This window comes from Luteimonas granuli, assembly GCF_007795095.1.
Lineage (GTDB): Bacteria > Pseudomonadota > Gammaproteobacteria > Xanthomonadales > Xanthomonadaceae > Luteimonas > Luteimonas granuli.
The window spans coordinates 170,380-283,664 of sequence record NZ_CP042218.1; the positions used below are offsets into that span (position 1 = coordinate 170,380).

The following is a 113,285-nucleotide window of genomic DNA, read 5'->3' on the forward strand; positions in this document are numbered from 1 at the left end:
GCCGCCCCTATACCCCTGCCCCGATGGAAGCCGACTGCAGTGAGATACACGCCACCGTGCGCACGCTGCTGGCCACGTTGGGCTTCCCGGTGTTCGAGCCGCTGGCGCGCGCGGAGGTTGTACAGCGAGGTGACGAGGTTTTCGTCTGTCGTGCCTCGGATGCGGATGCGAAGGGTCTCTATACAGAAGAAGGGTTCGTGGTGTTGGCTGGGTCAAGTGGCCGTCTGGCAACCGTGCCCTCGTTCCAGAACCACGGCTACCACCGGGTGCGTCAACAGCTGCTCGAGCAGGGCGTGCTGGTCGTCGAGGGCGACCGCATGCGCTTTACCCGTGACCATCTATTCGGGTCCCCAAGCGGCGCGGCCGCATGCGTGACGGGACGCACCGCGAATGGCTGGGTCGAGTGGAAGGACGGGAGCGGTCGCACACTCGGTGAGAGGAAAGCCGGTGTGTCAGAGGCATGAAGCAGACAGGCCCCATGCCGTTGGCGCAACTGGTTGCGGAAGAGTTCGGCGTCCCGCTGGACAACGTCATGCTGCTCCGACACTCCGCTGAGAGCGTCAAGAAGCTATTGGCGGCGGGTGGCACCGTGGAGGACTACACGTACACACAGCCGACGGAATCCGCCTACGACTACCTCCATCCGCTCAAGACGCCCGTCGAGCTTGTGGCGGTGATCGTTCGGGATCATCTCTACGGGGTCTTCAAGGTTCTGGGCGTGGAACGCGAAGGCACGACGTATTCCCTAACGTCTGAGGCGCATCAGCGGTTTGACATGGCGCGAGGCAAGCCCCCGCGACCAGCAAAGCGCTTCTCGATGCAGCCGATGCAAACCGCATACGCTGGCCTGCCAGTGCATGGCTGGGAGGGTCGGAGCAGGACTGCCGTCCAACGATCTGATGGTTCCTTCTTCCTGGAGATTGCGGTTGCTCCGCGGGTTGATCCGGAGGATTCCAGCACCCTCCAGCAGCAGCTCAACCAGCGACTGCAGGCGGCCTTGTCTGATACACCTGCGCGGCGGAGAGAGCGCCTTGCGCTTGCACCGAAACTCCCTCGCATCGTGACCGTCACAACTTCGGCTTTCGTCAGGAACGCAGATGTGATTGCGGAAGTGCTGTTGCGTGCCGGTGGCAAATGCGAGAGCTGCCTTTCGCCTGCGCCGTTCTTCCGCAGAAAGGACCAGAGTCCATATCTTGAGGTCCACCACAAGGTGCGACTCGCGGATGAGGGCGAAGACACAGTCGCCAATGCAATCGCGCTGTGCCCTAACTGTCACCGGCGCGAGCATTACGCCTAGCACTCACTATAGTGCCGTGGAAGCGGCAGTCGGGGGACGCATGAACCTGCACCAGGAACACCACTTCGAGCGTGAGATCTGCGCGCACCTTGCGGCCAATGGTTGGATCCACGCCGAGAGGGACGCGGCCCAGTACGACCGCCAGCACGGGTTGTTCCTGCCCGACTTGCTGGCATGGATCGAGTCGACCCAGACCGACAGTTGGCAGAGACTGCTGAAAACCCACGGCCAGCATCTGGGCGAGCGGCTGGCCGACCGCGTCCGCAAGAATCTCGACGAGCGCGGCACACTGGACGTGCTGCGCCGCGGGGTGGAGATGCTAGGGCTCAAGCAGCCGCTGTCGCTGGCGCAGTTCAAGCCTTCGCTGGCGATGAACCCGGTGACCCAACAACACTACGCCGCCAACCGGCTGCGGGTCGTACAGCAGGTCAAGCACTCGCCCAATCGGCCCAACGACTGCCTGGACCTGGTGCTGTTCGTCAACGGCATCGCGGTGGCGACGGCGGAATTAAAGTCGGACTTCACCCAGAGCGTCGGCGACGCGGTGGACCAGTACCGTCTGGACCGGCACCCGCACCCCAAGGGCGGGCTGCGCGAGCCGTTGCTGGCGTTCCCGGGCGGTGCGCTGGTGCACTTCGCGGTCAGCCAGACCGAGGTGATGATGGCCACGCGGCTGGCCGGGGAGGCCACGCGCTTCCTGCCGTTCAACCGCGGCAATGCGGGGGGCGCCGGCAATGCGCCGGACCCGGCGGGCTTCGCCACCCGCTACCTGTGGGAGGACGTCTGGGCGCGCGACAGCTGGCTGGAGATCCTCGGCCGCTACCTGATCGGCAAGCGCGATGAGAAAAAGCAACTGCAGGCGGTGATCTTCCCGCGTTACCACCAGTTGGATGCCACCCGGAAGCTGGTGGCCGACGTGCACGAGCAGGGCGCCGGCCAGCGTTACCTGATCCAGCATTCGGCCGGGTCGGGCAAGACCAACTCCATCGCGTGGACGGCGCACTTCCTCGCCGACCTGCACCGCGACAACAAGAAGGTGTTCGACAGCGTGCTGGTGGTGTCCGACCGCAACGTGCTGGACAGCCAGTTGCAGGAGGCGATCTTCGACTTCGAGCGCACCACCGGGGTGGTGGCCACCATCACCAGCGACAGCGGCAGCAAGAGCGCGCAACTGGGGCAGGCGCTGAAGGACGGCAAGAAGATCATCGTCTGCACCATCCAGACGTTCCCCCTTCGCGCTGCAGGCGGTGCAGGAGCTGGCCGCGACCGAGGGCAAGCGCTTCGCGGTGATTGCGGACGAGGCGCACAGCTCGCAGACCGGGCAGGCGGCGGCCAAGCTCAAGCAGTTGCTGAGCCCGCAGGAATGGGCGGAGCTGCAGGACGGCGGCGAGATCGACACCGAGGCGTTGCTGGCCGCGCAGATGGGCGCGCGCAGCGCCGAGTCCGGCCTGACCTACATCGCCTTCACCGCTACGCCCAAGGGCAAGACGCTGGAACTGTTCGGCCGTCCCGACCCGGATGGGCTGCCGCAGCCGTTCCACGTGTATTCGATGCGGCAGGCTATCGAGGAGGGCTTCATCCTCGACGTGCTGCGTAACTACACCCCCTACGACCTGGCGTTCCGCCTTGCGCACGATGGCAAAGAGATCGACCACACCCAGGTTGAGCGCAGCACCGCGATGAAGGGGATCATGCAGTGGGTCCGCCTGCACCCGTACAACATCGCCGCCAAGGTGCAGATCGTGGTTGAGCACTACCGCGAAAACGTGCAGCCGCTGCTGGATGGCAGGGCGAAGGCGATGGTGGTGGTGTCGTCCCGGCAGGAAGCGGTGCGCTGGCAGAAGGCCATCCGCGCCTACATCGAAAGCCGCGACTACCCGTTGGGCGTGCTCGTGGCGTTCTCGGGCGAGGTGAATGACCCGGCGAGCTACCCGGAGCCGGTCACCGAGACCAGCAAGCTGCTCAACCCCGGCCTGAAGAACCGTGACATCCGCGAGGCCTTTGCGCAGCCGGAGTTCCATCTGTTGCTGGTGGCCAACAAATTCCAGACCGGCTTCGACCAGCCGCTGCTGTGCGGCATGTACGTGGACAAGAAGCTGGGCGGCATCCAGGCGGTGCAGACACTGTCGCGCCTCAACCGCGCATACCCGGGCAAGGACACCACCTACGTGCTGGACTTCGTCAACGAGGCCGGCGAGGTGCTCAAGGCCTTCAAGACGTACTACGAGACCGCCGAGCTGGAAGCGACCACCGACCCGAACCTGATCTTCGACCTGCGCGCCAAACTCGATGCTTCCGGGCACTACGACGACTTCGAGGTGGAGCGTCTGGCCAAGGTCGAGATGGACCCGCGTGCGACGCAGGCGCAACTGGTCGCCGCGATCCATCCTGTCGCCGACCGGCTGCTGAAGCGCTACAAGGCGTTGCAGCAGGCTCGCGCGGCGGCAATCGAAGCGGATGATGGCAAGGCGGAAAAGACAGCCAAGGACGAGCTGGACACGCTGCTCCTGTTCAAGGGCGACATGGCGTCGTTCAACCGCCTGTACTCCTTCCTGTCGCAGATGTTCGACTACGGCAACACTGCCATCGAGAAGCGCTTCATGTTCTATCTGCGCCTGCTGCCGTTGCTGGAGTTCGGACGCGAGCGCGACACAGTGGACCTGTCAAAGGTCGTGCTGACCCATCACACCCTGCGCAGTGGGGGAAGCAGCCACTCAACCTCCATGCCGACGGCACCTACAAGCTGCCGCCGCTGGATGCGGTGGGGAGTGGCCGGGTTCAGGACAAGCAGCAGGCCTACCTCGCCGAAATCATCGAGAAGGTCAACGGTCTATTCGAGGGGCAACTGACGGATGACGACCAGCTGGTCTACGTCAACGGCGTGCTCAAGGGAAAGCTGCTGGAGAACGAAACCCTCATCCAGCAGGCGGCGGGCAACAGCAAGGAGCAATTCGCAAACTCGCCGGACCTCAAACAGGCGCTGATGAACGCAATCATGGATGCGCTGGAGGCGCACAACACCATGAGCAGCCAGGCACTGGCCTCGGAGCGGGTGCGCGATGGATTGAAGGACATCTTGATGGGGCCCGCACAACTGTACGAGGCCCTTCGTGCGCAGGGGGAGGGTCTGCGCGCCAATGGCTGAGGTTGCTGGAGCTCTTAGACCTAAAGTTACGTCGATTCGGGATGTTTATCGGGGGTAGGCAAAGGCTCTCTCGTCGCCTCCAACAGCATGAGACACAAGCAGCTCTAAGCGTTGGCAACCTTCCAGCCACCGGTGGTTCCTACCTCGGCGTGAAAGAGGTCAGTTCCGCAAGCAGCTCAACAGACACGACAGATTCCACCTTTAATCGCCAAGGGTGGAGGACAGGGTAGGCGAGGGCCGGCCGAAAGGTCCCGCCTTTCGCTTGGCTGTCCGGATAGGGCTATGATCAGTGAGATAAGTCAGCACAGGGGAGGGGCGCAGTGATCACGGGGCTATCCATTTACCGATACAAGAGCTTCCATCCAACGGTAGCTCCCCCCATCCACTTTGAGGCGAACACGCCGCCCAAGCCCGTCTTTCTTTACGGCATCAATGGCGCCGGCAAATCAGCGATCGGAGAGGTGATCCAAGGACTGGCTGGGAAGGAAGCAGAGTTTGCCCATTGCGCCTTGCAAACTAGCAATAACGCTGACTATCGAATCCTCGTATACAACCAGCGATTCTTAGATAAGGTAATCCGCACGGCCGAGGGTGTGCCTGGAATCTTCACCATTGGCGTCCAGGACGCCGCCACCCAGGCGGAGATCGAAGAGAAACAAGCTGAAACCGAAAAGCTTGAAGGGCAATCTGCGGCGTTGGACGCGAAGATCCAGCAAACGATTGACGCGGGCAAGGCAGTTCGGGACATTGCCATTACTGGTGCTTGGAAGGCGCATTCTGACCACGATCAAGGGCCGTTCCGGGACTTGATGAAGGGCTTTCACTCTGATCGTCAGAAGTTCTTCGAGGAGCTGGACACTTGCACCGTTGCCGACGACGTAGAGCTGGACGACCTTGATCGCTTAAAGCAAAGACTGGCAGACACCAACAGCACGGAGAGTTCCCAGCCCAAGATTTCTTTGGATCTAACTGGACTCGCTATCATTGAGGGTGACGCCATCTGGGGCGAGGTGATTGCCGTCTCTGCGACCAGTCGTCTGGCCCCACTCATCGAAAAGTGGGGCAATAGCGATTGGGTGGGCCAAGGGCGAAAGTTTGCGCATGATCCAGAGTGTCCGTTCTGTCAGCAGCACCTGCCGGCTGGCTTCGCCGAAGATCTAGCGTTGCTACTTTGACGGGGACAGGCAGTCGAAGCTCGATCGGGTCCAGTCGCTTTCCGACACCTATGCCCAACGTGTCGCCGAGATCGAGGTGGCAGCTAAGACCATGCTCGAACAGACGTTCTCCAAGGAAGAGCCGGGGTTGGAGCAGGCTTGGGATCTATTTCATGCACAGATCAAGGCTAACGCCGCCTCAATGTTGTCGAAGATCGAGAAGCCGGGCGAGAGTGTTGTGCTGGAAGCCAGTGATGCTGAGGGTTTGACGAAGGCGATCGCTACCGTGAACGAGCGGATCACCCAGTTCAACACCCGAGTTGCGAATCGAGCCGCTGAGCGTGAGCGCATCAAGACCATGTTCTGGCAGGTCATGCGAAGGGAGCGGGCGCCCGTCTATGACACATACAAAGCGGGCAAAGACCCGCTAGTGGAGATACTGAAGAAGGACAGGGAAGACAAGGCGGAAGTAAGTAAGGCGCTGACGGCTGTCGCCGCGCGGTTAAAGGAACTGCGTCGTGTGCAAAGCGGTGTTGCTGCGTCGGTGGATAAGATCAATTCGCGCCTGGCACGGATGGGGATTGCGTCCTATTCGATTGCCAGGAAAGCCGGCGAAGGGAATTTGTATTGTTTGGCGCGCCCCGGGCAAGCCGAAGGAGATATGAAGTCCCTGAGCGAAGGCGAGAAGACTCTCATTTCCTTTCTCTACTACCTGGAGTGCCTTGGCGGCTCAGACACTGCCGAAGCCGGCGCTGTCGATCTCGGGAGGACCATTGCGGTCATAGATGATCCTATATCCAGCTTGTCTCACAATTTTGTGTTTGACATTGCCTCCATCATCTACGGAGAGCTGATCAAGCCGGAAGACGGAACGCCCAGGCCGCGCCAGGTGATCGTCCTGACGCACAATCTGTTTTTCCTGCACGAAGTGCTTCGGCAGACGATCGGCGGATCCGATCTTGCCAAGGCATCAAATAAGTGCCAGCTCCTGCGTGTGGTGAAGTCCGAGCACACCAAAGTCGTGCCCATGAAGGCTGCCGAGCTCATGAACGACTACCAGGCGCTGTGGCAAGTGCTACGAGACGCGCGCGACTCCAACATGCCTGCGATCATGGTGCCCAACGCGATGCGTTGCATCCTTGAACACTTCTTCTGGTTCACGCATCAAGAGGACAAGTTCAAAAGGCGTTGAAGAAGGTCGGCGACGAAGACGCAACCTTCGCTCCCTTGGCTCGCTACCTGGATCGAGGATCACACAAGGATGGGATTAACATCACGGTGATGGACTTCAATCAATACGATCTAAACTACTACTTCACCAAGTTCCAGGCTGTGTTCGTGGCCGCAGGGTTTGGCGATCACTACTCGGCAAATATGGGCGCGGCAAAAGAGCCGTCCGCAGCGTAATGCAGACCACTTCTAGTGAAGCGTCCTGGTGCTGGACTCCGCCCTTCGTGCGCACCGGCGAAGCTGCCCGGTCCAATCGAGCCGACACGCTCGCATTGAGCAGTATCCTCAACAACACTCACTTCATCGACTAGCCGTAATGGAAATGTCCCTTCAGTCTTCAAGCAGTCGAGCAGCGGGGTTAGCCTGTGGCTCCGCCGGCCTGAAAATACCCCACCACACTCGACACCGCCCGGTGCTCGGTCAGCTGCATGATCGCCGGCAGTGACACCCCCTGCCGGCTGGCCTCGGTCACGAAGCCCGACCGCAGGCTGTGCCCCCCAAAGTCCCCCTCCAGCCCCGCCAGGCGCGCCCGCCGCTGCACGATCTCCCCGACTGCGGCGGGGGACAGGGCAGGGCCGACCCGCGTCTTCCACAGTCGCCGGAAAATCGCGCCTTCAGTGATCCCCGAAGCGTCCAGCCACTCTTCCAGCGCGAGCGCGGCGCGATCGAGCACCGGCTTGTCCGGTGTGGAGGAGGCCGTGACGCCGGCCTGCTGGGTCTTGCTGTATTCCAGCCGGTAGATATAGCCCTTTTCACCGATTCGGCTCAGGTCGCGCAGGTCCGCAGCGGCGATCTCGCTGCGCCGGCGCCCGCCGCTGGAGAAGCCGAAGCAGAGCAGGGCACAGTCACGCAGGCCCTCGAGGCTGTCGTCACAGGTCGCCAGCATCGCTTCCAGCTCGGCCAGAGTGATCGCGGTCTTCTTGCGCGGCCGCTCGCCGCGTTTGACCGCGGCGCGGGCGGCGCGACTGAGCACGAGGGTCGGCAGGGATTCGTGTAAAAACGGGCCGAAAGTGAGCTAACTGCCTGTCGCAGCTGGCTTTCTTGGCCGCTCCAGAAAATCGAGGGTTGGGCAGCACTCTCCCGCCGGCACTTGGGCGCACCGCGCTATTTTCTGTTCGAGATCCCTCTCCAGCTGTCGCAGCTCGCGGATTCGTAGACGGACATCGACGAGCTTTCGCTCGGTCAGCTGACGGGTCTGCTCGCAAGAACGTTCGCCTGTGATCTCTAGCAGGCCAGCGATCTCGTCGAGGCTGAATCCCATCATCTGAGCGCGCCGGATGAACTGAAGCCGATTGACATCGTTTTCGTCGTAACGACGCACGCCTCCTATGGGTCGCTCGGGTTGACGCAGCAGCCTACGTCGCTGGTAGTAGCGCACGGTTTCGACGTGCACATCGGCCGCCGCCGCCAGCCGGCTGATCGTAAACGTGTTCGGACGCACGGCTTGACTCCGTACCTAGGTACAGAGGCTAGTATGCTCTGATGCAAACAACCCCGGCCAAATCGTCTGTTCCAGCCATCGTTGGCGCGAGCATCGCCGCCATTGGCGCATCGGTCTGCTGCGTCGTGCCGCTGGTGCTGGTCCTGCTGGGCATCAGTGGCGCCTGGATCGGCACCCTGACAGCTCTCGATTCCTTGAGGCCCTGGTTCAGCGCCGCCGCCGTACTGTCCTTGGCCGTGGCGTTTCGGATGCTGTATCGACCGGCGGCACGGTGCGGTGTGGATGGCAGTTGCATCGCCCCGGACGCTCTGCGACGCAGGCGACGTTGGCTCTGGTTGGCGACAGCCCTCATCGTCCTGTTGCTGCTGTTTCCCTATTACATCGTCTGGATTCTGTAGGAGGCGCGATGCACAAGTGGATACTGGCCCTGGTGGCTGCTCTGTCGGTCGGTGCCGCTCTTGCGACGCCCGCAACCGTAGTAATGCTCGATGCTGAGAACATGACCTGTCCTGCCTGCGGCATCACCATCAGGAAGGCGCTGGAGAAGGTGCCGGGCGTGGCCGATGTGAAGGTGGACACCCGGGCTGAAACAGTCACGGTGACGTTCGAATCGAGCCAGACGGATGCAGCTGGAATCGCGCGTGCAGTCACGGAAGCAGGCTTCCCGGCCAAGGTGCGGGCTGGCGGTGAGTGACATCAAGCTGGAAAGCATCTTGACCTGCCCGGAGTGCGGCCATCGGGCGACCGAGACAATGCCCATCACAGCGTGTCAATTCTTCTATGAGTGCACGCGCTGTGGAGCGGTTTTGCGTCCGCATCAAGGCGACTGCTGTGTGTTCTGCTCGTTCGGAACAGTGCCATGTCCACCGATCCAACAGAACAATCCCTGTTGTGGTTGAACCGCGGACTCCGGTAATAGTTGGACAGACAGGCTGCGAGATCGACTGTGCCACCCTGGAAAGCGCGCCGCTCAACCAGCGGTGTGCATGCGAAGTGGTCGACATCCTCCGTCTGCACGAGTCGATCCGGGGTGCCTTTCCGGAGTTCACGACTGATCCCGCCGTACACGCGCACTTATTTTCACCCTATGCCTTGTTCGTTGATCGGCCCGCGTTGGAGGCCATGGGACGAGTCGCGGCGGCGGTCTTCGACGTCGCAGGAAACCCGGGATATGGCCAGCGCGTCCTGCAATGGGCCCCCGACATCGCAACCCATGATCCGGCTTCGGCGGGTGGCGTCCTGGGGCTGGACTTTCACTTGACCGTCGACGGCCCGCGGTTGATCGAGGTCAACACCAATCCCGGCGGCCTGCTCCTCAATGCAGTGCTGCTCGATGGCGTGCGGTCTTGCGCGCCGGCTGCGTGGACCACCTGGACAACGACGGCGAAGGCCCGCAACGCGGCTGTCGCCGCCTGGCTGGACGATGCCCGGCAGCAGTTCGGCCGCGCGCCTGCGCGTCTGGCGATCGTGGACAGCGCCCCGCGGGAGCAGTTCCTTTACCCGGAGTTCGAGCTGTACGCGGACGCATTCCAGGAGCATGGGGTGGACTGCGTGATACGCGCACCCGAGGAACTGAGCCTTGGCCCGGACGGGCTTGCAGATGCCCATGGCCGGATCGACATGGTCTACAACCGGTTGACCGATTTCGCGCTCGAGGAAGCTTCGCATGCAGACCTTCGTCAGGCTTACCTGGCGGGGGACGTCGCATTCACCCCGCATCCACGTGCGCACGCGTTGTTCGCCGACAAGCGCAACCTTGCGGTGCTTGGAGACCCGACCTTGATCGGCGGGTTCGGGGTGGATGCGGGCTCGGCGGCCCTGCTGGCCCAGGTGATCCCGCCCACGGTTGAAGTCGTGCCCGGAAACCGGGATGCGCTGTGGGCAGCGCGCAACGGCTATTTCTTCAAGCCTGCAGCAGGGTTCGGCAGCCGCGGGAGTTATCGGGGCGACAAGCTCACCCGGCGGACGTGGGAGTCGATGGTGTCGGCGACCTACATCGCACAGGCCTTCGCGGCACCGAGCTTGCGGATCGTGCATGGGGGGCAGTCCCTCAAGGCCGATGTGCGCTGCTTCGCATCCGAGGCGGGTGTCCTGTTGTTCGCGGCCAGGCTGTACCAGGGCCAGACCACGAACATGCGCACCCCCGGTGGTGGATTCGCAGCGGTGCTCACGTCGTCACGGATCGACGAGTGATTCCCCACCGGAGCCGACCCTTGGGGCGTGTCGTGGCTACAGCCAGGCGAGTGCCGATTCAGCCAGTTCGCGCTCCTCATCGATCGCGACGTTCCATATGCTCGGCCCGCCCCCGCGGTCGATCCGCGTGGCTCCAGCATCGTTGACGTCAGGTGCCAGCGCCAGGCCGAGCCAGGCCAGTCGCGCGACGATGCGAGCCCGCAAAACCGGCGCGCGATGGCCGATGCCGCCGGAAAAGACGACATGGTCGAGACCGCCAATTGCCGTGGCCATGGCCGCGATGGACTGCGCAATCCGGACTGCAAAGAGCTCCACGGCAAGCTGGGCCTGCGGGCCGGGATCCGTCAGCAACACGCGCATGTCGCCATGGCCGGCGATTCCGGCAAGGCCTGCACTGCGGTACAGGCCGTTTTCAAGCGCCTGCGCATCCAGGCGTTCATGCCTCAGCAGATACAGCAACGCGCCGGGATCGAGATCTCCGGAGCGGGTAGGGCTCGGGATTCCACCCAGCGGAGTGAGCGCCATGGTGGTGTCGCGGCTGCGGCCGCCCTCGACGGCGCAGACGCTGCAGCCACCCCCCAGATGCGCGAAGACAGCGCGGCCCTTCAGGATTCCAGCGTCGTGGCTGGCCACTATGCGGAGCGCGGAGGCAAAGGCGAGTCCATGGAAACCGTAGCGGCGGATGCCCAGCGCATCCCATGCTTCAGGGACAGGCAAGCGCCGGCTCCAGGGCGCGAGCGACGCGTGGAAGTCGGTGTCGAAGGCCACGCCTTGGCGCGCGTGCGGCCAACGCATGCGCGCGGCACGCGCGAAAGCGAGGGCTACCGGCTGGTGCAAGGGTGCGAACGGCACCAATGCATCCAGTTTCGCGAGCACGGTTTCGTCGAGCTCGCGGGCGTCGTGCAGGTCACCGCCATGTACGATTCGGTGCACCACCACGTCGGGGCTGGGCGACGGCTCCGACAATGCCTCGAGCAGGGTGGCAAGGCGCTCCTGCGCATCCACGCCGACTGGAATTTCGGCCCGGGAGCGCTCGAGCAGACGAGACTGCGCGCCGTGTCCCTCAGTGTTGAACAGATAGGACGCGCCCTTGAGGGTGGACGAGCCAACGTTGAGTGCAAGAAGCCGGCGCGTGGTCACAGGTGTCCCCGAATCATGTTCATGGGGACCGCACCGCCCGGCGCAACAACTGCGCATTGATTGCCACAACGACGGTGCTCAGCGACATGAGCACTGCCCCAAGCGCAGGTTGCAACAGGATCCCCCATGCGGCGAGAACGCCAGCGGCGAGAGGGATGGCGACGATGTTGTAGCCGGCGGCCCACCACAGGTTCTGGATCATCTTGCGATAGGTGGCCTTGCTCAATTCGATGATCGCTGGCACGTCGCGCGGGTCGCTGCGCACGAGTACGACGTCGCCGGCCTCGACCGCGACGTCCGTCCCTGTGCCGATGGCGATGCCGACGTCGGACGTGAGCAGCGCCGGAGCGTCATTGACACCGTCACCCACCATCGCGACGCGCTTGCCCTGGGCCTGCAGCTCCTCGATCTTTGCCACCTTGTCCTCGGGCAATACCTCGGCGAAGACGGTGTCGATGTTGAGTTCCTTCGCGACCGCGTTTGCGACCGCCGTGGAATCACCCGTCAGCAGGACAACCTCCAGTCCTTCGTCGTGCAGCCGCTTGACCGCGTCGAACGATTCGGGACGGATGGCATCCGCGATCGCAAATACGGCGAGCACCCGGTCGCCTTCCACCAGGTAGGTTGCAGATTGACCATCGGCTGCCGCTGATTCGGCAGCCCGCCGAAGCGTCTCCGGCGGTTCGACCGCGAGCATTCTCAACAGACCCGGCCCGCCAACGTGAAGCGAGCGCTCCTCGACGACTGCGCGCACGCCGCGTCCCGGCATGGACTCGAAGTCCTGCGACATCGGAACGTCGATGCCATGTTCCTTGGCGCTGGTCATCAGCGCCTGCGCGATCGGATGTTCAGCGTCGCGCTGGACCGACGCGGCCACGCGAAGCACCTCGTCGTCGGTGAGTCCATCGGCGGCAGTGGTCTTCACGACGCGGTGCGAACCGAGGGTGAGCGTGCCTGTCTTGTCGAACACGACCGTGTTCAGCAAACGGGCCTCTTCCAGGCCGCGTCGATCGCGCACGAGCAGGCCGTTCCGTGCGCCAATCGTGGTCGAGATGGCGGTCACCAGCGGAATGGCCAGGCCCAGCGCATGGGGACAGGCGATCACGAGCACGGTCACTACGCGCTCGATCGTGAAGCTCCACGGTCGACCGAGGAGTGGCCAGACAATGGCGGTAACCGCGGCGGAGACGATGGCGATGATCGTGAGGTAGAACGCCGCCCGGTCCGCCAGGGCCTGGGCGCGCGAGCGCGACGTCTGGGCCTGCTCGACGAGCCGCATGATACCCGCGAGCGCGGTCTCGTCGCCGGTTCCCGTCACCTCGACACGCAACGAGCCCTGTCCGTTGACGGTGCCGGCGATCACCCGGTCGCCCGTCGACTTGTCCATCGGCTTGGACTCGCCGGTGATCATCGCTTCGTTGACGGCGCTGGTCCCTTCCTTCACGACGCCGTCGGCGGGAATGCTCGCGCCGGGCCTGATGAGCAGCAGGTCGCCGCGCTTCAGTTCCGCGACAGGGACTTCCTTCGCGGTACCGGCCTCATCCAACCGCACCGCCATATCAGGCAGCAGCTTCGCGAGTTCCTTGAGAGCGCCCTGTGCCTGGTTGATCGAACGCATCTCGATCCAGTGGCCGAGCAACATGATCGCCACCAGCGTCGCCAGCTCCCACCACAGGTCCAAGCCCTCGACAACGCCGAGCGTGACCAACGCGCTGTAAAGGAAGGCGACGGTGATCGCAAGCGAGATCAGCGTCATCATGCCCGGCAGGCGATTTCTCAGCTCGTGGTATCCGCCGCGGAGGAACGGCCAGCCGCCGTAGAAGTACACGATCGTGCCGAACACCGCCGGGATGTACGCCGACCCCGGGAACTGTGGTGCGGTGTAGTCGAACCAATGCTGGATCATCCCGCTCCAGATCAGAGTGGGGATGGTCAGCAGCAGCGTGAACCAGAACTTGTCGCGGAAGCTCGCCACGCTGTGGCCGGCGTGCTTGTCGTGCCCGGCATGGACGTCACCTTCAGCACCCGTGCGGGGATGCGGCGGTTGCTCGCCGTGCGCCTGATGATCTTGATGATGATGATTGCGTTGCGTCATGGGTCTGCCTTCCTGAATGCACTGATGCACCGGGCACCAGCGGGGAGATAGATCAGTGTTCTGTTACAAGTGTCCCGATCTGGCGATGGCCATCACCAGCCGCAGTGAGAGCAATCCCGCAGCAGCGAAGGCCACGATCGCCAGGAAAGGCATGTGACCGAACACTTGCGGGCCGTCGGAATGCAGGCTCAACAGCGCACCGCTTACGTACAGGCCCAAGGTGACCAGGGCCAACGCCAGCCGGTTGCCCGTGCGCGCGATTGCCTCCTGCGTGGAACTCAGGCCATGGTGGTGTACGGAGAAGGCGGGTCGTCCGTCGCTGAGTTGCGCCTGCCGCAACAGGTCGGTGGCGATCTGTGGCAGTTGGCGCGCAGTGCGGGCCAGCCGCATGGCAAGCGGCCTGTTGCCGCTGGGGCGGCTGGCTTCGGCAATGTCGGCGATCGCGGCCGCCTGCGCGGACAGCGTCCCCAGCAGGTCCAGATCCGGATCCAGCGCCCGCAGCGTGTTCTCGACCAGGAACAGCGTCCGGATCAGGGACAGCAGGTGGGCCGGAAGCCGGAAGCCAGCGCCCTGCCCAATGCGTGCCACGCGCCAGATTGCCTCGGCAATGGACCACTGCGCCAGCGGACGGCTGGCCATCTCGGCCAGGATCAGGTGGATCTCGCGCACATGCGAGCGGCGGTCGACCTGCGGCGGGAAGAAGCCCATGGCGATCGCTGCATCCAGCACGCCCTCGGCGTCGTCGGCCGCAATGGCCTCGACCATGCCGCCGAGCGCGAGCCGGGATGCAGGGTCGAGCACGCCGATCGAGCCAAAGTCATGCAGGCACAGGCGACCGTCGTCAAAGAAGAACAGATTCCCCGGGTGCGGGTCGGCATGGAAGACGCCGGCGCCGAAGAGCTGATGCACGTAGGCACCGAGCAGCGCCCTTGCCAGTGCGGGAGCCGCCGCCGTTCCATAAGCGGCTTCCATGCGGGTGCCGTGGCTACGATCCTGGACCAGCACGTCGCGGGTGGCGTAGGGCTCAACGACATGTGGCTGTGTGATGCCGGGCAGGGCATCGAGCACCTTCGCCATGCGGCGCATGTTCTGCGCCTCGTGACGCATGTCGATTTCATCGCGCAGGAATGCGCCCAGCTCGTCCACCAGTTCGAGGGGGCGGTGTCGCTTCAGAGGCGGCCAGATCCACTGGGCTACGCGCAGCGTGCGTCGAAGCAGCCGCAGGTCAGCCTGCACTTGAGCGTGGATGCCGGGCCGGGTGACCTTGACGACCACGTCGCGACCGTCATGCATGCGAGCCGGATGGATCTGAGCCACCGACGCGGCGGCCAGCGGATGGTCATCGAAGCTGGCGAAAAGCTCTTCGACGGAGGCGCCGAACGCCTGCTCGACCATGTGTCTGGCCTGGTCCGCAGGAAATGCCGGCACGTCGCTGTGCAACCGCGACAATGCCTCGCGATAGGGCGCCGGCAGCAGGTCCCAGCGCAGGCTCAAACCCTGGCCCAGCTTGACGAAGGTGGTACCCAGCCCCACCAGGGTGGCGCTGACGTACGCGGGAAGCCGTTCGGGTCTGCGTCGGCGCAGGCGCAACACCGCGACCCCGAGAGTCAGTCCGGCCCAGGCGATCTGGCCTCCGCGGCGCACCGTGCCCGCCATCAGCGCGAGGTCCTGGCCGGCCGGCTCACGATGCCGGCCCCGCTTCCGCGCGCAGGATGGCGGTCGGATCGCCGCGACCATCCACGGCCGCCAGCTCCGCTTCGGACAGCAGGTTGTCGCGGGACTCGCCGAGGACGCCCGCAGCCGCGTCAACCACGTGCGCCCAGGTGCTGCGGTTGGCGAACAGCAGGCCCGGCACGTCCAGTGTGCCGCCCCGGTTGACGAAGCCCAGCGCCGCGGTGGTGGTGGGGCCGGTGTCGAGTCGGCGCAGCGCACCGAGGAAGGGCTCCGGACGGGTGTGGGTAACGAATACGCGCGGCCGGCCCACCGGAAACAGCGCTTGGACCGCACTGTCGGAGTGCACGTACCTTGCCTCCTCCGGATCGCGCGGGGCGCGAAATCGGCCGGGTTCGGCGAGATAGACGATCGCGGCCGACATTCCGCGTGCGGCCAGACGCGCCTGTGCGCGGCGCACTTCCTGCAGCTGGTACGCGCCGGTGGCCACCAGCAGGATCGCCGCCGTCTCCGGATCGCCGGCGAGGCATGTTGCGCCGGTCTCGGCCAGTGCCTGGGCCTGCTGCGGGGTCAGCTCATGAGGCACCGGACGCTTGGGAACGACCAGTGTGGTGACCGTGCCCCGTTGCGCGTAGGCGCGGGCGAGGGCGGCGGCAGCGCCATTGGCGTCCGGCGGGAACACCACGCGCGAAATGTCGGCCATTTCGCCCATGAGCGCCTCGGCCATGGTCGGATCCTGGTGGGACTGTTCGTTCTTCGCGTTCTCCCACGTGTGCGAGGTCAGCACCAGGGGCACGCCCAGCCAGCCGGGTGGGCGCCCGGCCTGGGCCTGGTGGCGGGCGAAGATCAGTTCCTGACGTACGGCGCCGAGCATCTTCGGTGCAAACGCCTCGTAGGTGACCACCAGGTTTAGCCCGCCCTTGTTGCCGAGCGCCGCGCAGACCACGGCTTCTTCGTTGAGCGCAGTGATGACCGCGCCGGTTGGCGATTCGGCGACGCCGGGCTCGGGCTCGTGCACCCGGTGCTTCATCGCGTCCAGGGTCCGGTCGAGCTTGTTGCTGCGCAGCTCATCGGGATTGCCCACGCGCACCCGCAGTCCCGGATTCGCCTCGGCGATGGCGACGAACTGCTCGTCGAGTGCGGTCATTGGCGAGCTCTCACCGCCGGCGCCGCGGTCGGCGATCGCCGGGACGCGGGGCGGTTCCACCTGGCGATCGGCCAGCGCATGGTCGCGCTCGCGCACCCGCTGCTGGAGATCGTGGCTGTTGAGTGCGGCAACGGCCTGCTCGAGCTCCGACGCGGCCACGAACAGCGCCGCTGCGCCTTCATTGAAGAGCGTGCGCGCCGCGGCATCCTTCGCCGGATTCCCCGGCAGCGGCAAGTTGTGCGAGGCGTTGGTCCCGGCGCCGGGGAAGCCGAAGCCCTTGACGGTTTCGGCGATGCCATAGGGCAGCCGCACGTCGGCGGGAACAGCGGCGCCCGCTTGCAGGCGCGACTCCATCACGTGGATGCCCCACGCGATGCTGGCCGGATCGCGCCCGTCCAGCGCGATCGGATCAAAGCCGTTCAATCGCAGGTGCCGGTCCAGCCACCGCTCGCCGCCCTGCTGGGTGATCTGGCTGCGCTGTTCGATGCGGCGCCCGTTGAGGATGATGATCGGGCTGACCAGTCCGCTGTCCTCGGCGCGCCACCAGCGTGGCGCCCAGTCGCTGCCACGCTGTTCCTCGAACGCACCGTCGCTGAGGAAGGCGACCAGGCGTTCATCCTTGAGCGGCGCATGCACGTACTGCAGCTCGGCAAAGCCGAGATAGCCGCCTTCCATCACGCCCCCGGCGGTGTGCGCATTGACGTGGGAGCCGAGGGGCGACGCCGGCGTTCCGTCCGGATTGAGGGTGTAGGCATAGAAGTCGCTTACGAACCGGCTCAGCCCTTCGCCGGTGCGGTCGTAACGTTCGGCGTGCCGGTCGGTCATGTTGCCAACCAGCACGTTCAGCGCGTCGATGGCGGCCACGCAGTGCCCCTGGCCCATCATCCACGCGCGGGTGACGCCATCCAGGGAATCCATCAGCAGGTAGCCGGCGTAGGCGGGCACCATGTTGAGGGACCCGCCGGTGTGGCCTTCAGGCGTGGTCTTGAAATCATCGACCTCCAGGGCCGCGCCGTCGGTACGAACGCGCTGGCTGTAGGTCATGTGCGCCACCAGCCACATGCCGGCGCTGGTGACGCGGTCGGCCGCGGCGAGCCGCTGCCATGCGGTGCCGGCATCCGGCGTGCGGCCCAGGGCGACCAGCTCGTGCACCATCTGGCGGACCCGGAGCTGGGTAAGCGGGTCATGTCGGATCACCCCGTAGCCGGCCGCCCAGTGGGCGAACGCGGGATCGGCCTGCCGGTGGGCGTCGGCGAGTTCAAGGATCCGCTGGCGCTCGGCGGCCGACAGCTGGTCGGCGGTGCAGCAGTTGAGATGCAGGTTCATGGGTCCTCCGGGGAATCGGTCGAAGCGGTCATCAGGGTCGATGCCGCGGCGGCGAGGTCCGCACCCAGCGCGATGGCGTTGGAGGGGTGGGAAATGGTGTCAGTGCTGACGATGCGGGCCAGGCCCGCCTCCTGCAGGCGGGCATAGGCGTCGCCTGCGAACACCGGATGGATGGCGACCAGCAACGGCGACGGCAACGACAACCGGCGCAGGTGTGCGAGGGTCTCCAGGATCGTGTGGCCGGACGACACGATGTCGTCGATCAGCACCGGAGTCCGACCAGCCACGGCTGCCGGGTCGGGCAGGCTGACGCGCACGTCGTAGTCGCCGTGCCGCTCCTTGGCCAGCACCTGGTAGGGCATGCCGGACAGGGCGGCGATGTCCGCTACCCACTGCTCGCTCTCGCTGTCAGGGCCGATCAGCACAGCGTCGGGGACGGTCTCAGCGATCCAGCGGGCCACGGCCGGCGTCGCCGATACGTGGACCGTCGGAATGCGGTAGAGCGACTGCAGGCGCTCGACGCGGTGCAGGTGCGGGTCCACGGTCACCAGCCAGTCGAAAGCCTCTTCGAGGAATTGCGCAAACAGCGGTGTACTGACCGCCTCGCCGCGATGGAAGCGGGTGTCCTGGCGCATATACCCCAGGTAGGGTGCGATGAGGCCGACCGAACGAGCCCCGAACTCGCGCGCGGTCCGGGCGGCGAAGCGCAACGGGAGGGCCGTGGCATCGGCGTTGCGCAGGCTGGCCAGGAGCGCCACATCGGCTCCGGCCAGTGCGTCGTCCAGGGTGACCAGCGACTCGCCATCTGGGAAGTGCCGCCAAGCCACGGGTGCAATGCGCGCCTGCAGGGGCTGGTTGATGTTGCCGGCCAACACTGCATCGGCCGGGAATGGCATCAGCACACGGGTCATGGAACCTCTCCAAGCACAAAAGGTTGCAGCGTCACGGCGTGCTCCAGGGCGTAGGCCAGTTCTCCCGGCGACTCCGCATGCAGGGTGAGCAGAGGTTGTCCCCGCTCGACCGTATCGCCGATCCGCAGACCGGTTTCGAGGCCGGCGGTGGGGGATGTCGGGGCGCCGGCCAGCTTGGCCAGTTTGGCCAGCCTGCGGTTGTCGATCACCGCGATCCGACCCGATGCGGTTGCCGGGACGTCGGCGGTGAATGCGGCCCGCGGCGGTTCACGGAATCCTCCCTGTGCTTCGCAGATCGCCAGGAACTTGGCCAGCGCCGCCCCGGAATCCAGCACGCCGCGCGCGCGCTCCAGTCCGGTGCCGGCGTTGCTGCCCGCTGCCATGTCCAGCAGCGCCGCGGACAGCGCAAGTGCGCGTTCGCGAAGGTCGGCGGGTGCATCGGCCGCGTTGCGCAGCACCTTGAGCACGTCGTGCGCCTCGAGCGCCGGGCCGATTCCCCGACCCACCGGCTGGGTGCCGTCAGTGCGATGGATCCCCAAGTGCAGTCCAAGCGCAGCGCCGGTGTGTCCAAGCCGCGTGCCCAAGCTGTGGGCCGCGGCCTCGCCACGCACCTTGGCGGTCGGACCCACTGGCATGTCGATCAGGACGTGGGTTGAACCCGCGGCGATCTTTTTTGACAGCACGCTGGCAACCAGTTGGCCGTCGCTGTCGAAGTCGAGTGGCCGTTGGACCCGGATCAGGATGTCGTCGGCCGGGCTCAGGCGCACGTTGCCACCCCAGACGATGCAGCCGCCCTCGCGCTCCACCACCCGGCGCATCGCCGCCAGATCGAGCGCCACGGGCGCCATGACCTCCATGGTGTCGGCGGTGCCCGCGGGCGACGTGATCGCGCGCGAGGACGTCTTCGGGATGCGGTAGCCCAGCGCAGCCACGATGGCCACCACGATCGGCGTGGTGCGATTGCCGGGCAGGCCGCCGACGCAATGCTTGTCCAGCACCGGCCCATCGCCCCAATCCAGGCGCTGGCCAACGGCGATCATGGCCCGTGTCAGCGAGGTCGTCTCGGCGTTGTCGAGGCGGTCGCCCGCGCTGGCCGTGACGAAAGCGGCAAGCTCCAGGTCCGACAGCCTGCTTTCCATCACGTCCTGCACCAGGGCGAGGTACTGCGCGTCGTCCAGCCGTGCCCCGAACACCTTGGCGCGGAGCGCGCCTGCCGACGACGCGGGTTCCGCATGCCGCACCCGGGCGAGGGCATCGCGCATGGGATCGAGGAGCGTCCACGCGGCCTCCGACAGCGCCACCTCGTCGAGGCCGAGCCGATTGTCGACGACCACGTTCAGCGTCGCCACCAGCGTGCGCGCGCCGACGTCCAGCCTCACGCGCGTCATCGCGGCAAAGCCTTCCGAGCGGCAGACTTCGCAGTCACGGTGCATATAGACCACCGGCTGCTGGTAGGTGTCGATGCCGGCACGGGTGACGCGCAGGCGGGTGTGGCCCGGGGCCTGCGTGGTCATCTCGCATCCTCCAATCCGACTAGCTCCAGGTGCTCCGGCACGCGCGCACGCCAGCCCAGTTCACGCTGCACGCGCCCGCGCAGCGTGTCGGCTGCATCGGGCTCGCCATGGGTGAGGTACACCACGCGCGGCGCGGACGGCGCGGTGCGCATCCAGTCCAGCAACTCCCCGGCGTCGGCGTGGCCGGAGAAGCCTTCCAGCTGCACCACTTCAGCGCGGATGGGGACCTCGCGGCCGAACATGCGCAACGTGCGCTTGCCTGCCGCCAGCGCGGCACCGCGTGTTCCTCCGGCCTGGTAGCCCGCGAGCAGGATCGCGTTGCGGTCATCGGGGCCGAACGCCTCGATGTGGTGCAACACGCGCCCGCCGGTGATCATGCCGCTGGCCGAGATGATGATCATCGGCCCGCGCTGGCGGTTGAGCGCCTTCGACTCTTCTACAGTGTTGACGAAGGTGGCCACGTCGAACATCCGCTGGCAGTCCTCTTCGGACACGTGGTGCTCGGAATGGTGGGCGTGGTAGTGCCGGGTCGCGTTGATTGCCATCGGGCTGTTGAGGTAGACCGGCACGCGAGGGATGTCCTTGCGCTCGCGCAACCGGGCGATATGCAGCATGAGCGCCTGGGCGCGACCGATGGCAAAGGCCGGAATGACGATCACGCCCCCACGGGCAGCGACGCGGCGGATGATGGGGGCCAGCTCCGCCTCCTGGTCGATCGGAACGTGTTCCCGATTGCCATATGTGGATTCGCAGACCAGTACGTCACAGGCGGGCAGGGGCGTTGGCGGGTTCATCAGAGACTCCTGCTGCCGGCCCAGGTCACCACTGAAGTGCAGGCGCTGGCCCTGGACGTCCAGGCTGACGTGGGCAGCGCCCAGGATGTGGCCGGCAGGATGGAAGCGGATCGTGACGCCTGATGCGACCTCGATGTCGCGACCATAGTCATGCCCCTCGAGCTGCTTCAGGCTGCGGCGGGCGTCATCCTCGGTATAAAGCGGTCGTGGTTCCTTGTGCTTGGAGTACCCTTTGCGCGCTGCATACTTAGCATCCTCTTCCTGCAGGTATCCACTGTCGGGAAGCAGCAGGCCGCACAGGGCCACGCTGCCATGGGTGCAGTGGATCCGGCCGCGGAACCCTTGTTTGACCAGTGCGGGCAAGTAGCCCGAATGGTCCAGGTGGGCGTGGGTCAGGACTACCGCGTCGATCGATGACGGCTCGACGGGAAACGGAGCCCAGTTGCGGTCGCGCAATTGCTTGTAGCCCTGGAACAGGCCGCAGTCCACGAGCACGCGCTGACCGTTGGCCTCAACCAGGTAGCGCGAGCCAGTCACAGTGCCCGCGGCACCGAGGAATTGCAGGGTGGGGCTGGAAGACGATGTCATGTTGTGGCTCCTGTCCTGGAAGGGAAGTGATTGCTGATGGCATGGCGAGGGCCGAGGCGCATCTGCATCGCCTGCGCGCTTGTCAGGGGCGGATCAGCTCCACTGTGTCGTTGACCTTGGGGCTGCCGGAGATCACTTCAGCCTCCGCGTAGTGGCTGTCGAACAGTTCGGCGATCCGTACTTGACCGATGTTCTCGCGGCGATAGCGTGGACCGCCGGCCCGCGAATGCCGGATACGGCGCTTGTGCCGGATCACATCCAGCACCTGCCCGACCTGGGCGCCGTCGGCCTGCCCGACGCAGACCACGAGCGTCTCGTCCCCCTTCTCCAACACCTGGCCGCGCATCAAGACGTTGTGGCGGAACCCGCCCTCGCTCGCGGATGCGACGCCCGGCAGTGCGAAGGAGAATGCGAGTGCGCCCACCAGCGCCAGTGCGGCGAACCAGCGGTAGGAATTGGTACGTGGGGCTGCGGAACAGGCAACGGGTGTGACCGTATTCATTGAGTGGACTCCTTGGATGGGCCTGAACGGAGACGGAGATCTGCGGCGACAACACGAACGGAGAGACCATGGAGGTGGGCAACTTGAACGGCGGAGCGTTGCCCAGGCAGCTCCTCAACCTGCGTCATCATGCTTCTCCCGGCGATGGCGCGGGGCCGCGCCGGCGTCGCGGGAGGAAGGCCGGGACCTCCTGCATGTAGCGGGCGTAGTCGTCGCCAAAGCGGCTCAGGCAATCTTTCTCCTCACGACGCGCGAGGCGGGCATAGGCCCACACCAGCACCGGATAGCTGACGAGCGTGAGCAGCGTGGGCCACTGCAGCAGGAAGCCGGTCAGCACCAGCACGAAGGCAACGTACTGCGGGTGGCGCATGCGCGCATACACGCCCTCACGGGCAAGCCGACCCTCTCGCTGTGCCCGATACAGCACGGGCCAGGCGGTCGACAACAACCAGAACCCTCCGCCGATAAACACGAAACTCGCGATGTGGAATGGACCGAAATGCGGATTGGCGCGCCAGCCGAACCACATCTCCAGCAAATGGCCCGCGTCATGGCTGAGCCAGTTCACCTGCGGATAGTTGGCGCTGAGCCAGCCGCCCAGGACGTACAGTGTCAGCGGGAAGCCATACATTTCCGCGAACAGCGCCACGACGAAGGCGGAGAACATCCCGAACCCCCGCCAGTCCCACCGCGTCAACGGCTTGTAGAAGCTCCAGGCGAAGAAGATGAAGAAGGCGGCGTTGATGGCGGCGAGGAGCCAAAGACCGTAGCCAGCGTCAGATGCGTGCATGTCATTGCCCTCCGTTCGAGGTGTCGGACGTTTCGTCGGTCAGCGCCCGCTCGCTGCCGCCATGGCCCCCATTGGATGAGTCGTCGGCATTGCCGCCTTGTCCATGTCCGCCATGTCCGCCATGTCCTTTGTGCATGAACACATGCATGAGGGGGGCACAGCAGCAGGATGGCCAATGGCAACCAGCGGAGTGCTCCAGCAAGGTGGGCGCGATGCTCGACGCCAAGATAGAAGACGGCCAGCGCAAGGAAAATCCAGAAGACCCAACGTCCGGACCCCGACGTGGTTGGAGAGCGGGGGGCAGTCATGGCAAATCCTGAGTGAGGCGTCCGAGAAGGCGTCGCGGGGTGGACCTGACGAACTTGCCGCCTTCTGTCGCGGCAACGGCTTCGATCAATGCGCAGACGTCATTGCCAGTCGGAATGGAGTCCGGAAGCTTCGCCCAGGCGTGGATGGCACGCTCCATCCGCTCGTGCATGGCGAGCAGCCTGTCCAGTTGTTGGCGGGTGTCGTCAAGCCTGCGCCGGATGATGTCCCGCACAAGCGGGCAGGGACTATGCCGCTGCAGGCTGTGGCGGATGATTTCCTCGATTTCGGCCAGCGTGAAACCAAGCTGCTGTGCCGTGCGAATGAAGTGCAGGCGCTGGAGCTCCGAAGCCGAGAAGAGCTGATACCCGCCCTCGGTGTGCGTGGCCGCCTGTAGGAGGCCGCGCCGCAGATAGTTGCGCACCACATGCACCGTGACGTCGCCCTGCTGTGCCAGCTGGCGTACCGTCATCAGCGGCGGCGCTGCTTCGTCTTTGCCCATCATTGGCGCGCTCCAGGAAAGATGGTGATCACGCTAGACCTGTGTCCCGCACACAGGTCAAGCTCGGCTGACATGCCTCCATCCACACCAAGGCATCGAGTGCTCCCGCAGCGATAATCTTGGGTCAACGCACACGCGGACCGCCTTTGCCCTGGCGCGTTGAAGGTCGGCCACATCACGACACGTCCGCCGGCAGCGCAGCAGGTGTTGGCCGCTTCCTGGCCAGCTGCCGCTGCTTGATCAACGAGTACAGCGCCGGGATGACCACCAGCGTCAGCACCGTGGACGAGACCATGCCGCCCACCATCGGCGCGGCGATGCGGCGCATGACCTCGGAGCCGGTGCCGCTGCTCCACATGATCGGCAGCAGGCCAGCCATGATCGCCACCACGGTCATCATCTTCGGACGTACACGGTCGACCGCGCCTTCGATGATCGCTTCGCGCAGGTCGCCAGCATCCAGCGAGCGGCCTTCGGCCTGCCTCTGCGCGGCGCGCGCCTCCAGCGCGTGGTCGAGGTAGATCAGCATGACCACGCCGGTTTCAGCTGCGACGCCGGCCAGCGCGATGAAGCCGACGATTACCGCGACGCTGGTGTTGTAGTCGAGCAGCCACATCAACCACACGCCGCCGACCAGTGCGAAGGGCACCGACAGCATCACGATCAACGACTCGGTGACCCGGCGGAAGTTGAGGTACAGCAGCAGGAAGATCAGCGCCAGCGTCACGGGGATGACAACGCGCATCTTGTCGGCGGCGCGCTGCATGTATTCGTACTGACCGCTCCAGGTCACGTAATAGCCCGGTGGGAACTGCACCTGTTCGCTGACCGCCTCCTGCGCAGCCTTCACGTAGCGGCCGAGATCGCTCTCGCGGGTATCGACGTAGATGTAAGCCGCCAGCATCGCGTTCTCGGTGCGGATGCTCGGCGCCCCCTTCCTGACCTCGATCTGCGCCAGTTCGCCGAGCGGCACCTGGGCGCCGCCGGGGACCGGCACCAGGACCTGGCTGCCGATCCGATGCGGATCGTCGCGCAGCTCGCGTGGATAGCGCACGATCGCGCTGAAGCGCTCACGGCCCTGGAGGATGGTGGTGACGATCTCGCCGCCGAGCGCGGCCGCCACCACGTCCTGCACCTCGCCCAGGGTTACGCCGTACTGCGCCAGGCGGCCCAGGTCGGGGGTGATGTCGAGGTAGTAGGCGCCGGTCAGGCGCTCGGCGAACGCGCTGGTCGTCCCCGGCACCTCGCGCACCACCGCTTCGATCTCGGTGGCCAGCGCGTCCAGCTGCTCCAGGTTGCTGCCGAAGAGCTTGATGCCCACGGGCGTGCGGATGCCGGTGGCCAGCATGTCGGTGCGGGCCTTGATCGGCATCGTCCATGAGTTGGCGACGCCCGGGAACTTCAGCGCCTCGTCCATTTCGGCGATGAGCTTGTCCGTGGTCATGCCGTCCCGCCACTGGTCCTCGGGCTTGAGGTTGATGACGGTCTCGAACATCTCCAACGGTGCCGGGTCGGTGGCGGTCAGGGCGCGACCCGCCTTGCCGAACACCGACTCCACTTCCGGGAAGCCCTTGATGATCCGGTCTTGCTGCTGCAGCAGCTCGGAGGCCTTGGTCACCGACATGCCCGGCAGCGACGCGGGCATGTACAGCAGCGTGCCCTCGTTGAGCGTGGGCATGAACTCACTGCCCAAGCGCGATGCCGGCCACAGGCTGGCGAACAGTGCGACCAGCGCGAACGCGATCGTGGCCATGCGGTGCCGCAGCACGACGTCGATCACGGGCCGATAGGCCGCGACCAGGATCCGGTTCACCGGGTTCTTGTGCTCGGGCACGATCTTGCCGCGCACGAACAGCAGCATGAGCACCGGCACCAGCGTCACCGACAGCAGCGCACCACCGGCCATGGCGAAGGTCTTGGTGAACGCCAGCGGCTTGAACAGCCGGCCTTCCTGCGCTTCCAGGGCGAACACCGGAAGGAAGGAGACGGTGATGATCATCAGGCTGAAGAACAGCGCCGGTCCCACCTCGCGACAGGCATCGATGATCAGCTGGGTGCGGCTGCGGGAGCCGTCGGAGCGCTCGATGTGCTTGTGCGCGTTCTCGATCATCACGATCGCCGCGTCGACCATCACGCCGATCGAAATCGCGATGCCGCCCAGGCTCATGATGTTCGAGTTCATGCCCAGCATGCGCATCGCGATCACCGCGATCAGCACGCCGACGGGCAGCATGACGATCGCGACCAGCGCGCTGCGGGCGTGGAACAGGAATACCAGGCACACCAGCGCGACGATCAGGCTCTCCTCGAGCAGCGTCGTGCGCAGCGTCTTGATCGCGCGCACGATGAGATCGGAGCGGTCGTAGACCGCCTGGACGCTGACGCCCTCGGGGAGTCCACTCGCAAGCTGGGCGATCTTGTCCTTCACCCCCCGATCACGGCCAGGGCGTTCTCGCCGAACCGCGCAATGACGATCCCGCCCACGACGTCGCCTTCGCCGTCCAGGTCGGCGATGCCGCGACGCTCGTCGGGCACCAGTTCTACGCGGGCGACGTCGCCGATCAGCACCGGTGCGCCGCCCTCGGCGCGCAGCACCAGGCTTTCGATGTCCTCGATGCCGCGCAGGTAGCCGCGGCCCCGGATCATGTACTCGGTCTCGGCCATCTCGATCACGCGGCCGCCGACGTCGCGGTTGCTCTCGGCGATCACCTCGGACACCCGTGAAATCGGGATGTCGAACTCGCGCAGCCGGAGCGGATCAACGGTGATCGAGTACTGGCGCACGAAACCGCCGACGCTGGCGACCTCGGCCACGCCGGGGGCGGTGGTGAGCTGGTAGCGCAGGTACCAGTCCTGCATGGCGCGCAGCTCGTCCAGCGAGTGGCGGTCGCTTTGCAGCACATACTGGTAGACCCAGCCCACGCCGGAGGCGTCGGGTCCTAGCGCTGGTGCCACGCCGGCCGGCAGGTTCTTCGATGCGACGTTGAGGTTCTCGAGCACGCGCGAGCGCGCCCAGTACAGGTCCGTGCCTTCCTCGAAGATGACGTAGATGAAGGAGGCGCCGAAGAACGAGAACCCGCGGACGTCCTTCGACTTCGGCGTCGCGAGCAGGGCGCTGGTGAGCGGATAGGTGACCTGGTCCTCGACCACCTGGGGCGCCTGCCCCGGGTACTCGGTGAACACGATCACCTGCACATCCGAGAGGTCCGGTTGGGCGTCCAGCGGCGTGTTCATCAGTGCGTAGATGCCACCGGCCACGATCGCCAGCGTCATCACCAGCACCAGGAAGACGTTGCGTACCGACCATTCAATGAGGCGGCCAAGCATGTCAGTGCCCCTCGTGGCTGGTGGCGGGAGCAGGTGTGCCGTGGTCGTTCATCGCTCCATGATCGCCATGGCTGTCATGGCCGTCGGACGCGCCAGGGTCGCTGGCGGCAGCCGGTGCATCTCCCGATGTCGCCGGCATGGCATGGCCTGCGTGGGGATCAGCGACCTCGTCAACATGACCTACGTGCGGATCGACGGCGTCCTCACCGTGCCCGGCGTGTGGATCCTCTGTGGTGCCCGAAGGCGCGCCGTGTCCTGCATGACCCTCAAGCCCCTGGAGTGCCGACTGCAGGTTGCTTTCGGCGTCGATCAGGAAGTTGGCGGAGACCACGACCTGGTCGCCTTCGGCGATCCCGTCCAGCACCTCGACACGATCGCCGCCACGCCGACCCAGGGTGACGTCGCGCGGTGCGAAGCGGCCGGGGCCGGTCTCGACCAGCAGCACCTGGCGCGTGCCGCTGTCGAGCACGGCCGAGCGCGGAACGCTCAGGACCGGTCCGGTCCCTGGCTCCTCAAGCAGCACCGTCCCGTACAGCCCCGGCCGGAGGTCGCCAGCGGGATTGGGCAGGGCGATGCGTACGTCCACGGTGCGCGTCATCGCATCGATGACGGGCTGCACGAAGGTGACTTCGCCCTCGACCACCTGGCCGGGCAGGGCCACGGTTTCAAAGCGGGCCGGCTGGCCGGGCTGGATGCCCGCGGCCTGCGCCGCCGGCACCTTGGCGATCACCCACACCGTCGACAGGTCCGCCAGGCGCAGGATGGTTTCACCGGGCTCGAAGCGCGCGCCCTGGACCACCGGCTTCTCGATCACCACTGCGTCCGCGGGCGCGGTGAGGACCAGGCCCGTCTTGCCCATCTGCGCGTCGCTGATTTCCCAGTTGCGCAGGCGGGTGCGGGCGGCATCGCGCAGGCGGATCATCGAAGCCGCGCTCGCGGGGTCGGACCCGGCCAGCCTGCGGGCGGTCTCGTCGGCCAGCCGGTATTCCTGCTGCGCCGCCGCCAACTGTGGGCTGTAGACGGAGAGCAGCGGCTGCCCGGCGCGCACGCGCATGCCGGTCTGGTTCGCGTACAGCCGCTCCACCCAGCCTTCGAAGCGGGGCGCGATCGCGTACTGCCGGGTCTCGTCGACCTCGACCGTGCCGCTGGTGCGCACGGTGGCGGACATGGCTCCTCGCTTGACCGCCTCGGTGCGCACGCCCAGCGCCTGGACCTTGTCCGGCGGCAGCACCACGGTGCCCGGCGCCGCCGGCGGTGCGTCGTCGGCATAGACCGGGACGTAGTCCATGCCCATCGAATCCTTCTTCGGCACCGGCGACGTGTCCGCCAAGCCCATGGGATTGCGGTAATAGAGCACCTTGCGTTCCGCGGCCGCTGCCTCGGCGGACGTGGCTGCGGTGGGCGAATCGTTCGTGGCGCGGCCCGCCATCCAGCCGACGGCGAGTGCGGCGAGTGCGACGCCGATGGCGAGCGACAGGGTCTGGACACGGGTCATCGGATCTCTCCTTCGATGGCGCGCACGGCGGCGGCGCCCAACAGTTCGTCACGCAGTGCATCGACCCGTGCGAGGTCGGCGCCCTGCCATTCATTGAGTGCTTCCAGCAGCGTCCCGAAGTCGACTTCGCCGACCTGGTAGCTGGCCAGTGCGGACTGCCAGGTGGCGTCGGCCTGTGGCATCAGCGTGTTCTCGATCAGCGCGCGGCGCTCGCGTGCGCTGGTCCATTGCGACCAGGCGGCGGCGCCGCGTTCCTCCACGGCCCGCAGCGTGGCGTCCCGGCGGGCCAGCGCCGCGTCTTCGAGCAGGCGCGACTCGCGCTCGCGTTCGCGACGGGCGCGCTGCTGGAACGGGATCTCGACCTCGAGCATCAGCTCGGTACTTTCGATGCCGTTGCCGTACTGCATCGCACCCACGCCCACGGTGATGTCGGGAAAGCGGTTGCGACGCTGCAGTACCACGTTCGTGCGCGCGGCCTCGGCGCGGGCCTGCTGCGAGCGCACCGCGGGGTGCGCATTGGCGTCATCCAGTGCCTCGGTGAGCGAGGCGCTGTGGACGACGAGGCGCGGCGCCTCATCGGGCGTCGCCAGCGGTGCATCGGAACGGCGCCCCAGCACGGCGTTCAAGGTGGCGGCCGCCTCCTGCTTGGCCGCGAGGCGTTCGATCCGCTCGCGCTGGAGGCTGGTCTGCTCGACCTGGGCGCGGATGGCATCCTGTTGCGCCGCGCGGCCCAGGGCGTAGCGCACGCCGGCCATCTCTTCGACCTGGCGCAGAAGGGCGATGCGGCGATCGAGCACGGCCACGGCCTGGTCGGCGTGCCAGTAGCGTGCGTAGGCCGCCTCGGCGTCGGACAGCAGATCGCGTGCCGTGGTGACGCGGTCGAGCCCGACCGCGGCGGCGTCCTGGCTGGCTGCGGTCCGCGCCAGGCCGCGCTTGCCCCAGAGCGGGAAGCGCTGGCGCAGCGCGTAGTTCACCTCGCGCTCGGCACCGGCGGTGCGCCAGGGCTTGTCCGGATCGAGGCCGCGGAATCCAAGGGAGGCCGTCGGGTCGGGGAGGGCGCCTGCCGGCTGGATCCGTGCTTCGGCGGCCTGGGCCTCGAAGTCCAGTGCCCGCAGCTCGGGGTTGTGCTCGAGCACCCAGGCGCGGATCGACTCGAGGTTGTGCCCCGGGATGGGTTCGGTTGCCGTCACCGGCAGGACCAGCGTCCACAAGCCGCCGATGAACACGCAGGCAAGCAGGTGCCGGAGCAGTGGCCGACGGCGGAATAGCGGGTTAGGGTGCAGGCGCCTGGCCTGCATTCGGTCGAACAGGGATGCCATATCAGTGTCCTTGGGCCGACGCGACGCAGGTCGCTCGGACGAGGGCAGGAACACATGCCGTGACGCAGCCACGGCGCGAACGCGCAGGACCGCGCCGCACAGTTGTGCGGAGCGGGTCAGCGTTCGGGCATCAGATCAGCAGGAGAGCCGCGGGATGGGCGGTGGGCCGGTGCCAGGCGGCCCTGGGGGGCGATTCCACCCAGCTGGGCGTGACCCCTGGGCCGCCATCGGCGACCTCGGCCACGACGAACCAGGAGACCAACGCTCCGACAAACAGCGGCGGGACCGGTGGGATGCGCCCACTGTCGGCCGAAATACCCCCCTCGCTGCAGTGCGCGGCACACACCGCCCTGTCCGCCGAGGGAAGCTCCGCGTCGCAGCCGTGGCCGTGGTCGTGGGGGGTATCCGCGCCGGCCGCGACTGCGGCGGGTGTGCCCGGAAGATCCAGGCAGCCGCCATGGCTGGCCAGCGCGAGCTGAGACCAGAGCAATGCCGCCATCGCGAGGAGGGCGGTGCGCTGGAACCAGCTACGGTGACGACGGCGGATCATGGCTTGAGGTTACCTTTTGCTCGGTCAGATGCAACTGATCCAGATCAATCCGGGGCCAGACCGGAGGTATGGTCCGGCGCGGTCGCCCTTGGTGGTGTCGGAACTGCCGCCGTCTTGGCCAGGCGAAGCGCGTTGGCGACCACCGACACCGAGCTCAAGCTCATCGCAAGCGCCGCGACCATCGGACTCAGCAGGATCCCGAACGCGGGGTACAGCACCCCGGCCGCGACCGGAACCCCCAGCGCGTTGTAGAGAAACGCGAAAGTGAGGTTCTGCTTCATGTTGGCCACCGTGGCCTGCGAGATCTTGCGGGCGCGCAGGATGCCGCGCAGGTCGCCCTTGACCAGGGTGATCTGGGCGCTGGACATTGCGACATCGGTGCCCGTGCCCATGGCGATGCCGACGTCGGACGCGGCGAGGGCTGGCGCGTCGTTGATGCCGTCGCCCGCCATCGCCACCCGCCGTCCTTCGCGCTTGAGGCGCTGCACCAGCTCGGCCTTGTCCTCGGGACGGACCTCGCCATGCACTTCGTCCAGGCCGAGTTCGGCGGCCACGGCGCGTGCGGTGGTGAGCCCGTCGCCAGTGGCCATGATGATGCGCAGCCCGGCGGCCTGCAGCTCGTTGATGGCGACCGCAGCCGACGCCTTGATCGGGTCGGCGACCGCGACAAGGCCCGCGAGGCGCCCGTCCACGGCGAGGAACATGGCGCTTGAACCCTCGCGACGCATCCGCTCGGCCACGTCGACATGCGCGCCGGGATTGGCGCCTAGATCCTCCATCAATGCGGTATTGCCCAAGGCAAGCGCATGACCGGCTACGGTTCCGCGCACCCCCATGCCGGTGACCGAATCGAAGTCCTCCACGCGGTCGAACTCGAAGTTCCGGCGCCGGGCCTCGGCGACGATGGCGTCGGCCAGCGGATGCTCGCTGCCTTGGTCCAGGCTGGCCGCGAGATGCAGCACCCGGTCGGCGTCGAAGCCGTCGAAGGACACGACTTCCTTGAACGCCGGGCGTCCTTCGGTGAGCGTGCCGGTCTTGTCGACGATCAGGGTGTCGATGCGGCGCATGTGTTCGATCGCCTCGGCATCGCGGAACAGCACTCCGACCTGCGCCGCTTTGCCCGTGGCGACCATGATCGACATCGGCGTCGCCAGGCCCAGCGCGCAGGGGCAGGCGATGATCAGCACCGAGACCGCGTTTAGCACCGCGTAGGTCCAGGACGGGTCCGGGCCGAAGAAGCCCCAGATGAAGAAGGTCGCCACCGAGATCGCCAGCACCGCGAGCACGAACCAGTAGGCGACGGTGTCGGCCATCCGCTGCATCGGTGCGCGCGAGCGCTGCGCCTGCGCGACCAGCTGCACGATCTGCGAGAGCACGGTATCGGAACCCACCTTGGCGGCGCGGATCACCAGCGCACCTGTGCCGTTCTGCGTCGCGCCGATGACCTGGTCGCCCGCGGTCTTCTCGACCGGGATCGGCTCGCCGGTGAGCATCGACTCGTCGACGCTGGAGCGCCCTTCCACCACTTCACCATCCACCGGCACCTTCTCACCGGGCCGCACGCGAAGCTGGTCGCCGACGTGCACGTGGGTCAGCGGGATGTCTTCCTCGGTGCCATCGGCATTGAGCCGTCGGGCTTCCTTCGGCGCCAGCCCAAGCAGGCCCTTGATCGCCGCGGATGTCTTCGAACGCGCCCGCAGCTCCAGCATCTGGCCGAGCAGGGTCAGCGACACGATCACCGCCGCCGCTTCGTAGTACACGCCGACGCGCCCGTGCTCGTTGAACGAGGCCGGGAACAACCCAGGTGCCAGGGTGGCGGCCAGGCTGTAGCCAAAGGCCGCTGCTACGCCGATCCCGATGAGCGTGAACATGTTGGGATGGAGGTTGCGGATCGACTGCACGCAGCGTTCGAAGAACGGCCAGCCGGCCCACAGTACGACTGGGGTGGTCAGCAACAGTTCGACCCAGGTCTGCACGTGGATGGACAGCGGCAGGATCTGCACGCCGCCTAGTTCGAGGCTCGGGAGATGCCGGCCGAACATGGCCAGCACGAGCGTCGCCACCGTCAGCGGAAGCGTCCACCAGAACCGGCGGCTGAAGTCGACGAGCTCCGGGTTCGCCTCGTCGTCAAGCCCGGGCATCTCCGGTTCCAGAGCCATGCCGCAGAGCGGGCAGGTACCGGGATGGTCCTGGCGGACTTCGGGGTGCATCGGGCAGATGTACATGGCGCCCGGAACTGCGGCCGCTGGCTCGATCGGCCCGGGGGCGAGGTACTTTCCGGCGTCGGCGACGAACTTCGTGCGGCAGCCAGCCGAGCAGAAATGGTACGTCGTGCCAGCGTTTACGGCGTGGTGGGGCGACGTCTTCGGGTCGACGTTCATTCCGCAGACCGGATCCTTCACCGTTCCGGGAGGCGCGGTTGGCGGACCCCCTTCAGGCGCGCGCCCGCCAGTGCTGCTGCCATGTCCGTGTGCCTGCTGGTGGTGGTCGTGCGTGTTCATGCGTCTTCCTTCGACAAGGCGCCCAGGATCGGGCAGTCCTGGATGCCACCCTGACCGGGGCAGGCAGCGACAAGTTGGCGTAGCCCATCGCGAATGCGTGCGAGTTCATCCAGCTTGCGCTCGACGTCGACGAGGCGTGCCGCCGCCGACGCACGTACCGCCGCCATGTCCTCACCCGACCGCCCGGAGAGCTGAAGCAATTCGCTGATCTCGCGCAACGTGAAGCCCAGCGCCTTGGCGCGACGCACGAAATGCAGGCGCGCCACGTCGGCATCGTCGTAGGAGCGATATCCAGAATCGCGGCGGATAGGGACGGGCAGAATGCCGTGGCTCTCGTAGTAGCGGATTGTGTCGATGGGCACGTGTGTCCGCCTGGCGAGTTGACCTATCTGCATGGGAGCGCTCCGTTGGACCAGATGCCGAGTGTCTGCCCTTGACCATGGTCCAGAGTCAAGTGGTAGTGCCCCCGCGCTGATCCCCGTTGACTTCGGTACCAGCCTCGAGCTGCCGTAGGGACTGCAACCGCTACACAGGACTGAGCGTCCCGAGCATTGAAACAACAATCAGGATCAGGATCGCCAGCGCAGCCTCGGCCGCAACGCTCTGCCGCAAGGCTCGCACCTCCTGCGAGGGATCTCCGCCGGCCAGCGCCCGTTCAAGGCGCGGCACCAGCGTCCATCGGTGCAGCGCTCCCAGGCCCAGCATTCCGCCGAACAGGGCAAGCTTGAACAGCAACAGGTTTCCGTAGGTGCTCTGGACCAGCGCCGACAATGACCACGCGGTGAGATCACCGTAATGCGCGATGCCAGACACGATGAGCGCAGCAACGAAAATCGTTCCCAGCGTCGAGAATCCATGCAGGAAGTCATGCGTTGATCGCAGACGCCCGTTGCCCGCAGCGTCCTTGCCGCGCAGGAGCATTCCCAGGAACATCAGGACCGCTGCGATCCAGCCGCCTGCAGCGAGAAGATGGACGAGGCCCGCAGAGAGCCGGACCGCGCCTGCCACGCCCTCGCCAGCGGCGGCGTGGCCGTTCCATGCCAGCGAGGCGAGGGCGCCGCCCGCCAGCGTCGCCGACAGCGGGTAGGCGGACTCCACCTTCCCGCGGCGACGATGCCACCCGAGCACAAATACCATGGCGATCAGCAGCGCGCCTCTCGCAATGGCTGCGCGGCCTGCGGACGTATCAAGCAGATACCAGCCAAGCGATTCGCGATCAACGTCGGCAATCGGCATTCCCATGATGCCCGCGGTCTTGAAGACGACATCGGCCCCGGTGAGCACGAGACCGACGGCGGCACTCACCAACAGAACGCCCATGAATGGCCACCCGGCCAGGGTGTGGGCGAGTGCCGGTCGACGCAAACCGTACCAACCGAACAGTGGGACGCCGAAAAGAAGCATTAGAACCAGGTATTCCAGGAATCTCAGTGCGTAAGCCGACAGGTCGAACATTCGCGACTCCTCAGCGCACCGTGAAGCTGAAGCTGCCCGGCATGGGGTGGTTGTCACCACCGACGGCGCGGTATTCCACCGTATAGACGCCCGGAGCCAACGGCTGGGGCAACTTGGCACGCAGGGTCTTGCCGTTGTTGACGATCTCGGTCGTGAAATTCTCGATCGGCATGGTGGAGCTGCCGTGCTTCATGACCAGCTTGAGCCGCGACGCTCGCGGAATCAGCGTTTCGTTGAAGACGAGATCGATCTGGCTTGGCGAAGCCACCACCGCATCTGCGGCCGGTGTGGACTGCTGCAGCGCGGCGTGGGCGTGCGCGTCCTGCAGCGAAAACTGTCCTGCTGCCAGTGCGACGACGAGCGCGAACGAGCGGATGACGTTTGACGATTTCATAGGGGTGATCCTCATTGTGAATGTGATGGAAAGCCCCACTCATGGGGCTGTACCGTGTTGGATCCGACGGCAGTCGGATGTCGGGATGTCAGTGAGGCCAGGAGTGATCGCCTTCGGTGTTCGTGCCTTCGCGGGATGAGGATCCCGCCTGTCCAGGCGGGATCCTCGACGTATCAAGCCGCCATGGCGCTGCAGCTTTCCGCGCATCGGCGACAAACTTCGGCGCAACGCGCCATCTCGGGGTCGTTCATGGCATCGCATGCATCGGCGCACTGGCGGCAGATCTCCGCGCAGGCACCGCACACCACGTCGTGAACGCTTGCGCCTCGCAGCATTGCATCGGCACTGGTTGCACAGATATCGGCACACGTCGCCAGCAGTGCGATGTGTTCCGGCGCCGCGTGGGCACCTCCTTTGGTCAGGCAATGGTTGATAGTTTCCAGGCAGATCGCATGGCACTGCGTGCAGTTGTCAATGCACTCGTTCATGGCCTGGGACCGGTGGGCTGCGGAATGGTGAGTCACTTGGTTCTCCTTCTTCCTCGCGGGCGAGAATCGGCGCGCCCGCAACACCGCCCCCTGTTGCTGCGACGGATCAGTGCTGTGCGAACGGTTCAGTGGTTCCGTCGCGATGGACCAGCTCGACCGTGTACGGCTGCTGTCGCCCCTCCGGAACCTCCATGCCGGGAGAACCAAGCGGCATCCCTGGGAGGACCAGGCCGCGTGCGTCCGGCTTTTCTTCGAGGAGACGCTTGATGTCCGCGGCCGGGACGTGGCCTTCGATGACGTATCCGCCGATCTCGGCCGTGTGGCAGGAGCCCTTTGCATAGGGGACACCCAGCCGCTCCTTGAGCGGCCCCAGGTCATCCATGTCGTGCACATCCACGGTGAAGCCCGCCTTCTGCACGTGGTCGATCCAGGCACCGCAGCACCCGCAGGTCGGGGTCTTGTGGACGGTCATGCGTGGCAGGGCTGCTGGAGTCGCGTCGGCTGATTGGACGACAACCTGTGCGGAGGGCGAGGTTGTGGGTTGCGCGGATGAAGCATCCTGGGTGCAAGCACCCAGACCAGCCACGGCAAGGACCACAAAAGTCAGGCGGTGCAATCTGAGCGTAGTCATTTCAAACTCTCGACTCAGCGCTTGGTCCGCGAGGACCAGTGGATGTGGACGATCCGCCAGCCGTCGGCGGTCTGCTTCAGCACCATCGTTTCGGTGCTCTGGACGGTCAGTGGCTTGCCGTCCTTCTGGGCGTGCAGCTCGCTTTCGGTTCCGACCCACGCGAACTCGCCAGCGGTTCGTGCACGCTGACGGAGCAGCTGGCGATGGGCGCCCTTGAGGAACGCCGCATCGCTGACTGCGTGATGGCCCATGTATTCCTCGCGGCTGTGTTCGGCGCCCCCGGACTCGAGGATGAGAACGTCGGCAGCGAGCAGGGCTTCGACCGTGGCCAGATCGCCGCTAGACAGGGCGCTGTTGAAACGCTCCGCTACGGCGACCGCGGCCTCTGCAGTGACTGGGACGTCGACGTCCGCAGATGCCGCGGCAGCGGGGTGATGTGCGTGCGGCTGTGTCGCCTGCGCCATTGCGGGGGACACGACGGTCAGTGCCAGTGCGAGGGTGAACGAGATTGCTGTTGCGTTCATTGCGTGGGCTCCAAGGAGATCAATGGGTGTGCGCATGGCCGTCACCGGCCACGGGCGCGTGTGGTGCAGGGTGCGACTCCACCTTGCCGTTGGGATGGCGGTGGTCCACCAACCCGACTTCCGTGTCGCTGAGTGTCGGGCCGTGGTGATCGTCGTCCACGCCCGGCGGGTGCGCATGCGGCATGGAGTTGTTGCCCGGCTCGGATGGGGCAGGGTGATCCTCGGCCTTTTCGTCGTCATGGTGGCCTTGCGTCTCGCCGCCGCCATGCGAATGGCCCTCGCTGCTGTCGACAAGTTCCTTGTACGCAGTCGCGTCGAGCGTGGGCAGCACCTGCAGGAACGCGGCCATGTTCCAGATGTACTCGTCCCCCATGTTCTTGCCCCAGGCGGGCATGCCGCTAGCCTTGATCCCGTGCTTGATCACCCAGAACGCTTTGGCCACGTCGACCTTGTGTTTGCTGAGGTCTGGAGGCGTGGGATACAGGCCTTGGCTCAACTCGGTTTCGGCCATCGACGGAGCCAAGTGGCACCCTGCGCACATGGCCGCATAATTGCCCGCGCCCTGGACGATCCGTGTGCGATCGTCCAAATCCGACGGCACGTCCAGCTGTCCCAGACGTGCCACGATGGAGCGCTCGCGTGCGGTTTCGAGCAGGAAATGCACGGGCTTCGTGTGCATGTCATCGGCGGCGACGTTGTACACGCCGCCCCAGATGAAGCCCGCCGTACCGGCCACGACAACCAGCGGAACCCCGATCAACCAAACACGCTTGCGTGTCTTCGGTTGCATGTATGTTCTCCCATCAGAACCAGATTCGAACGCCGGCGACGATCCGGGTGTCGTCGATGTCACCGGACTGCGCGCGACGTTGGTCCGCCGTGCCCCCGTAGGCACGCTCCCACACCACCCCGACGTAGGGAGCGAACTGCCGATGGAACTCGTAGCGCAGGCGGAAACCGGCTTCGACCTTGCTCAGCCCGCTGCCGATTCCAACCGCCGGATCGTCCTTGCTCCAGGCTTCGCCCTCGACCAGCCACTGGCCGATCAGCCGGTTGGTGAACAGCATTTCGTATTCGGCTTCCGCCCCGAGTCCGACCTGGCCGGACTCGCCCAGGTAGGCCGTGGCTTCGACTTCGAACTTGTACGGGGCAAGACCAATGACGCCAAGCGCGGCATAGGTGCGCGACGGGCCACCGCCAAAACCGAAATCGTGGCGGACACCGGCCACTGCGTCCCACCATGGTGCGATCGCACGGCCGTACAGGACTTCCACATCCGCCGACTCGGTGGATCCGCCCGCACGCTCGCCTTCGCTGCGGAGCCAGAGCCGGTTCAAATCGGAGCCGACCCAGCCTTTCGCTTCCCAGGCTATGCCGGTGCCGTCCTCATCCGCGTCCCACGCCTCGAGCCGATCAAGCGCCCAGTAGGAGTGGATCGACGTGCCGTGCATCACGTGCTCGTCGAGGTCCTGGAAGGCCGCGGCTCGATCGGCCGGGGTGATGACAGGAATGGGCTCGTGCGGCTCCACCGTCGCCGGGAGATCCTGGCTGGCACCAGGCTGATGGCCCATGGACCCGTGGTCCATGGGCGAATCATCCATCCCGGAGTGGTTCATGCCCGAGTGATCCATCGTGGAGTGATCGTTGCCGTCAGGATCCGCAGTCCCATGTTCCATGCTTCCGTGTTCCATGGTGCCGTGGTCCATGCTTCCGTGGTCCATGGTCCCGTGATCATTAGAACTCCTGTCTGGCGGAGTCGGCTCATGGCCCGCGTGTGGGTCGACAGGCTTGGCCGATGACTGAGTCGCAGCTGGCTTCGCTTCCGGGTGGTGCGAGGCGTGATCGGTCTCCTGTCCCCACGCCGGCGCGAGACCCGTGGCAAGAGACAGTGCGGTGACCAAGCCGATGGTCAAGGGGTGGCGACTGGAAAGGATCATGGCGTTCATTCCTCCACCCGCACTTCGCGGAACATGCCGGCTTCCATGTGATAGAGCAGGTGGCAGTGGTAGGCCCAGCGGCCGAGCGCATCGGCGCGCACCCGGTAGCTGCGTCTGGTGCCCGGCGGCATGTCGATGGTGTGCTTGCGCACCATGAAGTTGCCGGATTCGTCCTCCAGGTCGCTCCACATGCCGTGGAGGTGGATCGGATGCGACATCATCGTGTCGTTGACCAGCACGATCCGCAGGCGCTCGCCGTAGTTCAGCCGCAGCGGCTCCGCGTCAGCAAACTTCACTCCGTTGAACGACCACGCGAAGCGCTCCATGTGGCCGGTCAGGTGCAACTCGACTGTGCGTCCGGGCTCGCGCCCGTCGGGGTCGCGGAACGTGCTTCGCAGGTCGGCGTAGCTCAGCACGCGGCGGCCGTTGTCGCGCAGGCCGATGCCCGGATCATCCAGCTTGGGCGTGGGTGCCATCGTCTGCATGTCGACCAGGGGGTTGCCGGTTTCGGTGGCAGGGTGTTCCTGCATTCCGTCGGCGCCGTGATCCATGCCGGCCATGCTTTCGCCGGCCATCGCGCCTCCGGCCATCGACGACATGTCGTGGCCGCTGTGGTCCATTCCGGCCATCGCACCGCCGGCCATTGCCCCCTGAGACATCGAAGACATGTCGTGACCGCCGCCACCCATTCCGCCGTGGCCCATGTCGTCCATGGTGAGGAGTGGCTTGGGGTCGACGTTGGGCACGGGCGCCCGCAACCCCTCCCTGACGGCGAGCGTGCCGCTGATGTAGCCGGTGCGGCCGGTGTCCTGCGCGAAGATAGTGAACGCATCCTGCCCGGTCGGTTCGACGATGACGTCGAACGTCTCGGCCGTGGCGATGCGGAACTCATCGACCGTGACCGGATGCACGTACTGGCCATCGGCTGCGACCACGGTCATCTTCAGGCCCGGAATGCGCACGTCGAAGTACGTCATCGCGGACCCGTTGATGAAGCGGAGGCGGACCTTCTCGCCCGACCGGAACAGGCCGGTCCAGTTGCCGAGCGAAGTCGTGCCGTTCATGAGGAAGGTATAGGTGTTGCCGTTGACGTCCGACAGGTCGGTCGGGGTCATCCGCATCTGGCCCCACATCTTGCGGTCTTCGACCGTGGCGGCCAGGCCGTGCTGCTTCACGTCGTCGAAGAAGTCGCCGACCGTCTGCTTGGAGAAGTTGTCGAAGTCCGACCGCTTCTTGAGCCGGGCGAACAGGCGCTTCGGATCGAGGTCGGTCCAGTCGCTGAGCATGACCACGTAATCGCGGTCATAGGCGAAGGGCTCGGGCTCCAGTGGCTCGATCACCAGCGGCCCGTAAAGGCCGGCCTGTTCCTGGAAGCCGGAATGGCTGTGGTACCAGTAGGTGCCGCCCTGCACGACGTTGAAGCGGTACTGGTAGGTCTCGCCGCGGTCGATGCCGTTGAAGCTCAGCCCGGGCACGCCGTCCATGTCGGCCGGCAGCAGGATGCCGTGCCAATGGATCGACGCCTGGTCGCCATGGATGGAGCCGGGGGGCAAGGCATTGCGGACCCGCAGGTTGACGGTGGTGCCCTCGCGCCAGCGCAGCAGGGGCGCCGGAATCGATCCGTTGACTGTGATCGCGGGGCGCGTGGCGCCGGTGAAGTTCATCGGCGTCTCGCCGATGGTCAGGTCGAAGTCGGTGCCCGAGAGCACGTTGGGCACGCCCTCAGCCTGGACGGCCCAGCTGGAACGTGGCCACAGGCCCAAGGCTGCAACGGCGCCGCCGGCGGCAAGGCCTTGCACGAAGAGGCGGCGCGATGGGGCAGACAGCCCCTCGGCACGGCCGAAAGAATCGGAAGACATGGAAACTCCGGGGAAAGGTCAGGGGCTCGCGGGGCGAGCCTTGCCCTGTCGGTGCGGAACAGCGGACAGGGTCCATCAACGCCTCAAGAGGCGTGCAGCGACACTTAGCCGATCGGAGGTCGGAACAGATTGGTCAGGGCAGCGGACGCGTGCACCGACAGGAAGGGCTCGGCGGTTTGCCGATACAGGACGGAGACGTTGCCGAGTGTTGAACCGACGAGTGCCGTAAAACAATGGTGCATGCACGCACAGCAATCGCCCGCCTGGCAGCAATCGCCCAACGGCGATTTCGCGTCGACCAGCTCAGCGGGCCGCGGGTGACTGTGATCGTCGGCCACCGGCGGGGTCGCTGTGCCGTGGCAGGCAGCCATGGCCTCGCTTCGTGTCTGCGCCGCGGCCACGGAGGTCACGTAGCCCGCGGAGTCTCTCAGATGATCCATATGCATGGCCGCCCCAGCAATGCCCGGACCGTTGGCCAACAGGGCAACGATCAGGAACACCCGCATCAGGAGCGCACGCAAAGACATGCGCCGAATTATACGTTCGGATCTAAACGCTGGATGAATGCACCGGAAACGCAGCCGCGTCGCCGATCGCACCCGGGCCAATCAGAACTTCCACGTCGCCGGGGCGTTCTCGAGCATCGGCAGTTGGATCGCCAATTCCCCGTGCGGCACTGCTCCAGCCCCGTGGCGCAAGGCGCGCCTCTTTGCTGCTGGCCTGATTAAGGGGTGTCCACCATTTTAAGGTCAAGCAGGGCACGCACCGGTTCCTCCGGCATGCCGGCTTGCCGGCTGTGTGGAGGCGCAACCAACCAGGAGCAGCACGCCGGCCAGCGGCCAGGTCAGGGCCCGGATGCGACCGGCGGTGCGGGATGGCCTGGACTTCATGCGTTCAAGAGTACGGCTGTGCCGCTGATGCCGCCATCAGCGGGGGCCCGTCCTGGTCCTTGCTGGTCCAACAGCTGGTTCGAACAATTCGGAGGCCTTTACCTCAACGCTGGAAATGGCCGGGGCAGACCTTGCTGCAGATTAGGGATGTTTATCGGGGCTAGGTAAGTGCACTTTCGGCCCGAAGCGGAAACCCGATCGCATGCAGTGATGGGCAGGTTAGGGCCGCTATCCCGATGTCCGATCCCGCTAACGCGACGCCATCGACTCGCGTTCGAAGTACAGCTGTCCACGACTTTCGATAGCGTCATGGTGGAGCGCGAGGAGTTCTACCGCGAGCAAGGCGGGTTGCTGGTTAGGGTGTTTGGTGGGTTCAAGGGCGAAGGAAACCTTCTGATCAATCGGCTGGTTTTCGCGAACAACAACCGCAACGCCTTCGTGGTCAACGACCGAACGCTGGCAGCGTCTCGCGAGGCGGGGAAGCTGATAGTGGAGTGCCTCTGGCGCCAGCCAAGCCGTGGCGACCAGGGCCTCGTCTGGACGGCCTGTCGACGGTTAGTGGACTTCGACGAGCTGACCCTGGACCAAGTCGGGCATCGACAGGATCGAGGCGAACCTGCACCGCCAGCTGGTAGGTCCGCCCCTTGATCACCGCTTGGAAAAGATCTGGCTGGACCTGGAAGGGTTCGAGGGCGGGTCGAGGTCGATCCTGCCCAGACGAACCGGGAATGGGCAGCGTCGCAGCGCTACGCGGCCAGCAAAGGCGCCAACCTGCCAGCGTTCCACAACCGGAGCTTCCAGACCCTCATGCGGGCTCTCTACTCGGCCAGGCATGGCAAGTCAGTGGGTTGGCGGTTCGGGGACCTGTGGGGGTGGCCATGGATGTGTTTGCCCAGCCCGCGCAGCTCTTCGGTCTGCTCGTGAAGACTTTGGACCACCATGGCCATACGGCTTACCTGGAAGAGCATGGCAGCAACGGAACCTGGGCAGGCAAAATCCTGGCCTGGGAACGATCTATCGGGTCAGGGGAGCTCTTCTTCGAATACGACCCCCAGCACGACCGCATCGTGGCCTTGGCCTTTCCGGAGCTGGCCAAGCTCCTGTCCGCTGGCGCGCCCGACCACTTCTCGATGGCTCCGGTGCCGTTCTGAGGGTGCCTAAGCCGCTGAATATGAACGGACTTGCCGGAGGCGTGTGATCGGCGCCTGCGATATGCTGTTGAAGCCGCGGGGCGGCTGGGGAGGGGGTATGGCGCGGCGACGGCGCAGTCGGAGCTGGAACAGCTACGGCAGCTATGCCGTCTCACGACGGCGCGAGTTGTCGTCGACTTTTGGGGGCATCGACCGCGACGTAGAACGGCTCTTCCTTGCCTTGGGCCGCGAGGATCTCGATGAGCTCCTTGAAGTTTACGAGGAGGAGTTCGGGAAGTCCGCTGCAACCTACGCGCGGAAAACGTTCCCGAAATGGAGGAAGGGCACCGTGCGGATGAGCGGGGAAGTGGCAGAGAGGCTGTTGAACCTCGTGCCGCCGCTACTGCCTGATGAGATCCGATTCGAGCTGGTCAAGAAACTGCGAGCATCGAATTTCCGAAAGGTCCATCGACGCGTCTATTCCAAGCCTGAAAGGTGGCGCGAGGATCTTGCGCCCGCCATCGCGGAGGTTGTAGGCCACGGCAGCACGGCCAGGATCTCTGACGCGGTCAAAAGCCGTGTTTCGTGGCTCGCAAATGGCGATGTTGCATCGGCTGAGCAGCTTCTCCTGGCAGCCGAGAAAGATGAGGCAATCACGCGCCTTGTGTATCTGGAAGCAGAACTGATAAGGATCGAGACGATGGTGGCGCAATTAGGCCACCTCAACACATCGATCTCCCATCAGATTACCCTCCCGCAGGGCACGATTGACGTGGTCATCTCCATTCCGGAGAAGACCCTCTGGCAGAAGTTCAAGAACTGGATTGGATGACTAGAATGAGCAACGATTTGACGAGGTCCAAGCAGTCAGAGGCTGGTCTGACAACAGGCTCGGAGTCGCAAGGACTCCTGCATCGGGCATTCCAGGACCTTTCTCCTGAGGATCAGCGGAAGTTTCAGGCCAAGGCCACCGAACTGGCCCTCCAACAGGAGGTGGCCAACCTGGATGCCAAGCGCAAGTTCGAGGCATCCGGTGCTGAGATGCACCGGCATGTCGACCTCGTCAAGGAGCACGAGAAGATCAAAAGTGATTTCACGATCCACAGCGAGTTCGAGACTGCCAGTGGCAAGACCACTGTTAAGGTCTCCAAGGCCAACAACACGCTTTACATCGTGATCGCCGTTGTCATCGCGGTGGTGTTCTTCGTCATGTTCTCGCGCTAGCGCCATGACTAGCAAAGTTGTCGTCCACTCGACCTTCAAGCGCCTGGTTCAGGTCATCCTTGTTGCCGTGCTGATCGCCGGCGGACTGGTCGGCATCAAGAAATTCTCCGTTTGGTGGAAGGACACACCCGGCCGGCCCGCCTCGCAGGCTCGCGGAGAAGCGGCAGCCGCGGAGTTGTCGAGTAGCCAAAGCAACCTGATTGTTGGTCGAAGCTCGGTCATCGACGCCGACACCTTGGAGATCCGAGGGCAGCGTATCCGTCTGGAAGGTGTGGATGCACCGGAGAGCTCCCAGAAATGCACCATTGCCGGTCAGGATTGGGCATGTGGCCAGAAGGCGGCACTTGCGTTGAGCGGCTGGCTAGGGCAACGCACTGTATCGTGCGCCCCGACGGGCCAGGATCGCTACAAGCGCACCTTGGCCAGGTGTTTCGTGGACTCGGAAGATGTCCAAGCCTGGTTAGTGTTAAACGGGTGGGCCCTCGCCTACCGGCAATACTCTGAGGACTACGTCCAGGCTGAGCAGGTCGCCCAAGCGCAGCGTGTCGGGGTCTGGGAAGGGGAGTTCACCCCTCCGTGGGAGTGGCGGCGTAGATAGTGGAAAGTTGCCCTAGCGGTTTGGGGGGACGTCGGCGCAGGCCCTTAGTAGTCTTGGAGGCAAATGATGGCGTTGAACGATCAGTCGTTGGAGCAGTTGCGCTTCAAGGGTGAAGGAGCGGATCTCGACTACAAAGCTGAGCGGCCGAAGTTCAAAGGTGCGACCGATGCCGAGAAGGCCGAGTTATTGAAGGACATCCTCGCGATGGCGAACTCGCATCGCGAGGGGCCGGCCTACATCCTTTACGGCTTTAAGGAAGATGCCCCAAATCCTCCGGAAGTCGTCGGGCTTCCCTTGGACGGCGCGATCGACGACTCGCGGATCCAGCAGTTTGTCAATGAGAAGTTGGACACCAAACTCAACTTTCGCTATGAGGAGCGGATGTTCCAAGAAAAGCACATCGCTGTCGTTACCATCCCCAAGCAGCCCCGTCCCTTCACCCTCAAAAAGCCCTATGGTGGCCTCGATAAGGATGTGGTTTACATCAGGCGCGGCAGCTCTACTAGCACAGCCCTAGCGCGGGAGATCGCCATGATGGGCGCGGCGGACGCCGCGCGCCCGCCAGCTAATGCCGCCGTCGAGTTTCGACATGAAGACAACAAGCCTCTTGGCAACGAGTTCGACCTCACCTTTTATGAAAAGGCCGATGAGTACCCGGACTATGAAACCTACGTCCCTAATGAACGATGGCCCATCGGCAGCTTTCTTTCCCCTGGGATGTCCCGCGACAATAGGGATTTCTGGCGAGAGGCGGCTGATTTCGTTGTCCAGTTCAAGCGCCTGATCCGGATCAGGATCAAGGTGAGCAACGGCTCAGCATTCGCGCTCACATCTGCCAAAGTCGAAGTTCGTGTCGTTGGGACAGACGAGTCAGACGCCGAACTGCTCCCATACGGTGATATGCCAGACGTCCCCCGAAAGACTGACAGCATTCTCCACAATGTCATGCGCTCCCCGGCCATGGACAAGCCAACCGTCGTAGTTGATAGGAGGGGGGATTATCCAGTTTGCGTTATCCAGTTGGGAACGCTGCTTCCTGGCGAGACGGCAGTGGCTGACGACGATCTAGCTGTCCTCCCCTCTGGCGCTGGGTCATACGCGATCAGAGTGCGGCTGTTGGCTCAGGAAACGAACCCCTTGGCTTTTGAGCATCGGTTTGAGGCCCATGGTGAGCATGCTCCCTTGGACTTCGTCAGGCTTGAGGAGATCGTTAGCGGCTCTCCTGAGCAGGAAGTGAGGGAAGAGGATGAGCACGACTGACAAAGGGTCAGTTGGCATTGCGTTCCACTCGTCACCTGATCTGCAAGAATCTCTGGATGCGGTGCACTGGTCGAAACAGGGTAGGGTGGGGTACGCGCATCTCAGCCACGAATGCGAATGCGGACAGCGTGGGTGACTTCGAAGAGGATTTCCTGACTTTGATGAGACCTATCGTCGAGCAATCGAAAAAGATGCCCATTGCTGCTACCTCTGTACGACCATTGGAAGAAGGACATGGACGGGCGGCGTAGGTCACGCTCAAGGAAAACGGAGAGAGGAACCACGCATGGGCGGAACTAAGCCAGGCAGGAACGAACCCTGCCCGTGTGGAAGCGGCAAGAAATTCAAGCACTGCCACGGTGGCACCAATGCCGACTATGGGGAGATGATCTCGCTAGGTGCAAAGGAAGCTCAGCGCAGGGCCGAGATCCATTGGATACAGCAGCAGCGACAGCAAGGCCTCGGTCGTCCCATCATCGCCGCCCAGACAGCCGGTAAGCGGATCATCGCTGTGGGCCATCGTCTATTTCAGGGCGCATGGCCAACCTTTCATGACTTCCTTTATAGCTACATCTTCGATGTTCTGGGGCGCGATTGGTTCGAAGCCCAGACTCAGCTGGAACAGAGCGAACGCCATCCTGTCATCAAGTGGCATAAAAGGCTCCTGGTGGCGTCCAAAGCTGCAGACCTAGCTCCTGGCGAGACACGCCAGACGCCGATGACCGGCGCGATCAGCGCGTTTCTGACGCTGGCGTACGACCTCTACACCTTGGAACACAACAATGATCAAACGCGCAGCCCTGAGCTGCGGAGGTCACTGATTGGACGCTTAAAGAACCAAGATCAGTTCATTGGGGTGCGTTATGAGATCCGCGTTGCGGCCATGCTGTTGCGGGCCGGGTTCGAGCTCGAATGGGAAGATGAGACCGATCGCCGATCCAAGCATGTGGAATATACCGCCACTTATCCGCGCACCGGCAAAGCCTTTGGCGTCGAGTGCAAGATCCGAAACCAGGATGCTGCGAAGAAAGCCAACCAGCACCTTGGGAAGTTCGCTGGTCTAGTGAGCGATGCGCTGAGGAAGACGACGCCACATGACCGTTTGATCTTTGTTGACTTGAACACGAAGGCCTACCCATACGCCCCGGGCGGGCCACGAGATTGGCGGGCGATCAGCATCAATACGCTTCGAAAGTTGGAGGGGCAACCCAAGGCAGCGACCCTCCCGCCCGCCGTGGTGTTCATCACTAACTACCCCGACCATCACCACCTTGACAGTCAGGTTCCCGATGCGGGAGCGATCATTGAGGGGTTCAAGATCGATGACTATCGGACCGGGCGGTTGCTGACGCTGACGCAAAAGATTGAGAAGCGCGCACATAATTCTGAGGTCGAGGCACTCTTGGCGTCAATCCAAGAACATGTCGACTTGCCTTCCACATTTGAAGGGGAAATTCCTGGGCTGCCTTCGAACCGCCTGCTCATCGGACACCGCTATCAGATGGACGATGCTACGGTGGGCACCTTGGAAGACGCCTGCGTGATGGACGACAACGCCAAGGTCGCTTTGATTATTGATCGGGACGAAGGCGGACGAGCAATTTACACCAACCAGCTCTCCCCTGAGGAATTCGCTGCTTGGAAGCGCTATCCAGAGACCTTTTTTGGGCAGATCCGCCAGAGGCCGGGTCCGATTAATGATCCAATCGAATTCTATGACAGATTGAAAGCTGTCTACGCCCGCACCCCCAAAGAAAATCTACTTCAATTCATGGGGGAACATGGCGACCGCTTTGCCGCACTCACGCAGCCCGAGCTGTTGGACGTTTATGTGCAAGGCATCGTGAACTCTGTGATGGAGCGGGCGGGGCCGCAAGAAGTCCCAGTGCACATCCAAAGAATGAGGCCGCCGCCGAACCGGGATTCTAAGCAGTAGGCCGCCTAATAAGCGACGCGCGCGTGGGGTGAATGACGAAGCCTCGGGTGCGGCCTTCGGCTTTGGCAGGTTCACAACAACTCGACATCGATATCCGCTCTCGGCCAGCAAAAAGACGTCGGGGTATGGAACTGGCTCACGAGGTCCTCTCGCTTCCGATGTTCGGGTCCGGAGGCTGGATGATCCGGTGAAGGCTTTCGTCTCTCCACACCCATCTGCGTTCTTCAGGCCAGGAGAGAGCGGAAAGAAGTAGCCGTTCTGTGAATGTCCTGATCCTAGTCAGGTCAACGCTCATGAGGCCGAGATCGGAAGTATGGGCGGCGTGGAACAGCCCATTTCGGAACTCAGACGCTCTCTTCATACCCTCGACAAAACCTTCGGCGGTCCACAAATCGGATGTTTTGATCGAGTACAAGTTGACGACCATGTCGATTCTTGATGCAAGCGACAGGCGGCGAATCTCGGGCAGCTTGTCTCTCATGTGCCTAGCGGTTTCGGCAGGAATGAGTCCCTGCTCCGCGAATTCCGCAAACATCGTTCGTAAGGATTTCTGAATCTTCTTCCAGGCGGAGGAGCTTATTGGCGCGCGTTGCAAATCCTTGGAAACGGCATTGACAATAGTTTCCATCGCGGAGAACGCCATGAAATATCCAGTTTCAAGGAAGCTAACGTAGGAGTGCGAGAGAAATCCTATTCCCCGATCAAGCGACTTTGACTCAGGGTGCATTTTCAACGCTTGGGCTAGTTTCGAGAGGCCGCCATCCCGAAGATTGGAGGAGTGGATAAGCTCATTTTCATTGTGTCTCGCCCGACTCTTGTGCCATTTGCGTCTATAGACTGCGCGCTCAAATCGGTCGTTCTCCGATGCCTGCAAGAGATACTCGATCTCGTACGCGTCGACGGGCTGCCTGTAGCAGAGCGAGAGCGCGGCGCAAATGGTGAAGACTTCTTCCTGCAGGCGGTCGTGCAGCGACCTCAGAGTTTCGCCGGCTTGGAGTTCGACCATGCCGCACAGTCGAGCTCGCTGGACGCGATGGACAACCTTATCTCCGAATGCACGGCCGTCTAAGTATTCATAGGCCGCCATCGCCTCAATCGGGCCAAGACTGGTTTCCACCAAGATCGCCCCTGCTTCACCGCGCTTGGTCGTGATGTCTCCGTTGTAGTGAAGCTCGACCGAGCCGTACCCTAACAGGATCCCGCTCGGTTGAAGCCCAACTGTGAAGCGAACTTCGATAGGGCGGTTCGCGGGTTCTCGATCGATGCCTACTTCGATGGCGCCTACGTCCAGGCTCATGGTCGTCAAGCTCGATTGCCATCCTGTGATCCCAAGCAGGTTTATGGATTCTTCACCCTTGTTTATTGGGTGAAGCTTCATCAAGTTGACGTCGATGGCTCTAGCTGCAGTGTAAGCTTCGGTGCGTTCGATTTCGTCTCCCAGAAACAGGATCTCAACGTCGAGGGAGGTTGGATCATGCTTTTCGTAGCGCACGGAGACGGCTGATTTCAGCGAAATGGGACTATTCGGCTGGAGAGCGAAATGTCCTTGGATGTGAACTTTTCCGTCTTTGCTCATGGTTCTTCATGGATTAAGAAGAGGGGTTTTCGCATTGCGCCAGATTTCATGACTCATGAAGGTGTGCCGATAGCTATAGGTGCCCGATGGCCCTACTTGAGAAGACGGCCAGCCGGATTTTCCTCTGCGGAACCTGCTTGAAAGTACCCGATCACACTCGCCACCGAACGATGTTCGGTCATGGCCATCACCGCTGGCAGCGACACGCCTTGCTTGCCGGCTTCAGTGACAAACCCCGATCGTAGGCTGTGTGCCCCAAAGTCCCCCTCCAGACCGGCAAGCCTAGCCCGCCGTTTCACGATGGTCGCCACGGAGCCCGGGAGCAGGGCAGGGCCAACCCGGTTCTTCCAGATTCGTCGAAAAATCGCCCCATCCTCAATTCCAGCGGCCTTGAGCCACGCCGCCAACGCCTCGGCACTGCGCCCCAGAATTGGCTTGTCCGGTGTGGAGTCCGCTGTTGCTCCTGCCTGCTGTGTCTTTGAGTACTCCAGACGGTAGATGTAGCCGTCGTCGCCGACCTTTCGCAGGTCGCGCATGTCCGCGGCGGCGATCTCGCTGCGCCGACGTCCGCCGCTGGCGAACCCGAAGCAGAGTAGGGCGCGATCACGCAGGCCTTCCAGGCTGTCATCGCAAGTCGCCAGCATGGCCTCGAGCTCGGCGCGGGTGATCGCGGTCTTCTTGTTTGCTCGCTCGCCACGCTTGACCGCTGCACGGCGGGCCCGACTGAGCAGCAACCTGACGCTAGGCAGCTCACAGGGGTTGGCCAGGCGCTTCAGCTTGTGTGCCGTGGACAGCACGGCAACACGCTGCACCACGGTCGAGAGCTTGAGCGGTCCGACCTTGGCCTTGAGGCCGGCCGCCACCAGGGCCTGATCCAGCGACGGCGGCAGCTCGCTGACCAGGCCAGTCTTGTTCTTGCGCTGGATGTGGTCGACCAGGAACTGGATCACCACAGCCTCGCTCGCCGGCAAGACCAGCTCGACGCCATAGCGGGCCTGGTGCCAGCCGGCCCAGTAGCGCAGGGCGGTCGCGTAGCTGCGGGTCGTGTTGGCCGCGGCCGCTTCGGCGAGCAGTTCACGCACCGCGTCGGCGGCCTGCTGGGCCAACTGCTCGGGCAACACCAGGTGCGTGGCCGTCGCCGGCAGGATGGGCAATGTGATATTTCGCTTCATACTATGTAATGTATGTTATGAAATAGGGTGTGTACTAGCGATAATCATCACTTATCACCAGTACGTCAACCGGCGGGCAGGGCGCCTGCGTAGGAGGCTCCAAATGGCCCGCGGCATCAGCGAACACGACGTGCACCAAGCGGCCGATGCCTTGGTCGTCGCCGGCGAACGGCCGACCGTTGAGCGGATCCGCGCGCACCTGGGTACGGGGTCCCCGAACACCGTCGTGCGCTGGCTGGACACGTGGTGGCGTGGACTCGGGGCTCGACTGGACGAACAGGGGGCGCGTTTGGCGCTCCCTGAGGCACCGGAGGCCGTGGCCGCCCTGGCCGGCCAATGGTGGGCACTGGCGATCGAGCACGCGACAGCCGCCGCTGAAAAATCGGTGACCACGGACCGTGAGGCCGTACGCCAGGAACGCGAAGCGCTCGCCGAAGCTCGAGGCGCCTTCGTTGAGGAAGCCGCTGCGCTTGGCGAAGCAGCGGCGACCGCCGCCCAGGCCAGGGACGTCGCCATGGCACGAGCCGCGGAGCTCGAGCGTCTGGTGGCAACCTTGCAAACCCAGGTCGGCGAAATCACGGGGCAGCGGGACAGTGCCGAAGCCAGGGCGAGCGAAGCCGACGTGCAGCGCAGGCAGCTCGCCGAGCAGCTGGAGGCGCTTCGGGCGCAGGTCGCCAGCGAACGCGACGGCATCGATCAGCATCTTCGCGCTACGGAGAACCGCGCGCACGCCGAGGTCGACCGGGCCCGGCAGGAGGCGCGCGAGCAGAGTCAGCGGGTGGAATCCCTCGTCCAGGACCTGCGCGCCGCCGAGAACTCACACCGGAGCGAATTGGACGTGCTGCGGCGCCAAGTCGCTGAAGCGCGCGCCGACGCTGCCAGCCAGCGTGCCCGTTCGGAGGCGCTCGACGGGCAGCTCGCTCAGTTCCGGGAACTCATGGCAGGCGTAGAGACTGCCTTGAAGTCCAAGGCACAGTCCAAGCCGGTGAAATCTCTGCGACAAACCAGGCCGGCAGCTACTCGAACGCGGAAAAAGGTCGCGAAATCAGAGGCGTAGCCATCAATCCTGACCTGATTTGTCTGGGTCCTGTAAATTATAGGATTGGCGGAAACTCGCTGTAATTCGGTCCAGCGGAGCCACGCAGGAGCTCTTTGTAGCGAGCTTAGCGAGTTTATCCTCAGGCGCTAAACTCGCTAAGCTCACTCAAAGTGCGCTCCTTGGCCGCGGAAGGACAGGTCTGCAGGTTGGTCCGCCTGGAGCCAGTAAGAGGATCGGCTCTACCGTGCTTGCGGCAACGGACCGTTGGCACCGGCTCAGTCAAGCGGCGGACTCGTCGCCGGCTCGGATGGGCCGGCCCGGCGGTTTTTCCGCGCCGACGTCAAGACTGGTGCAGGGTTGTCCGCGCACACCGGACTTGGCCCAAGGTTGTCTGCGGAAGCGGGACAGAATTTCCGCGCAGGAGGCGCGACGTTTTCTGCGGCGTATGGGCGAGATTCACTGAAAAAATCGGGTCGCAGGTGACCTGAAAATCGAGATTAATCAACAGCCGGCGCGAACACTTGCGACTGGCCAAGAACCGAGAACACTGACTGTTGTGCATCGATCCGGGTAGTGGTTGAGCTTACATAATGTGCATTATGCGAAGTACAGGCCATGCGTTGCCGGTCCTCGCGCAGCCCGCGTCCAGCTTGGTCCTGCTGACCCTTATCGAGCCGTGGTCAGCCCCGTGACATTGTCCTTCTGGACACGTCGGTCACCCCGCAACTCTCAGCAGCTGGATTGCCTGGCGTGCCCCGATCCAAGCCGCCGCGATGACCGCGGCCTCCACGACCAGCAACGTCATGGTGACATGCAACGCGACGCTCCACTTATAACGAGCGATGCATTTGCGAAGAAACTTTTGCCGCTTGCCGCGATCATCGGTGATCGCCTTGACCTTCGCTATCCTGTCCGAGATTGGCTTCAGTGCCACACTCGAATAGTTCTCGATGAACTGGGTCATGTTGGCGATAACGGCCAGCGCCAGGGTGATGGCGCAGACATAGAACGCCAGCGTCGTCGCCCAGTTGGACAGGTCGATCGTCGTGAAATCCAGTTTGACCCACGCTGTCAACGCGAAGACGAACAACAGCACCTGTGGCGTGAGGTTCCTAAGGAACTCCAGGAACGCGCCCTTGCCTTCCGCCAGGATCTTCATGTTTCCGCTCTCGCAGTTCCGATTTTTCAGTACCTCAGCCCGGTGATCGGTCCAGCCGCCCCAAGACCTCTGCCCTCTAGTTGGCAAAACTCAGTGAATCCAACCCTCCGATAAACCAGTCTAATCTCCTGCCCCGTCAACGTCCGCCCTCGGCCAGAAACGGACCTTGGTTGGAGGCATGTCACTAGAGTCTGCAATGCAATCCGACTTTGCCCGGGCCCTTAGGACGATTGACAGGGTGCCCTATGCCGCATTGAAGACCGGAGCCGAAAAGCATCTGATTCACCGCTGCCGCGCGACGCGGTGATAACAGTGGGAAAGAGCCATGAAATGGGTTAAGCGCCTCGCACTGGTGTTCGGCCTGGTGGTCATGGGTCTAGCTGCATATGCCTTCAGCACCGCCACAGGCTCGGAGAAGCCGGTCGGGTTTCAAACGGCGCGCGTCGAAACCAGGAGCGGTCCCATTGCTGTTGCCATCTGGTACCCAACGTCGGCAACACCACGCCCGACAACGTTTGTCAGCGGCAATCTGTTAAACGTCGCCAAGGATGGGTCGGTGCGTGGAAAAGGGCTGCCAGTCGTGCTGATTTCCCACGGCAACGACGGCAGCGCCGTGAGCCATGTGGACCTCGCAATGGCTCTGGCGAGCGCGGGCTACGTCGTCGCAGCGCCCACCCACGCCGGCGACAACTACGCGGACCGTAGTCGACAGAACTCGCCGGCGCTCTTCAGCCAGCGGGCCGAGCAGATGCGCGCGACCTTGGACTTTGTACTCGAGGGATGGAGCGGAGCGCCGGCCACCGACCCTTTGAAGGTCGGGGCCTACGGCCTGTCGGCAGGCGGATTCACTGTCCTGACCTTGGTCGGCGGCAAGCCCAACATGGCGGCGATATCCGAACACTGCCGGCGCACGCCCGAGTTCATCTGCAAAGTCCTCGCCCATGTAGGGTCGCCCCTTCTCGACAGCGGCCAGGATGTGGGGGAATTCGTGCCTGACCCCCGAGTTCGCGCCGCCGCGGTCGCGGCCCCCGGCCTGGGATTCACGTTCACCGGCGACGGTCTGTCTGGGGTGAGCGTTCCCGTGCAGGTGTGGAGCGGCGACAAGGATGAGCTCGTCCCATTCGCGACGAACACCAAGCTCGTGCAGGAAGGCCTGGGAAACCGGGCCGTGCCCAAGCAAATGGCCGGGGCGACCCACCTGTCTTTCTTGGCTCCGTGCGGCCTTCTGAAGCCGCCGGCGCTGTGCAGCGATCCCGATGGTTTCGATCGCGCCGCGGCGCATAAAGCGATGAACGCGGAGCTTGTGTCGTTCTTCGATGCCAGCCTGCAGCCAACGACGCAGGAAGAGGTCTCGTCGCGATGAGCTCTTTCGCTACCGACACTCCCGGATCTGGGGACCGCGTTCCGCCTTGACGACGGTTGGCTGCCGGTTGAGGGCCGGCGCGTGCGGCTTCGCGGCCAACCCCGTCTAGGCATGTATCTGCTGAGGGTGCCCCGCGCGCGTGCAGTGAAAGGTGGTGGGCGGCGGGATCATGGACGACATCGGGGAGCAGCTCTGGCACAGACCGGCCGAGGTGCAGGTGAGCCGAATAGGAGGTATATCCGGCTCATTACGCGAGCCGCACGCCATTACCAGGCGGTCGCCAAGGTCTCCAAGGCCACCGCCACGCGCCACCTCGCCGACCTGCTGGAGAAGGGCTGCATCCGCCGTCTGCCCGGTGGCGGCCGCAGCACCCGCTGCGAAATCAACGCACCGGCGGCGGGAATCCCGCTGCCGCACTGCCCCGCTTCCACCGGAAAACCCAAGACATGACCCACCGAGTGCCATGCTGGGGCCGGCACCGTGGTGGCATGGGGCGGAGACTGTTCCTTTTGCCCGGACCTGGGCGAAAGAGGATGTGCCGGCGGGCCTGACCAACGTCACCGCGGTTGCTGCGCGCGACCTTGCGCGAACTCCGGGAAGGTTTCCGCGATCGACGCCGCATCCGGCAGGATGTAGAACACCCCGCCCCGCTCGAACGTCGGACGGATGATCCGCTCGTAGAATTCGGGCGAGACGTTGATGCAGCCATGCGTGACGCGGTTGTCGTCCGGCGAAGGCGATGCGAGGCGTTCGGCGCGTCTCTCGGCCGGGACGCCGGTCGCGGTCGGGTGGATGGAGACCGCGGAGTCGTAGTCCACCCACAGCACGCGCCCGGCGTCGATGGACGGACCATAGCCACCCACAAAGCGACCGGCAGGCGTCGTGCGGTCCCGGCCCGGAATCTCGCGAAGCGCGAGGCCGGCGATACCGGGGGCCGTGTGATCGCCGATCGCCGAGCCGAAGAGCCCGGGCGCCGCGCCGCGAAGCCGGCCGTCGCCGCCGAACACCAGGATCTGTGCGGCGGCCTTGTCGATGATCGCGAACGGATAGCCTTGGCTGTCCTTGGCGGTGACGACCCAGCCCGCGAGCTCGATCACGGTGCCGGACACATCCTGGCCTCGAGGAAGCTGGTCGACGGGGACAACCGGCTGCGCGGCGGCATCCTCGGCGCTGGCCGCACCGAAGGTCGCGAACACCAGCAACAGCGCAGCTTGAACGGCCCGGATGGCCGGGCGTCTGCACGTATGGATGGGACCGTCCTTGACGAAGACTGGCTGGAGACAAGGAGACCGGTGGCCAAAGGCCACCGGTTCACGCCACTGTTTGCGAACCGCGGGAGCGACTAGCCGCGTGGCACGCGGCGCGGCGCCGTTTCGAGCTGCTGGACGCGGCTTTCCACCTGATCCAGCCGTCGGTTGGCCTGCTGCGCGGACTGATTGGCGGCTTCGGCACTCTGGGCCGCGTTCTGCACCTTCGTGTCGAGCTGGTCCAGGCGCGAGTTGATCCCTGCAAACTCTTCATCGTAGGTGGCGCAGGCGGCAAGGCCCACGGTGGCGACGATCGCCACGCCGAGCGTGCGCGCCATGACCACATGTTGCTTGGTCAGGAACATGCCAATCCTCCTTCGTCTGGGGTACCGCAAATATAGACGTCGGAACACGTGGATGGAGTGTGATGATGGGGTTCCATCTATTGGCATTGCCGATAGACGTGATCACCAAGGCGGCGAAGGTCGGCGTGCGTGCGTTTCAGGCCCAGCGTCGCGAGTTCCCTGTCCCGATACTGCTTGGCTGCTTCACAGCGCGAATGCCTGGTCGAGGACGTGCCTGTCCGCGGCGCGTGAGGGACCGGCGCTCCCTGGTTCCGCCGCGCATCCTGCGCTCGCTTCCATTGCTCCAGCTCGGCCAGTCTGCGTGCCTTGCCCGGGTCGTGCCGCTCGGGCGTGGCCTCGTAGCTCGCCTCCTGGCGCTGGCCGGCGGGACAGCGGCCACTGGTGAGTGTCACGTGGCCCTTGGCGTCCACGCACTTCTGGACCGTCTGGGCACTCGCCGGCCACACCAGAGCGGCGAGCACAATGGCAAGGCATCCGCGCATGATCGTCCCCTCCTCCGACCCGCTGGCATGATAGCCACGGCTCGCCCGGCGGAAACTCCGTCACCGGCCCTGCGCCGTGTCGTGTTACGCCGCCCTGCGGCTTGATCCAGGTCAATGCCGCAGCCTGGCCGGGGCCGGATCCTCCACCTCATGATCCGCTCGCGCCGCCTCCGCTTCCGCGTATCGCTCTTCGCGCTGGTGGCGTTGCTGTGGGCGCAGCTGGCGTTCGCGAGCCATTCCGACTGCATTCCGGACGTCGGGGCGCTGCTCGATGCCGCCACGCCGGCGGCCGCGGCGCAGGCCTGCGGACACGAAGTGCGATCGGCGGCGCACAGCGTCTGCCAGGGCCACTGCGACCAGGGCGATGTGAGCAGCGATGTCGGGCGGGTGCCTCCCGTGCCGCCCCTGCCCGGCCTGCCGGCCACCCCCAGGATCCATCTGACCGTGCCGCCTGCATCCTCGCTGGGCGCCAGCGCGATCGTGCGGGCACCGCCCGCCTCCTGGCGGGGACCGACGCCCCATCCTTCGACGATCCTGCTGATCTGATGCCAGCCGTCACCCTGCAGCACCCCCGGGGTGCTGCAGGGTGTCGTGCGCGGCCGCACCCTTCGTGCGCGGCCTGTCCCTTCTCCATGGTCGCGGCGCCTCGCGCCGGCCTGTCCTGGAATCCGACATGGCATCGAAGCTGCTTCAACGGCGGGCCTGCGCCCCGCCCTCCTCCATCCGTACTTCCTGGCGTCGCCTTGCCGTCGCGGTGCTGCTGCTGTCCGGCATTCCGGCCGCCGCGGCGGCGGAACAGGCGCTTCCCGGCCACGACGTGACCTCCGTCCACGGCTGGCTGCGCGAGCACAATCCCGAGCTGCGCGCCCTGCAGGCCGGATCCGACGCCGCCTTCGCCCGGATCCATCCGGCGGGCGCTCTGCCCGATCCCGTCGCCTCCCTGAGTTTCCGCAACCTGGACCCGGATCGGCCGTGGCAGGTCCCGGGAGACGACCGCGAGATCGGCTACACGCTTCGCCAGCACGTGCCGCTCTGGGGCAAGCGCGGCCTGGCCCGCACCGCTGCCCGGCAGGACGCCGAAGCGCTTGCCCTGGATCGTGACGCCGTGCTGCGCGAGATCATCGCCGAGGCGGAGGCCGCCTATGTCCGCTACTGGCACGCCGACCAGGCCGTTGCCGTGCTGGATCGCCGCCTGGATCTGTTGCGCCGGCTGGAGGAGGTCGCTGGCGTGCGCTACGCGCTGGGAATCGCGCCCCAGCAGGATTCGATCCGTGCCCAGGTCGAGCAGACGGTGATGCGGCGCGAGCGGATCCGGCGCCTGGTGGACAAGGAGGAAGCGGCCGCCGCGCTGAACGGAGTGCTGGGCCGTCCGGTGGATGCGGCGCTGGCGCCCTCTGCGGAAGACCCGATCCTGGCGGTGCGGTCCGCCAGCCTGGCCGACGTCCTGCGCGCACTGGAAAGCGGAAGCCACCCTGCCGTCCAGGCGGAAGAAGCCCGTGCGCTGGCCGCGCGCACGAACGTGGAGCTGCAGCGCCGCAGGCGCTACCCCGACGTGACCTTCGGCGTTGGAGCCATGCGGCGCGAGGACGGGCTGGAAAGCCTGGAGCTGATGCTGGAAGTCGAGATCCCGTTCCAGCAGCGCACCCGGCGCGAGCGCGAACGTGAATCCCGGCTGCTCGAGGAGGCCGCCCTGGCGCGCACGGACGTCGCCCGACAGGCGCTCGCGCGCCAGGGCGCAGCGGCATGGGTCCAGTGGCAGGGGGCGCGCGAGCGGCGCCTGATCACCGAGCGGACGCTGCTGCCCCAGGCCGATGCCGCCTTCCAGTCCGCGCTCGCCAGCTACCAGGTCGGCGAAGTGGACTTCGGCACCCTGCTCGAAGCGCTCGACCAGTGGCAGGGCGCCGACCTCGACCGGGTCGATGCCCTGCGCGACGAACTGCTTGGCGCCGCCGCCGTACGCGCCATCGAAGGAGAAGCCCGATGACCCGCAACCAGACCCTGTCGCTGGCGCTCGCCGGCGTGCTCGCGGCCCTTGGCGCCGGCTGGATGCTCGGCCGCGCCGGCCATGACGAAGCCGCCTCCCCGACCACGGCTGCCGCCCCTTCCAGCGAGCGGAAGATCCTGTACTACCGCAACCCGATGGGCCTGCCGGATACCTCGTCGGTGCCGAAGAAGGACCCGATGGGGATGGACTACATCCCCGTCTACGCCGGCGAGGAGCCGACCGACGATGCCGGCACGGTCACGGTCTCGCCCGGGCGGATCCAGACGCTCGGCGTGCGCACCGAAGCGGTGCGGAAGACGCAGCTGGCCAGCCTCGTGCGCGCCAGCGGCACGGTGGAGATCGATGAGACCCGGCAGTACGTCGTCGCGCCGCGCTTCGAAGGCTGGGTCGAGCATCTGTACGTCAACCAGACGGGAATGCAGGTGCGTGCGGGACAGGCCCTGCTCTCCGTCTACAGCCCGCAGCTTGCGGCGGCGCGGCAGGAGTACCGGCTGGCCGATGACGCCGCACGCCGGCTGGCGCAGTCCGATCCGGCCAGCGCCAGGTCGATGGAGCGCCTGCGCGACGCCGCGCGCACGCGGCTGCGGAACTGGGAGGTGGGAGGTTCACAGTCGGGAAGCAGCGACACCATGGTCCTGACCTCGCCGGCGAATGCGGTGGTCATCGAAAAGCCGGTCGTCCAGGGCGCCCGCTTCCAGCCGGGCGAGACCATCCTCCGGCTGGCGGACCTGTCGACGGTCTGGATCATGGCCAGGGTGCCGGCGATGCAGGCAGCGGACATCGCCGTCGGCCAGCCCGCGCGCTTCGAGACCGCCACCCTGCCCGGCCGGAGCTTCGAGGGCGAGGTGGCCTTCGTGCACCCGGTGGTCGACGCCGCATCCCGGACGGTCGCCGTGCGCATCGCCCTGCCCAATCCGGCCGGCGACCTGCGCCCCGGCCTGTACGGAACGGTGCTGCTCGAGCAGCCGTGGCGGCAACCGGTGCTGAGCGTCGCGCGCTCGGCCGTGCTGGATGGCGGCGCGACCCGGACCGTGCTGGTGCGGACGGCGCCGGGCCGCTTCGCCCCGCGCGAAGTGACCGTCGGGCGCCGCGCCGGGGATCGCGTGGAGATCCTGGACGGCCTGGCCGAGGGCGAGGAGGTGGTGGTGTCCGCCAACTTCCTCATCGATGCCGAGAGCAACCTGAAGGCGGCGCTGGAGGGGCTCGAGGCGGCAAGCCTCGATGCCCACGATGGACATGCGATGCCCGCGGATGCCCCCGTGCCGGGAGCGGAATGCCGGCGGACGAACCGCATGCCCGGGACGGAATGCCGGCTGCCGATCCGCACGGGGAGCACTGACATGCTCGCCCGGATCATCGAATGGTCGGTCCGCAACGTCTTCCTCGTGCTGGTGGTGACGATCGCGGTGCTGGCCGGCGGCGTGTACGCGGTGATGAACACCCCGCTGGACGCCCAGCCGGACCTCTCGGACGTGCAGGTCATCGTGTACACCGACGTCCCCGGACAGGCACCCCAGGTGGTGGAGGACCAGGTCACCTACCCGCTCACCAGCGCGCTGCTGACGGTGCCGAAGTCCACGGTGGTGCGCGGTTTCTCGTTCTTCGGCGCGTCCTTCGTGTACGTGATCTTCGAGGACGGAACCGACCTGTACTGGGCGCGCTCACGGGTCCTGGAAAGCCTCGATGTCGCGTCCAGGGATCTTCCCGACGGCGTGACGCCCACGCTTGGACCGGACGCGACCGGCGTGGGCTGGGTGTACCAGTACGTGCTCAGGAGCGCCCGGCACACGCTCGACGAGCTGCGCGCGATCCAGGACTGGTACGTCCGCTTCCAGCTCACCACCGTGCCCGGCGTGGCCGAAGTCGCCAGCGTGGGCGGCTTCGTCCGCCAGTACTCGGTCACGGTCGACCCGGCCCGGCTGCGCGAGTTCGGGATCCCGCTTTCGCGCATCTCCGAGGTCATCGCCGGGAGCAACCGGGACGTGGGCGGCCGCGTCATCGAGATGGCCGAGACCGAGTACATGGTGCGCGGCCGCGGCTACCTGCGCGGCACCGGGGATCTCGAGAACCTGGCGCTGCGCGCCGAAGGCGGCACCCCGGTCCGGATCGGCGATGTCGCCCGGGTCGAGCTCGTCCCCGACGAGCGCCGCGGCATCGCGGACCTGGATGGCGAGGGCGACGTGGTCGCGGGAATCGCGGTGGCCCGCTACGGCGAGAACGCGCTGGCGGTGATCGAAGGACTCAAGGCCAGGATCGCCGCGATCGGCAGCGGCCTGCCCGACGGCGTCAGCATCGAGGCGGTGTACGACCGTTCGGAGCTGATCGAGCGCGCCGTCAGGACGCTGCGCGACACGCTGCTCGAGGAAAGTCTCATCGTGGCGCTGGTGTGCCTGGTCTTCCTGTTCCACGCCCGCAGCGCGCTGGTGGCGATCGTGATGCTGCCTGTCGGCGTGCTGATCGCCGTCATCGCGATGCGTGCCCTGGGGATGAATTCCAACATCATGAGCCTGGGCGGCATCGCGATCGCGATCGGCGCGATGGTCGACGCGGCGATCGTGATGATCGAGAACGCGCACAAGCACATCGAGCGCGACGACGGATCGCGCAGCCGCGTCCAGCTGATCATCGACGCCTGCCGCGAGGTGGGCCCGGCGCTGTTCTTCAGCCTGATGATCATCACCGTCTCGTTCCTGCCGGTGTTCGCGCTGGAGGCCCAGGAAGGCCGCATGTTCCATCCGCTGGCCTTCACCAAGACCTTCGCCATGGCCGGTGCGGCGCTGCTCTCGATCACCCTGGTCCCGGTGCTCATGCTGCTGTTCGTGCGCGGCAGGATCGTGCCCGAACACCGGAACCCGGTGAACCGGATCCTGGTCGCGGCCTACCGCCCGATCATCGACCTGGTGCTGCGCCACAAGTGGCCGACGCTGGCGATCGCCGTGGGCGTGCTGCTGGCCACGGCATGGCCCGCGGCGAGGCTGGGCAGCGAGTTCATGCCGACGCTCAATGAAGGCACCCTGCTGTACATGCCCACGTCCCTGCCCGGCATGTCGGTGACGAAGGCCTCCGAACTCATGCAGCAGCAGGACCGCATCATCAGGAGCTTCCCCGAGGTGGAGTCGGTGTTCGGCAAGGCGGGACGCGCGCTGACCGCGACCGACCCGGCGCCGCTCGAGATGTTCGAGACGGTGATCAACCTCAAGCCGGAGGACCAGTGGCGCAGTGGCATGACGACCGACAGGCTGATCGCGGAGATGGATACGGCGCTGAAGTTCCCCGGCGTCGCCAATTCCTGGACCATGCCGATCAAGGCACGCACGGACATGCTCGCCACGGGCATCCGCACTCCGGTGGGCATCAAGGTCTTCGGCAGTGACCTGGCCGGGCTGGAAAAGGTCGCGCTGGAGATCGAGGCCGCCGTGCGGGCGGTGCCGGGCACCACCAGCGCCTTCGCCGAGCGCCTCACGGGCGGCTACTACCTCGACGTGGACCCGGACCTGGAGCGGCTGGCCCGGTACGGCATCACCGTCGGCGAGGTCCAGGACGTGGTGTCCGCGGCCCTGGGCGGGGAGCGGGTGACGACCCTGCTCGACGGGCGCGAGCGCTTCGGCGTCATCGTGCGCTACCCGCGCGAACTGCGCGACGATCCCGACCGGATCGCCACCCAGGTGCTGGTCTCCACCCCCGACGGCGCCCAGGTTCCTCTGGGCGAACTGGCCGCCGTGCAGGTCCGCATGGGCGCACCCGGCATCCGGACCGAGAACGCGATGCTCGCGGCCTACATCTACGTGGACACGCGCGAGAGCGACATCGGCCGCTTCGTGGAGCAGGCCCGTGAGGCGGTGGCCCGGGAAGTTTCCTTCCCGCCCGGCTACCACGCCACGTGGAGCGGCCAGTTCGAGTACATGGAGCGGGCCGCGGCCAGGATGCGGGTCGTGGTCCCGGGGACCCTCGCGATCATCTTCCTGCTGCTGTACCTCAACTTCCGGCGCGTGGCCGAATCGCTGATCGTCATGCTCTCGGTGCCCTTCGCGCTGGTGGGCGGCGTCTGGCTGATGTGGATGCTCGACTACAACCTCAGCGTCGCGGTGGCGGTCGGGTTCATCGCCCTGGCCGGCGTGGCCGCGGAGACCGGCGTGGTGATGCTGATCTACCTCGACCACGCGCTGGAGGCGCGCGCGGCGCGGCGACGTGCGGAGGGCGGCGCGCTGACCGACCGCGACCTGCACGAGGCGATCATCGAAGGCGCAGTGGAGCGCGTGCGGCCGAAGATGATGACCGTGGTCGCCATCATGGCCGGCCTGCTGCCGATCATGTGGAGCACCGGCACCGGCTCGGAAGTGATGCGCCGGATCGCCGCGCCCATGGTCGGCGGCATGGTCTCGTCGACCGTGCTGACGCTTGCGGTCATCCCGGCGCTCTACGCTCTGATCAAGCGCCGGCAGTTGCGGGATCGCGCGCCTGTCCCCGGGCACGCCGCCGGCCATCCTGCCACCATCCGGCCACCTGTCCTCGAGCGGAGAGATCCATGAACACCGACCGGCACGGATCCGGACACGCCCGTTCATCCGAGGACCATGCAACGCATCACGCGCATGGGCATGGGCCCGGTCCGGATGCGGGTGGACAGGGCGGCCATGACAGGCACGCCGGCCACAGCGTCGCGATGTTCCGCGACCGGTTCCGGCTCAGCCTGGCGCTGACCATTCCCGCCCTGGTGTGGGAGCCGATGCTGCAGGAATGGTTCGGATACACGGCGCCGCGGTTCCCGGGCTCGCAGTACATCCCGGCGATCTTCGGCACCGCCGTCTTCCTCTATGGCGGCTGGGTGTTCGTGAAGGGCGCATGGAGCGAGCTGGCCAACCGCCTGCCCGGAATGATGACGCTGATCTCGCTGGCGATCGTCGTCGCCTTCCTCTACAGCGCGGCGGTGACGCTGGGATACCCCGGGCATGCGCTGTGGTGGGAGCTGGCGACGCTGGTGACGATCATGCTGCTGGGCCACTGGATCGAGATGCGCTCGATCTTCCAGGCCGAGGGCGCGCTCAAGGAGCTGGCCAGACTGCTGCCGGATACGGCGGTACGGATCACCCGGGGCGATGAGACCGAGGTGGTCCCGGTCGGCGAAATCCGCGACGGCGACCTGCTGCTGATCCGCCCCGGTGCAGGCATCCCCGCCGACGGCGTGGTGAAGAGCGGCAGGAGCAGCGTCAACGAGGCGATGATCACCGGCGAGTCGAAGCCGGTCGAAAAAGGCGAAGGCGCCGCGGTCATCGCCGGGACGGTGAACGGCCAGGGATCGCTCCGGATCGAAGTCACCGGCACCGGGGACAGGACCGCCCTGGCCGGGATCATGCGCCTGGTCGCACAAGCGCAGACATCCCGTTCGCGCGCCCAGGCTCTGGCAGACCGCGCGGCCTTCTGGCTCACGCTGGTCGCCATTGCTGCGGGCGTGGTCACGTTCATCGCATGGTGGGCGGTGGGCGCGACGCCGGACTTCACCATCACCCGCGTGGTGACGGTGCTGGTGATCGCCTGCCCGCACGCCCTGGGGCTGGCGGTGCCGCTCGTGACCGCGATCTCCACAACGATCGGGGCGCAGAACGGCCTGCTGGTGCGCGACCGTCGCGGCCTGGAGGAGGCGCGCAGGCTCGACATCGTCGTGTTCGACAAGACCGGGACGCTGACGCTGGGCTCGCATCGCGTGGTGTCGATGACGGTCGAGGACGGCGTGACCCGGGACGACGCCCTGCGCTTGGCCGCGGCGGTGCAGCGTGACGCCGAGCATCCCATCGCCAATGCACTGACGACGAGCGCGAAGGAGCGCGGCCTGGAGGTGCCTGCCTCGGCAGGGTTCGAGTCGATGGCCGGCGTGGGCGTGCGTGCCGAGGTCGAGGGCCGCGCGCTCCACGTCGGCGGGCCCGGCATGCTCAGGCGGCTGGGGGTCCAGCCTGGCAGGACGATACTGGCGGCGGCGGAGGCCGCGGCCGCCGACGCGCGATCGGCCACGTACCTGATCGATGGCGAGCGCGTGCTCGCCGTGTTCGCCATTGCCGACGCCGTACGGCCGGAATCCCGGGAAGCCGTCGACCGCCTCCACGCCGCGGGCATCCGGGTCGCCATGCTCACCGGCGACTCCAGGGCCGTGGCCGAGTCCGTCGCCAGGGAACTGGGCATCGACATGGTCTTCGCGGAAGTCCTGCCGGAGGACAAGGTCGCAAAGATCGAGGAGCTGCAGCAGGGCGGCAGGAAGGTCGCCATGGTGGGCGACGGCGTGAACGACGCGCCGGCGCTCCTGACCGCGGACGTGGGCGTCGCCATCGGCGCCGGCACGGACGTGGCGGTGGAGGCCGGCGACGTGGTCCTGGTCCGCTCCGACCCGCGCGACGTGGCGCGCATCGTCGCCCTGAGCCGGGCCAGCTACCGCAAGATGGTGCAGAACCTGTGGTGGGCGGCCGGCTACAACATCCTGGCGATCCCGCTGGCCGCGGGCGTGCTGGCCTGGGCCGGCATCCTGCTGGTACCGGCCGTGGGCGCGATCCTGATGTCCGCCAGCACCGTGATCGTGGCGATCAATGCGCAGCTGCTGCGACGGGCCGCGATGTGAGCAGCGGACGGGTGCCCGCCGCCACTCGGCACTCGTTCACGGCCGGGCCGGGTGCCCGTTACCGGGCACCCGCCGTCAGCACATGGTTCAGAACCGGAAGTCCAGTCCAAGGCGGATCGCCCGCGGCGACGCGGGCAGGATGTTGTTGTTGCTGTGCGCCGAAGCGAAATACGCTTCGTCGAACAGGTTCTCGACGTTCAGCTGCAGCCGCATGTTCGCACTGACCGTGTAGAAGACGGCCGCGTCGAAACGGGTGAAGCCGGGCAGGACCACGGTATTGTCCGTGGACACGTAGACCCTGTCCTGGTGGATCGCCCCGAGGCCCACGCCCCACTGCGGCGTGAGGTCGTAGCGGTTCCAGAAGGAGAATGAATTCTCCGGCACCTGGCCGAGCGCGTTGCCGTTCTGCGCGCCCGGCGTCCGCACCTCGCTGTCCTGCCAGGCGTAGCCGGCCAGGACCTGCCAGGCATCGGTCAGCTTGCCGGACAGTTCCAGCTCCATGCCCCGGACGCGCTGGCCATCGACCAGCAGCGACCGCGCAGGGTTGTCGGGATCGGTGATGGCGACGTTCGTGCGTTCCAGGCGGTAGACCGCTGCGGAGGCCGACAGCCGGTCGTTGATGTCCCACTTCAGGCCCACTTCGCTGTTCCGGAACTTCTCCGGATCGAGGGCGCGGTTGCTCGCGGTCAGCGATGCCAGCTGCTCGCCGGCCCGCGGCACATAGGCGATGGTGTAGCTGGCGTACAGCGAGAGGTCTTCCCGCGGCTTGTAGATCAGGCCGGCCCGGGGAGAAACCAGGTCGTCCGAACTGGAGAGCACGGTGCCGTTGCGACGGTTCAGCAGGTCCGTCTCGAAACGGTCGTAGCGAATGCCCAGGATCGCCTGCCACTGCGGCGAGAACTCGATCTGGTCCTGCGCGTAGAACGCGGCGGTTTTCGCCACGCCGTGGTTGTCCGCATCCGTGGCGCTCTGCCGGAACACCACCGGGCCGGTATGGATCGTGTCCGGCAGCGTCACCACAGCGGACGTCGCGTTGCCGCCGACGTCGGGGAAATAACCCGTCTGGCGGAAGTTGTCGGTCTCCTGGCGGTTCAGCTCCAATCCCAGCAGGAATTTGTGTCCGATGCCCCCGGTTCGCGCCGAGAAGGTCAGGTCCGTCTGGTTCAGCAGGTTCTTGCGGGTGGTGAGGTTGTTGTAGGCGACGATGGCCACCTGGTTGCTGGCCGCGTTGTAGGCCCCCGGGAAAACGTTCTGGTAGAACTTGTCGTAGTCGGCGTAGCGGGTCCGGTTGACCAGCCTGGCGTCGTTGCCGAACGCGTGGCTGACGGTCGCCCCCAGAGCGTCCACCCGCGCGTAGCTGAAGCTGCTCTCGGGCTGGCCGAAGAAGGTGGACTCGTCCGTGCGCAGCGGCCGGCCCTGGAACGACGGCACGCCGCGGTCGACGGTGCGGCCGTCCTCGAAGTGCTCGTAGCCGAACGCGAACGTGGTGGTATCGCTGGCGCGGAAGCTCAGGGTCGGGTTGACGGCCCAGCGCTCCACGCTTCCGTAGTCGCGATAGCTGTCCGAGTCTTCATGGAGCCCGGTGACACGGAACGCCGCCGTGTCGCTCAGGGCATGGTCGACATCGCCGGTCAGGCGGCGGTTTCCCCAGGAGCCGACGGTCACCCCCAGCTCCCGGATCCCGGACCCTTCGGCCTGCCTTGTGACGCGATTGATCAGGCCGCCGGAACCACCCCTGCCGAAGATCATGCCGCTGGGACCCTTGAGCACCTCGATTCGCTCGACGTTGTAGAGGTCGCGGAAGTACTGCACGTCGTCGCGCACGCCATCGACGAAGAAGTCGGCCGTGGAGGTGTTGCCGCGCAGGACCGGGGCGTCGCGATGGCCCTCGCCCTGTGCCATCTGCACCCCGGGCACGTAGCGGACCACGTCGGCCATGCTCTGCATCCTCTGGTCGTCGATCAGGCCTTCGGTGACCACCGTGATCGACTGCGGGACGTCGCGCAGCGGGGTATCGGTTTTCGTGGCGGTCGACGTGCGCTCGACCCGGTAGTCCTGTCGCTCTCCAACCACGATGACCCGGTCCAGGGTCAGGGCGCCACCGGAAGCCTCGGCGAGGACAAGCGGACTGTAGGTCTGCAGGCCCGTCAGCAACGGCAGGCCGTAGAGAGCGATACGGACCGCGCGAGGAAGTGGCGCCGGACGACGCGGCTGGGAAAGGTCGGACATGCGGAGAAACCCCAAAGCTGGAAGGAAGAATCCCGGGACGGGAACGTTAACGCGAACAAGAATGAGTCGCATTTGCGATGATAGCATCGGGTGGAGCTTGCAACACACCGTTTGGACGAACAAATTTCTGGTTCTACCGACTCCGGGGTGATGGCGTGCAGTTGGCGCGCTGTCGCGCTTCTGGCGCACGGTCGCGCCTTGAAGTCGCTTCGTTGGGGTCCGCGCAGCCCGCCCCGCGCACAGGGGGTGTGCTCCCCCGGCCGTCTCCGCGTCCTGCTCCCATCGGCCGGCCGCCGGCCATCCATGGCCGGCTGTCCGCACACCCCCTGTGCGCGGGACGGGCTCCGGCGCTCTGCGGCTTCGGGAGGGAAAGTCAGGAGCGGCGGAGCCGGGCTGCTCCCGGTCATGACGCTCTCCGTGTCGGCGTAGCGTCGCTCTTGAACTTCCAGACCGCACCAAAGGTCGTGCCCGCCGCGAACGCAGGGGGGATGCCCAGAGCCGGCCATGGATGGCCGGCGGCCGGATCTGGCAGCAGGACGCGGAGAATCCGGCTGGGCATCCCCCCCTGCGTCCGCGGCGGGCGGCCCGGACTTCACCGGAGCGCCCCTGGCGGCCGACCCGGACTCGAACGGAGCGTCCCCTCACTCGGGAGAAGAACCAATTCTTCTCCTGTCCCGGAACGCAGCCGGTCACGGGCGCACTGGGCCGCGATGTCGGCAATTGATAAACAACGGCTTATGCAACACCCTTCGCTCGATGATCATTCTCGAGCCGCAGACCTCCCTCGAACTGCACCGCACCCTGGTCCTGGTCCTGGATCTCTGCGGAACCTTTGCCTTCGCGGTCAGCGGGGCGACGGCCGCGGTCCGCCGGAAGCTGGACATCTTCGGGGTGCTGGTCGTGGCCTTCACCGCCTCCGCCTTCGGCGGCATCAGCCGCGACCTCCTGATCGGCGCCACGCCGCCGGCCGCGCTCCAGGACTGGCGCTACCTCGCGGTCGCGGTCGCCGCCGGCGTGCTCACGTTCTTCTGGTCGTCGCTCATCGAGCGCCTCCGCAACCCCGTGCGCCTGCTCGACGCCGTCGGCCTGGCCTTCTTCGCGGTCGCCGGCACCCAGAAGGCGCTCGCGTTCGGACTGAGCCCCTTGATGGCCGCGCTGATGGGCATGCTCACCGGAATCGGCGGCGGCATGGCCCGGGACATCCTGCTCGCCGACGTGCCGGTGGTTCTGCGGGCGGAACTGTATGCCGTGGCGGCGCTGGCCGGCGCCGGCATCGTGGTCGGCGGACACCTGCTGGACATGCCCCTGGTGCCCACGGCGCTGGCAGGAGGCCTCGCCTGCCTCGTCCTGCGCCTGCTGGCCCTGCGCCGCGGCTGGCGCCTGCCGGTCGCGGGCGGCACCACCCGCTCGCGCCACCCGGACGACTGACCCGCGTGACCGCGGACAGGTCAGGTACGGCCGCCACACGCTAGACTCCACCCGTGATCCACCTCCTCGCCCTGCCGCTGCGGATCCTGCTGGCCGTCGCACTGGTCCTCAACGGGATCGGCGGCGCCGTTGCGGGCGTGGCCGGGCCGGGGCCGGAGGCGGTCCTGCCCATCCATGACGCAGCCGCGACGTCCGACTGCCCGGGCCATGCGGGCGGAGGCGAAGCCGTGCGGGACATCGGCGGCCCCGCATCCGGCCATCCATGTTCCGGCGAGGACACCTGCAGCGACGATCCGCAGTGCCTGCAGGCATGCGCGCACGCGTGCGTCGGCGTGCCCCAGCGGTTCGCGATCGGCGTCCAGGTGAACGGTGCCAGCCCGCTGCATCCGTTCACGACGGGGCATCCTTCGCCCCCCGCCCGCAGTCCGATCCGGCCTCCCATCGCCTGATCCCGGCGCCGCGTGCGCATTCCGTCGCCGTCCCGGACGGCATTCCATCGGACGTCGGGCCGCCCATGCTTCGCGGCGCCGACAGGTGATCAGGAGATTCCATGTCCCACTTCCCTCCCACGGGCGACACGCCCGCGCCGGGCCGTCGCCGCTTCGTGCAGGGCCTCGCCGGCGGTGGCATCGTCGCCGGCCTCGGCCTGAAGCCGGGCGCGGGCCGCGCCGCCCCCCCCGCAGGTGCCCGTGCTGTCCGGCTCCCGCTTCGACCTGGCCATCGGCCGCTCGGCGGTGGACTTCACCGGCCGCGCGCGCCTGGCGACCACGGTCAACGGCAGCCTGCCGGGCCCCCTGCTGCGCTTCCGCGAGGGCGATACCGTCACCCTGCGGGTCGCCAACCGCCTGCGCGACGCGATGACGTCCATCCATTGGCACGGCCTGCTGCTGCCGGCCAACATGGATGGCGTGCCCGGGCTGAGCTTCGACGGCATCGCCCCCGGCGAGTCCTGGGAATACCGCTTCGACGTGCGCCAGTCGGGCACCTACTGGTACCACAGCCACTCGATGTTCCAGGAGCAGGCCGGCCTCTACGGCGCCCTGGTGATCGATCCGCTGGAGCCTGCGCCCTATCACTTCGACCGCGAGCACGTGGTCCTGCTGTCCGACTGGACCGACATGGATCCCGCGGCACTGTTCCGGCGCATGAAGAAGGACTCGGCCTACGACAACTGGTACCGGCCGACCGTGGGCGACTTCGTCCGCGATGCACGCGCCAACGGCTTCGGCCAGGCCCTGCGCGAACGCGCGATGTGGGACCGGATGCGGATGACGCCCAGCGACATCTCCGACATCAACGGCCACACCTACACCTATCTGCTCAACGGTGCGGCGCCGGCCGGCAACTGGACCGGCCTGTTCCGGCCGGGCGAGAAGCTGCTGCTGCGCTTCATCAACGCCTCGGCGATGACCTATTTCGACGTGCGCATCCCGGGCCTGAAGATGACCGTGGTCGCGGCGGACGGCCAGTACATCCATCCGGTGACGGTCGACGAGTTCCGGATCGCGGTGGCCGAGACCTTCGACGTCCTGGTGGAGCCGGCCGGCGCGGACGCCTTCGCCATCTTCGCGCAGGATTCGGGACGCACGGGCTATGCACGCGGCACGCTCGCCGTCCGCCACGGTCTTGCACCGCCGGTGCCGGCGCTGGATCCCCGCCCGCTGCTGACCATGGACGACATGGGCCACGGCGGGATGGACCACGGCGCGCACGGCGCCCATGCGGCCATGGGCCAGGCCCTGCCGGCCGGCCCTGCGGGAACGGACCATTCGGCCCATGCCGGAATGGACCACTCCGCCCATGGTGGCCACGTCGCACACGGTGCGGGACCGGGCCCCGGCGCCGACGGCATGCAGGCGCATCCGGCGAGCGAGGACGGCAATCCGCTGGTCGACATGCAGGCGATGTCGCTCGCGCCGAAGCTCGACGATCCCGGCGTCGGCCTGCGCGGCAACGGCCGCACGGTGCTGACCTATGGCGCGATGCGCAGCCTGTTCGACGATCCCGACGGCCGCGAACCCGGCCGCGAGGTCGAACTGCACCTGACCGGCCACATGGAGAAGTTCGCCTGGTCCTTCGACGGCCGGAAGTTCATGGACGCGGAGCCGCTGCGCCTGCGCTACGGCGAACGCCTGCGCATCAGCCTGGTCAACGACACCATGATGTCCCACCCCATCCACCTGCACGGCATGTGGAGCGATGTCGAGGACGAGGGTGGCGGCTTCCAGCTGCGCAAGCACACCGTGGACATGCCGCCCGGCACGAAGCGCAGCTTCCGCGTGCGCGCGGACGCGCTCGGGCGCTGGGCGTTCCATTGCCACCTGCTCTACCACATGGAAGCCGGGATGATGCGCGAAGTGCGCGTGGAGGAAGGGGCATGAGCGGCGTACAGGCAGGCCTGGCGGCGATCGCCGTGACGGTCGCGGCGGGACTGGGCATCTCCGGACAGGCGATGGCGCAGGATCATCGCGACCATGCCGGCCACGCGCGGCAGGCCGGCGCGGTGGACCATTCGAAGATGGACCACTCGAAGATGGACCACTCGAAGATGGATCATTCGAAGATGGATCATTCGACGATGGAGCACCCGGCGGACCATGGCGACGGACAGGGTCACGCGTCGGCCACTCCGATCCCTCCCCTCTCCGACGCCGACCGCGCCGCCGCCTTCCCGGCGCTCAGCCGGCCCATGGAACACGCGTCCCCTGTGAACAGCTATCTGCTGTTCGATCGCCTGGAAGCCTGGGACGAAGACGCCAGCACCGGGCAGGCCTGGGAAGCAAAGGGCTGGGTCGGCACCGACACCGACCGGCTGTGGCTGCGCTCCGAAGGCGAACGTGCGGGTGGCCACACCCATGCGGCCGACCTTGAGGTGCTCTACGGTCGCAGTGTCTCGGCCTGGTGGGACGTGGTCGCCGGCGTGCGCCACGACTTCGCACCCGGCGATTCGCGGACCTGGGCGGCCTTCGGCGTGCAGGGGCTCGCGCCCTATCTGTTCGAGGTCGAAGTGACGGGCTATCTCGGCGAGTCGGGCCACACGGCGCTGGTTGCCGAGGTCGAGTACGAGATGCTGCTGACGAACCGGCTCATCCTGCAGCCGGTGCTCGAGGCGACCCTGCATGGCAAGGAGGATGCCGCGCGCGGCGTCGGCAAGGGGCTGTCGTCGGTGGAGGCGGGCCTGCGCCTGCGCTACGAGATCAACCGCCACTTCGCCCCGTATGTCGGCGTCGTGCACGAACGCGCCTTTGGCGATACCGCAGGGCTGCGTCGCGCGGGGGACGAGCCCGTGCGCGATACGCGGGTGGTCGCAGGCGTAAGAATATGGTTCTGAATCAATATTTTATAGGATATTTATCATGCAAAACATCAATCATCGCAACGTCCTGATGGCCTTGCTGATCGGCCTCGCGGGTGCGCTCGCCGCCTGCAGCGCCGGCAGCACGCCCCCTGCCCCGCCCGCGGCGGCTTCCGCGACCCCGGCGCACAGCCCGGTTCCGTCCGCGGATGCCGCGGGACCACTGATGGTCGTGCACAAGAGCCCGAGCTGCGGATGCTGCGTGCTCTGGGTCGACCACATGCGCGAAGCGGGCTTCACCGTCGAAGTGCGCGACCACGCCGACATGGGTCCGGTGAAGCAGCGCGTGGGCGTTCCCTATGCCAAGGGCTCGTGCCACACCGCGGAAGTCGAAGGCTATTTCATCGAGGGCCATGTGCCCGCCGAGGACGTGAAGCGCCTGCTCGCCGAGCGACCGGACGCCCGCGGCCTCACCGTGCCGGGCATGCCCGCAGGATCCCCGGGCATGGAGCTGCCCGACGGCACCGTGCACCCCTATGCCGTCGAGCTCGTCCATCGCGACGGCAGTACCAGCGAGTACGCGCATCACGGTCATTGACCATTCCACGGCGGGGTGCCCGGGGCGCCCCGCCCGGCTTCAGCCCATGTGCTGGCCGCCGTTCACGGCGATGTCCGCGCCGGTGATGTAGGCCGCGCCCTCGCTGCAGAGGAAGGCCACGGTCGCCGCGATCTCCGCCGGCTTGCCCAGTCGCCCCATCGGCACCTGGCCGACGATCGACTCCAGGATGTCCGGCTTCATCGCCATCACCATGGCGGTGCCGACATACCCCGGCGACACCGAGTTCACGGTCACGCCCTTGCGCGCCATCTCCTGCGCCAGCGCCTTGGTGAAGCCCTGCACCCCGGCCTTGGCCGCGGAATAGTTGGTCTGCCCGAACTGCCCCTTGGTGCCGTTGACCGACGAGATGTTGACCACCCGTCCCCAGCCGCGCGCGGCCATGCCGTCGATGAAGGGCTTGCTGACATTGAACATCGAATCGAGGTCGGTGCGCAGGACCGCGTCCCACTGCGCCTTCTCCATCTTCCGGAACGTGGCGTCGCGGGTGATCCCGGCGTTGTTCACCAGGATGTCGATCTCGATGCCCGCGTCCCGCAGCCGCTTCGCCATCGCCTGGCAGCTGTCGTGCTCGGCGACGTCGACCGGTTCGACGCGGAACGCACGGCCGGCGGCGGCCTGCGCATCGCGCCAGGCCGCCGGGTCCTCGACGCCGTCGAGGCAGGTCACGACCACGCGGTGGCCAAGTGCGTGCAGGGCCAGCGCGACCGCCTCGCCGATGCCGCTGGTACCGCCGGTGACCAGCGCCGTGCGCGGTGTGGGATGGGACATGCGTGGGCTCCTGAGGGTTGTCCGAAGCCGGCAAGTATCGCGAGTGCGGACGACCGCGGGAATCATTCGTCGCGACATGTTGACGCCGCCAGCACGCCCGCCTACAATTTCGCGCTCACCGACGTGGGGCCATAGCTCAGCTGGGAGAGCGCCTGCATGGCATGCAGGAGGTCGGCGGTTCGATCCCGCCTGGCTCCACCACTCATCGACCCGGCCGGTCGCGAGTGACGGACAGTTCCACGTCCCCATCGTCTAGAGGCCTAGGACACCACCCTTTCACGGTGGACACCGGGGTTCGAATCCCCGTGGGGACGCCATCTTCAACGAAAAGCCCGCCTTCAAGGCGGGCTTTTCGTTTCCGGCCGCGGCCCGGTGGCCGCCGCTCCGTTCAGCCGCTGCCGCCGTTGCGCGCGGCGAGCTGGGCCCAGTCGATCTCGACGCCCTTGCGGTGTCCCTTCTCGACCAGCTTCAGACCGCTGGAGTCGATGGTGATGGTGTAGGCCTTGTCGCCGATCTGCACTTCGCGCTTGAGAGGCTTGTCGAGCTTCGTCGTCATGGGTTCACCTTGTGCTGTCGGGAGAACTGCGGGTCGAAGATAGCATCGCCTGCTGCTCGAGGCATGAAGGCGCCAGCGTGGCCACGCCGTGGCCGCGCTCGGCCAGATACTGCAGCCACTTGCCGAGGAAGGTGTTCATGCGCATCCGGTGCCCGACCACGGCGGCCGGCGGCGGGAACATTCCGATCACGTCCTGCCAGCGGCGCCCGGCATGGCAGTGGGTCGCCTCCGCCTGGCGCGCATCGCGGTACAGGCGCACCCAGGCCGAGGGGTCCGGCTCTCCGGTCACCGGGTCCTCCAGGCCGACGTAGGCCATGCGCAGCTCGCTGGTATAGGCGTGACGCTCGATCACGTCCAGGCGCAGATCGAGGCCGTCGCCGACGCTGGACACATAGCTTCCCGGGACGAGGTCGCCGGGCTCGAAAAGACGCACCAGCCGGGAATGGTTCTCCGCGTACAGCGCCATCAGCCAGCCGAACCGGCTGAGGCCGGGGACTTTCACGCGGCGGGCGACGAGCTGGGACATGGCTTCGATGCTACACGCCGCACGCGATGCCGGGCAGCTTGACGACTCCGCGCGCCAGGCCCAGGCTGCAGGGTCTCCGCGCCTCAGAACATTCCGCGGCGGATCCCCAGGGTGGTCATCACCTTGCTCGAGATCTCCTCGATCGAGGTGTGGGTCGTGCTCAGCACGGGGATCCGCTCGGCACGGAACAGCGCCTCGGCTGCGGCCACCTCCCGCTTGCAGGTCTCGAGCTCGGCGTAGCGCGAGTTCGGCCTGCGCTCCTGGCGGATCTGACGCAGCCGCACCGGGTCGATGGTGAGCCCGAACAGCTTGCTGCGGTGGGCGCGCAGGCGTGGCGGCAGGCGGTCGTGCTCGAGGTCCTCGTCGGTCAGCGGATAGTTGGCGGCGGCGATGCCATGGTGCAGGGCGAGATAGACGCAGGTCGGGGTCTTTCCGGCCCGCGACACCGCCACCAGGATCACGTCGGCGTCCTCGTAGTTGATCGACATGCCGTCGTCGTGGGTCAGCGCATAGTTCATGGCGTTGATGCGCTTGTGGTAGGTGTCGAAGTCGACCATGCCGTGCGCCTGGCCCACGCGCCTCTGCCGGCTCTTGCCCAGCTCGGACTCCAGCGCCCCCATGAAGGGCTCGAACACGTCCAGCACCAGCGCGCCGCTGGCGGCGATCTCGGCGGTGAGCGCGCCGTCGACGCAGGAACTGACCACGATCGGGCGCGTCCCGCTGGCCTCCCCCACCTCCCTGATCCGCCCCGCGATCTCCCGTGCACGGTCGACGCTGTCCACGAAGGGAATGCGTTCGGTGGCGAAGTCGGTGTCGCGGAACTGGGTCAGAAGGCTGTGGCCGACGGTTTCGGCCGTGATTCCGGTGCCGTCGGAGACGTAGAAGACCGGGCGAGGGCTCGGCATGCGTGATTTCCTTGTATGCCGCGAGGCCCCGCGGCGGGCTGGCTTGCTAAAATAGCCAATCCCGACGCGCGGCGCCGCAGGCCCGTGCAGCCCTTCCCCACTGTCCACCGCACCCTCCGGAGCCCGCCTTGAGCGCCAACATCCTGTGGCTTGACGACCTTCGCCTGACCGACCTCGCCCAGGTCGGGGGCAAGAACTCCTCGCTTGGCGAGATGATCGGCAACCTGGCGCGTCTGGGCGTCTCCGTACCGGGCGGCTTCGCCACCACCGCCGATGCGTTCAAGGACTTCGTCGCCCACAACGACCTGCACCAGCGCATCTTCGACCGCCTGGCCAGCCTCGACGTCGAGGATGTGCCCGCGCTCAACCGGGCCGGCGCCGAGATCCGCGGGTGGGTGATCGACGCCCCGCTGCAGCCGGCCCTGGAAGCCGACATCCGCACCGCCTACGCCCGGCTCTGCGCCGACAACGGCGGCGGCGACATCGCGGTCGCGGTGCGCTCCTCGGCCACCGCCGAAGACCTGCCCGACGCGAGCTTCGCCGGCCAGCAGGAGACCTTCCTCAACGTCACCGGCGCCGACGACGTCGTGGTCAAGGTCAAGGAAGTCTTCGCCAGCCTCTACAACGACCGCGCCATCGCCTACCGCGTGCACCACGGCTTCAGGCACGAGGACGTGTTCCTGTCCGCCGGGGTGCAGCTGATGGTGCGCTCGGACTGCGGCGCCTCGGGCGTGCTGTTCACGCTGGACACCGAGTCCGGCTTCCGCGAGGTGGTGTTCATCACCTCCAGCTATGGCCTGGGCGAGAACGTGGTCCAGGGCGCGGTCAACCCGGACGAGTTCTACGTCTACAAGCCGACCCTCCGCCAGGGCCGACCGGCGATCCTGCGCCGCTCTCTCGGTGCCAAGCAGATCCGCATGGTCTATTCCGACCAGCCCGGCGAGCGAGTACGCAACGAAGACACGCCGGCGGAGCTGCGCGCGAAGTTCTCGATCACCGACGAGGACGTGCACGAACTCGCCCGGCAGGCGCTGACCATCGAACAGCACTACCAGCGCCCGATGGACATCGAGTGGGCGAAGGACGGCATCACCGGCAAGCTCTTCATCGTGCAGGCCCGCCCGGAGACGGTGAAGTCGCGGGCCAAGGCCACCCAGATCGAGCGCTTCATGCTCGGCCGGCGCGGCGACGTGGTCTGCGAGGGCCGCGCCATCGGCCAGAAGATCGGCACGGGCGTGGCGCGCGTGGTGCGCTCGCTGGACGACATGCACCACGTGCAGCCGGGCGACGTGCTGGTCGCCGACATGACCGATCCCGACTGGGAGCCGGTGATGAAGCGCGCCTCGGCCATCGTCACCAATCGCGGTGGCCGCACCTGCCATGCCGCCATCATCGCCCGCGAACTTGGCGTTCCGGCCGTGGTCGGCACCGGCAACGCGCTGGATGCGATCGAGGACGGCAAGAACGTGACCGTGAGCTGCGCCGAGGGCGACACCGGCTTCATCTATGCCGGCACCCTGCCCTTCGAGCGCATCACCACCGACCTGACCTCGATGCCCGAGGCCCCGCTCAAGATCATGATGAACGTCGCCAACCCCGAGCGCGCGTTCGACTTCGGCCAGCTGCCCAACGCCGGCATCGGCCTGGCGCGCCTGGAGATGATCATCGCCGCGCACATCGGCGTGCATCCCAATGCGCTGCTGGAGTACGACAGGCAGGATGCAGAGACCAGGAAAAAGATCGACGAGCGCAGCGCCGGCTATGCCGACCCGGTGAGCTTCTACGTCGACCGCCTGGCCGAGGGCATCGCGACCCTGACCGCCTCGGTGGCGCCGAACCCGGTGATCGTGCGCATGTCGGACTTCAAGTCCAACGAGTACGCCAACCTCATCGGCGGCCAGCGCTACGAGCCCGAGGAAGAGAACCCGATGATCGGCTTCCGCGGCGCCAGCCGCTACGTCGACCCGGCGTTCTCCGAGGCCTTCGCGCTCGAGTGCCGTGCGGTGCTGAAGGTGCGCGAGACCATGGGCCTGGACAACCTCTGGGTGATGATCCCGTTCGTCCGCACCCTGGACGAGGGCCGCCGCGTGCTCGAAGTGCTGGCCGCCAACGGCCTGCGCCGCGGCGTGAACGGGCTGAAGGTCATCATGATGTGCGAGGTGCCGTCCAATGCGCTGATGGCCGACGAGTTCCTCGAGATGTTCGACGGCTTCTCGATCGGCTCCAACGACCTGACCCAGCTGACCCTGGGCCTGGACCGCGACTCGGCAGTGGTGGCGCATCTGTTCGACGAGCGCGACCCGGCGGTGAAGAAGCTGCTGTCGATGGCGATCCAGACCGCGAAGGCCAAGGGCAAGTACATCGGCATCTGCGGCCAGGGCCCGAGCGACCACCCCGACCTCGCGGAGTGGCTGATGCAGGAAGGCATCGAGTCGGTGTCGCTGAACCCGGACACCGTCGTCGACACCTGGCTGAAGCTGGCGAAGTCCAAGGCCGCCGCCGGCTGAAGTTGCCGCTGGCGCAGGCAGGAAAAGCCGGGCTTCGTACCCGGCCTTCGCTACGGGTGCGGGGCGAACGCCCCCATCGCCTCGCGGTAATGCCGCAGCTCGGCAATCGAATCGTGCACGTCGCTCAGCGCGGTGTGCGCGGCCTGCTTGCGGATGCCGGCCAGCACGTCGGGCGCCCAGCGCCTCGCCAGTTCCTTGACCGTACTGACGTCGAGGTTGCGGTAGTGGAAGAAGCGCTCCAGCTCCGGCATGCAGCGATGCAGGAAGCGGCGGTCCTGGCAGATGGAGTTGCCGCACATCGGCGATTCATTCGCGCCCAGCCACTGCCCGAGGAACGCCAGGGTCCGCGCCTCCGCCTCGGCCATCGGCACGCCCTCCTCCAGCACGCGCCGCCACAGGCCGGATCCGCCGTGCTGCCTGCGGTTCCATTCGTCCATCGCCTCCAGCCGCTCCAGCGGATGCGCGATGGCCAGCTCGGGGCCTTCGGCCAGCACGTTGAGATCGGCGTCGGTGATGACGGTGGCGATTTCCAGGATCGAATCGCTGCCGGTGTCCAGACCGGTCATCTCCAGGTCGATCCACACCAGGCGGTTGCTGCTTTCGCTCACGTTCTTCCTTCGTCGGATGTCGGGATGCCCGCTGCGAACGGCGGGGCGGGCGCGGCGGCCGCGCATCATAGCGCGGCGCCGGTGAGCCCTCAGCCGGTCGGCCGGCCGCGCTTGCGCCTGAAGTAGGCCTGCAGCCGCGCGCCGGCCTCCTCGCCCAGCACGCCGCCGGTGACGTCCACGCGGTGGTTGTGGCGCGGATCGGCCAGCAGGTCGAACACGCTGCCGGCCGCACCGGTCTTGGGGTCGGAGGCGGCATAGACCACCCGTGCGATGCGGGCATGGATCATCGCCATCGCACACATCGCGCAGGGCTCGAGGGTCACGTACAGCGTGCAGCCGAGGAGCCGGTGGTTGCCCAGCGTCCTTCCGGCCTCGCGCAGGGCGACGATCTCCGCGTGCGCGCTCGGGTCGTGGTCGCCGATGTTGCGGTTCCAGCCTTCGCCCACCACGCGACCTGCGGGATCCACGAGTACGGCGCCGACCGGGATCTCGTCGAACTCGCGTTCGGCGCGATCCGCCAGCATCAGCGCGTGACGCATCCACAACCCGTCGGATCCTGGGACGTCGGAGGTCGGAAGCTGCGGCATGGCCGCCATTCTAGTGGCCCTGCAGCTGGCGCGGGTCACGCGCGCGGTCGACGACCTGGGACAGGACTCAGCGGGCGGAGAGCGCCGAGATGCTCGTACTCCCCGACCCCGACGCCGGCCGCGTTCGCCCGGCCTGACTCTCCGCGGCCACGCGTCGACGCACGGCGCTGGTGGTGCAGCCGAAGGAGTGCTTGAATGCCCGGCAGAATGCGCTTTCGCTTTCGAACCCCAGGGTGCCCGCGATCTCGCACACCGGCGTGGGCGTATCGCGGACCAGTTCCCATGCGCGCTGGCGCCGCAATCGCGAGGCATATTCGTTGGGCGTCTCCCCGAAGACGTGGCGGTATACGCGGAGCAGGTGACAGGGCGAATAGTTCGCGCTGGCGCCCAGCCTTTCCAGCGCGATGTGTTCGTCCAGGTGGCAGCGGATCAGGTGCTGGACACGCAGCAGGCGCAGGAGGGACTGCCTTCGCCGTACCCGGGTGCGTCCACTGCAGCGTGCCAGGCAGCCCTGCAGTTCGGCCTGTTGTTCGACCACCGCCTGGCGCAGGTCTGCGACGATGCCCGCCACGCTGGCCGGGCTCGCGTCTCCCGCGGGCGGCCGCCGCGCCAACCGCACGATCGGTCGCAGGACCGAGCGTTGGCAAGGGGCTTCCCAGGGCAGCAGTTCGAGCACGGGTCGCCGGCCCCCGGGGTCCCACGCCTGCGGCGGCGCAGTGAGGAGCAGCCACCAGCCGTGGCCGTGGCCGGCGCAGCGCAGTGCGCCTTCCAGCCACAGCTGGCAGCGGCCCCGGCCCAGCGCCCAGGTCGCGTCGTGGCTGTCCAGTTCGAGGGTGCCGGACAGCACCACGATCAGCGTGATCCAGCCTGCGGGCAACTGAAGCACATTGCCGCGTCCGCGTCCGCGCACGACGTTCAGGCGGGAGGCATCCAGGTCGCCCGGGGCGATGGTCTGGGCACCGCGCATCTGGTGTTGCAGGACGTCCATGAAGGCGCTCCTCCTGTCGACGCCGGCATCGTCGGAGGCCACATCGTGAGGGGCGCGTGAAGAAGGTTTTTCTCCAGACTTCGGGGTGACGGCGTGCAGTTGGCGCGCTGTCGCGCTTCTGGCGCACGGTCGCGCCTTGGAGTCGCGTCCCCTCACTCGGGAGAAGAACCAAAAAAGCCCGGCCATGGGCCGGGCAGATCCGGGAAGCGACCCAGTTCCAGCGGTCATGTTCGGGCCGGTGGGGGGCTGGCTGCCTGGAGAGAGAGGGTATGCGCGTACCTTGCCTGACGCTCCCCGGGCGGTTGTTTGCCCGCTTAGGCAGGCGGATAGTCCCGGCTTGAGAATTCGCCAACGGATCCGGAGGCATGCATGCACGACCCCAGCCTGGCCGACCTCCATGCTGCCGAACGCCTGCTCGGCTCGGGCGATGTGGCGGCGGCGCTGCGACTGGCGGCGGCGGCCCTGGCCGGGAGTGCGCCGCATCCCGCATGGCACCGGCTGCAGGGACTGGCGCTGGTGGCCAGTGGCCGCGCGGTCGACGCGCGACCGCACCTGCAGCGATACGTGGCGTTGCAGCCGGGAGAACCCGAGGCCTGGATCAATCTCGGCAATGCGTGCATCGAGGCGGGAGACGCGAAGGAAGCCTTGCGCGCGTTCGAGGGTGCCCGCGAGGCGGGAGCCTCCGGAGTTCCGTACCTCCTCGGTCGCGGGCTGGCCCTGCTCGCGGCAGGATGCTTCGGCGAAGCACTCGACTGGCTGCGACGCGCGCGCGCCGAGGAACCCGACGCCGCCGACGTGCGACTCGCACTGGGGCAGTGTTTCGCCGAACTCGAGCGTTTCGACGAGCTCCGCGAATGCATCGCGGGGATCGATCCCGAAACCCTCCCGCACGGGCAGCGCAGGGCCTTCGCCTGGCTTACCGCCTTGAGCGGGCAGGACGAAGCCGCGCTCGCGCTCTACCGGCGACTGGTCCTCGAAGAGCCCGCCGAGCCGGAAACCAGGGTGCGGTTCGCGCTGCTGCTGGAGCGGATGAACCGCGTCCAGGACGCTGCGGACCTGCTCGGCGCCGGCGGCACCAAAGCCGGTTCGATGGAGGTCCTGGCCAGGGCCCGGATCGCGAGGCGCCAGCATCATCCAGCCACCGTCGCGGATGCGCTGGCCGCGGCGGCCGCAGGCGAACCCGACCCGGCCATGGCGGCCCAGCTCTGGTTCGAGCTGGCCAAGTGCCGCGACCAGCTCCACGACCCTCATGCGGCCATGCAGGCCCTGTCGCGCGCCCATGGCCACGCTGCGGCGGCGTTCAGGCAGCGGCATCCCGGACTGGAGGCGGAGCAGGTGCTGGCATGGCTCGGGGAGCGGCTGCATGGCGCCCTGCCGCCCCCGCACCCTCCCCTGGCTTCCGACCCCCCGACCCCGTCTTCCTGGTCGGCTTCCCACGTTCGGGAACGACCTTGCTGGAGCAGATGCTGGACCGCCACCCGGCGCTGCAGGTGCTCGACGAGCGGCCCGCAATGGAGCACGTCATCGCCGGGATGCACACGCTGCCGGGATGGAGCGGCGACGATCTCGACGGCAGCCTGGCCGGCCTGGATGCCGCGCAGTGCCACCAGCTGCGCGCGAACTACCGGGCGGAGGTGTCCCGCCACCTGCGACCGGCCGGCCGGCTGGTGGACAAGTACCCGCTGTACCTGACCCGGGTGGCACACATCCAGCGCCTGTTCCCGGCGAGCGCCTGGGTGCTGCTGCTCCGCCACCCCTGCGACTGCGTGCTGAGCTGCCACTTCCAGGCCTTCGGCCTCAACGGTGGTGCGCTCGCGTTCGCATCGCTGGAATCCACGGCCCGGACCTACGCCGCGGTCATGGACTACTGGGAACAGCAGCGGCTCCTCGCGAAGCCGAACGTCCATGTCGTGCACTACGAGGACCTGGTGGCGGACCCGGAGGCGGTGCTCGGGCGGCTCATGGGGTCCATCGGTCTCGCGCTGGAGGCGGAGCAGCTGGCATTCCCGGCCGCGGTGGCCGCGCGCACGCGGCGCATCAATACCCCCAGCTATGCGCAGGTGGCCGAGACCGTGAACCGGAACGCGGTCGGGCGCTGGCGCCGGTATCGGGCCCACTTCAGCACCCGTGTGCTGGACCAGCTCGCACCCTGCGTGGAGCGCTACGGCTACACCCTGGACTGAGGCGAACCCGCGCCCTCCCTCACGGGCTGCACGAAGCGCAGGTAGGTGGACAGGATGTACTTGTCCTGCCGCGGTGATGGCTGTCCCTCGTGGGCATACAGCCAATACGGCGGGAACATGAGCAGTCGCCCCGCCCTGGGTGCGACGCCAGTCTGCAGGCCCGGAAACCAGGTGCACCCTCCCTCGGACACGTCATTGAGGTACCAGAGGAAGACCAGGTAACGATCGCAGACCTCGTTGATCGAGTCGAAGTGGGCCTGGAACCGCTCCTGCCCTCCCGCGCGATAGCGCTTGAGGATCAGGGGACTGAGCAGCGGGCTGTCCGGCACCGGGATGGGAAGCCCGACGTCGGCGTTGTAGCGCCCCAGTTGGCGGGTCACCAGTTGGCGGAAATAGGCCAGGAACGGGGCGTCCGACAGGCGGCTGACGTCCAGTTCGGTCCAGGCGCTGTCCTCCAGTCCGGCGCGCACGCCACGTCCGTTCGCCTGCTGGAAGCGGGCCAGCGCGTTGAACGAGTCGACCAGCTTCGCGCACATCGCCGGCTCCAGGCCGTCGTCGTAGACGCGGATGTAGTGCTGGAGAGAGGCACCCGGGGCCATCCCCGCCGCGGCCGGGGCCGCGACGGGGCAGCTCCCCGTCCGGGGCTCAGAACCGGGCAGTCCAGCGCATCCAGTAGAACCGGCCGATGCCATCGTAGGTCCGCACGTCGGTGGCGGCGTTGAAGCCGGAGTAGATCAGGGGCGGCTGCCGGTCGGTCAGATTCCGGACGCCGAGCTGGATCGAGCTGTTGGTCTCCGGGATCCGGTAGCCGACCTGGATATCGGTCTGGGTGACGGACGGCACCCGTCGTTTGGCGACATAGCCTTCGGTTTCCACCGAAGCCACGTCGGGGGCTTCGTAGACATGATGGACGTAGCGCGTGGTCAGGCTGGCGCTGAAGTCCCCGTTCGTCCAGCTGATGTCGTTGAGCGCGCGCCAGCGCGCCATGTTGCCGAAGCCCGAGGACGCGTTGTCGACGAAGGTGCCGGCCAGGCCCACGCTTTCCGGGATGCCGGGGAAGGCACCCACGTCGCTGCTGGGATCGCCGGCGAGCAGGCGCACGTCGTACTCGGCCAGGTAGGTCGTATCCAGGTTCCAGCGCAGCTGCCCCCAGTCCGATTCGGGGAACAGGTAGCGCAGCCCCACGTCCACGCCCGATGTCTTCAGGCTGCCGAAGTTGCCGATGAGGTTGGTCATCTGCGCCACGTCGCCTGCTTCGTCGCGGATGAAGGTGTCGCAAAAGCGCCCGAAGTCGAAGCACTGGTTCAACATCACGGTTTCGGGAAGGTTGACGATGAACTCATCCAGCTTCACCCGCCAGTAGTCCACGGTGACGGAGAAGCCATCGAACCATCCCGGGCTGTACACGAAACCGTAGGTGAGCACGTCGCCCTCCTCCGGCTGCAGGTCCGGATTGGCCACCTGGAACGAGGTCACCTGGCTGTTGCTCTGCTGGAACTGGCCGTCGGTCGACACACCGGCGCAGGCACGCGGGTCGGCGGTGGGCTGGCCGGTGTAGCCGTTGCAGGGGTCGATGTAGGTATTGGCACTGGGAATCGTCGGCGCGAACAGGTCGCCGATGGTCGGGGCACGGAACACGTCGGCGAAGGTCGCGCGCACCAGCAGGTCGGCGAACGGCTTCCATTCCAGGCCGATCTTGGAATTGGTGGTGCCGCCGAAGTTGGAATAGTCGGAATACCGGGTACCCAGCGACACGCTGAGGCGCTCGGCGAACGGTGCGTCCGCCAGCAGCGGCAGCAGCACCTCGGCGTAGATCTCGTTGACGTCGAACTCGCCGCTGATGTCGCCGAACGTACAGGCCTCCTGGGTGATCAGGCATACCGTCTCGCCCGGCGGGATGATGGTCAGGAAGTCGCTGCTGGAATCGGCCGTCTCCTTGCGGTGCTCCACGCCCACCGCCAGCGATGCGGTGCCGGCCGCCCACTGGAACAGGTCTCCGGTGACGTTGGCATTGAACACCTTGAGGTCGTTCTCGCTGGTGTTGTGGATGGTGGGGTTGATCAGCTCCAGCGCCGCCAGCTGTGCCTGCCCTTCGGGAGTGCCGGGATCCGGCGCGGGACCCATGAAGTTCACCGGGAGGCAGCCCGGAATGGCGGAGGCCGGATCGCCCGGCGTGCGCACGCAGATCGGGTTTCCGGTGAGGGGATCGATCATCGAGGGACCCAGGGCATCGGTCAGGCCCGGGCTGAACAGGTAGCCGCGCACCGTGGAGGACTGGGGCGTGCGTCCATAGCCGTAGGACGCGTCCCAGCTCCAGCTGCTGTCGCCGAAGTTGCCGCGCAGACCCAAGGTGATCTGGTAGGTCTCGGTCTCGAAGCGGGTGGTACGTGTGGGAATGAAGTCGCGCAGGCGCAGGCGTGCGTCGGTGATGTCCACGCCGAAGGGGTTGTAGAGGCTGTCGCCGCTGATCGGCACGTTGTCCACCGCCGCGCGCCCGTCGAACGGCAGGGGCGCGACGAAGAACGCGGAATCCGTGCGCAGCCAGGACCCGATCATGAAGGCCTCGATGTTGTCGGTGACCTGGTAGTTGCCGCTCATGAACAGCGCGGTCCGTTCCTGCGGTGTCAGGGACGAGGTTGCCGTCGGCCTGGAAGTTGTAGACGTCGTTGAGGTTGTCGAAGCAGCGGAAGTCGGCGCCGCTGGCGCCCGAGGTGCCGGCCCGGCGGGTCAGCACGAGGTTCGCCGCACTCGGGGAGCAGTTGCCGTCGAGTACGACGCCGTTGGCAATGGCGACGTCGCGCGGCACCACGTAGCGGCCGGTGAGGATACGGCTGGTACCACCGATGCCGTGCTCGCCGGCATAGAGCTGGTAGGGCTGGCTGGAATAGACGCGGTCGGCGGCGCTGACCGAATCCTCCTTGTCATAGCTGGCCCCAAGCATCAGCCGGCCCCGGTCGCCGATGGTGCCGAAGACCGCGTCGTAACGCTCGCTGTTGGCATCCCCGCGCGAGGAGACGCCGTAATAGGCGCTGGCCTCCAGGCCCTCGAAATCCTTGCGCAGGATGAAGTTGACCACGCCACCGATGGCATCGGAACCGTAGATGGCGGACGCACCGTCCTTGAGGATCTCCACCCGTTCGATCAGTGCCATCGGGATGGAGTTGATGTCGACCGCGCCATTGGCGTTGGAGACGGTGCCGATCCAGCGCTTGCCGTCGACCAGCACCAGCGAGCGGTTCACGCCCAGGCCACGCAGGTCGACCGTTGCCGCGCCTGCGCCGCCGCCGTTGTTCACCTGGGGGTTGGTCGCCGCGCCCGAGATGGCGGGGGTGCGCTGCAGGAAGTCGCCGATGGTGACCGCGCCGGACGACTCGATGTTCTCCCGGCTGATGACGAAGACCGGGCTGGCGGTCTCCATGTCGGCACGCTTGATGCGAGTGCCGGTGACTTCGATCCGTTCGAGGGTCGTGGGCGCCTGTTCCTGCGGCTCCTGCGCGGCGGCGGTTCCCGCCGCCAAGGCGACGGCAAGGGTGGAAAGCGGCAACAGGACGGTACGGGGAACGCGGCGGGACGAGTGCTTGATCACGGGTAGCTCCGCTTCGAGCGTGAGGGAGCCAAGAAATTACGAAACGTTAACGCGAATCGATATACCGCAGTGTCGGCGAAAGGTGTGCCGGGATTGATGTTGGTTATGGTTTTTCGCGTTCAGGCGGCAGGCCGGCGCCGATGCATCAGCAAGCCCGCGACGCTCACGCCCAGCGCCACCAGGACCACGATGATGGTGGCCAGAGCGTTGATCTCCGGCGTGACGCCCAGCTTCACCTTGGAATACACCACCATCGGCAGCGTGCTCGAGCCCGGCCCCGAGGTGAAGCTCGCGATCACCAGGTCGTCAAGCGACAGCGTGAACGCCAGCAGCCATCCTGCCAGGAGCGCTGGTGCGATCAGCGGCAGGGTGATGACGAAGAACACGCGCCATGGCCTGGCGCCGAGATCCATCGCCGCCTCTTCCAGGCTGTCGTCCATGCCGGCCATGCGCGAACGCACCACCACGGTGACGTAGCAGGCGGTGAGCGTGATGTGGGCGAGCGTGATCGTCACCATGCCGCGGTCGGGCCAGCCGAAGGCCTGCTGCAGGGTCACGAACAGCAGCAGCGAGGACAGGCCCATCATCACGTCGGGCATGACCATGGGCGCCGAGTTCATCAGGCTCAGCAGCCCGCGCCCGGGGAAGCGCCCGAAGCGCGACAGCGCCAGCCCGCAGGCGGTGCCCAGCATCACCGCGGCGGTGGCGGTGATGGCCGCGATCACGAAGCTGCGCTGCACCGCGTCCAGCAGCTGCTGGTTCTCCAGCAGCGCCACGTACCAGCGGGTCGAGAATCCGCCCCACACCGTGGCCACGCGCGAGGCGTTGAAGGAGTACACGATCACCGAAACGATCGGGATGTACAGGAAGGCATAGCCCAGCACCATCGCGGTGTAGAGCATGAAGGGGCTGCGCTTCATGCGTCCGCCTCCCGCTGGTTGCGCTTGTTCTCGTAGTACTCGAACAGCAGCGTCGGCAGCACGATCAGCACCAGCATGGCGATGGTCACCGCGGCCGCCAGCGGCCAGTCCCGGTTGGTGAAGAACTCGATCCACAGCACGCGGCCGATGGTCAGCGCGTCCGGTCCGCCGAGGATGTCCGGGATCACGAACTCGCCCACCGCCGGGATGAACACCAGCAGCGCGCCGGCGATGATGCCCGGCATCGACAGCGGCAGGGTCACGCGCAGGAAGGCGTGCCAGGGCTTCGCGCCCAGGTCCTCGGCGGCTTCGAGCAGGGTGAAGTCCAGCCGCATCAGCGTCGCCGTCAGCGGCAGGATCATGAACGGCAGGTAGTTGTAGACGATGCCGATGTAGACGGCGGTGTCGGTGTGCAGCAGCGCGAAGTCGGGTCCCGCCAGCCCCACTGCCGACAGCGCCTGCGCCAGCAGCCCGTTGGCCTTGAGGATCCCGATCAGGGCATAGGTGCGCAGCAGCGAGCTTGTCCAGAACGGCAGGATCACCAGGACCAGCAGCAGCAGCCGCGCCATCGGCCCCGAACGCGCGATGCCATACGCGATCGGATAGCCCAGCAGCAGGCAGAACACCGTCGACACCGAGGCGAACAGCAGCGACTTCAGGTACGCCGACACGTACAGCGGATCCGACAGCAGCATCGCGTAGTTGGACACGTGCAGGCGCAACGAGGCCGCACCATCGGCGGCGGTCTCGACCAGCGGCGTGTACGGCGGCGCCTGTCCGAACACCGCCTGCGCGAAGCTGATCTTGAGCACGATCAGGAACGGCACCAGGAAGAAGAGGCCCAGCCACAGCATCGGCAGTGCGGTCACCAGGAAGCGGCCGCGGCGGGTGCGGAACTCCTGGCCGACGGCGCGGAACCAGCCGAACAGGTTCCGCACCACGTCGAACCAGAAGTCCCACAGGCCCTGGTCGCGGACCCGGCTCATGCCGTGAGCACCACCGCGCTGGCCGCCTCCCAGGACAGCCACAGGGTGTCGTCCCAGTCGTAGTGCGGCTCGGAGCTGCGCGCCACATGCGTTTCCTGCACGCGCACGATGGCGCCGGCCCCGGTCGCCACCTGGTAGATCGAGACGTCGCCCAGATAGGCGATGTCGCGCACCTTGCCCACCACCACGTTTTCGGTGGCCACGGTGCCGCGCTCGGGCGGCGTCTCGTGCACGTCGATCTTCTCCGGGCGCACGGCGACGCTGACCGAAGTGCCTTCGGGCAGCGGATCGGTGTGCCGCGCGAGCAGCTCTGCGTCGAGCGCGTCGCACTGGATCCGCACCTGCCCGGACTCCTCGTCCGAGTCCACGACCCGACCCTCGAAGATGTTGATTCCGCCGATGAACTCGGCAACGAAACGCGTGGCCGGGTATTCGTACAGCACCGCGGGCGTCGAGACCTGGATGATGCGCCCGGTGTCCATGACCGCGATCCGCGAGGACATCGTCATCGCCTCCTCCTGGTCATGGGTGACCATGATGAAGGTGGTGCCGACGCGCTCCTGGATGTTCACCAGCTCGAACTGGGTGTGCTCTCGCAGGCGCTTGTCGAGCGCGCCCAGCGGTTCGTCGAGCAGCAGCAGCTTGGGCTGCTTCGCGAGCGCTCGTGCGAGCGCCACGCGCTGGCGCTGGCCGCCGGACAGCTGGTGCGGCTTGCGGCCGGCCAGCTGCGGCATCCGCACCAGCTCCAGCATCTGCCGCACGCGGTCGCGGATCTCGGCTGCGGGCAGGCGGTCCTGGCGCAGGCCGAAGGCGATGTTCTGCTCGACGGTCATGTGCGGAAACAGCGCGTAGCTCTGGAACATCATGTTCACCGGCCGCTGGTACGGCGGCAGGTGGGTGACGTCGAGCCCGTCGATCAGGATCCGGCCCTGGTCGGGCGCTTCCAGTCCGGCCAGGATCCGCAGCAGCGTGCTCTTCCCCGAGCCCGATCCGCCCAGCAGCGCGAAGAACTCGCCGCGGTAGATGTCCAGCGTGACATCGTCGCAGGCGTAGACCTTGCCGAAGGTCTTCGTCACCCCTTCGATGCGCACGAAGGGCTGCGCCGAAGGGTCCCGCCAGGGTTCAGCCGTCGCGCTGCGGACCGGAGCCGCCATCGTGCTAGCGGCCGCTCTTGATCGCCGTCCACGCGCGCACGCGCTGGCGCTGCACGTCGTCCGGCAGCGACACCGGATCCACCAGCCGGGCGCGCACCTCTTCGGACGGATACACGCCCGGGTCGGCGGCGATCTCCGCGTCGACAAGAGCGGTCGCGGCGGTGTTGGCGTTGGCGTAGGCGACGTGGTCGGTGATCGCCGCGATCACCTCCGGGGTCATCAGATAGTCCACGAAGGCGTGGGCGTTGCCCGGGTGGCGCGCGTCCTTCGGGATCGCGACCAGGTCGATCCAGCGGAGCGCGCCCTCCTTCGGGATCACGTAGCGGATGTCGGGCGCGGCGCGACCCGTGGCCTCGGCGGCCTCGGCCGCGACGTCGCGGGCCTGGCCGATGTCGCCCGAATAGCCCATGACGAGGCAGGCGTCGCCGTTGGCCAGGGCGTCCTTGTACTCCCGCGTTGTTGAAGGTGCGGATGTACGGACGGATCGCGGCGTAGACCTGCCTCACCGCCTCGATCTCGTCGGCGCTGCCGGCGTTCGGATCGCGGCCCTGCCAGATCAGGGCGGCGCCGAAGGTTTCCTGGTCGTCGTCGAGCACGTGGATTCCGCAGGAGGCGAGCTTCGCCGCGTTGGCCGGGTCGAACAGCAGGCCCCAGGAATCGAGCGGCGCATCGGCGCCCAGCGCGGCGGTGACCTTGTCGACGTTGATGCCCAGACCCGTGGTGCCCCACATGTACGGCACCACATGGGCGTTGCCGGGATCGATGTCGGTCAGGCCTTCCATGATCGCCGGGTCCAGGTGCTGCAGGTTGGGCAGCTTCGACGTGTCCAGCTGCGCGTACAGGCCCGCCTTGATCTGGCGCTGGGCGAACGGCCTCGCCGAGGGGAACACCACGTCGTAGCCGGAGCCGCCGGCGGTCAGCTTGGTCTCGAGCGTCTCGTTCTCGGCGTAGACGTCGTAGTTGACCTTGATCCCGGTGGCCGCCTCGAAGTTGGCGATGGTGTCGGGGGCCACGTAGTCCGACCAGTTGTAGACGTTGAGGATCTTCTCCTCCGCCCCGGCGGGCGTGGCGGCACCATCGGAGCCAGGCTTGCCGCCTCCACAGGCGACAAGGACCAGGGCGCAGGCGAGCGGTGCGAGGCGCAGGGACACGGCGGTTCTCCGGAACGGGGCAGGAGGGGCATGTTCGGAGCGGACCCGGGCAGTGTCAACGTGGATTTACCCCGGCGGTGCATCGGTGTATCGTCCCGCGCCTTGCCCGCCCCGGGCCCGGAGTCCGAATCATGCCCAAGCTTCACCTCTGCACCGCCGTCGCGGCCATCCTGGCCATCACCACCCTGCCCGCGCACGCCCGGGACGGCGACGACGACGCGGCCTGGTCCGTCGGAGGCGAGGTCGTCGCCGCCAGCGACTACGTCTGGCGCGGCGTCTCGCAGACCATGGAAGATCCGGCGCTGCAGCTGGAGGCGTACGTGGAGCACTCCAGCGGATTCTATGTGGGCGGTTTCGCCTCCAACGTCGACTTCGGCGATCCGGACGATGGTATCGACTACGAGCTCGAGACCTACGTCGGCTGGGCCGGCGCGCTGGGCGAACGGACGGAGCTGGACATCTTCGTGTCGCGGATCGCGTACCCCGGCCACAACGGCGCCGACTACGACATCGACTACACCGAGGTCCAGGCGAAGCTGAGCTTCGTGGAGACCTGGCATGTCGGCGCGGCGTATTCGCCCGACATCTTCAACCTCGGCGGCCGCGGCCTGTACTACTACGCCGGAGCGGACCTCCCGCTGGGCGAGAGCGGCTTCACCCTCGGGCTGCAGGCCGGCCACTACGACCTCGACGCCGCCATCGGCGACAGCTACAGCGACTGGCAGGTGTCGCTGGACCGCGATTTCGGGCCGATCAACGGCAAGCTGCAGTACACCGACACCTTGGGCTACAGCGAGCTGGTGGCGGAATCGGTGGGCGATGCGCGGCTGGCCGACGGACGACTCGCGCTGCTGCTGACCTGGGCGTTCTGAGCGCGCTCGCCTCCGCTCCGGCTCCAACGGATGAAGCCCGCGGCGACGCGGGCTTCTTCGTCCCGGCAGGTCGCCGGGGACGGCGGGCAAGTGCCCGCCCTACTCCCACTCGATCGTCGCCGGCGGCTTCCCGCTCACGTCATAGACCACGCGGGAAACTCCCCGTACCTCGTTGATGATCCGGTTGGAAACACGCCCCAGGAAGTCGTACGGCAGGTGCGCCCAGTGGGCGGTCATGAAGTCGATGGTCTCCACCGCGCGCAGCGCGATCACCCATTCGTAGGCCCGCGCGTCGCCGACCACGCCCACCGACTTCACCGGCAGGAACACCGCGAAGGCCTGGCTGACCTGGTCATAGAGGCCGGCCTTGCGCAACTCTTCGATGAAGACCGCGTCCGCGCGCGCCAGGATGTCGGCGTACTCCGCCTTCACCTCGCCGAGGATGCGCACGCCCAGGCCCGGGCCCGGGAAGGGATGGCGGTAGACCATCTCGTGCGGCAGGCCCAGGGCCACGCCGATGCGGCGCACCTCGTCCTTGAACAGCTCGCGCAGCGGCTCCACCAGGCCCAGGTTCATGTGCTCGGGCAGGCCGCCGACGTTGTGGTGGCTCTTGATGACGTGGGCCTTGCCGGTGCGGCTGCCCGCCGACTCGATCACGTCCGGATAGATCGTGCCCTGCGCGAGCCACTTGGCATTGGCGAGCTTGCCGGCCTCCTCGTCGAAGATCTCGACGAAGAGATTGCCGATGATCTTGCGCTTGGCCTCGGGATCGGTGACGCCGGCCAAGGCCTTGAAGTAGCGCTCGCGGGCGTCGACCCGGATCACCCGGATGCCCAGGCCGTGGGCATCGGAGGCATCGGCGAACGTCGCCATCACCTGGTCGCCCTCCTGCCAGCGCAGCAGTCCGGTATCGACGAAGACGCAGGTCAGCTGGTCGCCGATCGCCCGGTGCAGCAGCGCCGCGACCACGGAGGAATCGACGCCTCCCGACAGGCCGAGGATCACCTCGTCCGAACCCACCTGCGCGCGCACGCGCTCGACCTGGTCCTCGATGATCTGCTCGGCCGTCCACAGCGTCTCGCAGCCGCAGATGTCGACCACGAAGCGCCGCAGCAGCGCCTGGCCCGACTTCGTATGCGTGACCTCGGGGTGGAACTGCACGCCGTACCAGCGCTTCTCCTCGTTGGCGAAGGCGGCGACCGGCACGCGGTCGGTCTTCGCGGTCACGGTGAAGCCCGGGGGCGCCCTGGAGACGTGGTCGCCGTGGCTCATCCACACGTCCAGGCGCGGCGGCAGGCCCGGATGGTCCTTGAGGTCGCCGAACAGACGGTCGGCCGCGACCAGGGTGACTTCGGCGTGGCCGTACTCGCGGGCGTCCGCGGCCTCGGTCGCGCCGCCGAGCTGCTTGGCCATGGTCTGCATGCCGTAGCAGATGCCGAGCAGCGGCAGGCCGCTGTCGAAGACCTCCTGCGGTACGCGCGGCGCGCCTTCGAGCGTGGTCGACTCCGGCCCGCCGGACAGGATGATGCCGCGTGCGCCGTAGGCCGCGATCTGCGAAGGATCGTGGTCCCAGGCCCAGATCTCGCAGTAGACGCCCAGCTCGCGCACGCGGCGCGCGATCAGCTGCGTGTACTGCGCGCCGAAGTCGATGATCAGGATCTTGTCGCGGTGCGGGTCGGTCATGGGGTAGTGCCGGGCGAAGTCGGCTCGGGGAGCACGGGGCGGAAGGTGCACTGCTCGAGCTCCGCGTTCCATTCGCCGCCGTTGCCGGTGCAGGAATCGCGCAGCTGCCAGCCGCGGTAGAAGGTGTAGCCGTAGAGCACGACCGCGACCAGCAGCGCCACGGTGATGCCGCGCAGCAGGATGCGACGCGCGGGCGAAGTCGGGCGGGACGGGCGGCGCGGCGCCATCACCCGGCCCTGTAGTTCGGCGGTTCCTTGGTGATCTGCACGTCGTGCACGTGGCTCTCGCGCTGGCCCGCGCCGGTGATCTTCACCAGCTGCGGCCTGCTGCGCATCTCCTCGATCGTGCCGCAGCCGACATAGCCCATGGTCGCGCGCAGGCCGCCGATCAGCTGGTGGATCACGCCGGCCAGGGGGCCGCGGTACGGCACCCGTCCTTCGATGCCCTCGGGCACGAGCTTGTCGGCCGACGCCGCTTCCTGGAAGTAGCGGTCGCTGGAACCCTTCTCCATCGCCCCCAGGCTGCCCATGCCACGGTAGCTCTTGTAGCTGCGGCCCTGGTAGAGCTCGGTCTCGCCGGGCGTCTCCTCGGTGCCGGCGAACAGGCCGCCGATCATCACCGTGGACGCGCCGGCGGCCAGCGCCTTGCCGATGTCGCCGGAGTAGCGGATGCCGCCGTCGGCGATCAGCGGGATGCGGTCCTGCAACGCGGAGGCCACCATGTCGATGGCGGTGATCTGCGGCACGCCCACGCCCGCGACCACGCGCGTGGTGCAGATCGAACCCGGGCCCACGCCGACCTTGACCGCGTCGGCGCCGACGTCCATCAGCGCCAGCGCGGCATCGCCGGTGACGATGTTGCCGCCGACGACCTGCAGCTTCGGGTAGTGCTTCTTGGCCCATGCAACGCGGTCGATCACGCCCTGCGAATGGCCGTGCGCGGTGTCGACGATGACCACGTCCACGCCCGCGGCCACCAGGCGCTCGATGCGGTCCTCGGTGCCGGCGCCAACGCCCACCGCGGCGCCGACCAGCAGGCTTTCCGAGGCGTCCTTGGCCGCGTTCGGGTTGTCCTGCGCCTTCTGGATGTCCTTGACCGTGATCAGGCCGCGCAGCTGGAACTCGTCGTTGACCACCAGCACCTTCTCGATGCGGTGCTTGTGCAGCAGCGCCATCACCTCTTCGTCGCTGGCGCCCTCCTTCACCGTGACCAGCCTGTCCTTGCGGGTCATGATGTTGCGCACGGGATCGTCGAGCTTCTTCTCGAAGCGCATGTCGCGCCCGGTGACGATGCCGACCAGCTGGTCGCCGTCCACCACCGGCACGCCGGAGATGTTGCGCGCCCGGGTCAGCTTCAGCACCTCCCCGATGGAGGTCTGCGGCCCGACGGTGAAGGGCTCGCGGATCACGCCGGCCTCGAAGTTCTTGACCTGCAGCACGTGCTGGGCCTGGCGTTCGGCGTCCATGTTCTTGTGCACGATGCCGATGCCGCCGAGCTGGGCCATGGCGATCGCCAGGCGGGCCTCGGTGACGGTGTCCATGGCGGCGGACACGATCGGCATGTTCAGGCGCAGGTCGCGCGTGAGCCGGGTGGCGAGGGAGACGTCCTTGGGAAGGACCGTGGAGTGCGCCGGGACGAGGGAAACGTCGTCGAAGGTGAGCGCGTCAGCCTGGATGCGCAGCATGGCCGTGCCGGTTGGGGTGAAGCACGCAATTGTAGCGCGGCGGCGGTGCCCGCGGCGCGGCTGCCGTCAGGACGCGCCTTTCCGTGGGGCCGCACCGTCCCCGGCTTCGAGCGCCTCCGCGGCCTCCAGGGTGTTCTGCATGAGCGTGGCCACGGTCATCGGCCCCACGCCGCCGGGAACCGGGGTGATCCAGCTCGCCCGCTGCGCCGCCGCGGCGAAACCGACGTCGCCGACCAGGCGACCGTCGTCGAGACGGTTGATGCCGACATCGATCACCACCGCACCCGGCTTCACCCACTCGCCGGGAACCAGGCCGGGCTTGCCCACGGCCACGACCAGGATGTCGGCTTCACCGACGTGCCGGCGCAGGACCTCGGGCGGGGTGAATTTGTGGCAGCAGGTCACCGTGCAGCCGGCGATCATCAGCTCCAGCGCCATCGGCCGGCCGACGTGGTTGCTGACGCCGACGATCGTCGCGCTCTGCCCGCGCACGGGCCGGTCGGTCCAGGCCAGAAGGGTGGTGATGCCGCGCGGCGTGCAGGGCCGCAGGCCGAACTGGCGCAGCGCCAGATGGCCGACGTTCTCGGGGTGGAAGCCGTCGACGTCCTTGCGCGGGTCGATGCGTTGGATCAGGCGGGTGGCGTCGGGGATGCCCGGCAGCGGCAGCTGCACCAGGATGCCGTGCACTTCCGGGTCGGCGTTGAGGCGGTCGATCAGGTCCAGCAGCTCGGCCTCGGTGGTGCCTTCGGGCAGGTCGTAGTCGAAGGCGCGGATTCCGACGATGCCGGCCGCCCGGCGCTTGTTGCGCACGTACGAGCGGGAGGCAGGGTTGTCGCCGACAAGGACCACGGCCAGCCCCGGGGCCGCGCGCCCTGCCGCCACGCGCGCCTCGACGCGCAGCCGGAGCGAGTCCAGGAGCTCGTCGGCGATGCGCTTGCCGTCGAGGATGCGGGCCTGCGGTGGGGTCTCGGACATGGTGGTGCCCTGCGCGGAAAGCATGCATTGTCGCCGATCGCCCGCGCTCGGCGCGACCGGCGGGCCGACGCCACTCAGCCGGCGCAGAACGCCGCGTAGTCGATATAGCCGGGGAACTCCACACCCGGCGCGCACAGCGCGCACGCCGGGTCCGGGGTCAATCGGGTCTCGCGGAAGCGCATGCCGAGGGCGTCGAAGTGCAGCAGGCGACCGCGCAGCGGTTCGCCGACGTCGAGCAGCAGCTTCAGCGCCTCGGTGGCCTGGAGCATGCCGACCACGCCGGGCAGAACGCCGAGTACGCCGGCCTCGCTGCAGTTGGGCGCGGCCCCCGGTGGCGGCGGCTCGGGGAACAGGCAGCGGTAGCAGGGCGCGACACCGCGGTGGCGGCCGGCGTCGAACACGCTGACCTGGCCGTCGAACTGCTGCACCGCGCCGTAGACCAGGGGAATGCCCAGGCGCACACAGGCATCGTTGAGCAGATAGCGCACGGGAAAGTTGTCGGCGCCGTCGATCACCACGTCCACGCCCTCCAGCAAGCGCTCGACGTTGGCCGAGGTCAGGCGCTCGGCCACGGCGTCGATCCTCATCCGGGGGTTGAGCGCCGACAGCCGGGCCCGGGCCGAATCGACCTTGCGCACGCCGACGTCGGCGTCGGTATGCAGGATCTGCCGCTGCAGGTTGCTGCGCTCGACCACGTCGTCGTCGACGATGCGGAGCTCGCCCACGCCCGCGGCGGCGAGATAGAACGCCGCGGGAGAACCCAGGCCGCCGGCGCCAAGCATCAGCACGCGCGCCATGGCCAGGCGCTTCTGCCCGCGCATACCCACCTCGGGCAGCAGCAGATGGCGCGACCAGCGCTGATGGAAGTCCTCGTCGCGCGGCTGTGCCGGAGGCTCCGGCCGCACCATCGGCAGACCCTCGGCGATCCAGCGCAGGGTGCCGCCGCACACCGACGCCACGTTGCGATAGCCCCGACGGCGCAGGGCTTCAGCGGCGAGCATCGAGCGCGCGCCGCTCTGGCAGATGAGCACCAGTCGGGTGTCGCGGTCGTGGAAGTGGTGTTCGGCCTCCTGCTCGAGTTCGCCGCGCGCGATCCCGCGGGCGCCCTCGGCCATGCCGGTGTCGCGCTCGTGCTCTTCGCGCACATCGACCAGCACCGCGCCGGTGACCTCGCGGCGACGCTGCGCTTCGCGCGGTGTGATCTCGAAGTCATGCATGCCGCGATTATCCTCCACGGCCGCACGCCCACCTGACTGCGGAGACAACCGGAGCGCCCCACGCTGCGCCGAGCCGGTGCCGGAAGCAGCGGTCGCGGTCGCGGGACGCAGCGTTCATGGCGGCGGAAAACCGGCGGCGACCAGGTCCGCGGGGGTGTTGAGATTGCCGAAGCGCAGCCCTGGAAATGGCACGCCCGTCATGCGCAACCGCGCCTGCAACCCTCGCATCGACCGGTCGCCAGAGGCCAGCGCCGCCGGCAGGACGGCGCGCAGCGCATCGACCCTCCACAGCGCCACCAGCGGTTGCCGTCCGTCGTCGTCCTCCGCCCAGGCGCCGTCGCCGTCGCCGCCGGCGGCGCGCAGGCTGCGCAGCAGGCAATCGTTCACGGAGACCAGGTCGACCGGGAGCGTGAGCAGCCAGGGCGTGGCGCAGACTGCCGCGAGGGCGTCGAGGCCGCCCAGCGGACCGAGGTCGGGAGTCCGGTCGGGCACCGCCGCCAGCCCGTGCGCCGCGTAGCGCGCCAGGTCGCGGTTCGCCGAGACCAGCACCACGTCCATTTCGCCGCGCAGCCGCTGCGCCAGGCGCAACACCTGCGCTTGGCCGCCGCGTTCCAGCCACGCCTTGTCCGCGCCGCCCAGGCGGGTCGCGCGGCCCCCGGCCAGCAGTCCGAGCGTGGTGCCGCCGGGGGTCACTTGCCGCGCCTGACGTGCCTGATCAGGCGCTTCTTCTTCGCCACCTGGCGCTCGGTGAGCACGTTCCTGCGGTCCTTGTAGGGGTTCTCGCCTTCCCTGAACACGAACCGCACCGGCGTGCCCACCAGCTTGAAGCGCTTGCGGAAGAAGTTCTCGAGATAGCGTCTGTAGCTGTCCGGCAGGGTGCGCAGACGGGTGCCATGGACGATGAAGGTCGGTGGGCTCTCGCCGCCCGGGTGGGCGAAGCGCAGCTTGGCGGCATGGCCCCGCACCACCGGCGGCGGGTTCGCCTCCACCGCGATCTCCACCGCGCGGGTGACGTCGGCGGTGCTGAAGGCCTTGGTCGCGGAGGCGTGCGCGCGGTGGATCCCGCGGAACAGCTCGCGCAGCCCCGAGCCGTGGAGCGCGCTGATCCTTACCGCTTCGGCCCAGGGCACGAAGGCCAGCTTGCGCGACAGCAGCGCCTCGACCTGTTCGCGCTGGTAGCTGTCCAGCCCGTCCCACTTGTTGACCGCGATGACGAGCGCGCGGCCGGCGTCGAGCACCGCTCCGAGCACGCTGGCGTCCTGGTCGGTCACGCCCTCGCGGGCGTCGATCAGCACGACGGCCACCTGGCACTGCTCGATCGACTCGAGCGTCTTGATGATGGAGAACGTCTCGACCGCCTCGTCCACGCGCGACTTGCGGCGGATGCCCGCGGTGTCGACCAGCCGGTACAGGCGGCCATCGCGCTCGAGATCGGCGGAAATCGAATCGCGGGTGGTCCCGGCGACCTCGGAGGCGATCATCCGCTCTTCGCCCAGGATGCGGTTCACCAGCGTCGACTTGCCCACGTTCGGGCGGCCGACGAAGGCGACGCGAATGCGGTCCGGATCGTCGTCGGGGACCTCGGTGGCGCCCTGCTCGGGCAGCCTCGCGCGAACAGCAGAGACCAGGTCGTCGATACCCTGGCGGTGCGCGGACGACACCGCCAGCATGTCCTTGAAGCCGTAGCGCGCGAATTCCGCCAGGGCCGCCCGACTGTCGATGCCGTCGGTCTTGTTGACCACCAGGAACACCGGCTTCGCCGCCCTGCGCAGCCAGGCCAGGATCTCGTCGTCCACCGCCGAAGGGCCTTCGCGGCCGTCGACCACGAACAGCACCAGGTCGGCCTCTTCGGCGCCGGCCCGGGCCTGACGCGCGGTGGCGCCGGCCAGGTCGCCGGCGACCAGGTGCACGCCGCCATCGGCGATGCCGCCGGTGTCGACCAGCGCGAACGGGCGCCCGTCGTCGATGCGGCAGACGCCGTAGTGGCGGTCGCGGGTCACGCCGGGCTGGTCATGCACCAGCGCGTCGCGTGTCCGCGTCAGCGCGTTGAACAGCGTCGACTTGCCCACGTTCGGGCGGCCGACAAGAGCCACGAGGGGAAGCATTCGGTGTCGTGCCTTGTCCAATGGGGGGAAGCGGGAAACGCGCGGCCCCGGGCAGCGAGACTACCCGGGGCCGCGACGGTCCGCCAATGCGCGGGCTCAGTCGATGCGCCAGGCGCTGAGATCGCCCTCGACGTCCTGGACCACGAGGATGCCGTCGGCCACCGCCATATGGCCGGCGATGGCGTCGCGGCTCGCGCGGGTGCGCGCCGTGAACTCGCCGTCGGAGAGCCGCATCCAGTGGAGGTAGCCTTCCACGTCGCCGACGACCGCATGGCTGCCATGCACAGCGGCCGGGCTCAGGTTGCGCCGCGCCAGCGCCGGCTGCTGCCAGTAGGAAGTGCCGACGTACTTGTCGATGCTCCAGACGGTGCCCGCGACGTCGCTGACGACCACACGGTCGTCGGCCACGCCGACACTGCCGGGGCCGCCGTTCTCGGCGCCCCACAGCGGGCGACCGCTCGGACCCTCGAACGCCATCGTGCGGTTCCTGTAGCTGCTGACGATGACCACCCCGCCGTCCACCACCGGCGCGCCGTCGATGTCGGCCATGCGCTCCAGTTCGGTGCGGCCCTCGGGCATCGCGACCGGCTGCTCCCAGATCACGCGGCCGTCGGCCAGCGCCAGCGCGACCAGATGCCCTTCGTCGGTGCCGACGAAGGCATAGCCGGGGGCAAGCGAGACCGGCGCGTTGCCGCGCACGGTCAGTGCCGGCAGCTCCTGTCCCCAGAACCAGCGCTGGGCACCGCTGGCGGCGTCGAAGGCGGTGACGCGACCGTCGTTGGAACGCACCACCACCAGGCCCTGGCCCACGGCAGGGCGCGCGATGACTTCGCTGGGGACCGTCGCGGTCCAGCGCACGGCGCCGCTGGCCGCATCGAGCGCGACCACCTCTCCGTCGAGCGAGCCGGCCACCACCAGGCCCTCTCCCGCGCCGGGACCGCCGGACAGCCTCAGGTCCGAGTCGTGGTGCCACAGGCTGCGGCCGCTCTGCAGGTCCAGCGCGCGGACACCGCCCTTCACGGACGCGGCGTAGACCACGCCGTCGGCGATGAACGGACCCTGGCGGACGCCGGTGCGGCCCTCGCCCTTGCCGGCGCTCGCCTTCCACAGGCGGACGGGCGTCGCCGTCGCCTGGAAATCGACCAGCTCGGCGGGCCGGGTCGCCGCTTTCTCTTCGCTGCTGAACCAGCCGCGGATGGTGCCGCAGCCCGAAACCAGGGCGACCAGGGCGACGATGACGACGATCCCTGCCCGCGCGGCGGGCCCGGCTGGAAGGGAGGCGCAACTGCGGGCTCATCGGGCGGAATCCTCGTCATGGGCCGGCGCGCCGCCGGCATCGATCAGCTTGATCTCCAGCAGGGTGCGCTGGACGGTCGCCGCCGGATCGAGGGCGGCGAGCGCGGCGGCATAGGCGGTGCGCGCCTGCTCGTGCCGGCCGGCCGCCTGCTCGGCGTCGCCGCGGACCTCGAGGCTGCCGGCATCGTCCGCATCGCCGATCGCGGCCAGCGCCTCTTCCGGCCTCCCGGCGTCGATCAGCAGCACCGCCAGCCTGCGCGCCCGGACCGGCGCCAGCACGGGGTCGATGTCCTGGAGCGCGGACAGGGTCGCGATCGCGGCCTCGCCGTCGCCCGCCCTGACCTGCGCGGCCGCCAGGTCGAACGCGATCAGGGTGCCGTAGATGCCGTCGTCCAGCCCGGTTCCAGCGACCAGGTCGCGTGCCCGGTCGACGTCGCCGGCGGCGATGCTGTCGTTGAACGCAGCATAGGCTTCGCCCTTCGCGACACGTTCGTCCTGCAGGTGGTCCTGCCACTTGCCGTAGCCGTAGACCAGAGCCAGCGCCACCGCGATGCCGGCGAGGACCCCGAAGGCGTTCTGGCGGATCCATTCACGGACACGTTCGCCCTGTTCGTGCTCGTCGAGCAACTCGTCTACTGCCATGTTCTTCCGATCATGCTGGGCGCCGCGCCGCCGGTGGACGGGCGGACACCGGAAAGGGAACGGCCCGCGAACGGGCCGCCGGTCTCATGCGCTGGGCCCCTCGGGGCCGCCGCGGTCGCCTGCGCCGGGCTCAGTGGCCGGCGGGTGCAAGCGAACCGTCAGAGGATACCGTAAAGCGGGCGACGTTCGCCCGCAGGTATGGGGAGATGTCCTGTTCCACGCCGTCGCGGCGGACTTCCACCGCCCCGGCGTTGCCCAGGACCACGCCGCCCACCTCGCCCGGCGCAAAGGCGCGCACGGCGCCCGACCGCAGCAGGGTCTGCTCCAGGATCCCGCCCTCCGGGGTGGTGATCTCGATCCAGCTGTCGCCGGAGGTGCGCAGCTCGAAGGCGGGGGCCTGTTGCGGAGCCGCGGCGGCCGGCGCCTGCCGCTGCGCCACCGGCGCCATCGATGCGACCAGCGGCGTGGGGCCGCGCGGAGCCTGCCTGACCGCGTCGTCGGCGATGTCCGCGGGAACGTCCAGCGAGCCGGACACCATGTCCTGCGGTGCCAGGTGCGGCCGCGTCGCCAGCCAGACCGGCAGGGCGATGGCGGCGGTGATCACCACGTAAACCAGCCGACGCGCCGACTGCTCGGCGATCAGGCGCATGCGCGGCACATAGGTCCGCGGAGTGAGTTCGACCGGGCGGACCGGTGCGACGCCGGAGGCCATGTGCACGGTTTCCGTGGCCAGGCCCAGCAGGCGCGCATAGCTGCGTAGCTGGCCGCGGATGAAGACCGGTGCGCCGAGGCGATCCCAGTCCTCGGCTTCGAGTGATTCGACCACCCGCACCGGCATCTTCAGGCGGCTGGCGACATCGTGCAGTGAAAGGCCCGCGGCCTCGCGGGCTGCACGGAGGCGCTGTCCGCAACCTCGGTTGGCGTCGGTCATGTTTTGGTCTGGCGGCATCATCGTGAACTGCTGTCCCCGGGCAGCGCTGCCTGCGACTGCGGAAATTCCGTCCGCAGTCGCCGAACATAACGAGCGGCGGCAGCCTTGTCGCCGAGCATTTCTTCGATCTGTGACGCAATTAGTAATGCGGCCGGCGTCGCCGGTCCCGCATCGAGCCGGCGCTGCGAGAACGCCCGCGCCTCGAAGTACTCCCCCTGCGCATAAAGATGCCGCGCCAGGGCTTCAAGCGCAACCACGTTGACGGGGTCCAGGCGCAGGGCGGCGCGCAGGTCGCGCTCGGCACGTTGCGGCTGTCCGCCTTCGGTGGCGCAGGCGCCGGCATTGGCGAGCGCCGAGGCCGGGGTGGCATAGCCGAGATCGGCCAGCGCCCGGTCGAACCAGTCCAGCGACTCCGCCGCGCGCCCGTTGAGGCACAGCCAGCTTCCATAATTGTTGAGCGCTGGACCCGAAGCCGGCGCCAGCGCGGCGGCGCGGGCGTAGTGGCCGCCGGCATCCGCAGCGCGGTCCTGGCGTTCCAGCGCGAGCGCCATGAGCGTGTGCGCAAGAGGGTCGCGGTCGTCGATCTTCAGCGCCTGGCGCGCCTCCTCGGCCGCTGCGGCCGCGCGGCCTTCGCGCAGCGCCTGCTCGCCACGCAGCAGATGGTCGCGGACGCTGTCCGCAGCGCGCCCCTTGCGACCGTCGTCGCTGAAATCGTAGACACGGGCCACCTGCCGTGAATCGCCTCGCGCCGCGCTGGGTTTGACGAAGGTCAGGCGCGAGCAGCCCGCCAGGAGCACGACCGCGGCCATCGCCAGCCACGGCACCACGCGCTCAGGCCGTGGCATGGCCGCCCTCCCCGCCCTCGAGGCGGCGCCGGAACTCGGCCTGGCGACGGGTGCGGTCGGCCACCTGGCCCTTGAGCTGGCCGCAGGCGGCGTCGATGTCGTCGCCGCGGGTGCGGCGCACGGGCGCGATCATGCCGGCGTTGTTGAGCTGCTTCTGGAAGGCGCGGATCGCCACGTCGTCCGGTCGTTCGTAGCGGGTGCCCGGGAAGGGATTGAACGGGATCAGGTTGATCTTGGCGGCGTCCTTCATCTGCACCGCGCGGTCGAAGGCCTGCAGCAGCGCCACCAGCTCGCGCGCGTGCTCGGGCTGGTCGTTGACGCCCTTCATCAGGGTGTACTCGAAGGTCACCGACTCGCCCTTCTTGCGCAGCGCGTAGCGCACGCAGGCATCCATCAGCTCGGCGATCGGATACTTCTTGTTGAGCGGCACCAGCTTCGTGCGCAGCTCGTCGTTGGGCGCGTGCAGCGAGACCGCCAGCGAGACGTCGCTCTCCTCGCCCAGGCGGTCGATCATCGGCACCATGCCGGCGGTCGACAGCGTCACGCGCTTGTTGGCCAGGCCGTAGCCGAGGTCGTCGCGCATCACGCTCATCGCACGCACGACGTTGTCGAAGTTGGCCAGCGGCTCGCCCATGCCCATCATCACCACGTTGGTGAGGCGGCGCTGCTTGTGGGGGATGTTGCCGAGGTGCTTCGCGGCCACCCAGACCTGGCCGATGATCTCGGCGGTCGAGAGGTTGCGGTTGAAGCCCTGGGTCGCGGTGGAGCAGAAGGTGCAGTTGAGCGCGCAGCCCACCTGCGAGGACACGCACAGCGTGCCACGGCCCTTGTCGGGAATGTAGACGGTCTCGATGGCGTTCCTGCCATCCATGCCAAGCAGCCACTTGTGGGTGCCGTCTGCCGATTCCTTGTCGAAATGCACCTGCGGCACCACGACCTCGGCCCGTTCCTCCAGCCGGGCGCGCAGCGCCTTGCCCAGGTCGGTCATCTCATCGAACCCGGTGACGTGGCGGTGATGGATCCACTTCATCACCTGATGCGCGCGGAAGCGCTTTTCGCCCAGTTCCTCGGCAAAAAACGTTTCCAGCCCCGCACGGTCGAGGTCCAGGAGATTCTGCTTGGCGGTCGCTTCGGTCACGGGACTTCGGGAAGGGCGGGAGCTCCACGGATGAACACAGATGGGAGCGGATTCGCGCGGATAAAGCGGGTAGCAAGGGAAAAAGCCTTTTCCCCTGTACTGCTCCTTGCCCTATCCGCGTTCATCCGCACTTGTCCGGGTAAATCCGTGGCAAAAAAGAATCAACGCGCGTAGACGTCCGTCGACGGGAAGAAGTACGCGATCTCGACGGCGGCGGTCTCGGCGGCGTCGGAGCCGTGCACGGCGTTGGCGTCGATCGAGTCGGCGAAGTCCGCGCGGATGGTGCCGGCGGCGGCTTCCTTCGGGTTGGTGGCGCCCATCAGCTCGCGGTTCTTCAGCACCGCGCCCTCGCCTTCCAGGACCTGGATCATCACCGGGCCGCTGATCATGAACTCCACCAGGGCGTTGAAGAAGGGGCGCTCGCGGTGCACGGCGTAGAAGCCTTCGGCCTCGGCGCGCGAGAGCTGCTTCATCTTCGCGGCGGCGACCTTGAGGCCGGCCTTCTCGAAACGGGAATAGATCTCGCCGATGACGTTCTTGGCGACGGCATCGGGCTTGATGATGGACAGGGTGCGCTCCAGCGCCATGGGAAGGTCTCCGGTTGGAAGCGGGCCGGCCAATCCAGGGCAGGTCCCGAAGGTAACAGAAAAACCCACGCCGGGGCGCGGGTTTAGCCAACAAGGCTGGAGTGATTCTAACGGAACGCATGCGCCGCCTGCACGCACTTTTTCCATGATCCCGGGTTGACCTGCGCGCCGGGCGGCCCCTAGTATCCAAACAAGCGTTTGATTCAGGCAGGCCTCATCTTTCCATGGCAAGCACCCAGTTCTCGACCAAGGACCGCATCCTCGGCGCGGCGGAGGAGCTGTTCGCGCTGCACGGCTTCGGCGGTACGTCTCTGCGCCAGGTCACGAGCCGCGCGGACGTCAACATCGCCGCCGTCAACTACCACTTCGGCAGCAAGGAAAACCTGATCAACGAGGTCTTCCGGCGGCGCATGGACGACATGAGCCGGCAGCGGCTGGCGCTGCTGGAACGGGCCCGCCGCGAGCACCCCGGCGAACTGGGGCCCGTGCTGGCCGCCTTCGTCGAGCCGGCACTGGCCCTGGCCGGCGACCGCCACGGCGGCGGGGCCTTCATCCGGGTGATCGCCCGTGCCTACGCCGAAAACAACGACAGCCTGCGCAGGTTCCTGTCAGAGCAGTACGGTCATGTGCTGCGCGAATTCGCGCGCGCGATCGCCGGATGCGTGCCGCACCTGGACAAGGAACAGCTGTACTGGCGTCTCGACTTCCTGTCGGGGGCGCTGACCTATGCGATGTCGGACTTCGGGCTCATCAAGCGCCCCGCGGGCGTGGCCGAAGTCGCCCACCGCAAGCGTGCCGCCGACGAACTGATCCGGTTCGCTGCCGCCGGCATCAAGAGTGATAAAACCTGAAAAATCATGGAGTTGAAAGACATGGCTGAGAAACTGCTTGTGCGCCGAGCCGCAGTCCTCGGCGCCGGCGTGATGGGCGCCCAGATCGCCGCCCACCTCACCAATGCCGGGGTCGACACCGTGCTGTTCGACCTTCCGGCGAAGGAAGGAGACCCCAACGGCATCGTCACCCGCGCGATCGCCAACCTCTCCAGGCTGAGCCCCGCCCCTCTGGCCTCGAAGGCGCTGGCGGCAGCCATCACCCCGGCGAACTACGAGCTGGGCCTGAAGCGGCTCAAGGACTGCGACCTGGTGATCGAGGCCATCGCCGAGCGCATGGATTGGAAACAGGACCTGTATGCGAAGATCGCGCCCTTCGTGGCCGACCACGCCGTGCTCGCGAGCAACACGTCCGGACTCGGGATCAACACGCTGGCCGAGGCGTTGCCGGAGAAACTGCGTCCCCGCTTCTGCGGCGTGCACTTCTTCAACCCGCCGCGCTACATGCACCTGGCCGAACTGATCCCGGCCCGGACCACCGACAAGGCGGTACTCCAGGGGCTGGAGACCTTCCTCACCACCACCCTGGGCAAGGGCGTGGTCTACGCCCGCGACACGCCCAACTTCATCGGCAACCGCATCGGCGTGTTCTCGATCCTGTCGACCATCCACCACACCGCCGAGTCCGGCCTGGGCTTCGATGAGGTCGACGCCCTGACCGGTCCCCTGGTCGGGCGCCCGAAGTCGGCGACCTACCGCACGTCCGACGTGGTGGGCCTGGACACGATGGGTCACGTCATCAGGACGATGGCCGACACCCTGCCCGACGACCCCTGGCACAGGTACTTCAGGTCGCCCAAGTGGCTGGCCGCGCTGGTCGAGAAGGGTGCCCTGGGACAGAAGGCCGGGGCGGGCATCTTCCGCAAGGTCGGCAAGGACATCATGGTTCTGGACCTGGAGAAGCAGGACTACCGGTCGGCCGACCGCGGCGCCGCGCCGGAAGTGGTCGAGATCCTGAAAACGAAGGATCCGGTGGCGAAGTTCGCCGCCCTGCGCGCCAGCGGGCACCCGCAGGCAAAGTTCCTGTGGAGCGTGTTCCGCGACCTGTTCCACTACAGCGCCTACCATCTCGCCGACATCGCCGAGACGGCGCGCGATGTCGACCTGGCGATCCGCTGGGGCTACGGCTGGAGCCTCGGGCCGTTCGAGACGTGGCAGGCCGCGGGCTGGAAGCAGGTGGCGCAGTGGATCGCCGACGACATCGTGGCCGGCCGCTCGATGAGCGACGCGCCCTTGCCGGACTGGGTGTTCGACGGCCGCGAGGGCGTGCACTCGGCCGAAGGCAGCTACAGCCCCGGCAAGAACGCCCGCCTGCCCCGCTCCTCCCTGCCGGTCTACAAGCGCCAGCGCTTCCCGGACCCACTGCTGGGCGAGAGTTTCGCCCAGGGCGAGACCGTCTTCGAGAACGACGGCCTGCGCATGTGGACCGACGGCGACGACATCGCCGTGGCCTCGTTCAGGACCAAGATGCACACCGTCTCCGACCAGGTGCTCGACGGCCTGCAGGAAGCGGTGGCGCGGGCGGAGCGCGATTTCGCGGGCCTGGTGATCTGGCAGCCGAAGGAACCCTTCTCCGCCGGTGCCGACCTGGCCGGCGCGCTGGGCCTGCTGCAGGCCGGCAAGGTCGATGCCTTCGAGGCCATGGTCGCCAACTTCCAGGCCACCAGCCAGCGCATCAAGTATTCGCTGGTGCCGGTGGTGGCCGCGGTGCGCGGGCTGGCGCTGGGCGGCGGCTGCGAGTTCCAGATGCACTCGGCGCGCACGGTCGCGCATCTCGAGAGCTACATCGGCCTGGTCGAGGCCGGCGTGGGCCTGCTGCCGGCCGGAGGCGGCCTGAAGGAGCTCGCGGTGCGCGCTTCCGACGCTGCGGGCGAGAGCGGCGACGTGTTCGCCGCACTCAAGGACGTGTTCGAAGCCGTCGCGATGGCGAAGGTGTCCGGCTCGGCGATCGAAGCGAAGGAGCTGGGCCTGCTGCGTGCGGGCGACGGCCTGGTCTTCAATGCCCATGAATTGCTGCACGTGGCCCGCGGCCAGGCACGCGCGCTGGCCGACGCGGGCTACCGCCCGCCCCTGCCCGCACGACGCATCCGCGTGGCCGGCGACGTCGGCATCGCGACCTTCCGCATGCTGCTGGAGAACATGCTCGAGGGCCGCTTCATCAGCGGATACGACTACGAGATCGCCCGGCGCATCGCCACCGTGCTCTGCGGCGGCGAGGTCGATCGCAACGCCGTGGTCGACGAAGAGTGGCTGCTGCGACTGGAGCGCCAGAACTTCGTGGAGCTGGCGCAGCAGGAGAAGACCCAGGCCCGCATCGCGCACATGCTCAGGACCGGCAAGCCGTTGCGCAACTGATGTTGCGCAACGGGATGCAAAAGACCAGGCCCCGATCGTTGGACAGACAGTATTGCCGGAGGAAGCCATGAAGCAGATCCAGGACGCCTACATCGTCGCCGCCACGCGCACCCCCGTGGGCAAGGCGCCCCGGGGCGTGTTCCGCAACACCCGCCCCGACGACATGCTGGCCCACGTGCTGCGGGCCGTGATCGCACAGGCGCCGGGCATCGACGTCAAGCGCATCGACGACGCCATCATCGGCTGCGCCATGCCCGAGGGCGAGCAGGGCATGAACGTGGCGCGCATCGGCGTGCTTCTCGCCGGCCTGCCGGATACGGTGGCCGCGCAGACCATCAACCGCTTCTGCTCCTCCGGCCTGCAGGCCGTGGCGCTCGCGGCCGACCAGATCCGTCTGGGCAACGCGGACCTCGTGCTGGCCGGCGGCACCGAGTCGATGAGCATGGTGCCGATGATGGGCAACAAGGTCGCGCTGTCGCCGGCCGTGTTCCGCGACGACCACGTCGCCATCGCCTACGGCATGGGCATCACCGCCGAAAAGGTCGCCGAAGAGTGGAAGGTGTCGCGCGAGGACCAGGACGCGTTCGCGCTCGCCTCGCACCGGAAAGCGCTGGCTGCGCAGAAGGCCGGCGAGTTCGACGAAGAGATCTCGCCGCTGGAAGTCGTGGCGCGCATCCCCGACCTCGGCGGCAACGCGGTGCGCGTGAAGAAGCTGCTGGTCGAGCAGGACGAGGGTCCGCGCCCCGACACGTCGGCCGAAGGCTTGGCGAAGCTGCGCCCCGTGTTCCGCAACGGCCAGGCCGGCGGGACCGTCACCGCCGGCAACTCCTCGCAGATGAGCGACGGCGCCGGCGCGGTGCTGGTGGCGTCGGAGCAGGCGATCAGGGACTACGGCCTGACGCCGCTGGCGCGCTTCGTCAGCTTCTCGGTGGCCGGCGTCCGCCCGGAGGTGATGGGCATCGGCCCGATCGCGGCCATCCCGAAGGCCCTGAAGCAGGGCGGCCTGACCAGGGACCAGCTGGACTGGATCGAACTCAACGAGGCCTTCGCCGCCCAGGCACTGGCCGTGATCCGCGATTCGGAGCTCGATCCCGACAAGGTCAACCCGCTGGGCGGGGCGATCGCGCTGGGCCACCCGCTGGGTGCCACCGGCGCCGTGCGCACCGCGACCATCGTCCACGGCCTGCGCCGGCGGAAACAGAAGTACGGCATGGTGACGATGTGCATCGGCACCGGCATGGGCGCGGCGGGGATCTTCGAGGCCCTGTGACGGCGAAGGGGACGCCAGCGTCCCCTTCTCGCGTCCTTCCCTGCCCGGCCGCTCAGGCGTCCACGACGCCCAGCTCCGCCAGCGCATCGCGCATGAAACCCTGCGCGGCCTCGCTCAGCGTCTCGTGGTCCAGGGCGTGGCGGATGGTGGCCTCGATCAGGCCGATGTGGGTGCCGCAGTCGAAGCGCGTGCCATGGAAGTGGTACGCAAGCACGGGCTCCTCGGCCAGCAGCGCGGAGATCGCGTCGGTCAGCTGGATCTCGCCGCCCGCTCCCGGGCGGGTCGACTCCAGCAGGTCGAAGATCCGCGGCGACAGGACGTAGCGCCCGACCACGGCCAGGTTGCTCGGCGCATCCGCGGGGGCGGGCTTCTCGACGATGGCGGTGATCCGTCCACGCCGGTCGCTGAACTCCCCCGTGGCGACGATGCCGTAGCTGGACACCTGCTCCGGCGCCACCGCCTGGGTGGCGATCACGCTGGCGCCGCCGGATTCGGCCACCTCGGCCATCTGCGCGAGCGCGCCGGGCCCTCGGTTCCAGATCAGGTCGTCGGGAAGGATCACGGCGAAGGGCTCGTCGCCGATCACCGGCTTCGCGCACAGCACCGCATGGCCCAGCCCCAGCGCTTCGGCCTGGGTGACGAAGATCGCCCGCACGCCGGGCGGCAGCACGTTGCGCACGAGCTCCAGCTGCTCGTGCTTGCCGGCCGCCTCGAGCTTCGCTTCCCAGCTCGTAGGCCTTGTCGAAGTAGTCGGCGACCGCGTGCTTGTAGCGGTTGGTGATGAACACCAGCGTGTCGCAGCCGGCTTCGACCGCCTCGTCCACCGCGTACTGGATCAGCGGCCGATCGACGATCGGCAGCATCTCCTTGGGCACGGTCTTGGTGGCGGGGAGGAAGCGGGTGCCGAGCCCGGCCACGGGGAACACCGCCTTGCGGATGCGTCTGCTCATGTCCTTCGTGCGTTCCTCGCCGGGAATGCGACCACGGTGGCGGCGGCCGGCGCGTCATCCCCGGCCAGGGGCGCGAATTCCGGCACGGATTCGCGCAGCACCTGGCCCAGTGTGTCCACGTCGTAGTCCGCCACGGCCTCGCGCATGCGTGCGACCGCCGATTCGATCCGCTCCGCGGACACGCTGCGCGCGTCGGCCTGCAGGATCTTCGGGTGGGCGGTGGGCCGGTAGCGCTCCTCGGCGTGGAAAAGAGTCTCGTGCAGCTTCTCGCCCGGGCGCAGACCGGTGTAGACGATGGCGATGTCCCGGCCCGGCTGCTTGCCGGCCAGGGTGATCATCTGCTCGGCGAGCAGGCGGATCGAGACCGGATCGCCCATGTCCAGGGTATAGACGGCCTGCAGCGAGCCGATCGCCACCGCCTGCAGGATCAGCTGGCAGGCCTCGGGGATGGTCATGAAGTAGCGTGTGACGTGGGGGTCGGTGACAGTGACCGGCCCACCCTGGCGGATCTGCGCGCGGAACAGCGGCACGACGCTCCCGGCGGAATCGAGCACGTTGCCGAAGCGCACGGTGACGAAGCGCGTGCCCTCGGTCCCGATCATGGCCTGGCAGACCATCTCCGCCAGGCGCTTGGTCGCGCCGAGCACATTGACCGGATCGACCGCCTTGTCGGTCGAGATCAGCACGAAGGTGCCGACACCGGCCTCCCGCGATGCGCGCGCGACGGTGGCGGTGGCCAGGACGTTGTTGCGCACGGCCTCGCGGAGCTGGGTCTCCAGCACCGGCACCTGCTTGTAGGCGGCGGCGTGGAACACAGCTTCGGGCTGCGACAGCGACAGGGCGTGGCGGATCACCGCGGGATCACCGCAGTCGCCCAGCACCGGCAGGCACTCGATCTGCGGGAAGTCGCGGCGCAGCTCGCCCTGGGTCGTCGCCAGCGCGAGCTCGTCGAGTTCGATCAGGGTGATCTGGCGCGCGCCATGGCGCGCACACTGGCGGCAGAGTTCGGCCCCGATGGAGCCGCCGGCGCCGGTGACCAGCACGCTGCGCGCACCCAGCCAGCCGCGGATGGCCTTCCAGTCCGGGGTGACCGGCTTGCGCCCGAGCAGGTCCTCGATCGCGACCTCCTTGAGCTCGCCGGGCAGCGACCGGCCTTCGAGCAGGTCGTTGAGCCGCGGCACGGTGCGGAACGGGAGCCCGGTGCGCTCGCAGGCGGCCACGACCCGCCGCATGGCGGTTGCGTCCAGCGAGGGCATCGCGATCACCAGCAGCTTGGCCGCGGTCTCCGGCGCGATCCGGCCCACGTCCTCGATCCGTCCCAGCACCGGCAGGCCCTGCAGGTAGCTGCCGCGGAGCCTGATCGCGTCGTCCAGGAAGCCGACCGGCTGGTAGGCGCCGACACGGCGCAGGTCGCGGACCAGGGCCTCTCCCGCCTGCCCGGCACCGAGGATCAACACCCTCAGCGCGGCCTTGTCGGTCCGCTCGTTGCCGTGGTCCTTCCATGCCCGGTACAGCAGCCGCGGCATGCCCAGAAGCGCCGACAGCACCACCGGATAGGCCAGCATCACCGTGCGCGGCACCTGGCCCGCGCGGTCGAACACGAAGAACAGCAGCGGCAGGATCGCCAGCAAGCCGAACAGGCTCGCCTTCACGATGTTCACCAGGTCGGGGATGCTCGCGAACCGCCAGACCCCGCGGTACAGGCCCACCTGCCAGAAAATGAGCCCCTGCACGATCAGGATCAGCAGCATTTCCGGCGACAGCAGCGGCGCCGACGCGGCCGGCTCCATCGCGGCATGCCGGAAATAGTTGAGCCCGGCCCATGCCACCCAGACCATGAACAGGTCATGCGTGATCACGGCCGCCCGCGGCAAGGCGGTCCTGATCCGGTCACTCCAGCTGATCATCTACGGGCGTTCCTTCTTCCGGTATGGCCGGTTGACCGCGATCACGCGCCAGGCCAGTGTTCCAATCACCAAGCAGCCCCCCGCGGCCGCCATTCTAGTCGCGATGCCGTGTCCCGCGGCAGCTTCGCCCACGACCACGGCCAGCGCCGTCCATGCGCCGAACGCCAGGGTCACCGGGACGTGCGATCCACACCGCGCCGCCGCCTGCTGGTAGGCATGTCCGACATGCGCCTGCCACCACTGTTCGCGCTGCACGATGCGCCTTCCCAACGTCAACGATGCGTCAACCAGGAACGCCGACAGGGGCAGGAACAGCACCGGCAGCAGGCCGGGGCCGGAACGTTCTCCGCCCGGCAGCAGCAGCAGCAGGCCGGCCAGCACCGCGAGCGCGAAGCCCAGCACGCCGCTGCCCACGTCGCCGAGGAAGATGCGCGCCCGCGGGAAGTTGAAGGGCAGGAATCCCAGGCAAGCGGCCGACAGTGCGAGGGCGACGAGCGCCGTGCCCGGGTCTTTGGCGAGCATCGCGAAGCCGAGCGCGGCCAGCGCCGCCTGGCTCGTCGCCAGGCCATCGATGCCGTCCATGAAGTTCCAGACGTTGACCAGCACGGGCACGCTCGCCAGCGTGAGCACGACCAGCCAGACCGCGGCCCCGGTGGCCGCGAGCCCCGCGGCGAGGACCGCCCCCGCGGCCAGGTGCGCCGCAAGCCGCCACCAGGCCGACAGCGGCCGGTGGTCGTCGGCATAGCCCGCGCCACCAACCAGCACGACGCCGGTGGCCGCAGCCAGGGCGATCGGGCCGGGCAGGCTCCCGCCCGACCAGAGCGCGACACAGGCAAGCGCCCAGGCCACCGCGATCCCGATGCCACCGCCTCGCGGGGTCGCGACCCGATGGCTGCGACGCTCGCCCGGCTGGTCGAGCAGGCCACGACGGAGCGCGTGGTGCCGTGCCCACCAGGCCCCGGCCGCCGCCAGTCCCAGCACCGCCGCCAGCAGCGGCAGCGCGCGGATCCAGTCGATGCCGGCCATCAGACCACGGCGTAGTTCAGCAGCGGCTTGATGCTGCCCCACTCCTTGCAGGAGGGACACTGCCAGTGGTGGCTGCGCGCACCGAACCCGCAGCGGTTGCAGCGGTAGGCCGGGTTGCGCACCAGCAACTGGTCGGTGATGTGCCGCAGTTCGTGCAGGGTCGCGGCCTCGTTGCCGCCCTCGGCCAGGGTCAGTTCGATCAGCGCCGCCTCTCCGCGGACCGAAGGGCGGTCCTTGAGCTGCTGCGCCAGGAAACGGCGCGCCGCCGGGACGCCCTCCTCCATCTCCACCAGCCGCGTCAGCGCGAGCACCGGGGCCACGCCGCGGTAGTGCTCGCTCATCTCGGTCAGGAAGGCCCGCGCGCCCGGCGTGTCACCCACGCGGTCGTAGGCCGAACGCAGCGACGGGAGGATCTCGGGAAGGAAGTCGGGATCGTGCCGTGCGGCGCGTTCGTAGGCGCGGATGGCCGCGACGTCGTTTCCGGCGTCGAGTTCGAGCCGCCCTTCGAGCATGCCTGCGCGCACCGAACCGGAATCGGCGGCGTACGCCCGCGCCACGGCCTGGCGCGCGCCGTCGCGGTCCCCGGAAGCGCGCAGGCGCTCGGCCAGTTCGCATTCGAACTGGCCGACCAGCTTGCCCATGGGCTCGCCGGTGACCTGCTCGTAGCGGAGTGCGTTCTCGATCGCCCTGGGCCAGTCGCGTTCGGCCTGGTAGATGCCGATCAGGTGCTTCAGCGCCTGCGGCGCACGCTGGTCGAGGGCGGCCAGTTCGGTGAACACCGTCTCGGCGCGGTCGAGCAGGCCCGAGCGCATGTAGTCCTCGCCCAGCGCCAGCAGCGCCTGCACCTTCTGCTGGTCGCTGAGGTCGGGGCGCTGCACCAGGCCCTGGTGGAGGCGGATGGCGCGATCGACCTCGCCGCGGCGACGGAACAGGTGGCCCAGCGCGATCTGGGTTTCGAAGGTGTCCTTGTCGAGCTCGGCGATATGCAGGAACAGCTCGATGGCCTTGTCCGGCTGCTCACTGAGCAGGTAGTTGAGGCCGCGGAAATAGGTGGTCGACAGCTTGCTGACCTGGCTGTCGCTATGGCGCTCGCCGCCGCGGCGGCCGATGACCCAACCGCTGAGCGCCGCGATCGGCAGCAGCAGGAAGAACCAGAACCACTCGGTGACAAAAGCCATTTCAGTTCGCGTCCGTTGCATGGGAGCGGTCGGCGCCCGTGCGCCGGCGGTGGCGCAGCGGCAGGACCACGGAGACCATGATCGCCAGGCCGCCCGCGATGGCGCCGGACAGCAGGGTGGCCAGCAGGGCCACGCCGAGCGTGGGCCGGAACACCGCCAGACCGAGGTCGACCTCCACCACCTGGGGATTCAGCGCGCCAAGTGCCACGCCCGCAACGAGGCACAGCAGGGCGACGAGGATGCGGATCGGGCGCATGGGCGGCCAGCATAGCCGAGCGCCTGCCCCGCAGTCAGCAACGACTTCAGTCGTCGGCGGGCAGCGGCATCACGTCGCAGACGCGTTCGCGCAATTCCTTGCCCGGCTTGAAATGGGGAACGTGCTTGCCCGGCAGTGCGACAGCCTCGCCGGTCTTGGGATTGCGGCCCGTGCGCGGCGGACGGTAGTGCAGCGAGAAGCTGCCG

98 protein-coding genes, 2 tRNA genes and 10 pseudogenes (2 of these 110 only partly in view) are annotated in these 113,285 nt (G+C 67.2%); 40 read left to right on the top strand and 70 right to left on the bottom strand.

The genetic code is table 11. The features are described 5' to 3' along the window. The 8 genes and pseudogenes from FPZ22_RS00780 to FPZ22_RS00805 all read left to right on the top strand — a co-directional run. Window positions 1-464, top strand: the 3' portion of a protein-coding gene (locus FPZ22_RS00780; RefSeq protein WP_144889402.1) for a GIY-YIG nuclease family protein. The gene continues 400 nt to the left of window position 1, outside the view; the window shows 464 of its 864 coding nt (coding positions 401-864); its start codon lies off the left edge, out of view; the stop codon is at window positions 462-464. Continuing rightward, entirely contained in the window at window positions 461-1,297 is an 837-nt protein-coding gene (locus FPZ22_RS13720; RefSeq protein ID WP_210412681.1) for an HNH endonuclease, read from the top strand. Before FPZ22_RS00780 ends, FPZ22_RS13720 begins: the two co-directional genes overlap by 4 nt. Window positions 1,298-1,337: 40 nt before the next feature. Further along, a complete protein-coding gene (locus tag FPZ22_RS13840; RefSeq protein ID WP_246120810.1) occupies window positions 1,338-2,894 on the top strand; it encodes a type I restriction endonuclease in 1,557 nt (518 codons plus the stop codon). A 202-nt stretch (window positions 2,895-3,096) separates the two neighbouring features. Further along, complete coding sequence (locus FPZ22_RS14295; RefSeq protein ID WP_425463026.1) at window positions 3,097-4,146, top strand: type I restriction enzyme subunit R domain-containing protein; 1,050 nt, start codon at window positions 3,097-3,099, stop codon at window positions 4,144-4,146. Window positions 4,147-4,178: 32 nt separating this feature from the next. Then, window positions 4,179-4,442 (top strand): hypothetical protein, encoded by a 264-nt coding sequence (locus tag FPZ22_RS13845; protein WP_246120816.1) that lies wholly within the window; start codon window positions 4,179-4,181, stop codon window positions 4,440-4,442. 320 nt (window positions 4,443-4,762) lie between these two features. Continuing rightward, window positions 4,763-5,617 (top strand): AAA family ATPase, encoded by an 855-nt coding sequence (locus FPZ22_RS14175; protein WP_144889404.1) that lies wholly within the window; start codon window positions 4,763-4,765, stop codon window positions 5,615-5,617. Between the two features lie 52 nt (window positions 5,618-5,669). After that, window positions 5,670-6,788: pseudogene (locus tag FPZ22_RS14180) on the top strand (AAA family ATPase); the annotation flags it as partial. Further along, window positions 6,785-7,003 carry a hypothetical protein gene (locus FPZ22_RS00805; protein WP_144889408.1) on the top strand — a complete coding sequence of 73 codons (219 nt, stop codon included), beginning with the start codon at window positions 6,785-6,787 and terminating at the stop codon, window positions 7,001-7,003. The pseudogene FPZ22_RS14180 and the gene FPZ22_RS00805, both read left to right, overlap by 4 nt. Window positions 7,004-7,156: 153 nt before the next feature. On the opposite strand, the pseudogene FPZ22_RS00810 reads toward FPZ22_RS00805, so the two are convergent. Continuing rightward, a pseudogene (locus FPZ22_RS00810) lies at window positions 7,157-7,799 on the bottom strand (site-specific integrase); the annotation flags it as partial. Window positions 7,800-7,841: 42 nt separating this feature from the next. Beyond that, the gene (locus FPZ22_RS00815) at window positions 7,842-8,267 is read right to left on the bottom strand and encodes a MerR family transcriptional regulator (protein WP_043766636.1); all 426 of its coding nucleotides are present in this window, start codon (window positions 8,265-8,267) and stop codon (window positions 7,842-7,844) included. A 41-nt stretch (window positions 8,268-8,308) separates the two neighbouring features. Here FPZ22_RS00815 and FPZ22_RS00820 point away from each other — a divergent pair, with 41 nt between their 5' ends. From FPZ22_RS00820 to FPZ22_RS00835, 4 genes are all read left to right on the top strand, one after another. Next, window positions 8,309-8,665, top strand: coding sequence for a mercuric transporter MerT family protein (locus FPZ22_RS00820; protein ID WP_144889410.1), 357 nt, complete (start codon window positions 8,309-8,311; stop codon window positions 8,663-8,665). Window positions 8,666-8,673: 8 nt separating this feature from the next. Continuing rightward, on the top strand, window positions 8,674-8,961 hold the full coding sequence (locus FPZ22_RS00825; protein ID WP_144889412.1) for a heavy-metal-associated domain-containing protein: 288 nt from the start codon (window positions 8,674-8,676) through the stop codon (window positions 8,959-8,961). A gap of 58 nt (window positions 8,962-9,019) precedes the next feature. After that, window positions 9,020-9,166 (top strand): GDCCVxC domain-containing (seleno)protein, encoded by a 147-nt coding sequence (locus tag FPZ22_RS13855; RefSeq protein WP_484177339.1) that lies wholly within the window; start codon window positions 9,020-9,022, stop codon window positions 9,164-9,166. Window positions 9,167-9,260: 94 nt separating this feature from the next. Next, window positions 9,261-10,460, top strand: a complete 1,200-nt coding sequence (locus tag FPZ22_RS00835) for a hypothetical protein (RefSeq protein ID WP_144889414.1) — start codon at window positions 9,261-9,263, stop codon at window positions 10,458-10,460. Between the two features lie 36 nt (window positions 10,461-10,496). On the opposite strand, the gene FPZ22_RS00840 is transcribed toward FPZ22_RS00835, so the two are convergent. The 28 genes and pseudogenes from FPZ22_RS00840 to FPZ22_RS00965 form a co-directional block, all read right to left on the bottom strand. Continuing rightward, window positions 10,497-11,600 (bottom strand): acetate kinase, encoded by a 1,104-nt coding sequence (locus FPZ22_RS00840; RefSeq protein WP_168198885.1) that lies wholly within the window; start codon window positions 11,598-11,600, stop codon window positions 10,497-10,499. Window positions 11,601-11,619: 19 nt separating this feature from the next. Next, the gene (locus FPZ22_RS00845) at window positions 11,620-13,695 is read right to left on the bottom strand and encodes a heavy metal translocating P-type ATPase (protein ID WP_224743841.1); all 2,076 of its coding nucleotides are present in this window, start codon (window positions 13,693-13,695) and stop codon (window positions 11,620-11,622) included. Between the two features lie 63 nt (window positions 13,696-13,758). Continuing rightward, the gene (locus FPZ22_RS00850) at window positions 13,759-15,432 is read right to left on the bottom strand and encodes an ABC1 kinase family protein (protein ID WP_246120817.1); all 1,674 of its coding nucleotides are present in this window, start codon (window positions 15,430-15,432) and stop codon (window positions 13,759-13,761) included. Further along, window positions 15,377-17,839, bottom strand: coding sequence for a phosphoketolase family protein (locus FPZ22_RS00855; RefSeq protein ID WP_229823122.1), 2,463 nt, complete (start codon window positions 17,837-17,839; stop codon window positions 15,377-15,379). Before FPZ22_RS00855 ends, FPZ22_RS00850 begins: the two co-directional genes overlap by 56 nt. Further along, window positions 17,836-18,750 (bottom strand): ribose-phosphate diphosphokinase, encoded by a 915-nt coding sequence (locus FPZ22_RS00860; protein ID WP_024889940.1) that lies wholly within the window; start codon window positions 18,748-18,750, stop codon window positions 17,836-17,838. The genes FPZ22_RS00855 and FPZ22_RS00860 overlap by 4 nt, the downstream gene beginning before the upstream one ends. Continuing rightward, window positions 18,747-20,183: a thymidine phosphorylase family protein gene (locus FPZ22_RS00865; protein ID WP_246120962.1), complete on the bottom strand. Its 1,437-nt coding sequence runs from the start codon at window positions 20,181-20,183 to the stop codon at window positions 18,747-18,749. The genes FPZ22_RS00860 and FPZ22_RS00865 overlap by 4 nt, the downstream gene beginning before the upstream one ends. Window positions 20,184-20,260: 77 nt before the next feature. Beyond that, window positions 20,261-21,646: an MBL fold metallo-hydrolase RNA specificity domain-containing protein gene (locus FPZ22_RS00870; RefSeq protein ID WP_144889420.1), complete on the bottom strand. Its 1,386-nt coding sequence runs from the start codon at window positions 21,644-21,646 to the stop codon at window positions 20,261-20,263. 82 nt (window positions 21,647-21,728) lie between these two features. Beyond that, entirely contained in the window at window positions 21,729-22,148 is a 420-nt protein-coding gene (locus FPZ22_RS00875; protein ID WP_092410649.1) for a hypothetical protein, read from the bottom strand. A gap of 127 nt (window positions 22,149-22,275) precedes the next feature. Continuing rightward, a complete protein-coding gene (locus FPZ22_RS00880) occupies window positions 22,276-22,938 on the bottom strand; it encodes a methyltransferase family protein (protein ID WP_144889422.1) in 663 nt (220 codons plus the stop codon). A gap of 1 nt (window position 22,939) precedes the next feature. Then, window positions 22,940-23,086, bottom strand: a complete 147-nt coding sequence (locus tag FPZ22_RS14300; protein ID WP_210412682.1) for a hypothetical protein — start codon at window positions 23,084-23,086, stop codon at window positions 22,940-22,942. Between the two features lie 46 nt (window positions 23,087-23,132). Continuing rightward, window positions 23,133-23,246: pseudogene (locus FPZ22_RS14305) on the bottom strand (hypothetical protein); the annotation flags it as partial. After that, window positions 23,243-23,749: a MerR family DNA-binding protein gene (locus FPZ22_RS00890; protein WP_066922005.1), complete on the bottom strand. Its 507-nt coding sequence runs from the start codon at window positions 23,747-23,749 to the stop codon at window positions 23,243-23,245. The gene FPZ22_RS00890 and the pseudogene FPZ22_RS14305, both read right to left, overlap by 4 nt. A gap of 172 nt (window positions 23,750-23,921) precedes the next feature. After that, window positions 23,922-26,174, bottom strand: coding sequence for an efflux RND transporter permease subunit (locus FPZ22_RS00895; RefSeq protein ID WP_425463008.1), 2,253 nt, complete (start codon window positions 26,172-26,174; stop codon window positions 23,922-23,924). After that, entirely contained in the window at window positions 26,171-27,073 is a 903-nt protein-coding gene (locus tag FPZ22_RS14310; RefSeq protein ID WP_425463009.1) for an efflux RND transporter permease subunit, read from the bottom strand. The genes FPZ22_RS00895 and FPZ22_RS14310 overlap by 4 nt, the downstream gene beginning before the upstream one ends. A 1-nt stretch (window position 27,074) precedes the next feature. Next, window positions 27,075-28,568, bottom strand: coding sequence for an efflux RND transporter periplasmic adaptor subunit (locus FPZ22_RS00900; protein WP_144889424.1), 1,494 nt, complete (start codon window positions 28,566-28,568; stop codon window positions 27,075-27,077). Beyond that, window positions 28,565-29,794, bottom strand: a complete 1,230-nt coding sequence (locus tag FPZ22_RS00905; RefSeq protein WP_144889426.1) for a TolC family protein — start codon at window positions 29,792-29,794, stop codon at window positions 28,565-28,567. Before FPZ22_RS00905 ends, FPZ22_RS00900 begins: the two co-directional genes overlap by 4 nt. A gap of 223 nt (window positions 29,795-30,017) precedes the next feature. Further along, entirely contained in the window at window positions 30,018-30,437 is a 420-nt protein-coding gene (locus FPZ22_RS00910) for a hypothetical protein (RefSeq protein ID WP_144889428.1), read from the bottom strand. Window positions 30,438-30,481: 44 nt separating this feature from the next. After that, window positions 30,482-32,818 (bottom strand): heavy metal translocating P-type ATPase, encoded by a 2,337-nt coding sequence (locus FPZ22_RS00915; RefSeq protein WP_246120818.1) that lies wholly within the window; start codon window positions 32,816-32,818, stop codon window positions 30,482-30,484. 116 nt (window positions 32,819-32,934) lie between these two features. After that, complete coding sequence (locus FPZ22_RS00920; protein WP_210412683.1) at window positions 32,935-33,333, bottom strand: heavy metal-responsive transcriptional regulator; 399 nt, start codon at window positions 33,331-33,333, stop codon at window positions 32,935-32,937. Between the two features lie 130 nt (window positions 33,334-33,463). Then, on the bottom strand, window positions 33,464-34,393 hold the full coding sequence (copD, locus tag FPZ22_RS00925) for a copper homeostasis membrane protein CopD (protein ID WP_144889432.1): 930 nt from the start codon (window positions 34,391-34,393) through the stop codon (window positions 33,464-33,466). Between the two features lie 10 nt (window positions 34,394-34,403). After that, window positions 34,404-34,787, bottom strand: a complete 384-nt coding sequence (gene copC / locus FPZ22_RS00930) for a copper homeostasis periplasmic binding protein CopC (protein WP_144889434.1) — start codon at window positions 34,785-34,787, stop codon at window positions 34,404-34,406. 173 nt (window positions 34,788-34,960) lie between these two features. Next, window positions 34,961-35,311: a four-helix bundle copper-binding protein gene (locus tag FPZ22_RS00935; RefSeq protein ID WP_144889436.1), complete on the bottom strand. Its 351-nt coding sequence runs from the start codon at window positions 35,309-35,311 to the stop codon at window positions 34,961-34,963. Window positions 35,312-35,381: 70 nt separating this feature from the next. Further along, the gene (locus FPZ22_RS00940; RefSeq protein WP_024867864.1) at window positions 35,382-35,906 is read right to left on the bottom strand and encodes a DUF411 domain-containing protein; all 525 of its coding nucleotides are present in this window, start codon (window positions 35,904-35,906) and stop codon (window positions 35,382-35,384) included. A gap of 14 nt (window positions 35,907-35,920) precedes the next feature. Then, window positions 35,921-36,430, bottom strand: coding sequence for a nuclear transport factor 2 family protein (locus FPZ22_RS00945; RefSeq protein ID WP_144893809.1), 510 nt, complete (start codon window positions 36,428-36,430; stop codon window positions 35,921-35,923). Between the two features lie 19 nt (window positions 36,431-36,449). Further along, window positions 36,450-37,220 (bottom strand): c-type cytochrome, encoded by a 771-nt coding sequence (locus tag FPZ22_RS00950; protein WP_144889438.1) that lies wholly within the window; start codon window positions 37,218-37,220, stop codon window positions 36,450-36,452. Window positions 37,221-37,233: 13 nt separating this feature from the next. Then, window positions 37,234-38,343 (bottom strand): copper resistance protein B, encoded by a 1,110-nt coding sequence (locus FPZ22_RS00955; RefSeq protein WP_246120963.1) that lies wholly within the window; start codon window positions 38,341-38,343, stop codon window positions 37,234-37,236. Window positions 38,344-38,372: 29 nt separating this feature from the next. After that, window positions 38,373-40,226 (bottom strand): copper resistance system multicopper oxidase, encoded by a 1,854-nt coding sequence (locus FPZ22_RS00960; protein ID WP_024867860.1) that lies wholly within the window; start codon window positions 40,224-40,226, stop codon window positions 38,373-38,375. 104 nt (window positions 40,227-40,330) lie between these two features. Continuing rightward, complete coding sequence (locus tag FPZ22_RS00965) at window positions 40,331-40,753, bottom strand: CopL family metal-binding regulatory protein (RefSeq protein WP_144889442.1); 423 nt, start codon at window positions 40,751-40,753, stop codon at window positions 40,331-40,333. 672 nt (window positions 40,754-41,425) lie between these two features. On the opposite strand from FPZ22_RS00965, the gene FPZ22_RS00970 reads away from it, so the two are divergent. The 7 genes and pseudogenes from FPZ22_RS00970 to FPZ22_RS14315 all read left to right on the top strand — a co-directional run. Then, complete coding sequence (locus FPZ22_RS00970) at window positions 41,426-41,764, top strand: hypothetical protein (protein ID WP_144889444.1); 339 nt, start codon at window positions 41,426-41,428, stop codon at window positions 41,762-41,764. A gap of 230 nt (window positions 41,765-41,994) precedes the next feature. After that, a complete protein-coding gene (locus FPZ22_RS00975; RefSeq protein ID WP_144889446.1) occupies window positions 41,995-42,267 on the top strand; it encodes a hypothetical protein in 273 nt (90 codons plus the stop codon). Between the two features lie 61 nt (window positions 42,268-42,328). After that, entirely contained in the window at window positions 42,329-43,078 is a 750-nt protein-coding gene (locus FPZ22_RS00980) for a hypothetical protein (protein ID WP_144889448.1), read from the top strand. A 5-nt stretch (window positions 43,079-43,083) separates the two neighbouring features. Beyond that, window positions 43,084-43,470, top strand: a complete 387-nt coding sequence (locus FPZ22_RS00985; RefSeq protein ID WP_144889450.1) for a hypothetical protein — start codon at window positions 43,084-43,086, stop codon at window positions 43,468-43,470. A gap of 4 nt (window positions 43,471-43,474) precedes the next feature. Then, window positions 43,475-44,068 (top strand): thermonuclease family protein, encoded by a 594-nt coding sequence (locus tag FPZ22_RS00990; protein ID WP_144889452.1) that lies wholly within the window; start codon window positions 43,475-43,477, stop codon window positions 44,066-44,068. A gap of 66 nt (window positions 44,069-44,134) precedes the next feature. Next, a complete protein-coding gene (locus FPZ22_RS00995) occupies window positions 44,135-45,328 on the top strand; it encodes an AlbA family DNA-binding domain-containing protein (protein WP_168198887.1) in 1,194 nt (397 codons plus the stop codon). Window positions 45,329-45,599: 271 nt separating this feature from the next. After that, window positions 45,600-45,698: pseudogene (locus tag FPZ22_RS14315) on the top strand (SEC-C metal-binding domain-containing protein); the annotation flags it as partial. Between the two features lie 1,702 nt (window positions 45,699-47,400). Here FPZ22_RS14315 and FPZ22_RS01005 read toward each other — a convergent pair. Further along, window positions 47,401-48,840 (bottom strand): hypothetical protein, encoded by a 1,440-nt coding sequence (locus tag FPZ22_RS01005; protein ID WP_144889456.1) that lies wholly within the window; start codon window positions 48,838-48,840, stop codon window positions 47,401-47,403. A gap of 92 nt (window positions 48,841-48,932) precedes the next feature. After that, window positions 48,933-50,012, bottom strand: coding sequence for a site-specific integrase (locus tag FPZ22_RS01010; RefSeq protein ID WP_144889459.1), 1,080 nt, complete (start codon window positions 50,010-50,012; stop codon window positions 48,933-48,935). 103 nt (window positions 50,013-50,115) lie between these two features. On the opposite strand from FPZ22_RS01010, the gene FPZ22_RS01015 reads away from it, so the two are divergent. After that, window positions 50,116-51,069 (top strand): DNA-binding protein, encoded by a 954-nt coding sequence (locus tag FPZ22_RS01015; RefSeq protein ID WP_168198888.1) that lies wholly within the window; start codon window positions 50,116-50,118, stop codon window positions 51,067-51,069. 697 nt (window positions 51,070-51,766) lie between these two features. On the opposite strand, the gene FPZ22_RS01020 is transcribed toward FPZ22_RS01015, so the two are convergent. Continuing rightward, a complete protein-coding gene (locus FPZ22_RS01020) occupies window positions 51,767-52,210 on the bottom strand; it encodes a hypothetical protein (protein WP_144889463.1) in 444 nt (147 codons plus the stop codon). Between the two features lie 325 nt (window positions 52,211-52,535). Between FPZ22_RS01020 and FPZ22_RS01025 the strand changes: the two genes are divergently transcribed. Continuing rightward, a complete protein-coding gene (locus tag FPZ22_RS01025; RefSeq protein ID WP_144889465.1) occupies window positions 52,536-53,573 on the top strand; it encodes an alpha/beta hydrolase family protein in 1,038 nt (345 codons plus the stop codon). A gap of 255 nt (window positions 53,574-53,828) precedes the next feature. Then, window positions 53,829-54,023 (top strand): annotated as a pseudogene (locus tag FPZ22_RS14320) (hypothetical protein); the annotation flags it as partial. Window positions 54,024-54,130: 107 nt separating this feature from the next. Here FPZ22_RS14320 and FPZ22_RS01035 read toward each other — a convergent pair. From FPZ22_RS01035 to FPZ22_RS01045, 3 genes are all read right to left on the bottom strand, one after another. Beyond that, window positions 54,131-54,778, bottom strand: coding sequence for a L,D-transpeptidase (locus FPZ22_RS01035; RefSeq protein WP_144893811.1), 648 nt, complete (start codon window positions 54,776-54,778; stop codon window positions 54,131-54,133). Between the two features lie 137 nt (window positions 54,779-54,915). Beyond that, window positions 54,916-55,185, bottom strand: coding sequence for a hypothetical protein (locus FPZ22_RS01040; RefSeq protein ID WP_144889467.1), 270 nt, complete (start codon window positions 55,183-55,185; stop codon window positions 54,916-54,918). A gap of 77 nt (window positions 55,186-55,262) precedes the next feature. Next, window positions 55,263-55,667 (bottom strand): DUF4124 domain-containing protein, encoded by a 405-nt coding sequence (locus tag FPZ22_RS01045; RefSeq protein WP_144889469.1) that lies wholly within the window; start codon window positions 55,665-55,667, stop codon window positions 55,263-55,265. 150 nt (window positions 55,668-55,817) lie between these two features. Between FPZ22_RS01045 and FPZ22_RS01050 the strand changes: the two genes are divergently transcribed. The 4 genes from FPZ22_RS01050 to FPZ22_RS01065 all read left to right on the top strand — a co-directional run bounded on the left by FPZ22_RS01050 (window position 55,818) and on the right by FPZ22_RS01065 (window position 64,276). Then, window positions 55,818-56,213: a hypothetical protein gene (locus FPZ22_RS01050; protein WP_144889471.1), complete on the top strand. Its 396-nt coding sequence runs from the start codon at window positions 55,818-55,820 to the stop codon at window positions 56,211-56,213. A gap of 127 nt (window positions 56,214-56,340) precedes the next feature. Next, window positions 56,341-57,651: a TolC family protein gene (locus tag FPZ22_RS01055; protein ID WP_144889474.1), complete on the top strand. Its 1,311-nt coding sequence runs from the start codon at window positions 56,341-56,343 to the stop codon at window positions 57,649-57,651. Then, the gene (locus FPZ22_RS01060; protein ID WP_144889476.1) at window positions 57,648-62,201 is read left to right on the top strand and encodes a CusA/CzcA family heavy metal efflux RND transporter; all 4,554 of its coding nucleotides are present in this window, start codon (window positions 57,648-57,650) and stop codon (window positions 62,199-62,201) included. Before FPZ22_RS01055 ends, FPZ22_RS01060 begins: the two co-directional genes overlap by 4 nt. A 134-nt stretch (window positions 62,202-62,335) precedes the next feature. Then, window positions 62,336-64,276: a heavy metal translocating P-type ATPase gene (locus FPZ22_RS01065; RefSeq protein WP_246120819.1), complete on the top strand. Its 1,941-nt coding sequence runs from the start codon at window positions 62,336-62,338 to the stop codon at window positions 64,274-64,276. 87 nt (window positions 64,277-64,363) lie between these two features. On the opposite strand, the gene FPZ22_RS01070 is transcribed toward FPZ22_RS01065, so the two are convergent. Next, window positions 64,364-66,505, bottom strand: coding sequence for a TonB-dependent receptor (locus tag FPZ22_RS01070; protein WP_144889480.1), 2,142 nt, complete (start codon window positions 66,503-66,505; stop codon window positions 64,364-64,366). A gap of 756 nt (window positions 66,506-67,261) precedes the next feature. Here FPZ22_RS01070 and FPZ22_RS01075 point away from each other — a divergent pair. The 5 genes and pseudogenes from FPZ22_RS01075 (at window position 67,262) to FPZ22_RS01095 (ending at window position 71,826) form a co-directional block, all read left to right on the top strand. Then, window positions 67,262-67,933: a trimeric intracellular cation channel family protein gene (locus FPZ22_RS01075; protein WP_144889482.1), complete on the top strand. Its 672-nt coding sequence runs from the start codon at window positions 67,262-67,264 to the stop codon at window positions 67,931-67,933. Between the two features lie 53 nt (window positions 67,934-67,986). After that, the gene (locus tag FPZ22_RS01080) at window positions 67,987-68,382 is read left to right on the top strand and encodes a CopL family metal-binding regulatory protein (RefSeq protein WP_144889484.1); all 396 of its coding nucleotides are present in this window, start codon (window positions 67,987-67,989) and stop codon (window positions 68,380-68,382) included. 101 nt (window positions 68,383-68,483) lie between these two features. Then, window positions 68,484-70,314 (top strand): annotated as a pseudogene (locus tag FPZ22_RS01085) (copper resistance system multicopper oxidase). Then, a complete protein-coding gene (locus tag FPZ22_RS01090) occupies window positions 70,311-71,264 on the top strand; it encodes a copper resistance protein B (RefSeq protein WP_144889488.1) in 954 nt (317 codons plus the stop codon). The pseudogene FPZ22_RS01085 and the gene FPZ22_RS01090 overlap by 4 nt, the downstream one beginning before the upstream one ends. Before the next feature lie 25 nt (window positions 71,265-71,289). Continuing rightward, window positions 71,290-71,826: a DUF411 domain-containing protein gene (locus FPZ22_RS01095; RefSeq protein WP_246120820.1), complete on the top strand. Its 537-nt coding sequence runs from the start codon at window positions 71,290-71,292 to the stop codon at window positions 71,824-71,826. Window positions 71,827-71,865: 39 nt separating this feature from the next. On the opposite strand, the gene phbB is transcribed toward FPZ22_RS01095, so the two are convergent. Next, window positions 71,866-72,615: an acetoacetyl-CoA reductase gene (gene phbB / locus FPZ22_RS01100; RefSeq protein WP_168198890.1), complete on the bottom strand. Its 750-nt coding sequence runs from the start codon at window positions 72,613-72,615 to the stop codon at window positions 71,866-71,868. 125 nt (window positions 72,616-72,740) lie between these two features. Between phbB and FPZ22_RS01105 the strand changes: the two genes are divergently transcribed. Both FPZ22_RS01105 and FPZ22_RS01110 read left to right on the top strand, forming a co-directional pair. Next, window positions 72,741-72,816, top strand: a tRNA-Ala gene (locus tag FPZ22_RS01105). A 40-nt stretch (window positions 72,817-72,856) separates the two neighbouring features. Then, window positions 72,857-72,932 (top strand) — tRNA-Glu (locus FPZ22_RS01110). Window positions 72,933-73,003: 71 nt separating this feature from the next. Here the strand turns inward: FPZ22_RS01110 and FPZ22_RS13500 are convergent. The 3 genes from FPZ22_RS13500 to ppsR all read right to left on the bottom strand — a co-directional run bounded on the left by FPZ22_RS13500 (window position 73,004) and on the right by ppsR (window position 74,602). Further along, window positions 73,004-73,171 carry a hypothetical protein gene (locus tag FPZ22_RS13500; protein WP_168198891.1) on the bottom strand — a complete coding sequence of 56 codons (168 nt, stop codon included), beginning with the start codon at window positions 73,169-73,171 and terminating at the stop codon, window positions 73,004-73,006. A 4-nt stretch (window positions 73,172-73,175) separates the two neighbouring features. Next, window positions 73,176-73,697 (bottom strand): DUF1249 domain-containing protein, encoded by a 522-nt coding sequence (locus FPZ22_RS01115; protein ID WP_144889491.1) that lies wholly within the window; start codon window positions 73,695-73,697, stop codon window positions 73,176-73,178. 83 nt (window positions 73,698-73,780) lie between these two features. Then, window positions 73,781-74,602, bottom strand: a complete 822-nt coding sequence (gene ppsR, locus FPZ22_RS01120; protein ID WP_144889493.1) for a posphoenolpyruvate synthetase regulatory kinase/phosphorylase PpsR — start codon at window positions 74,600-74,602, stop codon at window positions 73,781-73,783. A gap of 128 nt (window positions 74,603-74,730) precedes the next feature. Between ppsR and ppsA the strand changes: the two genes are divergently transcribed. Next, window positions 74,731-77,109 carry a phosphoenolpyruvate synthase gene (gene ppsA, locus FPZ22_RS01125; RefSeq protein ID WP_144889495.1) on the top strand — a complete coding sequence of 793 codons (2,379 nt, stop codon included), beginning with the start codon at window positions 74,731-74,733 and terminating at the stop codon, window positions 77,107-77,109. A gap of 50 nt (window positions 77,110-77,159) precedes the next feature. On the opposite strand, the gene orn is transcribed toward ppsA, so the two are convergent. From orn to FPZ22_RS14325, 3 genes are all read right to left on the bottom strand, one after another. Continuing rightward, window positions 77,160-77,675 carry an oligoribonuclease gene (orn, locus tag FPZ22_RS01130; protein WP_246120965.1) on the bottom strand — a complete coding sequence of 172 codons (516 nt, stop codon included), beginning with the start codon at window positions 77,673-77,675 and terminating at the stop codon, window positions 77,160-77,162. Between the two features lie 131 nt (window positions 77,676-77,806). Beyond that, on the bottom strand, window positions 77,807-78,313 hold the full coding sequence (gene tadA / locus FPZ22_RS01135; protein ID WP_144893817.1) for a tRNA adenosine(34) deaminase TadA: 507 nt from the start codon (window positions 78,311-78,313) through the stop codon (window positions 77,807-77,809). Between the two features lie 58 nt (window positions 78,314-78,371). Beyond that, complete coding sequence (locus FPZ22_RS14325; protein WP_144889497.1) at window positions 78,372-79,775, bottom strand: helix-turn-helix domain-containing protein; 1,404 nt, start codon at window positions 79,773-79,775, stop codon at window positions 78,372-78,374. Here FPZ22_RS14325 and FPZ22_RS14330 point away from each other — a divergent pair. Both FPZ22_RS14330 and FPZ22_RS13870 read left to right on the top strand, forming a co-directional pair. Next, window positions 79,662-80,099, top strand: a pseudogene (locus FPZ22_RS14330) (tetratricopeptide repeat protein); the annotation flags it as partial. The gene FPZ22_RS14325 and the pseudogene FPZ22_RS14330 sit on opposite strands and share 114 nt — an antisense overlap. 644 nt (window positions 80,100-80,743) lie before the next feature. After that, on the top strand, window positions 80,744-81,475 hold the full coding sequence (locus FPZ22_RS13870) for a sulfotransferase family protein (protein WP_246120836.1): 732 nt from the start codon (window positions 80,744-80,746) through the stop codon (window positions 81,473-81,475). Here the strand turns inward: FPZ22_RS13870 and FPZ22_RS01155 are convergent. The 7 genes and pseudogenes from FPZ22_RS01155 to FPZ22_RS14340 all read right to left on the bottom strand — a co-directional run bounded on the left by FPZ22_RS01155 (window position 81,460) and on the right by FPZ22_RS14340 (window position 89,272). Next, window positions 81,460-82,074: a 2OG-Fe(II) oxygenase gene (locus FPZ22_RS01155; RefSeq protein ID WP_144889501.1), complete on the bottom strand. Its 615-nt coding sequence runs from the start codon at window positions 82,072-82,074 to the stop codon at window positions 81,460-81,462. The genes FPZ22_RS13870 and FPZ22_RS01155 overlap by 16 nt on opposite strands. 46 nt (window positions 82,075-82,120) lie before the next feature. After that, window positions 82,121-84,073: a TonB-dependent receptor domain-containing protein gene (locus FPZ22_RS01160; RefSeq protein WP_144889503.1), complete on the bottom strand. Its 1,953-nt coding sequence runs from the start codon at window positions 84,071-84,073 to the stop codon at window positions 82,121-82,123. Window positions 84,074-84,608: 535 nt separating this feature from the next. Continuing rightward, a pseudogene (locus tag FPZ22_RS14335) lies at window positions 84,609-84,893 on the bottom strand (TonB-dependent receptor plug domain-containing protein); the annotation flags it as partial. Window positions 84,894-85,180: 287 nt separating this feature from the next. After that, window positions 85,181-85,981, bottom strand: coding sequence for an ABC transporter permease subunit (locus tag FPZ22_RS01170; protein ID WP_144889505.1), 801 nt, complete (start codon window positions 85,979-85,981; stop codon window positions 85,181-85,183). Further along, the gene (locus tag FPZ22_RS01175) at window positions 85,978-86,835 is read right to left on the bottom strand and encodes an ABC transporter permease subunit (RefSeq protein ID WP_246120966.1); all 858 of its coding nucleotides are present in this window, start codon (window positions 86,833-86,835) and stop codon (window positions 85,978-85,980) included. Before FPZ22_RS01175 ends, FPZ22_RS01170 begins: the two co-directional genes overlap by 4 nt. A gap of 128 nt (window positions 86,836-86,963) precedes the next feature. Next, entirely contained in the window at window positions 86,964-88,121 is a 1,158-nt protein-coding gene (locus FPZ22_RS01180; protein ID WP_144889510.1) for an ABC transporter ATP-binding protein, read from the bottom strand. A 4-nt stretch (window positions 88,122-88,125) separates the two neighbouring features. Further along, window positions 88,126-89,272, bottom strand: a pseudogene (locus FPZ22_RS14340) (polyamine ABC transporter substrate-binding protein). Between the two features lie 131 nt (window positions 89,273-89,403). On the opposite strand from FPZ22_RS14340, the gene FPZ22_RS01190 reads away from it, so the two are divergent. Beyond that, window positions 89,404-90,144 (top strand): TorF family putative porin, encoded by a 741-nt coding sequence (locus FPZ22_RS01190; RefSeq protein WP_144889512.1) that lies wholly within the window; start codon window positions 89,404-89,406, stop codon window positions 90,142-90,144. A gap of 99 nt (window positions 90,145-90,243) precedes the next feature. Here the strand turns inward: FPZ22_RS01190 and guaA are convergent, their stop codons facing one another. The 13 genes from guaA to ndk form a co-directional block, all read right to left on the bottom strand. Beyond that, a complete protein-coding gene (guaA, locus tag FPZ22_RS01195; protein ID WP_144889514.1) occupies window positions 90,244-91,827 on the bottom strand; it encodes a glutamine-hydrolyzing GMP synthase in 1,584 nt (527 codons plus the stop codon). Beyond that, window positions 91,824-92,054, bottom strand: coding sequence for a hypothetical protein (locus tag FPZ22_RS01200; RefSeq protein WP_144889516.1), 231 nt, complete (start codon window positions 92,052-92,054; stop codon window positions 91,824-91,826). Before FPZ22_RS01200 ends, guaA begins: the two co-directional genes overlap by 4 nt. Next, window positions 92,054-93,511 carry an IMP dehydrogenase gene (gene guaB / locus FPZ22_RS01205; protein ID WP_144889518.1) on the bottom strand — a complete coding sequence of 486 codons (1,458 nt, stop codon included), beginning with the start codon at window positions 93,509-93,511 and terminating at the stop codon, window positions 92,054-92,056. The genes FPZ22_RS01200 and guaB overlap by 1 nt, the downstream gene beginning before the upstream one ends. A gap of 66 nt (window positions 93,512-93,577) precedes the next feature. Further along, window positions 93,578-94,486 (bottom strand): bifunctional methylenetetrahydrofolate dehydrogenase/methenyltetrahydrofolate cyclohydrolase FolD, encoded by a 909-nt coding sequence (folD, locus tag FPZ22_RS01210; RefSeq protein ID WP_144889520.1) that lies wholly within the window; start codon window positions 94,484-94,486, stop codon window positions 93,578-93,580. A gap of 74 nt (window positions 94,487-94,560) precedes the next feature. Continuing rightward, complete coding sequence (moeB, locus tag FPZ22_RS01215; protein WP_144889522.1) at window positions 94,561-95,703, bottom strand: molybdopterin-synthase adenylyltransferase MoeB; 1,143 nt, start codon at window positions 95,701-95,703, stop codon at window positions 94,561-94,563. A 114-nt stretch (window positions 95,704-95,817) separates the two neighbouring features. Beyond that, on the bottom strand, window positions 95,818-96,396 hold the full coding sequence (gene mobA, locus FPZ22_RS01220; RefSeq protein WP_144889524.1) for a molybdenum cofactor guanylyltransferase: 579 nt from the start codon (window positions 96,394-96,396) through the stop codon (window positions 95,818-95,820). Further along, window positions 96,393-97,808, bottom strand: a complete 1,416-nt coding sequence (gene der / locus FPZ22_RS01225; RefSeq protein ID WP_144889527.1) for a ribosome biogenesis GTPase Der — start codon at window positions 97,806-97,808, stop codon at window positions 96,393-96,395. The genes mobA and der overlap by 4 nt, the downstream gene beginning before the upstream one ends. Window positions 97,809-97,904: 96 nt before the next feature. Continuing rightward, window positions 97,905-99,053, bottom strand: coding sequence for an outer membrane protein assembly factor BamB (gene bamB / locus FPZ22_RS01230; protein ID WP_144889529.1), 1,149 nt, complete (start codon window positions 99,051-99,053; stop codon window positions 97,905-97,907). Between the two features lie 48 nt (window positions 99,054-99,101). Continuing rightward, window positions 99,102-99,746 (bottom strand): YfgM family protein, encoded by a 645-nt coding sequence (locus FPZ22_RS01235; protein WP_144889531.1) that lies wholly within the window; start codon window positions 99,744-99,746, stop codon window positions 99,102-99,104. A gap of 130 nt (window positions 99,747-99,876) precedes the next feature. Then, window positions 99,877-100,698: a helix-turn-helix domain-containing protein gene (locus tag FPZ22_RS01240; protein ID WP_144889533.1), complete on the bottom strand. Its 822-nt coding sequence runs from the start codon at window positions 100,696-100,698 to the stop codon at window positions 99,877-99,879. Continuing rightward, window positions 100,695-101,522 carry a tetratricopeptide repeat protein gene (locus FPZ22_RS01245; protein WP_144889535.1) on the bottom strand — a complete coding sequence of 276 codons (828 nt, stop codon included), beginning with the start codon at window positions 101,520-101,522 and terminating at the stop codon, window positions 100,695-100,697. Before FPZ22_RS01245 ends, FPZ22_RS01240 begins: the two co-directional genes overlap by 4 nt. Beyond that, on the bottom strand, window positions 101,509-102,702 hold the full coding sequence (gene rlmN / locus FPZ22_RS01250) for a dual-specificity RNA methyltransferase RlmN (RefSeq protein WP_144889537.1): 1,194 nt from the start codon (window positions 102,700-102,702) through the stop codon (window positions 101,509-101,511). The genes FPZ22_RS01245 and rlmN overlap by 14 nt, the downstream gene beginning before the upstream one ends. A gap of 119 nt (window positions 102,703-102,821) precedes the next feature. Next, the gene (gene ndk / locus FPZ22_RS01255; RefSeq protein WP_144889539.1) at window positions 102,822-103,247 is read right to left on the bottom strand and encodes a nucleoside-diphosphate kinase; all 426 of its coding nucleotides are present in this window, start codon (window positions 103,245-103,247) and stop codon (window positions 102,822-102,824) included. A 224-nt stretch (window positions 103,248-103,471) separates the two neighbouring features. On the opposite strand from ndk, the gene FPZ22_RS01260 reads away from it, so the two are divergent. From FPZ22_RS01260 to FPZ22_RS01270, 3 genes are all read left to right on the top strand, one after another. After that, window positions 103,472-104,098, top strand: coding sequence for a TetR/AcrR family transcriptional regulator (locus FPZ22_RS01260; RefSeq protein WP_144889541.1), 627 nt, complete (start codon window positions 103,472-103,474; stop codon window positions 104,096-104,098). 21 nt (window positions 104,099-104,119) lie between these two features. Next, entirely contained in the window at window positions 104,120-106,492 is a 2,373-nt protein-coding gene (locus tag FPZ22_RS01265) for a 3-hydroxyacyl-CoA dehydrogenase/enoyl-CoA hydratase family protein (protein WP_144889543.1), read from the top strand. 67 nt (window positions 106,493-106,559) lie between these two features. Next, window positions 106,560-107,762: an acetyl-CoA C-acyltransferase gene (locus tag FPZ22_RS01270; RefSeq protein WP_144889545.1), complete on the top strand. Its 1,203-nt coding sequence runs from the start codon at window positions 106,560-106,562 to the stop codon at window positions 107,760-107,762. A 52-nt stretch (window positions 107,763-107,814) separates the two neighbouring features. On the opposite strand, the pseudogene galU reads toward FPZ22_RS01270, so the two are convergent. The 6 genes and pseudogenes from galU to FPZ22_RS01300 all read right to left on the bottom strand — a co-directional run. Next, a pseudogene (galU, locus tag FPZ22_RS01275) lies at window positions 107,815-108,712 on the bottom strand (UTP--glucose-1-phosphate uridylyltransferase GalU). After that, on the bottom strand, window positions 108,709-110,619 hold the full coding sequence (locus tag FPZ22_RS01280) for a polysaccharide biosynthesis protein (RefSeq protein ID WP_144889547.1): 1,911 nt from the start codon (window positions 110,617-110,619) through the stop codon (window positions 108,709-108,711). The pseudogene galU and the gene FPZ22_RS01280 overlap by 4 nt, the downstream one beginning before the upstream one ends. Continuing rightward, window positions 110,620-111,645 carry an MraY family glycosyltransferase gene (locus FPZ22_RS01285; protein WP_144889549.1) on the bottom strand — a complete coding sequence of 342 codons (1,026 nt, stop codon included), beginning with the start codon at window positions 111,643-111,645 and terminating at the stop codon, window positions 110,620-110,622. Further along, the gene (gene lapB / locus FPZ22_RS01290) at window positions 111,645-112,823 is read right to left on the bottom strand and encodes a lipopolysaccharide assembly protein LapB (protein ID WP_144889551.1); all 1,179 of its coding nucleotides are present in this window, start codon (window positions 112,821-112,823) and stop codon (window positions 111,645-111,647) included. Before lapB ends, FPZ22_RS01285 begins: the two co-directional genes overlap by 1 nt. A 1-nt stretch (window position 112,824) precedes the next feature. Further along, window positions 112,825-113,079: a lipopolysaccharide assembly protein LapA domain-containing protein gene (locus tag FPZ22_RS01295; RefSeq protein WP_144889553.1), complete on the bottom strand. Its 255-nt coding sequence runs from the start codon at window positions 113,077-113,079 to the stop codon at window positions 112,825-112,827. A 46-nt stretch (window positions 113,080-113,125) separates the two neighbouring features. Then, window positions 113,126-113,285, bottom strand: the 3' portion of a protein-coding gene (locus FPZ22_RS01300; protein WP_144889555.1) for an integration host factor subunit beta. The gene runs 143 nt beyond the window's last position; the window shows 160 of its 303 coding nt (coding positions 144-303); its start codon lies off the right edge, out of view — the gene reads right to left on this strand; its stop codon occupies window positions 113,126-113,128.

Excerpts from the sequence above, each read along its gene's own strand:
- FPZ22_RS14325 (WP_144889497.1), bottom strand. The coding sequence starts at position 79,775 with ATGCGGCGCACTCCCGGCCAGGGCCGCCGCCGCCAGTCGCAGCGCCGC.
- FPZ22_RS00965 (WP_144889442.1), bottom strand. The coding sequence starts at position 40,753 with ATGTCTTTGCGTGCGCTCCTGATGCGGGTGTTCCTGATCGTTGCCCTG.
- FPZ22_RS01265 (WP_144889543.1), top strand. The coding sequence starts at position 104,120 with ATGGCTGAGAAACTGCTTGTGCGCCGAGCCGCAGTCCTCGGCGCCGGC.
- FPZ22_RS01070 (WP_144889480.1), bottom strand. The coding sequence starts at position 66,505 with ATGTCCGACCTTTCCCAGCCGCGTCGTCCGGCGCCACTTCCTCGCGCG.
- FPZ22_RS00855 (WP_229823122.1), bottom strand. The coding sequence starts at position 17,839 with ATGAACCTGCATCTCAACTGCTGCACCGCCGACCAGCTGTCGGCCGCC.
- orn (WP_246120965.1), bottom strand. The coding sequence starts at position 77,675 with ATGACCGGTCTGGACACCGGCAGCGATTCGATCCTGGAAATCGCCACC.
- FPZ22_RS01060 (WP_144889476.1), top strand. The coding sequence starts at position 57,648 with ATGACCCGCAACCAGACCCTGTCGCTGGCGCTCGCCGGCGTGCTCGCG.
- FPZ22_RS01050 (WP_144889471.1), top strand. The coding sequence starts at position 55,818 with ATGATCCGCTCGCGCCGCCTCCGCTTCCGCGTATCGCTCTTCGCGCTG.
- FPZ22_RS01295 (WP_144889553.1), bottom strand. The coding sequence starts at position 113,079 with ATGCGCCCGATCCGCATCCTCGTCGCCCTGCTGTGCCTCGTTGCGGGC.
- FPZ22_RS01235 (WP_144889531.1), bottom strand. The coding sequence starts at position 99,746 with ATGGCAGTAGACGAGTTGCTCGACGAGCACGAACAGGGCGAACGTGTC.
- ppsR (WP_144889493.1), bottom strand. The coding sequence starts at position 74,602 with ATGCCGAGCCCTCGCCCGGTCTTCTACGTCTCCGACGGCACCGGAATC.
- folD (WP_144889520.1), bottom strand. The coding sequence starts at position 94,486 with ATGTCCGAGACCCCACCGCAGGCCCGCATCCTCGACGGCAAGCGCATC.
- FPZ22_RS13855 (WP_484177339.1), top strand. The coding sequence starts at position 9,020 with ATGCCCATCACAGCGTGTCAATTCTTCTATGAGTGCACGCGCTGTGGA.
- FPZ22_RS00970 (WP_144889444.1), top strand. The coding sequence starts at position 41,426 with ATGGTGGAGCGCGAGGAGTTCTACCGCGAGCAAGGCGGGTTGCTGGTT.
- FPZ22_RS14295 (WP_425463026.1), top strand. The coding sequence starts at position 3,097 with ATGGTGGTGGTGTCGTCCCGGCAGGAAGCGGTGCGCTGGCAGAAGGCC.
- phbB (WP_168198890.1), bottom strand. The coding sequence starts at position 72,615 with ATGTCCCATCCCACACCGCGCACGGCGCTGGTCACCGGCGGTACCAGC.
- FPZ22_RS00825 (WP_144889412.1), top strand. The coding sequence starts at position 8,674 with ATGCACAAGTGGATACTGGCCCTGGTGGCTGCTCTGTCGGTCGGTGCC.
- FPZ22_RS01015 (WP_168198888.1), top strand. The coding sequence starts at position 50,116 with ATGGCCCGCGGCATCAGCGAACACGACGTGCACCAAGCGGCCGATGCC.
- FPZ22_RS01055 (WP_144889474.1), top strand. The coding sequence starts at position 56,341 with ATGGCATCGAAGCTGCTTCAACGGCGGGCCTGCGCCCCGCCCTCCTCC.
- FPZ22_RS01270 (WP_144889545.1), top strand. The coding sequence starts at position 106,560 with ATGAAGCAGATCCAGGACGCCTACATCGTCGCCGCCACGCGCACCCCC.
- FPZ22_RS01075 (WP_144889482.1), top strand. The coding sequence starts at position 67,262 with ATGATCATTCTCGAGCCGCAGACCTCCCTCGAACTGCACCGCACCCTG.
- FPZ22_RS00985 (WP_144889450.1), top strand. The coding sequence starts at position 43,084 with ATGAGCAACGATTTGACGAGGTCCAAGCAGTCAGAGGCTGGTCTGACA.
- FPZ22_RS13720 (WP_210412681.1), top strand. The coding sequence starts at position 461 with ATGAAGCAGACAGGCCCCATGCCGTTGGCGCAACTGGTTGCGGAAGAG.
- FPZ22_RS00915 (WP_246120818.1), bottom strand. The coding sequence starts at position 32,818 with ATGAACGTCGACCCGAAGACGTCGCCCCACCACGCCGTAAACGCTGGC.
- copC (WP_144889434.1), bottom strand. The coding sequence starts at position 34,787 with ATGAAATCGTCAAACGTCATCCGCTCGTTCGCGCTCGTCGTCGCACTG.
- FPZ22_RS00980 (WP_144889448.1), top strand. The coding sequence starts at position 42,329 with ATGCTGTTGAAGCCGCGGGGCGGCTGGGGAGGGGGTATGGCGCGGCGA.
- FPZ22_RS01285 (WP_144889549.1), bottom strand. The coding sequence starts at position 111,645 with ATGGCCGGCATCGACTGGATCCGCGCGCTGCCGCTGCTGGCGGCGGTG.
- FPZ22_RS01190 (WP_144889512.1), top strand. The coding sequence starts at position 89,404 with ATGCCCAAGCTTCACCTCTGCACCGCCGTCGCGGCCATCCTGGCCATC.
- FPZ22_RS00875 (WP_092410649.1), bottom strand. The coding sequence starts at position 22,148 with ATGAATACGGTCACACCCGTTGCCTGTTCCGCAGCCCCACGTACCAAT.
- moeB (WP_144889522.1), bottom strand. The coding sequence starts at position 95,703 with ATGCATGACTTCGAGATCACACCGCGCGAAGCGCAGCGTCGCCGCGAG.
- FPZ22_RS00870 (WP_144889420.1), bottom strand. The coding sequence starts at position 21,646 with ATGACATCGTCTTCCAGCCCCACCCTGCAATTCCTCGGTGCCGCGGGC.
- FPZ22_RS01025 (WP_144889465.1), top strand. The coding sequence starts at position 52,536 with ATGAAATGGGTTAAGCGCCTCGCACTGGTGTTCGGCCTGGTGGTCATG.
- FPZ22_RS00990 (WP_144889452.1), top strand. The coding sequence starts at position 43,475 with ATGACTAGCAAAGTTGTCGTCCACTCGACCTTCAAGCGCCTGGTTCAG.
- FPZ22_RS01240 (WP_144889533.1), bottom strand. The coding sequence starts at position 100,698 with ATGATGCCGCCAGACCAAAACATGACCGACGCCAACCGAGGTTGCGGA.
- FPZ22_RS00865 (WP_246120962.1), bottom strand. The coding sequence starts at position 20,183 with ATGCACCGTGACTGCGAAGTCTGCCGCTCGGAAGGCTTTGCCGCGATG.
- copD (WP_144889432.1), bottom strand. The coding sequence starts at position 34,393 with ATGTTCGACCTGTCGGCTTACGCACTGAGATTCCTGGAATACCTGGTT.
- FPZ22_RS01245 (WP_144889535.1), bottom strand. The coding sequence starts at position 101,522 with ATGCCACGGCCTGAGCGCGTGGTGCCGTGGCTGGCGATGGCCGCGGTC.
- FPZ22_RS00900 (WP_144889424.1), bottom strand. The coding sequence starts at position 28,568 with ATGACCCGTGTCCAGACCCTGTCGCTCGCCATCGGCGTCGCACTCGCC.
- FPZ22_RS13500 (WP_168198891.1), bottom strand. The coding sequence starts at position 73,171 with ATGACGACGAAGCTCGACAAGCCTCTCAAGCGCGAAGTGCAGATCGGC.
- FPZ22_RS01020 (WP_144889463.1), bottom strand. The coding sequence starts at position 52,210 with ATGAAGATCCTGGCGGAAGGCAAGGGCGCGTTCCTGGAGTTCCTTAGG.
- FPZ22_RS00845 (WP_224743841.1), bottom strand. The coding sequence starts at position 13,695 with ATGACGCAACGCAATCATCATCATCAAGATCATCAGGCGCACGGCGAG.
- FPZ22_RS00945 (WP_144893809.1), bottom strand. The coding sequence starts at position 36,430 with ATGAACGCAACAGCAATCTCGTTCACCCTCGCACTGGCACTGACCGTC.
- FPZ22_RS01280 (WP_144889547.1), bottom strand. The coding sequence starts at position 110,619 with ATGATCAGCTGGAGTGACCGGATCAGGACCGCCTTGCCGCGGGCGGCC.
- FPZ22_RS01045 (WP_144889469.1), bottom strand. The coding sequence starts at position 55,667 with ATGCGCGGATGCCTTGCCATTGTGCTCGCCGCTCTGGTGTGGCCGGCG.
- FPZ22_RS01005 (WP_144889456.1), bottom strand. The coding sequence starts at position 48,840 with ATGAGCAAAGACGGAAAAGTTCACATCCAAGGACATTTCGCTCTCCAG.
- FPZ22_RS00940 (WP_024867864.1), bottom strand. The coding sequence starts at position 35,906 with ATGACTACGCTCAGATTGCACCGCCTGACTTTTGTGGTCCTTGCCGTG.
- FPZ22_RS01065 (WP_246120819.1), top strand. The coding sequence starts at position 62,336 with ATGTTCCGCGACCGGTTCCGGCTCAGCCTGGCGCTGACCATTCCCGCC.
- FPZ22_RS01260 (WP_144889541.1), top strand. The coding sequence starts at position 103,472 with ATGGCAAGCACCCAGTTCTCGACCAAGGACCGCATCCTCGGCGCGGCG.
- FPZ22_RS01115 (WP_144889491.1), bottom strand. The coding sequence starts at position 73,697 with ATGTCCCAGCTCGTCGCCCGCCGCGTGAAAGTCCCCGGCCTCAGCCGG.
- FPZ22_RS00920 (WP_210412683.1), bottom strand. The coding sequence starts at position 33,333 with ATGCAGATAGGTCAACTCGCCAGGCGGACACACGTGCCCATCGACACA.
- FPZ22_RS01040 (WP_144889467.1), bottom strand. The coding sequence starts at position 55,185 with ATGTTCCTGACCAAGCAACATGTGGTCATGGCGCGCACGCTCGGCGTG.
- der (WP_144889527.1), bottom strand. The coding sequence starts at position 97,808 with ATGCTTCCCCTCGTGGCTCTTGTCGGCCGCCCGAACGTGGGCAAGTCG.
- FPZ22_RS01175 (WP_246120966.1), bottom strand. The coding sequence starts at position 86,835 with ATGCTGTGGCTGGGCCTCTTCTTCCTGGTGCCGTTCCTGATCGTGCTC.
- guaA (WP_144889514.1), bottom strand. The coding sequence starts at position 91,827 with ATGACCGACCCGCACCGCGACAAGATCCTGATCATCGACTTCGGCGCG.
- FPZ22_RS00995 (WP_168198887.1), top strand. The coding sequence starts at position 44,135 with ATGGCGTTGAACGATCAGTCGTTGGAGCAGTTGCGCTTCAAGGGTGAA.
- tadA (WP_144893817.1), bottom strand. The coding sequence starts at position 78,313 with ATGGCGGCCATGCCGCAGCTTCCGACCTCCGACGTCCCAGGATCCGAC.
- guaB (WP_144889518.1), bottom strand. The coding sequence starts at position 93,511 with ATGCTGCGCATCCAGGCTGACGCGCTCACCTTCGACGACGTTTCCCTC.
- FPZ22_RS00910 (WP_144889428.1), bottom strand. The coding sequence starts at position 30,437 with ATGATCCGCCGTCGTCACCGTAGCTGGTTCCAGCGCACCGCCCTCCTC.
- FPZ22_RS00820 (WP_144889410.1), top strand. The coding sequence starts at position 8,309 with ATGCAAACAACCCCGGCCAAATCGTCTGTTCCAGCCATCGTTGGCGCG.
- FPZ22_RS00975 (WP_144889446.1), top strand. The coding sequence starts at position 41,995 with ATGGATGTGTTTGCCCAGCCCGCGCAGCTCTTCGGTCTGCTCGTGAAG.
- FPZ22_RS00950 (WP_144889438.1), bottom strand. The coding sequence starts at position 37,220 with ATGCAACCGAAGACACGCAAGCGTGTTTGGTTGATCGGGGTTCCGCTG.
- FPZ22_RS01155 (WP_144889501.1), bottom strand. The coding sequence starts at position 82,074 with ATGGCCCCGGGTGCCTCTCTCCAGCACTACATCCGCGTCTACGACGAC.
- FPZ22_RS00880 (WP_144889422.1), bottom strand. The coding sequence starts at position 22,938 with ATGCACGCATCTGACGCTGGCTACGGTCTTTGGCTCCTCGCCGCCATC.
- lapB (WP_144889551.1), bottom strand. The coding sequence starts at position 112,823 with ATGGCTTTTGTCACCGAGTGGTTCTGGTTCTTCCTGCTGCTGCCGATC.
- ndk (WP_144889539.1), bottom strand. The coding sequence starts at position 103,247 with ATGGCGCTGGAGCGCACCCTGTCCATCATCAAGCCCGATGCCGTCGCC.
- FPZ22_RS01010 (WP_144889459.1), bottom strand. The coding sequence starts at position 50,012 with ATGAAGCGAAATATCACATTGCCCATCCTGCCGGCGACGGCCACGCAC.
- FPZ22_RS01095 (WP_246120820.1), top strand. The coding sequence starts at position 71,290 with ATGCAAAACATCAATCATCGCAACGTCCTGATGGCCTTGCTGATCGGC.
- FPZ22_RS14310 (WP_425463009.1), bottom strand. The coding sequence starts at position 27,073 with ATGCTTGGCCGCCTCATTGAATGGTCGGTACGCAACGTCTTCCTGGTG.
- FPZ22_RS01200 (WP_144889516.1), bottom strand. The coding sequence starts at position 92,054 with ATGGCGCCGCGCCGCCCGTCCCGCCCGACTTCGCCCGCGCGTCGCATC.
- FPZ22_RS01090 (WP_144889488.1), top strand. The coding sequence starts at position 70,311 with ATGAGCGGCGTACAGGCAGGCCTGGCGGCGATCGCCGTGACGGTCGCG.
- FPZ22_RS01160 (WP_144889503.1), bottom strand. The coding sequence starts at position 84,073 with ATGAGCGGCAACTACCAGGTCACCGACAACATCGAGGCCTTCATGATC.
- FPZ22_RS01170 (WP_144889505.1), bottom strand. The coding sequence starts at position 85,981 with ATGAAGCGCAGCCCCTTCATGCTCTACACCGCGATGGTGCTGGGCTAT.
- FPZ22_RS14300 (WP_210412682.1), bottom strand. The coding sequence starts at position 23,086 with ATGCATGTGTTCATGCACAAAGGACATGGCGGACATGGCGGACATGGA.
- FPZ22_RS00960 (WP_024867860.1), bottom strand. The coding sequence starts at position 40,226 with ATGTCTTCCGATTCTTTCGGCCGTGCCGAGGGGCTGTCTGCCCCATCG.
- FPZ22_RS00890 (WP_066922005.1), bottom strand. The coding sequence starts at position 23,749 with ATGATGGGCAAAGACGAAGCAGCGCCGCCGCTGATGACGGTACGCCAG.
- FPZ22_RS00860 (WP_024889940.1), bottom strand. The coding sequence starts at position 18,750 with ATGACCCGTGTGCTGATGCCATTCCCGGCCGATGCAGTGTTGGCCGGC.
- FPZ22_RS00850 (WP_246120817.1), bottom strand. The coding sequence starts at position 15,432 with ATGGTCGCGGCGATCCGACCGCCATCCTGCGCGCGGAAGCGGGGCCGG.
- FPZ22_RS13840 (WP_246120810.1), top strand. The coding sequence starts at position 1,338 with ATGAACCTGCACCAGGAACACCACTTCGAGCGTGAGATCTGCGCGCAC.
- FPZ22_RS01180 (WP_144889510.1), bottom strand. The coding sequence starts at position 88,121 with ATGGCGGCTCCGGTCCGCAGCGCGACGGCTGAACCCTGGCGGGACCCT.